Origin of the sequence: Flavobacterium commune, assembly GCF_001857965.1 — a bacterium.
Taxonomy (GTDB): domain Bacteria; phylum Bacteroidota; class Bacteroidia; order Flavobacteriales; family Flavobacteriaceae; genus Flavobacterium; species Flavobacterium commune.
Genome location: NZ_CP017774.1, coordinates 3344946 through 3460288, shown reverse-complemented (window position 1 = coordinate 3460288; position 115343 = coordinate 3344946). Strand labels below are relative to the sequence as shown.

The 115343-nt window shown below is 33.7% G+C and carries 106 protein-coding genes, 1 tRNA gene and 1 pseudogene (2 of these 108 cut by a window edge); 63 read left to right on the top strand and 45 right to left on the bottom strand.

Features of this window, described 5'->3' with window-relative positions; genetic code table 11:
* The 4 genes from ilvB to BIW12_RS14325 all read right to left on the bottom strand — a co-directional run.
* On the bottom strand, positions 1-1402 hold the 5' portion of the coding sequence (gene ilvB, locus BIW12_RS14340; RefSeq protein WP_071186456.1) for a biosynthetic-type acetolactate synthase large subunit. Its footprint begins 287 nt before the window's first position; the window shows 1402 of its 1689 coding nt (coding positions 1-1402); its start codon is at positions 1400-1402; its stop codon lies off the left edge, out of view.
* An 82-nt stretch (positions 1403-1484) separates the two neighbouring features.
* Positions 1485-3158 (bottom strand): dihydroxy-acid dehydratase, encoded by a 1674-nt coding sequence (gene ilvD, locus BIW12_RS14335; protein WP_071185742.1) that lies wholly within the window; start codon positions 3156-3158, stop codon positions 1485-1487.
* A gap of 274 nt (positions 3159-3432) precedes the next feature.
* Positions 3433-4551, bottom strand: coding sequence for a 3-isopropylmalate dehydrogenase (gene leuB, locus BIW12_RS14330; protein WP_071185741.1), 1119 nt, complete (start codon positions 4549-4551; stop codon positions 3433-3435).
* A 59-nt stretch (positions 4552-4610) separates the two neighbouring features.
* A complete protein-coding gene (locus tag BIW12_RS14325; protein WP_083382182.1) occupies positions 4611-5786 on the bottom strand; it encodes a 2-isopropylmalate synthase in 1176 nt (391 codons plus the stop codon).
* 154 nt (positions 5787-5940) lie between these two features.
* Between BIW12_RS14325 and BIW12_RS14320 the strand changes: the two genes are divergently transcribed.
* Positions 5941-7485: a hypothetical protein gene (locus BIW12_RS14320; RefSeq protein ID WP_071185739.1), complete on the top strand. Its 1545-nt coding sequence runs from the start codon at positions 5941-5943 to the stop codon at positions 7483-7485.
* 37 nt (positions 7486-7522) lie between these two features.
* Here the strand turns inward: BIW12_RS14320 and BIW12_RS14315 are convergent, their stop codons facing one another.
* Positions 7523-7750, bottom strand: a complete 228-nt coding sequence (locus tag BIW12_RS14315; protein ID WP_071185738.1) for a hypothetical protein — start codon at positions 7748-7750, stop codon at positions 7523-7525.
* Between the two features lie 219 nt (positions 7751-7969).
* Here BIW12_RS14315 and BIW12_RS14310 point away from each other — a divergent pair, with 219 nt between their 5' ends.
* From BIW12_RS14310 to BIW12_RS14270, 9 genes and pseudogenes are all read left to right on the top strand, one after another.
* Positions 7970-8743: a DUF4369 domain-containing protein gene (locus BIW12_RS14310; RefSeq protein WP_071185737.1), complete on the top strand. Its 774-nt coding sequence runs from the start codon at positions 7970-7972 to the stop codon at positions 8741-8743.
* An 18-nt stretch (positions 8744-8761) separates the two neighbouring features.
* Positions 8762-9148, top strand: a pseudogene (locus tag BIW12_RS14305) (TlpA family protein disulfide reductase); the annotation flags it as partial.
* A gap of 188 nt (positions 9149-9336) precedes the next feature.
* Positions 9337-9417 (top strand) — tRNA-Tyr (locus tag BIW12_RS14300).
* Between the two features lie 140 nt (positions 9418-9557).
* Positions 9558-10508, top strand: coding sequence for an isopenicillin N synthase family dioxygenase (locus BIW12_RS14295; protein WP_071185735.1), 951 nt, complete (start codon positions 9558-9560; stop codon positions 10506-10508).
* Positions 10509-10641: 133 nt separating this feature from the next.
* On the top strand, positions 10642-10974 hold the full coding sequence (locus BIW12_RS14290) for a translation initiation factor (RefSeq protein ID WP_071185734.1): 333 nt from the start codon (positions 10642-10644) through the stop codon (positions 10972-10974).
* A gap of 77 nt (positions 10975-11051) precedes the next feature.
* A complete protein-coding gene (locus BIW12_RS14285; RefSeq protein ID WP_071185733.1) occupies positions 11052-11918 on the top strand; it encodes a nucleoside phosphorylase in 867 nt (288 codons plus the stop codon).
* 4 nt (positions 11919-11922) lie between these two features.
* Positions 11923-12153 (top strand): hypothetical protein, encoded by a 231-nt coding sequence (locus BIW12_RS14280; RefSeq protein ID WP_071185732.1) that lies wholly within the window; start codon positions 11923-11925, stop codon positions 12151-12153.
* Positions 12154-12164: 11 nt separating this feature from the next.
* Complete coding sequence (locus BIW12_RS14275) at positions 12165-13016, top strand: substrate-binding domain-containing protein (RefSeq protein ID WP_071185731.1); 852 nt, start codon at positions 12165-12167, stop codon at positions 13014-13016.
* Between the two features lie 20 nt (positions 13017-13036).
* Entirely contained in the window at positions 13037-13969 is a 933-nt protein-coding gene (locus BIW12_RS14270; RefSeq protein ID WP_071185730.1) for a transglutaminase, read from the top strand.
* A 36-nt stretch (positions 13970-14005) separates the two neighbouring features.
* On the opposite strand, the gene BIW12_RS14265 is transcribed toward BIW12_RS14270, so the two are convergent.
* The gene (locus tag BIW12_RS14265) at positions 14006-15181 is read right to left on the bottom strand and encodes a proline dehydrogenase family protein (RefSeq protein WP_071185729.1); all 1176 of its coding nucleotides are present in this window, start codon (positions 15179-15181) and stop codon (positions 14006-14008) included.
* A 91-nt stretch (positions 15182-15272) separates the two neighbouring features.
* Here BIW12_RS14265 and aroB point away from each other — a divergent pair, with 91 nt between their 5' ends.
* The 7 genes from aroB to BIW12_RS14235 all read left to right on the top strand — a co-directional run bounded on the left by aroB (position 15273) and on the right by BIW12_RS14235 (position 22195).
* Complete coding sequence (gene aroB, locus BIW12_RS14260; RefSeq protein WP_071185728.1) at positions 15273-16340, top strand: 3-dehydroquinate synthase; 1068 nt, start codon at positions 15273-15275, stop codon at positions 16338-16340.
* Positions 16341-16400: 60 nt separating this feature from the next.
* Positions 16401-16577 carry a hypothetical protein gene (locus BIW12_RS16405; RefSeq protein WP_157499560.1) on the top strand — a complete coding sequence of 59 codons (177 nt, stop codon included), beginning with the start codon at positions 16401-16403 and terminating at the stop codon, positions 16575-16577.
* Positions 16578-16631: 54 nt separating this feature from the next.
* Entirely contained in the window at positions 16632-18026 is a 1395-nt protein-coding gene (locus tag BIW12_RS14255; RefSeq protein ID WP_071185727.1) for a type III PLP-dependent enzyme domain-containing protein, read from the top strand.
* A gap of 106 nt (positions 18027-18132) precedes the next feature.
* Entirely contained in the window at positions 18133-19104 is a 972-nt protein-coding gene (locus BIW12_RS14250) for a deoxyhypusine synthase family protein (RefSeq protein ID WP_071185726.1), read from the top strand.
* A 10-nt stretch (positions 19105-19114) separates the two neighbouring features.
* Entirely contained in the window at positions 19115-19516 is a 402-nt protein-coding gene (locus BIW12_RS14245; RefSeq protein ID WP_071185725.1) for a DNA primase, read from the top strand.
* Between the two features lie 66 nt (positions 19517-19582).
* Entirely contained in the window at positions 19583-21712 is a 2130-nt protein-coding gene (recQ, locus tag BIW12_RS14240) for a DNA helicase RecQ (RefSeq protein WP_071185724.1), read from the top strand.
* Positions 21713-21718: 6 nt separating this feature from the next.
* On the top strand, positions 21719-22195 hold the full coding sequence (locus BIW12_RS14235) for a DNA-deoxyinosine glycosylase (protein ID WP_071185723.1): 477 nt from the start codon (positions 21719-21721) through the stop codon (positions 22193-22195).
* Between the two features lies 1 nt (position 22196).
* On the opposite strand, the gene BIW12_RS14230 is transcribed toward BIW12_RS14235, so the two are convergent.
* The 4 genes from BIW12_RS14230 to BIW12_RS14215 form a co-directional block, all read right to left on the bottom strand.
* Positions 22197-22712, bottom strand: a complete 516-nt coding sequence (locus BIW12_RS14230; RefSeq protein WP_071185722.1) for a DinB family protein — start codon at positions 22710-22712, stop codon at positions 22197-22199.
* Positions 22713-22721: 9 nt separating this feature from the next.
* A complete protein-coding gene (locus BIW12_RS14225) occupies positions 22722-25304 on the bottom strand; it encodes a phosphoenolpyruvate carboxylase (RefSeq protein WP_071185721.1) in 2583 nt (860 codons plus the stop codon).
* A gap of 105 nt (positions 25305-25409) precedes the next feature.
* Positions 25410-25889, bottom strand: coding sequence for an Lrp/AsnC family transcriptional regulator (locus tag BIW12_RS14220; RefSeq protein ID WP_007139244.1), 480 nt, complete (start codon positions 25887-25889; stop codon positions 25410-25412).
* Positions 25890-25965: 76 nt separating this feature from the next.
* The gene (locus BIW12_RS14215; protein ID WP_071185720.1) at positions 25966-27120 is read right to left on the bottom strand and encodes a M14 family metallopeptidase; all 1155 of its coding nucleotides are present in this window, start codon (positions 27118-27120) and stop codon (positions 25966-25968) included.
* Positions 27121-27433: 313 nt separating this feature from the next.
* Between BIW12_RS14215 and BIW12_RS14210 the strand changes: the two genes are divergently transcribed.
* Positions 27434-27904, top strand: coding sequence for a helix-turn-helix domain-containing protein (locus BIW12_RS14210; protein ID WP_071185719.1), 471 nt, complete (start codon positions 27434-27436; stop codon positions 27902-27904).
* Between the two features lie 56 nt (positions 27905-27960).
* Here the strand turns inward: BIW12_RS14210 and BIW12_RS14205 are convergent, their stop codons facing one another.
* Positions 27961-28962, bottom strand: coding sequence for a hypothetical protein (locus BIW12_RS14205; protein WP_071185718.1), 1002 nt, complete (start codon positions 28960-28962; stop codon positions 27961-27963).
* Between the two features lie 130 nt (positions 28963-29092).
* On the opposite strand from BIW12_RS14205, the gene BIW12_RS14200 reads away from it, so the two are divergent.
* On the top strand, positions 29093-29758 hold the full coding sequence (locus tag BIW12_RS14200) for a spermidine synthase (RefSeq protein ID WP_071185717.1): 666 nt from the start codon (positions 29093-29095) through the stop codon (positions 29756-29758).
* Positions 29759-29859: 101 nt separating this feature from the next.
* Here BIW12_RS14200 and kdsB read toward each other — a convergent pair whose 3' ends face one another.
* The 4 genes from kdsB to BIW12_RS14180 form a co-directional block, all read right to left on the bottom strand.
* The gene (kdsB, locus tag BIW12_RS14195) at positions 29860-30585 is read right to left on the bottom strand and encodes a 3-deoxy-manno-octulosonate cytidylyltransferase (RefSeq protein WP_071185716.1); all 726 of its coding nucleotides are present in this window, start codon (positions 30583-30585) and stop codon (positions 29860-29862) included.
* A 73-nt stretch (positions 30586-30658) separates the two neighbouring features.
* Positions 30659-31162 carry a hypothetical protein gene (locus BIW12_RS14190; RefSeq protein WP_071185715.1) on the bottom strand — a complete coding sequence of 168 codons (504 nt, stop codon included), beginning with the start codon at positions 31160-31162 and terminating at the stop codon, positions 30659-30661.
* Positions 31163-31220: 58 nt separating this feature from the next.
* Positions 31221-32297 (bottom strand): cytochrome d ubiquinol oxidase subunit II, encoded by a 1077-nt coding sequence (cydB, locus tag BIW12_RS14185; protein ID WP_071185714.1) that lies wholly within the window; start codon positions 32295-32297, stop codon positions 31221-31223.
* Between the two features lie 122 nt (positions 32298-32419).
* Positions 32420-33751 (bottom strand): cytochrome ubiquinol oxidase subunit I, encoded by a 1332-nt coding sequence (locus tag BIW12_RS14180; RefSeq protein WP_071185713.1) that lies wholly within the window; start codon positions 33749-33751, stop codon positions 32420-32422.
* Between the two features lie 192 nt (positions 33752-33943).
* Here BIW12_RS14180 and BIW12_RS14175 point away from each other — a divergent pair, with 192 nt between their 5' ends.
* The 5 genes from BIW12_RS14175 (at position 33944) to BIW12_RS16250 (ending at position 37157) form a co-directional block, all read left to right on the top strand.
* Positions 33944-35362 (top strand): MBL fold metallo-hydrolase, encoded by a 1419-nt coding sequence (locus BIW12_RS14175; RefSeq protein WP_071185712.1) that lies wholly within the window; start codon positions 33944-33946, stop codon positions 35360-35362.
* 79 nt (positions 35363-35441) lie between these two features.
* Entirely contained in the window at positions 35442-35660 is a 219-nt protein-coding gene (locus BIW12_RS14170; protein WP_071185711.1) for a YgaP family membrane protein, read from the top strand.
* Between the two features lie 107 nt (positions 35661-35767).
* Positions 35768-36640, top strand: a complete 873-nt coding sequence (locus BIW12_RS14165) for a methyltransferase domain-containing protein (RefSeq protein WP_232227099.1) — start codon at positions 35768-35770, stop codon at positions 36638-36640.
* Positions 36641-36660: 20 nt separating this feature from the next.
* Positions 36661-36966, top strand: a complete 306-nt coding sequence (gene trxA / locus BIW12_RS14160) for a thioredoxin (RefSeq protein WP_071185710.1) — start codon at positions 36661-36663, stop codon at positions 36964-36966.
* Positions 36963-37157: a DUF6132 family protein gene (locus tag BIW12_RS16250; protein WP_083382142.1), complete on the top strand. Its 195-nt coding sequence runs from the start codon at positions 36963-36965 to the stop codon at positions 37155-37157. Before trxA ends, BIW12_RS16250 begins: the two co-directional genes overlap by 4 nt.
* Before the next feature lie 16 nt (positions 37158-37173).
* Here BIW12_RS16250 and BIW12_RS14155 read toward each other — a convergent pair whose 3' ends face one another.
* Positions 37174-39705, bottom strand: a complete 2532-nt coding sequence (locus BIW12_RS14155; protein ID WP_071185709.1) for a PAS domain S-box protein — start codon at positions 39703-39705, stop codon at positions 37174-37176.
* A gap of 153 nt (positions 39706-39858) precedes the next feature.
* Here BIW12_RS14155 and BIW12_RS14150 point away from each other — a divergent pair, with 153 nt between their 5' ends.
* The 4 genes from BIW12_RS14150 to BIW12_RS14135 all read left to right on the top strand — a co-directional run bounded on the left by BIW12_RS14150 (position 39859) and on the right by BIW12_RS14135 (position 43920).
* A complete protein-coding gene (locus BIW12_RS14150; RefSeq protein WP_071185708.1) occupies positions 39859-40434 on the top strand; it encodes a Crp/Fnr family transcriptional regulator in 576 nt (191 codons plus the stop codon).
* Positions 40435-40502: 68 nt separating this feature from the next.
* A complete protein-coding gene (locus tag BIW12_RS14145; protein WP_071185707.1) occupies positions 40503-40937 on the top strand; it encodes a carboxymuconolactone decarboxylase family protein in 435 nt (144 codons plus the stop codon).
* A gap of 184 nt (positions 40938-41121) precedes the next feature.
* Entirely contained in the window at positions 41122-42492 is a 1371-nt protein-coding gene (locus tag BIW12_RS14140; RefSeq protein ID WP_071186452.1) for a glycoside hydrolase family 28 protein, read from the top strand.
* 15 nt (positions 42493-42507) lie between these two features.
* The gene (locus BIW12_RS14135; RefSeq protein WP_071185706.1) at positions 42508-43920 is read left to right on the top strand and encodes a family 43 glycosylhydrolase; all 1413 of its coding nucleotides are present in this window, start codon (positions 42508-42510) and stop codon (positions 43918-43920) included.
* Between the two features lie 72 nt (positions 43921-43992).
* Here the strand turns inward: BIW12_RS14135 and yaaA are convergent, their stop codons facing one another.
* On the bottom strand, positions 43993-44751 hold the full coding sequence (gene yaaA, locus BIW12_RS14130; RefSeq protein ID WP_071185705.1) for a peroxide stress protein YaaA: 759 nt from the start codon (positions 44749-44751) through the stop codon (positions 43993-43995).
* A 391-nt stretch (positions 44752-45142) separates the two neighbouring features.
* Between yaaA and nhaA the strand changes: the two genes are divergently transcribed.
* From nhaA to hemN, 5 genes are all read left to right on the top strand, one after another.
* Positions 45143-46300 carry a Na+/H+ antiporter NhaA gene (nhaA, locus tag BIW12_RS14125; RefSeq protein ID WP_071185704.1) on the top strand — a complete coding sequence of 386 codons (1158 nt, stop codon included), beginning with the start codon at positions 45143-45145 and terminating at the stop codon, positions 46298-46300.
* Positions 46300-47610 carry a TIGR00341 family protein gene (locus tag BIW12_RS14120; protein WP_181161646.1) on the top strand — a complete coding sequence of 437 codons (1311 nt, stop codon included), beginning with the start codon at positions 46300-46302 and terminating at the stop codon, positions 47608-47610. Before nhaA ends, BIW12_RS14120 begins: the two co-directional genes overlap by 1 nt.
* A 28-nt stretch (positions 47611-47638) precedes the next feature.
* Positions 47639-48250: an alpha-ketoglutarate-dependent dioxygenase AlkB family protein gene (locus BIW12_RS14115; RefSeq protein ID WP_071185703.1), complete on the top strand. Its 612-nt coding sequence runs from the start codon at positions 47639-47641 to the stop codon at positions 48248-48250.
* Positions 48251-48568: 318 nt separating this feature from the next.
* Positions 48569-50545, top strand: a complete 1977-nt coding sequence (locus tag BIW12_RS14110; RefSeq protein WP_071185702.1) for a DUF349 domain-containing protein — start codon at positions 48569-48571, stop codon at positions 50543-50545.
* A gap of 227 nt (positions 50546-50772) precedes the next feature.
* Positions 50773-52137: an oxygen-independent coproporphyrinogen III oxidase gene (gene hemN / locus BIW12_RS14105; protein ID WP_071185701.1), complete on the top strand. Its 1365-nt coding sequence runs from the start codon at positions 50773-50775 to the stop codon at positions 52135-52137.
* 498 nt (positions 52138-52635) lie between these two features.
* On the opposite strand, the gene BIW12_RS14100 is transcribed toward hemN, so the two are convergent.
* Both BIW12_RS14100 and gyrA read right to left on the bottom strand, forming a co-directional pair.
* A complete protein-coding gene (locus BIW12_RS14100) occupies positions 52636-53910 on the bottom strand; it encodes a tetratricopeptide repeat protein (protein WP_071185700.1) in 1275 nt (424 codons plus the stop codon).
* Positions 53911-53949: 39 nt separating this feature from the next.
* Positions 53950-56592 carry a DNA gyrase subunit A gene (gene gyrA / locus BIW12_RS14095; protein ID WP_071185699.1) on the bottom strand — a complete coding sequence of 881 codons (2643 nt, stop codon included), beginning with the start codon at positions 56590-56592 and terminating at the stop codon, positions 53950-53952.
* A gap of 256 nt (positions 56593-56848) precedes the next feature.
* Between gyrA and BIW12_RS14090 the strand changes: the two genes are divergently transcribed.
* The gene (locus BIW12_RS14090; RefSeq protein ID WP_071185698.1) at positions 56849-59398 is read left to right on the top strand and encodes an ATP-dependent Clp protease ATP-binding subunit; all 2550 of its coding nucleotides are present in this window, start codon (positions 56849-56851) and stop codon (positions 59396-59398) included.
* A 147-nt stretch (positions 59399-59545) separates the two neighbouring features.
* Entirely contained in the window at positions 59546-60937 is a 1392-nt protein-coding gene (gene rimK, locus BIW12_RS14085) for a 30S ribosomal protein S6--L-glutamate ligase (protein WP_071185697.1), read from the top strand.
* Here the strand turns inward: rimK and BIW12_RS14080 are convergent.
* From BIW12_RS14080 to BIW12_RS14070, 3 genes are read right to left on the bottom strand one after another with little or no spacing between them, the layout of a single operon-like run.
* Positions 60918-61808, bottom strand: a complete 891-nt coding sequence (locus BIW12_RS14080) for an EamA family transporter (RefSeq protein ID WP_317040842.1) — start codon at positions 61806-61808, stop codon at positions 60918-60920. The genes rimK and BIW12_RS14080 overlap by 20 nt on opposite strands.
* Positions 61809-61845: 37 nt before the next feature.
* Positions 61846-63192: an inorganic phosphate transporter gene (locus BIW12_RS14075; protein ID WP_071185695.1), complete on the bottom strand. Its 1347-nt coding sequence runs from the start codon at positions 63190-63192 to the stop codon at positions 61846-61848.
* 27 nt (positions 63193-63219) lie between these two features.
* Entirely contained in the window at positions 63220-63864 is a 645-nt protein-coding gene (locus BIW12_RS14070; RefSeq protein ID WP_071185694.1) for a DUF47 domain-containing protein, read from the bottom strand.
* A gap of 563 nt (positions 63865-64427) precedes the next feature.
* Between BIW12_RS14070 and thrA the strand changes: the two genes are divergently transcribed.
* From thrA to BIW12_RS14040, 6 genes are all read left to right on the top strand, one after another.
* Positions 64428-66875 carry a bifunctional aspartate kinase/homoserine dehydrogenase I gene (gene thrA, locus BIW12_RS14065; RefSeq protein WP_071185693.1) on the top strand — a complete coding sequence of 816 codons (2448 nt, stop codon included), beginning with the start codon at positions 64428-64430 and terminating at the stop codon, positions 66873-66875.
* Positions 66876-67047: 172 nt separating this feature from the next.
* Complete coding sequence (locus tag BIW12_RS14060) at positions 67048-67968, top strand: homoserine kinase (RefSeq protein WP_071185692.1); 921 nt, start codon at positions 67048-67050, stop codon at positions 67966-67968.
* Between the two features lie 117 nt (positions 67969-68085).
* Positions 68086-69375, top strand: a complete 1290-nt coding sequence (gene thrC / locus BIW12_RS14055; RefSeq protein ID WP_071185691.1) for a threonine synthase — start codon at positions 68086-68088, stop codon at positions 69373-69375.
* A 227-nt stretch (positions 69376-69602) separates the two neighbouring features.
* Positions 69603-69959: a hypothetical protein gene (locus tag BIW12_RS16455; protein ID WP_071185690.1), complete on the top strand. Its 357-nt coding sequence runs from the start codon at positions 69603-69605 to the stop codon at positions 69957-69959.
* Positions 69896-70921, top strand: a complete 1026-nt coding sequence (locus BIW12_RS14045; protein ID WP_198033426.1) for a DUF2971 domain-containing protein — start codon at positions 69896-69898, stop codon at positions 70919-70921. Before BIW12_RS16455 ends, BIW12_RS14045 begins: the two co-directional genes overlap by 64 nt.
* A gap of 174 nt (positions 70922-71095) precedes the next feature.
* Positions 71096-72385 (top strand): IS4 family transposase, encoded by a 1290-nt coding sequence (locus BIW12_RS14040; protein WP_157499558.1) that lies wholly within the window; start codon positions 71096-71098, stop codon positions 72383-72385.
* A 268-nt stretch (positions 72386-72653) separates the two neighbouring features.
* On the opposite strand, the gene BIW12_RS14035 is transcribed toward BIW12_RS14040, so the two are convergent.
* Positions 72654-73130 carry a hypothetical protein gene (locus BIW12_RS14035; protein ID WP_071185687.1) on the bottom strand — a complete coding sequence of 159 codons (477 nt, stop codon included), beginning with the start codon at positions 73128-73130 and terminating at the stop codon, positions 72654-72656.
* Positions 73131-73384: 254 nt separating this feature from the next.
* On the opposite strand from BIW12_RS14035, the gene BIW12_RS14030 reads away from it, so the two are divergent.
* Positions 73385-73981, top strand: coding sequence for a hypothetical protein (locus BIW12_RS14030; RefSeq protein ID WP_071185686.1), 597 nt, complete (start codon positions 73385-73387; stop codon positions 73979-73981).
* Here the strand turns inward: BIW12_RS14030 and BIW12_RS14025 are convergent, their stop codons facing one another.
* Complete coding sequence (locus BIW12_RS14025; RefSeq protein ID WP_071185685.1) at positions 73982-75106, bottom strand: cysteine desulfurase family protein; 1125 nt, start codon at positions 75104-75106, stop codon at positions 73982-73984. It lies immediately after the preceding gene.
* An 82-nt stretch (positions 75107-75188) separates the two neighbouring features.
* On the opposite strand from BIW12_RS14025, the gene BIW12_RS14020 reads away from it, so the two are divergent.
* Complete coding sequence (locus BIW12_RS14020; RefSeq protein WP_071185684.1) at positions 75189-76154, top strand: hypothetical protein; 966 nt, start codon at positions 75189-75191, stop codon at positions 76152-76154.
* A gap of 46 nt (positions 76155-76200) precedes the next feature.
* Here the strand turns inward: BIW12_RS14020 and cmk are convergent, their stop codons facing one another.
* Complete coding sequence (gene cmk / locus BIW12_RS14015; RefSeq protein WP_071186448.1) at positions 76201-76893, bottom strand: (d)CMP kinase; 693 nt, start codon at positions 76891-76893, stop codon at positions 76201-76203.
* Between the two features lie 129 nt (positions 76894-77022).
* The gene (locus BIW12_RS14010) at positions 77023-79275 is read right to left on the bottom strand and encodes a M1 family metallopeptidase (protein ID WP_071185683.1); all 2253 of its coding nucleotides are present in this window, start codon (positions 79273-79275) and stop codon (positions 77023-77025) included.
* A 125-nt stretch (positions 79276-79400) separates the two neighbouring features.
* Here BIW12_RS14010 and BIW12_RS14005 point away from each other — a divergent pair, with 125 nt between their 5' ends.
* Positions 79401-80255 (top strand): aldose 1-epimerase family protein, encoded by an 855-nt coding sequence (locus BIW12_RS14005; RefSeq protein WP_071185682.1) that lies wholly within the window; start codon positions 79401-79403, stop codon positions 80253-80255.
* On the opposite strand, the gene BIW12_RS14000 is transcribed toward BIW12_RS14005, so the two are convergent.
* Positions 80252-80479 carry a VF530 family protein gene (locus tag BIW12_RS14000; protein WP_071185681.1) on the bottom strand — a complete coding sequence of 76 codons (228 nt, stop codon included), beginning with the start codon at positions 80477-80479 and terminating at the stop codon, positions 80252-80254. The two genes, BIW12_RS14005 and BIW12_RS14000, sit on opposite strands and share 4 nt — an antisense overlap.
* 70 nt (positions 80480-80549) lie before the next feature.
* On the opposite strand from BIW12_RS14000, the gene smpB reads away from it, so the two are divergent.
* Positions 80550-81005: an SsrA-binding protein SmpB gene (smpB, locus tag BIW12_RS13995; protein WP_071186445.1), complete on the top strand. Its 456-nt coding sequence runs from the start codon at positions 80550-80552 to the stop codon at positions 81003-81005.
* A gap of 90 nt (positions 81006-81095) precedes the next feature.
* Here the strand turns inward: smpB and BIW12_RS13990 are convergent, their stop codons facing one another.
* The gene (locus BIW12_RS13990) at positions 81096-81737 is read right to left on the bottom strand and encodes a protein-L-isoaspartate(D-aspartate) O-methyltransferase (protein ID WP_071185680.1); all 642 of its coding nucleotides are present in this window, start codon (positions 81735-81737) and stop codon (positions 81096-81098) included.
* 122 nt (positions 81738-81859) lie between these two features.
* Between BIW12_RS13990 and BIW12_RS13985 the strand changes: the two genes are divergently transcribed.
* The 8 genes from BIW12_RS13985 (at position 81860) to BIW12_RS13950 (ending at position 88939) form a co-directional block, all read left to right on the top strand.
* Entirely contained in the window at positions 81860-82825 is a 966-nt protein-coding gene (locus BIW12_RS13985) for a Gfo/Idh/MocA family protein (protein ID WP_071185679.1), read from the top strand.
* Positions 82826-82903: 78 nt separating this feature from the next.
* Positions 82904-83800 (top strand): 3-hydroxyacyl-CoA dehydrogenase family protein, encoded by an 897-nt coding sequence (locus BIW12_RS13980; RefSeq protein WP_071185678.1) that lies wholly within the window; start codon positions 82904-82906, stop codon positions 83798-83800.
* 9 nt (positions 83801-83809) lie between these two features.
* A complete protein-coding gene (locus BIW12_RS13975; RefSeq protein ID WP_071185677.1) occupies positions 83810-84334 on the top strand; it encodes a hypothetical protein in 525 nt (174 codons plus the stop codon).
* Positions 84325-84990 (top strand): YggS family pyridoxal phosphate-dependent enzyme, encoded by a 666-nt coding sequence (locus tag BIW12_RS13970; RefSeq protein ID WP_071185676.1) that lies wholly within the window; start codon positions 84325-84327, stop codon positions 84988-84990. Before BIW12_RS13975 ends, BIW12_RS13970 begins: the two co-directional genes overlap by 10 nt.
* Positions 84991-85044: 54 nt before the next feature.
* Entirely contained in the window at positions 85045-86406 is a 1362-nt protein-coding gene (locus BIW12_RS13965; protein ID WP_071185675.1) for an exonuclease domain-containing protein, read from the top strand.
* A 12-nt stretch (positions 86407-86418) separates the two neighbouring features.
* Positions 86419-87246, top strand: coding sequence for an ion transporter (locus tag BIW12_RS13960; RefSeq protein WP_071185674.1), 828 nt, complete (start codon positions 86419-86421; stop codon positions 87244-87246).
* A gap of 1 nt (position 87247) precedes the next feature.
* Complete coding sequence (gene miaA, locus BIW12_RS13955) at positions 87248-88174, top strand: tRNA (adenosine(37)-N6)-dimethylallyltransferase MiaA (RefSeq protein ID WP_071185673.1); 927 nt, start codon at positions 87248-87250, stop codon at positions 88172-88174.
* A 24-nt stretch (positions 88175-88198) separates the two neighbouring features.
* Complete coding sequence (locus BIW12_RS13950; RefSeq protein ID WP_071185672.1) at positions 88199-88939, top strand: acyl-[acyl-carrier-protein] thioesterase; 741 nt, start codon at positions 88199-88201, stop codon at positions 88937-88939.
* A 78-nt stretch (positions 88940-89017) separates the two neighbouring features.
* Here the strand turns inward: BIW12_RS13950 and BIW12_RS13945 are convergent, their stop codons facing one another.
* From BIW12_RS13945 to BIW12_RS13910, 8 genes are all read right to left on the bottom strand, one after another.
* Positions 89018-89719 carry a sulfite exporter TauE/SafE family protein gene (locus BIW12_RS13945; protein WP_071185671.1) on the bottom strand — a complete coding sequence of 234 codons (702 nt, stop codon included), beginning with the start codon at positions 89717-89719 and terminating at the stop codon, positions 89018-89020.
* Positions 89720-89810: 91 nt separating this feature from the next.
* Positions 89811-90260: a FixH family protein gene (locus BIW12_RS13940; protein ID WP_071185670.1), complete on the bottom strand. Its 450-nt coding sequence runs from the start codon at positions 90258-90260 to the stop codon at positions 89811-89813.
* Positions 90261-90297: 37 nt separating this feature from the next.
* Complete coding sequence (gene ccoG / locus BIW12_RS13935; RefSeq protein ID WP_071185669.1) at positions 90298-91731, bottom strand: cytochrome c oxidase accessory protein CcoG; 1434 nt, start codon at positions 91729-91731, stop codon at positions 90298-90300.
* Between the two features lie 102 nt (positions 91732-91833).
* The gene (locus BIW12_RS13930; protein WP_071186443.1) at positions 91834-92733 is read right to left on the bottom strand and encodes a cbb3-type cytochrome c oxidase N-terminal domain-containing protein; all 900 of its coding nucleotides are present in this window, start codon (positions 92731-92733) and stop codon (positions 91834-91836) included.
* Between the two features lie 96 nt (positions 92734-92829).
* Positions 92830-93012: a CcoQ/FixQ family Cbb3-type cytochrome c oxidase assembly chaperone gene (locus BIW12_RS13925; RefSeq protein ID WP_071185668.1), complete on the bottom strand. Its 183-nt coding sequence runs from the start codon at positions 93010-93012 to the stop codon at positions 92830-92832.
* A 103-nt stretch (positions 93013-93115) separates the two neighbouring features.
* Complete coding sequence (ccoN, locus tag BIW12_RS13920) at positions 93116-95290, bottom strand: cytochrome-c oxidase, cbb3-type subunit I (RefSeq protein WP_071185667.1); 2175 nt, start codon at positions 95288-95290, stop codon at positions 93116-93118.
* Positions 95291-95325: 35 nt separating this feature from the next.
* Positions 95326-95538 carry a cbb3-type cytochrome oxidase assembly protein CcoS gene (gene ccoS, locus BIW12_RS13915; RefSeq protein ID WP_071185666.1) on the bottom strand — a complete coding sequence of 71 codons (213 nt, stop codon included), beginning with the start codon at positions 95536-95538 and terminating at the stop codon, positions 95326-95328.
* A gap of 170 nt (positions 95539-95708) precedes the next feature.
* Entirely contained in the window at positions 95709-98096 is a 2388-nt protein-coding gene (locus BIW12_RS13910) for a heavy metal translocating P-type ATPase (RefSeq protein WP_071186441.1), read from the bottom strand.
* 109 nt (positions 98097-98205) lie between these two features.
* Here BIW12_RS13910 and BIW12_RS13905 point away from each other — a divergent pair, with 109 nt between their 5' ends.
* The 4 genes from BIW12_RS13905 to BIW12_RS13890 all read left to right on the top strand — a co-directional run bounded on the left by BIW12_RS13905 (position 98206) and on the right by BIW12_RS13890 (position 100747).
* On the top strand, positions 98206-98883 hold the full coding sequence (locus BIW12_RS13905) for a Crp/Fnr family transcriptional regulator (protein ID WP_071185665.1): 678 nt from the start codon (positions 98206-98208) through the stop codon (positions 98881-98883).
* 121 nt (positions 98884-99004) lie between these two features.
* A complete protein-coding gene (locus BIW12_RS13900) occupies positions 99005-99472 on the top strand; it encodes a hypothetical protein (RefSeq protein WP_071185664.1) in 468 nt (155 codons plus the stop codon).
* A gap of 218 nt (positions 99473-99690) precedes the next feature.
* Positions 99691-100167, top strand: a complete 477-nt coding sequence (locus BIW12_RS13895) for a hypothetical protein (protein ID WP_071185663.1) — start codon at positions 99691-99693, stop codon at positions 100165-100167.
* A gap of 55 nt (positions 100168-100222) precedes the next feature.
* Entirely contained in the window at positions 100223-100747 is a 525-nt protein-coding gene (locus BIW12_RS13890) for a hypothetical protein (protein WP_071185662.1), read from the top strand.
* A 6-nt stretch (positions 100748-100753) separates the two neighbouring features.
* Here the strand turns inward: BIW12_RS13890 and BIW12_RS13885 are convergent, their stop codons facing one another.
* From BIW12_RS13885 to BIW12_RS13860, 6 genes are all read right to left on the bottom strand, one after another.
* Positions 100754-101797 carry an o-succinylbenzoate synthase gene (locus tag BIW12_RS13885; protein WP_071185661.1) on the bottom strand — a complete coding sequence of 348 codons (1044 nt, stop codon included), beginning with the start codon at positions 101795-101797 and terminating at the stop codon, positions 100754-100756.
* A gap of 61 nt (positions 101798-101858) precedes the next feature.
* Positions 101859-102524 carry a DUF4240 domain-containing protein gene (locus BIW12_RS13880; protein WP_198033425.1) on the bottom strand — a complete coding sequence of 222 codons (666 nt, stop codon included), beginning with the start codon at positions 102522-102524 and terminating at the stop codon, positions 101859-101861.
* A gap of 35 nt (positions 102525-102559) precedes the next feature.
* On the bottom strand, positions 102560-103759 hold the full coding sequence (locus BIW12_RS13875) for a tetratricopeptide repeat protein (protein WP_071185659.1): 1200 nt from the start codon (positions 103757-103759) through the stop codon (positions 102560-102562).
* A 113-nt stretch (positions 103760-103872) separates the two neighbouring features.
* Complete coding sequence (locus tag BIW12_RS13870) at positions 103873-104550, bottom strand: metal-dependent hydrolase (protein ID WP_071185658.1); 678 nt, start codon at positions 104548-104550, stop codon at positions 103873-103875.
* 378 nt (positions 104551-104928) lie between these two features.
* On the bottom strand, positions 104929-105891 hold the full coding sequence (gene menA, locus BIW12_RS13865) for a 1,4-dihydroxy-2-naphthoate octaprenyltransferase (protein WP_071185657.1): 963 nt from the start codon (positions 105889-105891) through the stop codon (positions 104929-104931).
* A 125-nt stretch (positions 105892-106016) separates the two neighbouring features.
* Positions 106017-106847, bottom strand: coding sequence for a 1,4-dihydroxy-2-naphthoyl-CoA synthase (locus BIW12_RS13860; RefSeq protein WP_071185656.1), 831 nt, complete (start codon positions 106845-106847; stop codon positions 106017-106019).
* A 219-nt stretch (positions 106848-107066) separates the two neighbouring features.
* Here BIW12_RS13860 and BIW12_RS13855 point away from each other — a divergent pair, with 219 nt between their 5' ends.
* The 3 genes from BIW12_RS13855 (at position 107067) to BIW12_RS13845 (ending at position 110066) form a co-directional block, all read left to right on the top strand.
* The gene (locus tag BIW12_RS13855; RefSeq protein WP_071185655.1) at positions 107067-107909 is read left to right on the top strand and encodes a hypothetical protein; all 843 of its coding nucleotides are present in this window, start codon (positions 107067-107069) and stop codon (positions 107907-107909) included.
* Between the two features lie 725 nt (positions 107910-108634).
* Positions 108635-109192, top strand: a complete 558-nt coding sequence (locus tag BIW12_RS13850) for a DUF6642 family protein (protein WP_071185654.1) — start codon at positions 108635-108637, stop codon at positions 109190-109192.
* 136 nt (positions 109193-109328) lie between these two features.
* Complete coding sequence (locus BIW12_RS13845) at positions 109329-110066, top strand: DUF4339 domain-containing protein (protein ID WP_071185653.1); 738 nt, start codon at positions 109329-109331, stop codon at positions 110064-110066.
* Positions 110067-110267: 201 nt separating this feature from the next.
* On the opposite strand, the gene BIW12_RS13840 is transcribed toward BIW12_RS13845, so the two are convergent.
* The gene (locus tag BIW12_RS13840) at positions 110268-111296 is read right to left on the bottom strand and encodes a LacI family DNA-binding transcriptional regulator (RefSeq protein WP_071185652.1); all 1029 of its coding nucleotides are present in this window, start codon (positions 111294-111296) and stop codon (positions 110268-110270) included.
* 129 nt (positions 111297-111425) lie between these two features.
* Between BIW12_RS13840 and BIW12_RS13835 the strand changes: the two genes are divergently transcribed.
* The 3 genes from BIW12_RS13835 to BIW12_RS13825 are packed head-to-tail and all read left to right on the top strand — an operon-like array spanning position 111426 to position 114066.
* Positions 111426-112442 (top strand): zinc-binding alcohol dehydrogenase family protein, encoded by a 1017-nt coding sequence (locus BIW12_RS13835; RefSeq protein ID WP_071185651.1) that lies wholly within the window; start codon positions 111426-111428, stop codon positions 112440-112442.
* A 1-nt stretch (position 112443) separates the two neighbouring features.
* Positions 112444-113271 carry an amidohydrolase family protein gene (locus tag BIW12_RS13830; protein ID WP_071185650.1) on the top strand — a complete coding sequence of 276 codons (828 nt, stop codon included), beginning with the start codon at positions 112444-112446 and terminating at the stop codon, positions 113269-113271.
* Between the two features lie 3 nt (positions 113272-113274).
* The gene (locus BIW12_RS13825; RefSeq protein WP_071185649.1) at positions 113275-114066 is read left to right on the top strand and encodes an SDR family oxidoreductase; all 792 of its coding nucleotides are present in this window, start codon (positions 113275-113277) and stop codon (positions 114064-114066) included.
* A gap of 65 nt (positions 114067-114131) precedes the next feature.
* Here BIW12_RS13825 and BIW12_RS13820 read toward each other — a convergent pair whose 3' ends face one another.
* Together BIW12_RS13820 and BIW12_RS13815 are read right to left on the bottom strand one after the other, a co-directional pair.
* The gene (locus tag BIW12_RS13820) at positions 114132-114725 is read right to left on the bottom strand and encodes a 2OG-Fe(II) oxygenase (protein ID WP_071186439.1); all 594 of its coding nucleotides are present in this window, start codon (positions 114723-114725) and stop codon (positions 114132-114134) included.
* Positions 114726-114866: 141 nt separating this feature from the next.
* A protein-coding gene (locus BIW12_RS13815) for an AAA family ATPase (RefSeq protein ID WP_071185648.1) crosses the window boundary here: on the bottom strand, positions 114867-115343 show its 3' portion. It continues 987 nt past the right edge of the window; 477 of the gene's 1464 nt are visible here — the last part of the coding sequence; the start codon falls outside the window, past its right edge; the stop codon is at positions 114867-114869.

The window sequence follows — 115343 nt, the reverse complement described above, 5'->3', positions numbered from 1 at the left end:
CAATTTTAACCGGAACTTTCGTTTGATGAATCGTTCCTAATTCCTGAATGTTCATTTGGAAACCACCATCACCAATAATAGCAACTACTTCGCGATCCGGACGCCCCATTTTAGCTCCAATGGCTGCTGGTAAAGCAAATCCCATAGTTCCTAAACCTCCAGAAGTTACATTACTTTTAGTTTGATTGAATTTTGAATAACGACAAGTAAACATTTGGTGCTGACCAACATCAGAAACCATTATTGCATCACCTTTTGAATGTTTGTTAATCATTTCGATAGTTTCTCCCATAGAAATTCCTTTTCCGTTAGTTGGAGCTAACTCTTCGTTGATAACTGCATCCAATTCAATTTCATATTTCTTCTTGAATTCGTTGTGCCATTCTTCGTGAGTATTCTTTTCGATAAAAGGTAATAATGCTGTTAAAGCTTCTTTTAAATCCGCTAATACAGCAACCTCAGTTTTAACGTTTTTATCAATCTCAGCCGGGTCAATTTCAAAATGAACTACTTTAGCTTGCTTAGCATAAGTTGCTAAATTTCCAGTAACACGGTCGTCAAAACGCATTCCTAATGCAATTAAAACATCGCATTCGTTAGTTAAAATATTAGGGCCGTAATTTCCGTGCATTCCTACCATTCCTACGTTTAATTCGTGTTCTGTAGGTAATGCAGAAAGACCTAAAATAGTCCAGGCTGCAGGAATTCCTGATTTTTCAATTAAAGCTTTCAATTCTTCTTCAGCCTTACTTAGAATAACCCCTTGACCAAAAACAATCATTGGTTTTTTAGCCTTATTGATTAACTCAGCCGCTTCCTTAACCTTGTCTAATTTTAAAATCGGTTTTGGATGGTAACTTCTGATGTCGTTACATTTTTTATAACTAAAATCTAAAGTGTCAAACTGAGCATTTTTAGTAATATCAACTAATACTGGTCCCGGACGTCCTGAACGTGCAATGTAAAATGCTTTTGCCATAATCTCAGGAATTTCATCTGCTTCGGTAATTTGGTAATTCCATTTGGTTACCGGAGTTGAAATTCCAATAATATCCGTTTCCTGAAAAGCATCAGAACCTAATAAATGTTTCCCTACTTGTCCGGTAATACATACCATTGGAGTAGAATCGATTTGAGCATCGGCAATACCTGTAACCAGGTTTGTAGCTCCAGGTCCTGAAGTTGCGATTGCAACCCCTACTTTTCCGGTAGCTCTGGCAAAACCTTGGGCAGCGTGAGCTGCACCTTGCTCGTGACGCACCAATACGTGGTGCAATTGATCTTGAAATTTATATAATTCGTCGTAAACCGGCATTATGGCACCACCTGGATATCCATAAACTAAGTCAACTCCTTCGGCTAATAAGCATCTGATAACTGCTTCTGCTCCTGATATTTTCATTGTTTGTCTTTTTTGTTTTGGCAATTTATTTTTTCGAAATCAGATTGACATTGCAATTGATTTTTAAAATTGTAATTGACTATTATTTGTCAGTAACACATCCTTCAGATGCACTGGATACTGAACGCATATATTTAAGTAAAACTCCTTGTTTGATTGGTGATTCTGGTTGTTTCCAATTGGCTTTACGTCTTGCAAATTCTTCATCAGAGATTTTCATATTGATGGTGTTTTTTACCGCATCAATTGTAATAACATCTCCATTTTCGATTAAAGCAATTCCGCCTCCTTCGTAAGCTTCCGGAGTAACATGTCCTACTACAAAACCATGAGAACCTCCTGAGAAACGGCCGTCAGTGATTAAAGCTACACTGCTTCCTAAACCAGCTCCCATAATAGCAGAAGTTGGTTTTAGCATTTCAGACATTCCAGGACCACCTTTTGGGCCGCAATAGCGGATAATGACGACATTTCCTGGTTTTACTTCACCAGCCTGAATTCCTTTGATTACTTGTTTTTCTCCTTCAAAAACTACAGCTGTACCTTCAAAAAATTCACCTTCTTTTCCACTAATTTTTGCCACACAACCTTCTGAAGCAATATTTCCGTATAAAATTTGGATATTTCCTGTTGGTTTTAATGCTTTATGAATTTCGAAAATTACTTCTTGCCCATCATGTAAATCTGGAATTGAAGCTAAATTTTCAGCGATTGTTTTACCTGTAACCGTTAAACAATCTCCATGTAAGAAACCTTCTTTTAGTAAATATTTCATTACTGCCGGAACGCCACCTACATTATGTAAATCTTCCATTAAATATTTTCCACTTGGTTTCAAGTCGGCCAATAATGGTGTTTTATCACTGATATCCTGAAAATCTTTTAATGTCAATTCGATTCCTACAGAATGCGCCATTGCAATTAAGTGCATTACTGCATTTGTAGAACCACCTAAAACAGCCACCATTGTAATCGCATTTTCGAATGCTTTACGTGTCATGATGTCTCTAGGTTTAATATCTTTTTCTAATAATATTTTGATTGCTTTTCCGGCATCAACACATTCTTGTTTTTTTTCCGGGCTCAAAGCAGGATTAGAAGAACTGTATGGCAAACTCATTCCTAATGCTTCAATTGCTGATGACATAGTATTAGCTGTGTACATTCCGCCACAAGCACCTGCACCTGGACAAGCATTTTGAATTACACCTTTAAAATCTTCAGGAGTAATAGTGTTACTGATTTTTTTTCCTAAGGCTTCAAAAGCAGAAACAATATTCAAATCCTGACCTTTCCATTTTCCCGGATGAATAGATCCACCGTAAACCATAATAGACGGACGATTTACTCTACCCATAGCCATTAAAGCTCCTGGCATGTTTTTATCACATCCCGGAACAGCAATCATACCATCGTACCATTGTGCACCCATAACAGTTTCGATAGAATCGGCAATTACATCACGAGAAACTAATGAAAAACGCATTCCGTCATTTCCATTTGACATACCATCACTAACACCAATGGTATTAAAAATCAAACCTACTAAATCTTCTTTCCATACTCCTGTCTTAATATCTTTAGCCAGATCGTTCAAGTGCATGTTACACGGGTTTCCGTCGTAACCCATACTTACAATTCCTACCTGTGCTTTTTTAAGATCTTCTTCTGTCAATCCAAGTGCATATAACATCGCTTGGGAAGCAGGCTGTGTTTCGTCTTGAGTAATTGTCTTGCTATATTTATTTAATTCCATCTTTTTTATTTTTTTTTTGTGCTGATATAATTCCAAAAAAAAACTCCCATTTTATTGGGAGTCATATAATATTATTTTTCAATTATATTAATAGTTTCCCTTATGCACTTGTTGATACAACAATGACATTAACGACAGAAACTAATACAATTGAATTTTTCATTTTCTTTTTTTGATGGAACAAAAGTATAAAAACCTTTATACCTAAAAAAATAAAAATTAAAAATTTATGAATTTCTTATCATTAATTTCAATTATTTATCAAAATAGTAGATTATACTATTGTTGATTGACCTAAATGCACATTATCATTATTAAAATACATTAGGTCGTCTTTATTTAAAATGAAATTGGAAACAAATTCCCCTACTTCATTAGTTCCAAATTTTGTATCCGGATTCAGATCTATCGTAACCACATTGTATTCAATTGCTTTTTCTACTCCTTGATATACTTTTTTAGCTTCTTCGTTCAAGCCAAAATGTTCCAACAACATTGCTGCCGAAAGTATCGCTGCAAAAGGATTGGCAATATTTCTTCCTTTTGCATGAGGATAAGAACCGTGAACCGGTTCAAACAACACATTTTTTTCTCCTAATGAAGCTGATGCTAAAACTCCTATTGAGCCTGTTATAACACTGGCTTCATCAGATAAAATATCTCCAAATAAATTCTCTGTCAATATTACATCAAACTGTTTCGGATTTGATATAATTTGTTTTGCTGCATTATCAGCATACAAAAAATCTAAAGTTACATCTGGATAATCAGCTCCAATACTTTTAACTACATTTCTCCATAAACGTGAAGTTTCAAGAACATTAGCCATATCAACTAAGGTTAATTTCTTTCTTCTGTTTTGAGCTGATTTAAATGCTAAATGCGCAATTTTTGAGATTTCGGCTTCAGTGTATTCACATAAATCAGAAGCAATTGTTCCTGATTCATTTAGTTTTTTTTCTCCAAAATAGATTCCGCCAGTTAATTCTCTGTAAATGATAAAATCAACTCCTTCGACTACTTCTCTTTTTAAAGGAGAAACATCAACTAAGCCTTTAAAAGGCTTAAGAGGTCTGATATTTGCATAAAGATTTAACTCTTTTCTCAATCGCAACAATCCTTGCTCCGGACGAACTTTTGCATCAGTATCGACATCGTATTTCGGATCACCGATAGCACCCAGCAAAACAGCATCGGTATTAAGACATAGATTTAATGTTTGTTCAGGAAGCGGCGACCCTGCTTTATCTATAGCAATAGCTCCCACAAGCGCATCTTCAAAAATAAAATCATGTTCGTAAACGACTCCTATAGCGCACAAGGCTTTTTTAGCCTGTAAAATCACTTCAGGACCTACACCATCACCCGACAACACAGCAATTTTTAAGTTCATGAGATTGATTTTTAATTAAAACGCTGCAAATTTAATCATTTAAAATTCCTAAGCTCTAACTATCGTTTAATTAAATCACCTTCAATTTTCGAAGCCGCAATAATCAAATGAATATCATCGTCTAAAACTTCTTTTTTAACATCGGCAAATTTCAAAAACTCAACATAGACAACATCTAACTGTGTTTTTGTTAGCTCATACCCTACTTTTTTAGCTCGATATGCTAATGCTGCTCTACCACTTCTGGCAGTAAGCACAATTGAAGATTCATTAACTCCTACATCTAAAGGATCAATAATTTCATACGTAGCTCTGTTTTTAATAACACCATCCTGATGAATTCCGGAACTATGAGCAAAAGCATTAGCTCCAACAATAGCCTTATTAGGCTGAACCATCATCCCCATACTTTCAGAAACCAAACGACTCATTTCATTCAATTGTTTGGTGTCGATATCAGTATATAAATTCAAATCCGGATGTTGCTTAAAAATCATCACTACTTCTTCCAAAGCAGTATTTCCGGCTCTTTCCCCTATTCCATTGATAGTACACTCAATTTGTCTGGCACCGTTAATAGCTCCTGAAATTGAGTTAGCTGTTGCCATTCCTAAATCGTTATGACAGTGACAAGAGATAGTTACATTATCAATACCTTTTACATTTTCTTTAAGGTATTTGATTTTTGCACCATACTCATCAGGCAAACAATACCCTGTAGTGTCAGGAATATTTAATACTGTAGCTCCTGATTTAATAACTTCTTCACAAACTTGTGCCAAGAAAGCATTGTCAGTTCTCCCTGCATCTTCTGCATAAAACTCTACATCTTCAACATAAGATTTAGCATGGGCTACAGCGGCCTTAGCTCTGGCAATAATATCTTCTCTTGTTGTTTGTAATTTATGTAATATATGAGATTCTGATGTCCCAATACCAGTATGAATACGTGGTCTTTTAGCATGTTTTAAGGCTGCGGCTGCTACATCGATATCGTTTTTTACAGCTCTGGTAAGACCACAAACTGTAGCATTTTTAACGATTTTACTAATTTCAGTAACAGACAAAAAATCACCAGGACTAGAAACCGGAAAACCAGCTTCAATAATATCAACCCCCATGTTATCTAAGCGTTCAGCTATAACAAGTTTTTGATTGGTATCTAATTTACATCCTGGAACTTGTTCCCCGTCTCGTAAAGTGGTATCAAAAATTTGGACTTTGTCTCTATTCATTTTCATTTATTTAATGTAATTTCACATCTTGATAACAAAAATATATTCTTTACTTTGGATAGAAAATTCATTTTAACTGAATATACTGTTTATAAGCCTGTTATTGGCTATGTAAAACACTTAAAATCAACTAGTTAAATCTATTTATTTTACAATGGCTAACCATCAAAAAGATTTTTTATTCGTTCTAATAAAGTCCTTATCTAAATCTGAAAAACGACAATTTAAGATTTTTGCAAGTCGATTAGAGACAAGTTCGAATACAAAATTCATTGAACTGTTCAATATTTTAGATAAATCTGAAAACTACGATGAGAAACTTATTTTAAAAAGTGGTATCATTAAGAAAGTACAATTATCAAATTTAAAATCGTATTTGTACAAGCAAATATTAGTTAGCATCCGCCTTAATATCCCTAGTCAAAACATTCGTTACCAATTAAGAGAACAAATTGATTTTGCTACCATTCTGTATAATAAAGGTTTGTACAAACAGAGTTTAAAAATCCTTGATAAAACTAAAAGCCAGGCAATAGAAAATGACGAAAAGTTAATGGCGTATGAAATTGTAGAATTCGAAAAATTAATCGAATCACAATACATCACCAGAAGTATTCAGGGACGTGCCGACGAATTAGTAATTCAAGCCAAAGAATTAAATTATCAAAATACCATTTCGAGTAAATTATCCAATTTATCTTTGCAACTGTATGGAATCATGCTTAAAACCGGTTATGTAAAAAGCGATGAAGAATACAAGTATATTGATGATTATTTTAACAAACACATTTCTAAATTAGACGAAAACAAATTTGGATTTCGAGAGAAATATTGGTTTTACAATGCTAATTTATGGCGTAGTTTTCTGGTTCAAGATTTTTTAGGCAGCTATAAATTTGCTTCCAAATGGGTTACACTTTTTTACGACAATGAAAACATGATCTTCCTGAATCCGGTGTTTTTCTTAAAAGGAAATAATTACTTATTGGAATCTTTATACATGTTAAAGTATCAAACCAAATTTAAAAAATACCTAACATTACTTGAAGAAACTATCAAAGACCCGCGTTTTCCTATTAATGATAATATTGCCTCGTTGTCCTTTTTATATTTATATAACAACAAATTAAATCACCATATTATGGAAGGAACTTTCGCCGAAAGCGAATATTTGGTTCCTGAAATTCTGAGCAAATTAAAAACTCACAACGAACATCTGGACGAACATCACGAAATGTTATTTTTCTATAAAATTGCCAGTATTTATTTTGGTGTTGAAAAATACAACGAATCCATATTTTATTTGGAAAAAATTATCAATAACAAAAACCTAAGCATGCGCGAAGATTTAATGTGTTTTGCCCGCATTTTATGTTTGATTGCGCATTATGAATTGGGGAAAGACTACTATTTAGAAAGTCAGCTAAAAAACACCTATAAATTTTTACTAAAAATGAATGATTTACATGAAGTACAAAAGGAAATCATTCGCTTTTTGAAAAACCTGAATTCTATTTACCCAAGCGATATCAAAAATGAATTCCGAAAAATGAAAGAGCGTTTTGTAGAATTAGAACAAAGTACTTATGAAAAAAGAGCTTTTCTTTATCTCGATATTATTTCCTGGCTGGAAAGCAAAATCGAAAACCGAAAAATTAGCGACATTATTAAAGAAAAAGCAAAACTAAGCAATAGATAAAAATCAAAGAGAGAAGTACATCCTTCTCTCTTTTTTTTCATTGGTCAAATTCTTTTCTTCCTCTAATTATATCTTCAAACGAGCTACATTTTACTATTTCAGTTTCTCCATCAATCAACATTGGCAAATAAACAAATTCTACTTCTGATAAATCTTCTTTCAGAAAAAAAGCCATGTCATCTAGTTTGAAAAACCATTCCGTGTCAAATTGCATCTTATTAATAGTAGCATCTTTAATGAGTAACTTCTCTTTCAATGGTTTCATACATTATTTTCTTTTCTTTAAAAACCAAAAATAAGTCGGCATATTGATAAAAACAAATCAACAGGCCTGAGTAATTCAAAATTCCTTAACTCATTTTATCAAACATTAGCAACAAAAGCCCGAAAGCAATCAATTATAACAAAAATTTAGCGAATTAAATTATTGCCATTTTATAAATTTAAATACTTTTGCACACTTAACTAATTTAACTAATTAATAATGAAAAAATTATTTTTATTGCTTTCTGCCTCTGCTGTATTATTTTCTTGCAGCAAAGTAGGTAAAGACGAGTACATTATCACTGGTACAGCAAATGGAATTGAAAACGGAAAAACCATCATTCTTCAGGCACAAGATCCTAGCGGAATGGGAGGATTAATCAATATCGATACTGTAAAAGTAGAAAACGGAAAATTTGAAATCAAAGGAAAAGTAACTGAACCTGCGTTCCACGTACTTCAATTAGAAGCAGCTAACCAACCGATTCCTTTTATCTTAGAATCTGGAGAAATCAACATCGAAGTTAACAAAGACAGTATTCAAAACACTAAAATATCAGGTACTTACAACAATGATGAGTATGTGAAATTTAACGAAGAAATGAAAGTGGTTCAAAAGAAATTAATGGATTTCCAAAAAGCAAATATGCTTAAAATGAACCAGGCTCAACAAACAAAAGATACTGCTACAATTAACAGCTTAATGCAACAATACCAAAAAATTCAAGAAGAAGTTGGTACTAATTCTAAAGCTAAATACATTACTTACGCTGAATCACACCCAAAATCTTTTATTAGTGCTTTAATCATCCAAAGTATGCTTGCTGATCCATCTGCAGATATTAAAAAAGCAGAAAGCATCTACAACGGATTTGAAGACGAATTAAAAAACACTAAACCAGGTAAAGCTATCAAAGAAAGAATTACAGCTATTACTGCTGGTCCAAGCGCAGCAGCTACTCCTGGTGCAGCTCCAGCTCCAGCAGCTAAATGAAGAACAGATTTTTCAGCTCCTAATCCGGAAGGAAAAGTAATTTCTCTAAAAGAAAGTCTTGGAAAAGTTACAATAGTTGATTTTTGGGCATCATGGTGCGGCCCGTGCAGAAGGGAAAATCCAAATGTAGTAGCTCTTTACAAAGAGCTACACTCAAAAGGTCTTAACATTATTGGAGTATCTCTAGATGAAGATGCAAACAAATGGAAAGAAGCTATTGCAAAAGACAAATTGACCTGGCCACAGGTTTCTAATTTAAAAGGCTGGCAAGAACCAATAGCAGCTCAATATAAAGTTGACGCTATTCCTGCTACTTTTATACTGGATGCTTCAGGAAAAGTAGTCGCAAGAGACTTAAGAGGTGCTGAATTGAGAGCAAAAATCATAGAACTTTTAACTAAATAAAGCATTTTAAAAGCATAAAAATAATAAATCTCCCTAGTGGAGATTTTTTATTTTATTCAAGACCAATAGGTTAAAAAAAACCTTAGAAAATAATGCAAAATTAGTCCAAAATTAGTTTGCAGAACCGAAAAGTGTTCCTATATTTGCACCGCTAACAACAACAAACAACTGTTGTACTCAAAGGCTTCGGGGAGATACTCAAGCGGCCAACGAGGGCAGACTGTAAATCTGCTGTGAAAACTTCGCAGGTTCGAATCCTGCTCTCCCCACAAAACGCTTCAAGAAATTGAAGCGTTTTTTTTTATCCCTAATTTTCACGAACCATTTCATTTTAAAATTCTATTAAATACATTTGTAAAGAGAACTCAGACACTCTTTACTATTGTTACATAAAATAAAATTATACAATATGCAAAACATCCCTAGTGTTGATTTAGGCGACTTTTTATCAAACGATCCGCTACGCAAACAAAAATTTGTAAACGAAATTGGAAATGCTTTTGAAGACATTGGTTTTGTCGCCTTGAAAGGACATTTTTTAGACCAGCAACTGGTTGAAGAACTGTATAGCGAAATCAGACAATTTTTCAGTTTGCCACTAGAGATTAAACGAAGCTATGAAAATCCAGAGCTTGGAGGACAAAGAGGATATGTTTCTTTTGGTAAAGAGCACGCTAAAGGACGAAAAGAAGGCGATTTAAAGGAATTTTGGCATTTTGGACAATATGTATCCGCAGATTCAAAATACGCCTCAGAATATCCTGAAAACATCAACGTAAAAGAATTGCCACGATTCAATGAAATTGGAAAACAAGCCTATCAAATGCTTGAAAAAACAGGGATCTATGTTTTGAGAGCCTTGGCTTTGCGTTTAGGACTGGACGAATTCTATTTTGACAACTACGCCAAAGAAGGAAATTCCATTTTAAGACCCATACACTACCCTCCTATTACCTCTGAACCTGAAAATGCTATTCGCGCAGCTGCTCATGGTGATATTAATTTAATAACACTTTTAATGGGCGCTCAGGGTAAAGGACTTCAGGTTAAAAATCACGATGGAGAATGGATTGACGCTATTGCAGAGCCAGACGAATTAGTAATCAACGTGGGCGATATGTTATCCCGTCATACTAATAACAGATTGAAATCGACTATCCATCAAGTGGTGAATCCTCCAAGAGAATTATGGGGAACTTCACGTTATTCCATACCGTTTTTTATGCATCCGGTGAGCGATATGCCTTTGAATTGTTTAGAAAACTGTATTGATAACGATAATCCAAAACAATTTGAAGATACTACCGCAGGGGATTTTCTGTACGAGCGATTAGTAGATTTAGGATTGATTAAGAAATAAAAATAGGACGCGGATAGAACGATTTACTTTATAAAGACACAGAAAAAAACAGATTTTATCAATTAAAAATCCGTTTTATCTGTGTTTTCGCTTTAGCGAATCAGTTTCATCTGTGTTCCAAAAAACATAAATTATGGATCTACAGGACCAATTAAAAAACTTATTCCCGGATCATGTTCCCAGCAACGAACCGGAAGAAAAAAAAGAAACATCACATGAATTATATGTTCAAAAAGAGCCTATGATTTGTAAATTCGAAAAAAGAAAAGGAAAAGTAACTACTATAATCGAAGGTTACGAAGGCGATGACGAAGATTTTAAGATTCTTGCCAAAGAAATTAAAACCAAATTAAGTGTTGGCGGAAGTTTCAAAGACGGAGCTATTATCATTCAAGGAGATTATCGTGACAAAATCATGAAAATTTTACAGGAAAAAGGTTTTAAAACCAAGCGTGTTGGAGGGTAATTGATTGTAGATTTCAGAATTTTACAATTGGAGTTGCAAAAAACACTTTACTAATTAGAATCTTAGGAAATTAAAAAATGATACAAGCATCAGAATTGATTCTAAACCCGGATGGAAGCATTTATCATCTGAATTTAAAACCCGAGCATATGGCTCAGGATATTATTTTTGTGGGAGATCAGGAACGGGTGGAGAAAATCACCGCACTTTTTGACAATATCGAATTTACCATTCAAAAAAGAGAATTCAAAACACAAACCGGAATCTACAAAGGCAAAAGAATTACCGTGATTTCTACAGGAATTGGTCCTGACAATATTGATATCGTCTTAAACGAACTGGATGCTTTGGTCAATATTGATTTTGAAACCAGAAAAATTAAAGACCGACTCACTTCTTTAAATATTATTCGAATAGGAACTTCAGGTTCGCTTCAGGATAGTATTCCTGTTAATAGCTTTGTGATGAGCCAGTATGCCATTGGTCTGGACAACATGCTTCGCTCTTATTGTATCGACAAAATTTCGAATACAGAAATTGAAAACGCTTTTATTGAGCAGACCAATTGGGATTTAAGAAAAGGAAAGCCTTATGTAATTCCTTCAAGTAAAACTTTAGCTAATCGTTTTTATTCAGCTCAAATTCATAAAGGATTTACAGCTACCGCTGGCGGGTTTTACGGTCCACAAGGAAGGGTTTTACGCTTGAATATTCAAGATGTTAATTTGAATCGAAAAATGGATCAGTTTGATTACAATGGAATCCAAATTACAAATCTCGAAATGGAAACCGCAGCTATTTACGGACTTTCGGCTCTTTTAGGACATAAAGCAATTTCCCTAAATGCTATTATCGCTAATCGTGCCGATGGAACTTTTAGTAAAAATCCATACCAAACAATTGATAATTTAATCCGTTACACTTTAGATAAATTAGCAAAATAAAATTATGGGACATTTGATTCAAAAGATATTTTTAGCATTAGGAGGATTAGCGTTATGGATTTGGGCACTATTAATGAATAGTTGTATGCATAAAAATAACAGAACAGATATTGGATATTATCTTTTTGAGGATTTTAAAATAGATAACAATACTAGTTTTTCATCAGAAGGCATAAGATTTGTTCTTGGAATATTTGTTTTTATCGTCATCATTATTTCATTAGACTCTTTTTAATTAAAAATAACATGAAAACAATAAAAATAGCTGGCGTACCGGAACATTTTAATTTACCTTGGCATTTAAGCATTGAAAACAAAGAATTCGAAAGTCAAAATATTGATTTGCAATGGACAGATGTTCCTGAGGGAACCGGTAAAATGTGTCAGATGCTTCGCGATGGAGAAACCGATATTGCTGTAATTCTTACCGAAGGAATTGTGAAAGATATTGTAGCAGGAAATCCAACTAAAATTGTTCAGATTTATGTTCATTCACCCTTAATTTGGGGAATTCATGTGGCTGCGAAATCCAATTATAATACCTTAAAAGATATTAAAAATACCAAAGTTGCTATTTCACGTTTGGGTTCGGGTTCGCAATTAATGGCTTATGTAAATGCTAATAATCAGGGTTGGGAAACACACAAACTTCAATTTGAAATTGTAAATACTATTGATGGCGCTGTCGAAGCTTTAACTAATGAAACTGCCGATTATTTTATGTGGGAACGTTTTATGACCAAGCCCTTAGTTGATAAAGGTATTTTTAGAAAAATTGCCGACTGCCCTACTCCCTGGCCTTGCTTTGTAATTGCAGTGCGCGATGAAATTCTGGAAAAAGAACCGAAAACCATTCGAAAAATTCTTGATATTATCAATAAAAAGACAATTGCGTTCAAGTCGATACCGGATATTGATAGTGTTTTAGCCAATAAATACCATCAGAAAACAGCTGATATTCAGGAATGGCTTTCCCTGACAGAATGGTCACAAGAGCAATTAACTGAAGAAATGTTAAACAATATTCAAAATCAGTTATTAAAACTTAAAATTATTAATAAAATAGGTACTTTTGATGAAATAGTTAAAACAGTATAGTTTTTCCTTTTTTGCCTGGCATGATAAACTTTAAAAATCTTAATCTTCAAAATATAAAACAGCGATTTCAGGTCAAGAAGCCTTGGGATGATGTTATCATTTTTATTTTAAATATTTTGATTAGTATCCCTGCTTTTATCATCGCACACCAAAACTTAATCGAATTAAATTGGGTACTCAATCTGGATCGAATACTATTATTTCTTTTTATTTTAATAACCACTCAACTAGTTTTAAGACTTCTAAGAACTATCATTATCTTTTGCATGATTCTTTATATCATGATGCTGTTTTACGGAACGGTGTTAGGGAACTATGGTTTTGAAAGTGTTTATGAGGATTATGATTCGATGATTTATACTATGTCTGACAATCCAAATCCACAGGATATTATTATTTCAAAACTACTTCCTTTTCCTAACAAATCTGAAATTCTTAGTGCCATTGAATACCAAAATCCAAAGGTTCGAAATTTTGCCGTTATGGCAATTAATAAAAATTTCAAAAATGTAAAAGGATATACTGATTATCGTGTCATTATTCAATGTTTTGCTGTTTTTAAAGAAATTAACAGCCGTTGGAATTATGTGAGCGATCCTAAAGACGGTGATTATATTGCAACCGCCAGCGAATCCTTAGTGTATTTATCAGGTGATTGCGATGATCATTCTATTTTAATGGCTGCCTGTGTTCGCGCCATTGGAGGGACTCCAAGATTAATTCACACCAAGGGACACATTTATCCCGAAATTCTTATTGGAAGCATGAAAGACTTGGAAACAGCCAACTACTTAATCAAAAATATTCTGTTTCCAAAGGAAAGTTACGGAAAACAACTCCACTACCACATTGATGAACGCAACCAAATTTGGTTAAATCTGGATTACACTGCTAAATATCCCGGAGGACCATTTATGTCCGAAGAAATTCTAGGAGCTTTAACTTTAAATTAAAAAACCAATCTGCTAATTTTTTTTCTAAAATAGCTATTAATTATTTGATTTTTTCCTGCGTTGCCGCTCTTTAATAATCATTTCTAATTCACGACTGGTTTGTCCTATAACAGCCGTATTCTCCTGAGCACGTCGAATTAAATAAGGAACCACTTCTTTTACAGGACCAAAAGGCACATATTTAGCAACATTGTAACCTCTGGCAGCAAGATTGAAACTAATCGTGTCGCTCATTCCGTACAATTGACCAAACCAAATTCGGCCATCATTAGTTACAATGTTCTTTTCCTTCATCAATTGCATCAAATAATAAGAACTGGATTCGTTATGTGTGCCTGCAAAAAGTGAAAATATATTTAAATTAGCAATACTATATTGTAATGCCAAGTCGTAATTTTCATCTGTTTCCTGCTTGCTGGCGCAAATAGGCGACTTATAATTTTCTTCTTCAGCACGCTCATTTTCTTTTTCCATATAAGCACCACGAACTAATTTGATTCCAACAAAAAAACCTTCCGATTGGGCTTTTTGATGGATTGCTTTCAAATAATCCATCCTGTCCCAGCGATACATTTGCACGGTATTATAAACAATTACCTTCTCTTTATTGTATTTCCGCATCATTTCAAGAACCAATTCGTCAGCTGTAGTTTGCATCCAGCTTTCTTCGGCATCAATCAATACTGCTACATTTTTTTGACAGGCTGTTTGACAAACTTTCTCAAAACGAGCTATAACATCAGCCCATTCTTTTTGTTCTTCGGAGCTCAAAACTTCCTGTTTTCCTTTTTTTTCGTATAAATCAATTCGTCCAAAACTTGTAGGCTTAAACACAGCAAAAGGAATTGCCTGACGCTCTTTGGCAAATTCGATAATTTTTAGCGTTTTTTCGAGTGCATTCTCAAACTCAGTTTCTACAGCTTTTCCTTCAACAGCATAATCTAAAACCGTCGAAACTCCTTTGGTAAAAATAATATCCACCACTTTCAGACAATCTTCTTCATTAATACCACCACAAAATTGATTAAAGATGGTTTTTCGAATTAAATTTTCGACCGGCAAATGCAATTTCAAAGCCAAATTGATAAATTTGGTTCCAATTTTTACCAATGGTTTAAAATTCATCATTTTAAAAAGCAAATAGGATGTGTTTAAATCGGTGTTACTTTTTAAAGCAAAAGCAATTTCTGTGTCATCGAATAATTTTTTCATTTTTTTCGCTATTTAAAACAAATATAGCCAGAGTTATGAATATTAATTACTAGAAATTACCTTATTTTGCATTTCAAATTAATAAATACAGATGCAAACAATTCAAGCCAATAACTACCCAATCTATTTTAACGAAAAAGGATACGAAGCTTTAAATCTTCATCTAAGCCAAAATAAATATTCTAACATATTCATTCTTGTAGATAGCAATACCAATGAGTTTTGTTTACCAAAATTATTGCCTTATATCGAAACCGATTTGAATGTTGAAATTATCGAATTTGAAGCTGGTGAGGAAAACAAAAACATTGAAACCTGCGTTGAAGTTTGGAAAGTTCTTACTGAGCTTGGCGGAGACAGAAAAAGTCTTGTTATTAATTTAGGTGGCGGTGTGGTTACTGATCTTGGTGGTTTTGTAGCTTCTACTTTCAAAAGAGGCGTTGACTTCATTCACATCCCAACTACTCTACTCTCTATGGTAGATGCTTCGGTAGGTGGAAAAAACGGGGTTGATTTAGGAAATTTAAAAAACCAAATTGGTGTTATCAATGTGCCAAATATGGTTCTTATAGATACTCAATATTTAGAAACGGTTCCTCAAAACGAAATGCGTTCCGGTCTTGCCGAAATGTTGAAACACGGTTTAATTTACGATAAAAAATACTGGGAAGAATTTCTGGATATTTCAACTATTGATTTTGATGCACTTGACCAATTAATTTACCGATCGGTAGAAATTAAAAACGAGATTGTAAAACAGGATCCTACTGAGAAAAACATTAGAAAAGCTTTAAATTTCGGACATACTTTAGGTCATGCTATTGAAGGTTATTTTTTGGAGAGCGAAGTTAAAACTACCCTGCTTCACGGTGAAGCAATTGCAGTGGGAATGATACTTGAAAGTTATATTTCATTAAAGAAAGGACTAATTTCTCAAGAAGAATATATCCAAATTAAAACAGTATTAAAGTCTATTTACGAAGATATTATTTTTGAAGAAGCAGACATCGATCCTATTTTAGAATTATTAATTCATGATAAAAAGAATGAATACGGAAGCATTCAGTTTGCATTAATTGAAGGTATCGGAAAGATTAAAATCAATCAAGCTGTTGAGAATGAATTGATTCTTGAAGCCTTTGAAGATTACAAATCTTAACTATTTTTTTTTATAAAAAAGGATTGCATCACTTATATTTTATTTTTTACATTTGCCGCAATGAAAAAAGATCAAAAACAAAGAAATTACAACTCAAATCAGAGCGTTAACAATAGTTCTTTATTAGGAATATTGAAACGTTTTAATTTAGTGAGTCCTTTTAGTTTTGATGTTTTTCAATATTTAAAATCAGGAAACGAAAAATTACAAATTGTATATGCTAATATTAGAGTTTGAATTACAGTTTAATTTTAAACATTAATCTGTAACATCACAAAAACTCTAAAAGCAATGAATACAAAATATTCTGATCTAATCAATCAAACCTACTATTTCCCACAGGAAGAATTCAAACTTAACAAAGACAATCTTCAGTTTCACAACATCGATTTGATGAAATTGGTTGAAAAGTATGGTACCCCATTAAAATTTACTTATTTACCTCAGATTTCCAACAATATCAACAAAGCCAAAAGTTGGTTTCGTAGAGCGATGGAAAAAAACAAATATGAGGGAAAATACTATTATTGTTATTGTACAAAAAGTTCTCATTTTGAATTTGTTATGAATGAAGCTTTCAAAAACAATATTCATGTTGAAACTTCATCAGCATTTGACATCAATATTGTTGAGAATCTTTTAGAAAACGGTAAAATCAACAAAAGCACTTATATCCTTTGTAATGGATTCAAAAGAGACCAATATATTAGCAATATTGCCCGATTAATCAATAACGGACATAAAAACACGATTCCAATTATTGACAACTATGAAGAATTAGATTTACTTCAGTCGGAAATCAAAGGGAAATTCAAAATTGGAATTCGTATTGCTGCTGAGGAAGAACCTAAATTTGAATTCTATACGTCAAGATTAGGAATTGGATACAAAAACATTGTCTCTTTTTACAAAAAACAAATTCAGGAAAACGATAAATTAGAGCTGAAAATGCTTCACTTTTTTATCAATACCGGAATCAACGATACCGCTTATTACTGGAACGAATTGGTAAAATGTATCAAAGTTTACATCGCTCTTAAAAGAGAATGCCCTACTTTGGACGGTTTAAATATCGGAGGAGGTTTTCCAATAAAAAACTCTTTAGCATTTGAATACGATTACCAATACATGATTGACGAAATCATCAATCAGATCAAAATTGCCTGTGATGAAGCTGAGGTCGATGTTCCTCATATCTTTACCGAATTTGGTTCATTTACAGTAGGTGAAAGTGGCGGAGCAATTTACCAGGTTCTTTATCAAAAACAACAAAACGACAGGGAAAAATGGAATATGATTGACTCTTCATTCATCACTACATTACCTGATACCTGGGCCATAAACAAGCGTTTTATCATGTTAGCCGTGAATCGTTGGAACGATACTTACGAAAGAGTATTATTAGGAGGTTTAACTTGTGATAGTGATGACTATTACAACTCGGAACAAAACATGAACGCCATTTATTTACCAAAATACAACAAAGAAAAACCACTTTACATTGGATTTTTCAATACAGGAGCTTATCAGGAAACCATTGGTGGATACGGCGGATTGCACCACTGTTTAATACCACAACCTAAGCATATCTTAATAGACAGAGATGAAAATGGTATTTTAGCTACAGAAGTATTTTCAGAACAACAAACCTCTGAAGATGTATTGAAAATATTAGGTTACAAATAAAAAATAATTAACAAAACACACAATTAGTAGATTTATAATTTCATTATATTTGAGCCGATATAGATTCAAATACACATAAATTTACAAAATATTTAAACCCCTTAAAATGAGTAAAGGACCGATCAGTCAGTTTATTGAAAAGCATTATTTACATTTCAATTCTGCTTCTTTAGTCGATGCCGCAAAAGCTTACGAACAACAATTAGCCAATGGTGCTAAAATGATGGTAAGTATGGCTGGTGCAATGAGTACAGCAGAAATTGGAAAAATCTTCGCCGAAATTATCCGTCAGGACAAAGTTCAGATTATCTCTTGTACAGGAGCTAACCTTGAAGAAGACATCATGAACTTAGTAGCTCACTCTCACTACGAAAGAGTGCCTAACTACCGTGATTTAACTCCTGAAGACGAATGGGCTTTATTAGAAAGAGGATTAAACCGTGTAACTGACACTTGTATTCCTGAGCACGAAGCTTTCCGTAGATTGCAAAAACACATCTACAAAATCTGGAAAGATGCTGACGATAAAGGAGAGCGTTATTTTCCACATGAATTTATGTATAAAATGCTACTTTCAGGTGTCTTAGAAGAATATTATGAAATTGACTTAAAAGACAGCTGGATGTATGCTGCTGCTGAGAAAAATTTACCTATTATTGTTCCTGGATGGGAAGACAGTACTATGGGGAATATCTTTGCTTCTTATGTAATTAAAGGAGAACTAAAAGCATCAACTATGAAATCAGGTATTGAATACATGACTTTCTTAGCTGATTGGTATCCAAAAAATAGTGAAAATGGTATTGGATTTTTCCAAATAGGTGGAGGTATCGCAGGAGACTTCCCTATTTGTGTAGTTCCAATGTTGTATCAAGACATGGAAATGCACAACATTCCGTTCTGGAGTTATTTCTGCCAAATCTCAGATTCTACAACCAGTTATGGTTCGTACTCCGGAGCAGTTCCGAACGAAAAAATTACTTGGGGAAAATTAGATATTACAACTCCTAAGTTTATCATTGAATCAGATGCTACCATTGTAGCACCATTAATTTTTGCTTATTTATTAGATTTATAATACCATTTTTATGAGAAGAATTATTGTTGAGTACGCTAAGCTGACAAACGAAATTTTAAACTTATTAGTTGAGAAATTTCCTGATGGATATGACGACGAAGATATTATTCGTTTCAAAAATGCTAAAAACGAATTAATAGAAGCTGTAGAAGTTCGCACTGAAGACACTATCTATTTAGTAAAAGTAAGTACTAAACTTGCTGACAGAATCGAAAATTTTGACGAAGACGATGATATAGACGATGATATCGAGCCAATTGCACCAATGAAAGGTTTAGATTTGGATGATGATATTAGCGATGATGATGACGAAGATGACAATGTTGACAAACCAGAATTAGACGACGACGATGAAGATGCTGACGACAAAAACATTGCGGACGATGACGATGACGAAGATGATGAAGATTAATTCTTAAAACATACAAAAAAGGAACTCAAAAAAAGAGTTCCTTTTTTAATTTTACCATTCCATAAAATGATTACTTCTCAAATATTACATACTACCCTTAAAGAAAATTTTGGATTTGAAAAATTCAGAAGCAATCAGGAAGAAATTATAAATACTATTTTACAAGGCAACGACACCTTAGCCATCATGCCTACAGGTGGCGGAAAATCCATTTGTTTTCAATTACCTGCATTATTGTTTCCCGGAATTACCATCGTGATTTCGCCACTTATTGCGTTAATGAAAGATCAGGTAGATAGTTTAAAAGCCAATGGAATTACAGCTTGCTTTATTAACAGCACTCAAACAGAAACCGAACAGCAACAACATATTGAAAATCTGAAAAGCAATAAAGTAAAACTGGTTTACATTGCGCCCGAAAGTTTGTCCTATTTGGACAACGCTTTCAGTGTACTTACCATAAGCTTAATAGCTATTGACGAAGCACATTGTATTTCGTCATGGGGACATGACTTTAGACCTGCTTATACCAATTTAGGCTATCTTAAAAACCGTTTCCCTACTACCCCAATTCTTGCTTTAACTGCCACCGCCGATAAAGCTACACGTCAAGATATTAGCAATCAATTAAACTTAAAAAAACCATCAATTTTTATTTCCTCTTTTGATAGAAAAAACCTTAGTTTAGAAGTGCGCCCTGCCTTAGACAGAGTCAAACAAATCATCGAATTTATAGAATCAAAACCTAACGATTCGGGCATTATTTATTGCCTTAGCAGAAAAACCACCGAAGAACTTGCTGAGAAACTCTCAAAAAACGGAATACCAGCCAAAGCTTATCACGCAGGTTTAGACAGCGAACTTCGCTCTAAAACCCAGGATGAATTCATCAACGACCAATGTCAAGTGGTTTGTGCCACCATTGCATTCGGGATGGGAATTGACAAATCCAATGTGCGCTGGGTAATTCATTACAACTTACCCAAAAACATCGAAGGCTATTATCAGGAAATTGGTCGTGCAGGTAGAGACGGATTGGCTTCTGAAACTATTTTGTTCGAAAGCTATGGCGATTTGATTCAGTTGCAAAAATTTGCTTCGCAGGGACAAAATGCCGAAATACAATTGGCAAAGCTTGAAAGAATGAAACAATATGCTGATGCACTAAGTTGTCGCAGAAAAATATTGCTTTCTTATTTTGGCGAAATCGTAACCAAGAATTGTGGCAATTGTGATATTTGCAAAAACCCTCCTGCCTTTTTTGACGGAACTATTATTGCCCAAAAAGCTTTTTCAGCTATCATCCGCCTTAAAGAATCAGAACCACTTCCAGTAATAGTTGATTTTTTACGAGGCTCTAAAAACGCCTATATCTACGAAAAAGAATACCAAAATTTAAAAACTTACGGCGTTGGTATTGAAACCTCCTGGCATGACTGGAACCAATACCTAATTCAATTAATCAATTTGGGGTATTGCGAAATTGCTTTTCACCAACAAAATAAAATCAAACTTACACCTTTAGCCAAGAAAGTACTATTCGAAAAAGAAAAAGTACAACTCAACACCGTACAAAAAGCAAATACCAGTGAAACTGAAACCAAGGAAACTGAAACCAAGGAAACTAAAGCAAAAACAGTAGCCAACTCATTATTTGAAAGTTTGCGTAAATTACGTTATGAACTAGCCAAAGAAGAAGATGTTCCCGCTTATGTAATTTTTAGCGATGCTGCTTTACGCCAAATGGAAATCAATCGTCCAATGAGTGAAGAAGAACTGATTTCGATTGACGGGGTTGGAAAAGCCAAATTAGAAAAATATGGTGATGCCTTTATTAAAACCATTATCGCTTTTCAAAAAGACAAAAAAGTAAAATCTAAAAAAGAATCCAGCACCTACAAAGAAACTTTAGCTTTGTACCAAGAAGGATTCTCTACTGAAGAAATTGCTGCAAAGCGAAAATTAGGTGTTAGCACCATTATGTCACATTTGGCAAAACTGTATTTAGACGGAGCTTCAATTGATTTACACCAATTTGTTTCAGAAGAAGAAGTTAGATCAATAAATGCAGCCCGAATTAAATTAGAAAACCCTACTGCTTTAAAACCTTATTTTGATTATTTCGAAGAAAAAATAGACTACGGAAAAATCAGACTGGCTTTAGCAATTATCGAGAAAGAAGAAAACAACAATTAAACAATCATGATTTATTCCTTTCCTCCTTTTGTCAACGCAGAAACCGAAATTCTAATTCTGGGAACCATGCCCGGAATTGCTTCGCTAGAAAAACAGGAATATTATGCACATCCACGCAATCATTTCTGGAAAATAATTTACACTATATTTGACAAATTACCCGTTGCTGGGGTTTTTGAAGAAAAGATAAAACTATTACAAACTAACAAAGTCGGGATTTGGGATGTCTTGGAAAATTGCGAACGCAAAGGAAGTCTGGACATTCATATCAAAAATCACAAGCCAAATGATTTTGAAAGTTTATTTAAAGAATATCCAAATATTAAGAAAATCATCTTCAACGGAAAAGAAAGCCACCGTTATTTTATTAAGAATTTCAGGCAAATAAAAGGCATTACTTATTATGTAATGCCTTCTACAAGTCCCGCTAACACGATGTCTTTTGAAAACAAGTTAAAAATTTGGTCCACTTGTTTTGAATAATTTACAGGTATCTTTCCTTATATACTTTTTGATGGTGTTTTTGATGCCCAATGATAATAAAACCAATGGCACGCACTGAAATTTCATTATTGGAAGCAATTCCAATTCTTTTTAATTGTTCTTCCGAAAAATTTTTAAAAAGCGCTAAAGTACTTTGACGAACAATGGACAATTCAGTTAATAAACTTTGTAAATGTCTGCTATTAGCATCTGTATTTAAAGCAAAAGCATTTTCATCAAATCCCGGTAATGGTGTTTTGTCATTTCTCGAAATTCGCAAAGCCCGATAAGCAAAAACACGTTCCGTATCGATGATGTGCTGGATAATTTCTTTGATTGTCCATTTGCCTAAAGCATAACGATAATCAAATTTATCCATTGAAATATCCTGAACAAAACGAATAAAATCATGAAGACTTATTTCTAAGTCTTCATATAAATCTCCATCACCTGCTGCATTTATATAAGTAGCATTGAATACAGAATATTCGTTTTCAGGTACATCAGTGCGCTTCATAATCGAATATTAAGCTGAATTTCTACTAGCATTAGTATTTCCAAACAAAGAACGCATTACGATTTTTTCGTACACTTTGATTAATTTATCATCCGGATTAGCTTCTTTATTCAATTCATTAATTCGCAACAAAGCATATTGTTGAATTGTCAATAAAGGTAATACAATACGCTCTCTCACCTGGATTGAAGCTATTCCGTCAGGATAATTCTCCATTAACTCTTTATGACCGGCAATTTTTAACAACAATCTTTTGGTTTCCAAAAATTCATCGTAGATATTTTGCCAGAATTCTCCAAATTCAGGATCATTTTTCATGTAAGCCGTTAATGGGAAAAATGATTTAGCCAATGACATCATACTGTTTTCAAGCAATGTTTTGAAGAACATTGAACTATCATACAATGCCTGAACTTTGTCCCATTGATTTGTTTCTTCAAAATGTTTTAAAGCAGCTCCTACTCCATAAAATCCAGGAACATTTTGCTTCAACTGACTCCAGGACCCCACAAATGGAATTGCTCTTAAATCTTTAAAATCTAATTTTTCAGACTTACTTCTCTTTGAAGGACGACTTCCGATATTAGTTTTGGCATAATATTTCAACGTACTCATTTTCTCTAAGTACGGAATGAATTTATCGTGATTCTTAAAGCTTAAATATTTTTTATATCCTAATTCCGATAACTGGTTCATTACCTCTTTATCTTCATCAGATAATTTATTCAAATCTTTATTAAATACCTGATTGGTAACTCCGGCACTTAATAAATTTTCTAAGTTATGACGACAAGAATCTAAAGTTCCAAAATTAGAACTAATGGTCTGTCCCTGAACAGTTACCTGAATTTCTTTGTTTTCGATATTTGGTCCTAAAGAAGCATAGAATTTATGTGTTTTTCCTCCTCCACGAGCTGGTGGTCCACCACGTCCGTCAAAAAATATCACTTTTACACCATATTTTCTGGACATAGCAGTAAGCTGCTCTTTAGCCTGATAGATACTCCAGTTAGCCATTAAATAACCTCCGTCTTTTGTACCGTCAGAGAATCCAAGCATGATAGTTTGCTTCATTCCTCTGCTTGCAACATGCGCAGCATAAACCGGATTTGTATATAATTGCTCCATAACATTATGTGCATTTTGCAAATCATCAACCGATTCAAATAAAGGCACAATATCTACTGAAGGGAATTCCCAATTATTTAATCTAAACAAAGCAAATGCTTCTAAGACATTTACCGCATTTTCATTGTTACTGATAATGTAACGGTTAGCTCCTAACTCGCCATTAGCTGTTTGAATTTGTTGGATTGCACGAATAGACTCCAAAGTCGATTTGGTCATATCGTTCTTAAAGTCTTCAGGATTCAAATCTCCTTTTGCATTTGCTAAAACTTCAATCTTCTCATTTTCCGATAATTCGTAATAATTTTTAGGAAAAACATTTTCTCCTTTCTCTAAATAAAAATCGAATACATCTTTAAATACAGCATCGTGAATCTTGCTGTTTTGACGAATATCTAAAGTAGCAAAATGGAATCCGAACAGATTTATTTTGATAAGCAAAGCTTCTAATTCATCAAGATATAAAGACTGATGTTGCTCTACAATAATGGTTTTTATCTTAATTAATTGAGATTTAAACTCTTCTAAGGTAATGTAGATTTCACCTCTTGAATAAAAAACAGAACGATATAGTTTATTTTCAAGTTCAGCAACTAAAACATCTACACCAGGAAAAGTTAACTTTCTTTTTAAGTCTCTCATTTCAAAATAATAACATTTTAAAATAGAAGTTCTTAAACGGTCAGCAACTTTTAGAGTAATATCAGTAGTTACAAATGGATTTCCATCTCTGTCTCCTCCCGGCCAAAATCCAAGTTGGATAATCGGATTTTTAATTCCCTCCGGAGAAATATTAGTTTCCAGATAATGCATCATATCACCAGCGGTGTTATAAAATACATTTTCCAAATACCAAATCAAACTTACTGCCTCGTCAAAAGGATTTGGTTTTTCATTTTTGATAAACGGAGTTTTTCCTAATTGCGCTAAAAGCTGTTTGATTTGAAGTAAGTTATTATCACGAATTGCCTGAGTCAAATCGTTAATAATTCCTAAAACAGCACCTGGATAAAACTGTGTAGGATGCGCCGTTAAAACAGGTCTTACATTAAAATTTTCTAAAAACTCAACTAATTCTTCATTTTTTCCTCTGGCATCCGCTTTTTCTTTAATATCTCTCAAAGAACCACGTCCCTCCATATTATTTACAATAGGAAAAGCTGCGTCTTCTATAGCATCAAACAATACAATTTGACGTTCGATATACTGGATAAAACGAAACATTAAATCAATTTTATCGGCCTCTACGTCAGTATGTAAATATTTTTTAGAGAAAAACTCAAATATTTCCTTTGGTGTTTCCATTTTTCTAAAACCTGTTTCACAAACCTCTGTGAACAAAGGCAGTAAAGCACCTGTATTGTCTATAGAATCAAAAGGTAAAGTAATGAAAACGCTGTTGTAAATATTATATTTAGAAAGAACATTTTGTTTAAAACGTTCAATTTTAGGGAGCGTGTACATAAATTATTGTTGAATTATTTAGTTAATTTTATCGTTGTTTTGAAAAAAAATAACCCCAAGAGTCAACTTGAGGTATTATTTTAAAATAACATTCAAGTTCTTAGATTACATATTTTTGAAGATAGTATGCATCAAACGCTTCTTGTCGTTGATACTTTCTTCAAGAGAAATCATTGTTTCAGTTCTGTAAACACCATCAATATCATCAATCATAAAGATTACATCTTTAGCATGTTTAGTATCTTTAGCTCTAATCTTGCAGAAAATATTAAACTTTCCTGTAGTTACAGAAGCCACAGTTACGAATGGAATTTCATTAATTCGTTGCAAAACAAACTTAGTTTGAGAAGTGTTATTTAAAAACACCCCTACGTAAGCAATAAATGAATAGCCTAATTTATCATAATCAAGAACCAATGAGGATCCCATTATAATACCTGCGTCTTCCATTTTTTTAACTCTAACGTGGACTGTTCCAGCAGAAATCAATAACTTTTTAGCGATATCTGTAAACGGAACTCTCGTATTGTCAATCAACATGTCTAATATCTGATGATCTACTTCATCTAAACGGAACTTACTCATATTTCTTTAATTATATTATTAATTATCATTTTAAAGCATAAAAATATACATTAAATTGATAAACTCGTACAAAAAATTAGTTTTTTATCAGTCCATTAACAAAATTAAGTTTTTTATCTAAACTAAAATTTGCTTTTTGATCTAATTTAGGAACATTTTCACCACCATCTTCATAAAGAGCTCCCTGAGCATCATAAACCTCATGACCAAAGAATCCTTCTAAATCATCAAGTCTGGCAACATAAGCGTTGAAATTGATTTTACCATCAACCAATTCTTCCTTATACTGTGCAGCAAAATTCGTTATTTTTTCAATACCGTCATAATTTATTTTAACCTTTTTGTATATAAAATCATAAAAAACGACTTTATTTTGAGGAATATTCAAATAATCCTCCGTTCTATTAATTTCTATAACGTTTTCGTTAAGTATTGTGAAACTCGAAACCAACGCCATAAAAACATATTTTCGGGTAACTTCTCTTTGATAATCTCCCGGAAAATGACCTGCTTCAAACAAAATTGTTGGCACTCCTAAATACTGAAAGGTATCGCCAATACAATTAATATTAAATGAATCATCAAATCGACCTATTTGCCCCGGAATAAATTCCTGCAAAACAGCATTCATTCCGGCAATCAGATTAATAGCTTTTTGTCTGGAATCATTTATTTCTCTTTCTTCATTATAAGAAGGCGCCAAAAAAGACACCGTAGCGGGTTTTCCGGTATCAGCAACACCAAAAATAGTTCGCTGATCATGAAGATTATAACAAAAATCAGGTTTAAACTCCTCAAAAACCGCTCGCAAAACTTTACTTTCCGGTTGAGTAAGATCTTGTGAATCTCTATTTAAATCAATTTCATTGGCATTAGCACGAGTATATAATGTAGCTCCATCAGGATTCAATATAGGTAAACAACAAAAAGTAAAACTACTCAATAATTCTTTGGCCAAATCAGAACCACTATGCAACACATTTAAAAAGTCAAATAATGCTTTTGTAGTGGTACTTTCGTTACCATGCATTTGTGACCAAAGATAAATTTTAGTTTTTCCGGCACCAATAACATACTTATAAATTGGTCTTCCCTGAACTGATTTTCCAATAACCGAAAGTTGATTATCTGTATTAATTCTTTTCAAAATAGGCTCAATAGACTCTAATGTCAAATACCTGCCTTCAATCGTTTTTTCCTTGTTGTCAAGAAACAACTGCTCTAAATTCATAATCTAATATATTTGATTTACAAAAGTAAACATCTTTATTTTTACATTTGTAAACTGAATTTTATTGAATTGTTTTAATATTGTAAACAGTTTTTCTAGCCTTATTAGACAAGCTCAATTCAAAACAGTTAACAAATGTTATTCGTTTTTAAAACAATATATAAATACAATTATTTCAGTAACTTAAGCAGAAACAATTAAACCTAAATATAAACTACTAAAGATATTTAACATCGATTTACAACTGTAAATTTGTAATCCAAACTAGTTTTGGTTACATTTGTAAATACCGTATTTCAAACTTCATTTTACAATGGTAAACACTGACGATTTTATAAAAAGACTCGAAATTATACTGGATTATTACAGCATCAACGCTTCTGCATTTGCCGATAGAATTGGTGTGCAACGCTCCAGTTTATCCCATCTCCTTTCGGGAAGAAATAAACCAAGTCTGGATTTTATCCTCAAAATTCTGGATGTGTATCCTGAAGTAGATTTGTATTGGATTTTAAATGGCAAAGGTGATTTTCCTAAAAACAATTTGACAGCAACTGAATCAGAATCAACAATCAACTCCACTTCCATTCCTTTATCAATAAATCCAAACCCTGCTATTGCTGAAGATTTATTTTCGAAAAGTATTATCGAAGAAACAAAAACTACTTTACCCCAACATTCAAATGAAATGATTAAAAATTTATTTGAAGAAGATATTGAAAAAATAGTGTTTTTCTATAAAGACGGCACTTTTAAAACCTTTAATCCAAATCAAAAAAAATAGCCCTAAATGCTTTTTTATTCACATTTAGGACTATTCAAAACAAGTAAAACCTACTTCTACTTTCTTATAACAAAAATTGAAGTTACACCAGCTTCTGATCTTACAGTCAAAGGTGTAGCATCAGCAGATACTGTTGCTTTAGCAAAACTCAAAACCTTTCCTCCTCCATTTAATCGCTCTGCCACATAAGTCGTATTGGTAACGTAATCATAACCCACATCTACCGGATTTCCTAATTGCGAGTTAGGACCATAAATCCTAATTTGGTTGCTCATATTAATAGTTCCCATATTAGCTGTAGCTGCAAAAACACTCATGAAATTTTTGATAAAAATCAATCCGCCATCAGAATCAGAAGCAGCAGCCCCAACATCAGTCAAAACCATTAAATTATCTTTGGCTGAATACGTAATTCCGTGCGTTCTTACAAGCCCCTCAATAGTAACACGTTTAGTAGCTGTTATAGCTCCGGAAGCATTACTCATAAAATTCTTAAACTGAACAATATCTCCCGTTAAATCTACCACCGCATAAAGATCGTTACCTTCCATGTGTATTCCCCATAATTTAAAATTAACGGTATAAGAATTTAAAAGCGTAAATCCTGACGAAGTTTTTTGATAAACCAATAGTTTATTAACCAGGCCATTTGAAACCGACTCATCCTGAGCAACAATAATTTTGTTTCCCGAAACCGCTGTTTCCCTGGCATTAGTAAAATCGAGATTAGAACCGTTCAGAGACAATGTTAGCGAAGTAGAACCCGATATTGCAGCAGCTTTAACCCCCGAATAAGCCTCCAGTCTATTATTAGTACGAGAAGCAACAATTAACGTATCTGATTTAGGATTATACGAAATTCCCTCAGCATCTAAAGAGGAGATAGTAAATGACTTTACCATTGCAGTTGGCTCTAATAAATCAACATAAGTTACTTTTCCTGAAGTATTACTTGATGTTACCATTGTCAATTCGGGATTACTCATTGGAGTATCATCATTATCACAGGAAACAAATGACATTGCTACAATAGCACAAGAGAAGAGTAGATTTTTCATAACTATAATTTTAAAGTTTATATCATCTACGAAAAAAACAATTGCTCGGTTTTAAAAAATTATATTTTTTTTACAGAAAATCCATCCTTAGTTTAAAAATATAAAAGCTATTTTTGATAAAAAGTCATTCATGATTAAACGATTACTTAGCTATTTCTACCCTATAAAAATTTATAGCCAAAAATCGGCTTTGAGCCAATCTATAGAAATTACCTGGGCTAATGGTGATTTAGTTATGGATTCCCTAAACACTAATTATTCATACGGAAGTTTGCAACGCATTTTGAAATTAGGTTTGAAAAATATTGGCTTTGCCAAAATAAAAAAGATGGAATCCATTTTAATACTTGGTGTTGCCGGAGGAAGTGTCATCAAAACTTTGGTGGACGACATTCAGTTTTCAGGAAAAATTACAGGAGTTGAAATTGATGCCGAAATGATAAAAATAGCAAATCAATATTTTAAATTGGATAAAATTCCGCAACTCAATATAGTAATTGATGATGCTTTTGAATTTGTTTTAAAAACTAAAGATAAATACGATTTAATTATTGTTGATATTTTTCAGGATACCAAAATGCCAAATTTCCTATTCGAATCTTTTTTTATAGACAGAATTTGCTTTTTATTAAAAAGTAAAGGTTTTATCCTTTTCAACACGATGCTTCTGAGCCCTGAAGAGAATCTTCGCAATCAAAAATTGATTAACGAATTTAAAACAGAATATTTTTCAATCAAAACAATTCCAAGAGTTGAAATACATAACGAATTAATTGTGATTGAAAAATTAGATTAAAAAACCAGAACAAACACTGTTCTTAAAAATAAAGCCACGAATTCACAAATTATATTTTTATTCGTGAATTCGTGGCAAAAAAAAAAACGTTCACTTAAGAACTAAACAATTTTTCGGGCTTTTTCTAAATCCTCTTTGGTATCGATACCAATTCCGGCATGAGTAGTTTCGACCATTTTAATTTGTTTGCCAAATTCTAAATAGCGTAGTTGCTCTAATTTTTCAGAAGCTTCCAAAGATTTCATTGGCAAATGATAAAAATCCAACAAAGCCTGTTTTCTAAAAGCATACACCCCGATGTGTTTCATATAACGCACACCCACATTTTGCTCTCTTGGATACGGAATAACCGAACGTGAAAAATACAAGGCAAAATTGTTTTGATTCACAACCACTTTTACATTATTAGGATTGTTGATTTCTTCCTCATCTTTGATTTCATACATCAGCGAAGCTAAATCTACTTTTTTATCCAAATCGTTTTTAAAAACTTCGATTACTTCTTTTAAAGGTTCGGCATTGATAAAAGGTTCGTCTCCCTGTACATTGATAACAATATCCACATCCAGATTTTCAACCGCTTCAGCAATCCTGTCACTCCCCGATTCATGCTCTTTGATACTCATAATGGCTTTTCCACCATGAGCAACAATTTCGTCAAAAATTAAATTCGAATCCGTTACTACAAAAACATCATCAAACAAATTAGTGTTTACTGCGGCTTGATAGGTTCTTAAAATGACTGTTTTTCCGCCAAGATCCTGCATTAATTTAGCATGGAATCTTGTGGAAGCGTAACGGGCGGGAATGACTGCTATTATATTCATTTGATATTGATTTTGCCAAAAGGCAGAAAGTGGCAAAGATATATTAAAATTAGTTGTTTTAGATAATCATATTTTATTTCATATAAGATTCAAATTCATCACTTATGTCTATTATATTAACCTTTTTTGGTTTTTGTTTTGGGTCAAATAAATAAATTCCAAACATTTCTTTTTCCAAATCAAGATTTATAATTGTCATATTTTTATCATTTGAATTGAATTTCAAAATTTTATTATTTTCAGTTGTAATAACTTTTATTTTCTTTGATTCTAAATATTCTGTGGATTCACTGATATAAAAAAGAACATCATCTAAACCAATATCAAAGTTTTCTTCATTAACATCTTTTTTACTCCTTTGAATACTCTTTTCTGTTGGCTCGTATATTACTGCACATTTATAATTAATAACTAAAGTGTCGCTATTTACTGCTGATAACAAATCTTTAGATTTCTTATCTTTTGAAATAATTATTTTTCTGTTAACAACATTTGATTTCTCTATATCTTTTTTCTTGTTCTCATTACATGAAATCATAATAAAAAGACCTAATAGTAGCAATAGAAACCTTCTCATTTTATTAAAAACACTTTAGTTAAATCTTAAACCTATTTACAATCAAAACTTCGTAAAATCAATGCTCCCCATAACCCACATCATCCATTTTCCCGTTAAAGACTTTGTATTGAATAATAAAATAGCCAATTACCAAAGCTAATGCAATAGCAAACCAATATATACCTACTGATAAGGCATATTCGCCATTGGCAACATTGTAAATGGTCAAAGAAGGATTAACGTTATTAGTTGAAGGCAATACGACCGGAAAAATAGAAGCTGTTGTAGATGTAAATCCGCCAACGAGGAAAAGAGTCGAAAACAAAAATCCGGTGCCATCTTTCTTAAAAGTTCTGACTTTAAATAACCCAAACAAACCCACAAATGTAATCAGCGGAAAAATAAAAAGGATGGGGTTATCAATAAAATTATGAAAAGGTTTTTTCTCAATTATATGCCAAACAGAAAGTGAAACAATTACCAATGCCAACAGAACAAAATTCATTTTGTAAACCACATTTTTTAATTGCGTATTCAAAGACGAATTGGTTTTATAAATAATCCAGTTAGCACCATGAATCATCAAAGCCACCACACTTACCACGCCCAGAAAAAGCGTAAACCAGTCGATAATTCCTAGTTCAGCCGCTTCCGGACTAAAACTAGGATTCCACAACGGCAGGAAGAAAAAATGCGGTTCCTGAGTAGAAACACCGTTCGTTACCATCCCGAGATTTACGCCGCGAACAACATTTCCTAATGCCATTCCGAAAAACAAAGCCAACAAGAAACTAGCGATTCCAAAGGCTTTATCCCAAACTGCTTCCCACATGTGATTGTGAATTTGGCCTCGCAATTCTAATCCTACCGCTCTAAAAATAAGCAACCACAAAATCATCATTAACGGTAAATAAAATCCGCTAAACGAAGCTGCATACAAGGTAGGAAAAGCATAAAACAAAACACCACCTGCGGCAATCAGCCACACTTCATTGGCATCCCAAAAAGGTCCAATAGCATTCGTAATTGCTTTTTTATCTTTCTCTGTTTTGGCAAAAAACAAATGAATGATTCCCGCTCCAAAATCATAACCATCCAGCACTAAATAAGTCGCCAAAATGCCAATTAATACAACATACCAAAAGAATTCCATAGTTTATTTTTTATATTTTTTGACAAATAAATATTTTATAAATTCATTTTAAACCATTAAGAAATTAAGAAAAATTAATACTTAATTAAGCTTAACTTCTTAATGGTTTATTTTAAAAAAAATTAAGAATGTTTTGGTTCAGGACCGTGATAAATAATTTTTCCAACTAAAATAGCAAACAACATTCCTAACAAGGCATACAAACCTACAAACCCCATCAGCGTAAATAAGGTATTCCCGGAGGAAACCGTTGGTGAAGCCCCATCGGCAGTGCGCAATAAATCATACACTAACCAAGGTTGACGCCCTAATTCTGCCGTGTACCAACCCGTAATATTAGCGATATAAGGAAATGGCATTAGGAATAAAAACGCCCACAAAAGCCATTTGGTTTGAAACAATTGCTTGCGAGTCAATTGAAAAGCGGCCAACACCATCACGCCAATAAAAAGCGTTCCTAAACCCACCATAATATGATAAGCATAGTACAAACCAGAAATATTGGTTGGGTGTGTGTCTTCTGGAAATTGATCTAATCCTTTCACTTCAGTATCCCAATTGCCATAAGTTAAAAAACTCAACACATTAGGCACTGCAATTTTATTATCCAGTTTTTTGTCTTTTACGTCTGGCTGCCCAATAAGAACAATTTCGGCTCCTTTTTTCTCCGTATGGAAAATTCCCTCCATAGCTGCAAAAGTTACCGGCTGGTGTTTTACCACGTTTTTAGCCAATAAATCTCCTGTTGGCATCGCAACAATAATACTCGAAATCAATCCGAAAACAACTCCTGTTTTCAAAAACAATTTTCCGTAAGAAACATTTTTGTTTAACAAAATATAAAAAGCTCCAATTCCTGCTACGACAAAAGAACTCGTCACCATAGATGCCATTTGATTGTGTAAATACGAAGGCCACAACCACACATTGGTAAACAAAGCCGAAAAATTAGTCAATACAAATTTTCCGTTTTCCAATACTTCATAACCCACCGGATGCTGCATCCAGGAATGCGTAGCAATAATCAAAAATCCGCTGGCCCAGGAACCCAAACAAATCAATAATCCGGTTACAAAATGCCATCGATGTCCGAGAATTTTTTCACCAAATAAAAACATCCCTAAAAAAGAAGACTCCAGAAAGAAGGAAAACATGCCTTCCATAGCCAGAGTTTGCCCGATAATTCCACCTGTTAGTTCCGAAAATTTAGCCCAATTGGTTCCAAACTGAAATTCCATTGGGATTCCTGTAACTACACCCATAGCAAAATTGAGTGCAAAAATGCGCATCCAAAAATGTGTGGCTTTATTGTAATGTGGATCGTTTGTTTTTAAGAATTTCCATTTGAAATAAACAATGATTAACGAAAGTCCCATTGTTAACTGTGGAAATAAATAGTGAAAGGTAATGGTAAACGCAAATTGCATTCGGTCATAAAAGAGCATTTCTTCCATTGGAAAGGAGTTTTTTTTGATAGCCCAAATTTAATTCAAATGCCTCTAAAAACCCTCATGAAAAATCCATTTTAATTTACTTTTTTTCTCCATTTTTAGAAAACTGACAATTAAAATTCTTTCTGTAACTTTAGTCACTATATCCCGCTCAGGCAAACTTTATCTTTGTTACATCAAATTAAAATAGTGATTATGAAAATCGAACAAATATACACTGGATGCCTTGCTCAAGGTGCTTATTACATTACTTCAAATGGCGAAGCGGCAATTATAGACCCTTTACGCGAAATTCAACCTTACTTAGATCGTTTAAAACGTGATAAGGTCAAACTAAAATACATTTTCGAAACCCATTTCCACGCCGATTTTGTTTCAGGACATGTGGATTTGAGCAAAGAAACTGCGGCTCCAATTGTATATGGGCCAACTGCCAAACCTGAATTTGACGCTATTATTGCAACTGATGGTCAGGAATTCAACATTGGAAACATTACAATACAAGCCTTACACACTCCGGGGCACACCATGGAAAGTGTTACTTATTTGCTAATTGATGAAAATGGCAAAAAACATGCTATTTTCTCCGGTGATACTTTATTTATTGGCGATGTAGGAAGACCTGACTTGGCACAAAAAGCCGCTCACATGACTCAGGAACAATTAGCAGCAACTTTATACCATTCATTAAGAGATAAAATCATGACTTTGCCGGATGATGTAATTGTATATCCTGCACATGGAGCCGGAAGTGCCTGCGGTAAAAATATGAGTAAAGAAACTGTTTCGACCATTGGAAATCAAAAAGCCACTAATTATGCTTTGAGAGCCAATATGACCGAAACTGAATTTATCAAAGAAGTTACCGACGGACTATTGCCTCCACCTGCTTATTTTGGGATGAATGTGGCGATGAACAAACAGGGATATGAAAGTTTTGAATCGGTTTTAAACCACGGAATGAGAGCCATTGAAGCCAAAGATTTTGAAGCCGTTGCCGAAGATTCTGGTGCTTTAATTTTAGATACCCGTAAAAATGCTGATTTTGCCAAAGGTTTTATTCCGCAGTCCATTAATATTGGTATCGAAGGCGATTTTGCTCCTTGGGTAGGTGCGTTGATAGCCAATGTAAAACAACCTATTATTTTAGTTACCGAAATTGATCAGGAAGAAGAAACCGTAACCCGCCTGAGCCGTGTAGGTTTTGATAACATTATTGGTCATCTTAAAGGTGGTTTTAAAGCTTGGGAGGAAGCAGGATTTGAAATCGACACCATCAATCGAATTCCAGCAGAACAATTTGCCCATGAAGTAAAAATTGGCGAAAGCAAAATTATCGATGTTCGTAAAGAAAGTGAATACGCTGCCGAACATGTTCAAGAAGCATATTCAAAACCATTAGCTTATATCAATGATTGGATTAAAGATATCAATCCACAGGAAAATTTTTATCTGCACTGTGCCGGAGGATATCGCAGTATGATAGCTGCATCTATTTTACAAGCCAGAGGTTTTAGAAATTTTACCGAGATTGAAGGAGGTTTTAATGCTATTTCAAAAACGACTGTTCCTAAAACTGATTTTGTATGCCAAAGCAAAACATTAAACAACTAAATTATTGATTTTAAGACGATTAATCCTTAAATTTGTATTATGATTAGCCAGTATTTTTAACCCTTAAATTCTAGAAATCATGAAACATAATATGGGAAAAACAGACAAAACAATCCGTGTGACTATTGCAGTAGCAATTGCAGTATTGTATTTTACAGGAAACATTCCGGGGAATTTAGGAATTGCTGCAATGGCTTTTGCCGGAATGTTATTAATTACTGTAGGAATCAATTTTTGCCCTTTTTATACTCCCTGGGGAATTGATACTTACAAAAAGAATAAAGAAAAACTAAGCTAATTAGATGCTTAAAAGCAACAAAATTAAGAGATGAAATTTGGGTTACAAAATCTTTTGTAACTCTGCATAACTATGCTTTCATGACATTTGATAAAAATACGAATGTCATGAATAAGCTTTTAAAGTATAAAAATATTACTGTTATGAATAATGAACAATGCTGTACTATATCTTGCGAAAGTCCTTTAGATCAGAAACACTGGGATACGCAGTACAAAGCTCAGGCAACCGGATGGGATTTAGGTGCAATTGCCCCTCCTATTCAAAATTATATCGACTCATTAGTAAACAAAGAATCCCGCATTTTAATTCCAGGATGTGGCAACACTTATGAAGCCGAATATCTTTTAGAAAAAGGTTTTACCAATATTACTGTTATTGATATTGCGCCAACATTAGTAGCGATGCTGCAACAAAAATTTGCTGATAATCCGAATATCAAGATTGTATTAGGTGATTTTTTTGAACATCAAGGAGAATATGATCTCATTATCGAACAAACTTTTTTCTGTGCATTACCACCATTTTTACGTCAAAAATACGTTTGGAAAATGCACCAGCTTCTAGCTGATGGCGGAATACTTTCGGGATTATTGTTCAATCGAACTTTTGAAGTAAGTCCTCCTTTTGGCGGAAGCCAAAACGAATATGAAATGCTTTTTAAAGAGGCTTTTGTTTTCACAAAATTAGAAATGGCAAAAAATTCGGCAGAACCACGAAAAAATTCAGAGTTGTTTTTTGAATTTAAAAAGAATAGTACTGTTCAGGTTCGCCTTTATAGCTTCGAAGGAATTACTTGTAGCGGTTGTATGGAAACTGTGTCAACAAAATTTTCAGCCATTAACGAGGTTTTAAATGTAAGTATGAGTACTGACTTTTCCGAAGTTTTAATTATCAGCAAAAAAGAAATCCCGCTACAGGAACTACAAACAATAGTCTCTTATGACGAAAAATACAAAATACTCCAAATCGAATCCTAAAACAACTAACAATCCCAACTATGAACAGTAATTTCGATAAATTAATTCAATCTGAAAAACCCATTTTAGTCGATTTTTTCGCTACTTGGTGTGGTCCCTGCAAAATGTTGAGTCCGATTTTAAAAGAAGTCAAAGACCAATTAGGAGAGCAAATTTCCATTATAAAAATTGATGTCGATAAAAACCAGCAAGTTGCTGCGCAATATCAGGTGCGTGGAGTTCCCACAATGATTTTATTCCAAAACGGAAAGCAATTGTGGAGACAATCGGGAGTTTTAGATAAAAATGCAATTATCAATGTTATTTCTGAAAAAAGCATAAAATGAACAAAAAAACAATCATAATCACACTCGTAGGAATATTAATTGGCGCAGTAGCCGGCTATTTGTATTACCACTATGTGGGATGTATTACAGGAACTTGTGTCATCACTTCAAAACCTATTAATGCCACCCTCTACGGTGCCTTAATAGGCGGATTACTCTCTAACTCATTGATAAAAACCGATAAAAAATAATTTTGATTAAGTTTTATTACCCCACTAACCATTTATTGAGTACAATTTCTAAATCAGATGGGATGATGGGTTTTGTTATATAATCATTCATCCCTGATTTTAAACATTCTTCTTTTTCTTCAATAAATATTCCTGCAGTCAGGGCAACAATAGGTGTAAATGAGTTTTCTTCGATTTTTCTAATTTCATAAGTGGCCTCAAAACCGTTTTTATTAGGCATTTGAATATCCATCAAAATAATATCCGGTTGTTGGATTTTGTATTGCTCAACGGCTTGCTCCCCATCAAAAGCCTCTAAAATAGAGCAATCAGGAATAATTTTTTGAATCAGTGTTTTGGCCAAAAACATATTAATCTTATTGTCTTCTACAATTAAAACTTTCTTGCTTCCGGGAATTGGCTTCGCTACAGTCATTTTCTCTGATTGTGATTGATGTTGAATTTTAAAATTTGATTTTTTTAAAGTAATGCAAAAATAGAAATTACTTCCTTCTCCCGGAATACTTTCTAATTGTAATTTAGAATCCATCAACTCTAAAAGCTGATTGGAAATAGCTAATCCTAATCCGGTGCCTCCAAATTGACGACTTGTTGAATTGTCTTCCTGCACAAAGGAGTGAAAAATTTTATCTCGATTCTTTGGATTAATCCCTATTCCTGTGTCTTTTACCGAAAAACTAAGATGGACATAATCAGCTTCAATAGGCAATAAAGCTTCAATATCCAATCGTATTTGCCCTTTTTGGGTAAACTTGATGGCATTGCCTAATAAATTAACTACAATCTGTTTTAATCGTAAAAGATCAACAAAAACAAACTGAGGCACACTAGCATCAATATTCAAAATCAGATCAATTTGCTTTTGAGTTGCCTGGTATTTAAATAATGAAATTATCTGATTTGACAATGCAAAAAGATCTACTTCTTCAATTTTAAGTTCTAATTTTCCTGCTTCAATCTTAGAAAAGTCCAAAATATCATTCACAATATCCATTAATGTCATGGCTGATTCATTTATGGTTGACATGTATTTTTGTTGTTTTTCTTCTAATTTAGTCTCCATTAACAACGAAGTAAAACCAATAATTCCATTGAGCGGAGTTCTAATTTCATGGCTCATATTGGCTAAGAAATCGGTTTTGTATTTATTGGCAGCTTCGGCTTGTTCTTTGGATTTTTGAATCTCTTCATTCATTTTATGTTGCTCAGTAATATCTCTGGAAATACATATAAAATGAGGTTCTTTGTTTGCTTCTTCCTTCATGGGTGCAATCGACAGTTCGTACCAATGAAGACCATCCGGCATTTCCAAAGTATATTGCTCTCCGTTAGAAAAGCCCTTTTCGGAAGCTTCTTTTAAAGCATATAAACAGGTTTGAGCCGCATTGGGAGGAAGTACATCCGGAATTTTTTTGCCTATAAACTGTTCTACAGGCATTAACAAACTATTGGTGTTTTGAGAATGATAATTATAAATAATGCTATCCAGACCTATTTCAAAAATCATATCAGGAATAGCCTGAATTATGGCTTCGAGCTTTTTATTTGCACTCAAAAATTTATCTTCAGCCAGTTTACGCTCCGTTATATCGGTAATTGTCCCAATAAAACCAATAATTTGATTCTCTGCATTTGTTTCGGGAGTTGCCTGACCTATCACCCAAACAATTGTTCCGTCGGGTTTAACAAAACGATATTCTAACAATGACTTTTCTCTGTTTTTAACTACTTTTTTCCATTCATTAAATAATTTAACCTGATCGTCAGGATGAATAGCTAAATACCATCCGCTGCCCATGGATTGCTCAAAGTTGATGCCTACAATTTGTGTCCAGCGTTGATTGACATAAGTAGTTGCTCCTGTTAAATCGGTTCTGTAAATTCCTACCGGAGAAACCTCAGTTAGAGTATGGAATCGTTTTTCACTTTGAGCAACCGCCTCCTCAGCTCTTTTTCGCATTTTTTCTTTTTCAAAAAACTCTAAGGCAAAAGAAACATCGGAAGTTGCATTATCTAATAATTGTATCTCTTCGTCATCAAAGTAATTTTTTTCAGCTGCATAAATAACAAAAACACCTATTACCTTGTCAAACATTTTAATAGGCAAAGCCATAACTGACAAAAAACCTTTTTTCAATGCTTCTTCCCGCCAGGGTTCCATAATTGGATCATCTTCAATAGCATTACATAACTTGTATTTTGCTGTTCGCATAGCAATTCCTGCGGGGCCTGTACCTCCTTTTTGTTTAGAACTAAGAGAAATAGTTTTAACTATTGACAAATAATCCTGATGATCTCCAGCTACACTCACCGGAAGTACTTCTTTAGTTTCCGGATTAATCAAACCAATCCAGGCCATTTTAAATTTACCAACTTCGATAGCAACATCACAAACTTCCTGAAACAACTGCTTTCTATCCTGAATACGAACAATTAACTGATTAATTCTACTCACAAAAAGATACAAGCGCTTGGCTTTATTCATCTTTTGCTCCTGATTTTTTATCTTAACTAATAATTCGTCATAAGTAGTTTTTTTGTCTTCCATACAATCATGTCTAAGTCAATGTATTTACTGATAAATATACACATTTGGAATTAAAAAAAGTCCCGGACATTAACAAAAAATATAGTGCTAAAACTATTTTTTATGCTTAAATTTGGAAAACTACAGTCTTAAAAACACCTTTTTAAAAAAACAATGTTCGAAATATTCAGACTTCATCTAGAAAAGTTTATCCAAATCAACGAAGAAGAGTTTGCAGCCATCATTCCTTTTTTTAAAGTTATAGAAGTTAAAAGAAAAGAAAACCTACTTATAGAAGGCGCTATTTGCAAATCGCATTTTTTTGTTCTTGAAGGCTGTTTGAGAAAGTTTTTTATCAACGACAAAGGAATTGAACAAACCACCGAATTTGCCATAGAAAACTGGTGGATTACCGATAACATTGCCTACGAACACGGATTAGCAACCTCTTTTTACATTCAGGCTGTAGAAAAATCAGAAATAATGCTTATCGAGCGCGAGGCCCAGGAAAAACTTTTAAAAAAATTTCCTAAAATGGAGCGCTATTTTAGATTCATCTATCAACGTGCTTATGCCGCTTCGCAAATGAGAATAAAATATCTATATGATTTTACAAAAGAAGAATTTTACGAACAGCTTTGTAAAAGCCAACCCGAATTTGTCCAACGCATTCCACAATACCTCATTGCTTCTTTTCTGGGATTCTCCCCTGAATATTTAAGCGAAATCAGGAAAAAAAAGCGTTCTTAAACCAGTTTAAGTTTTTACTGTTTCTTATTGCTGAACTTTGCTCTATTAAAATATAAAACTATAAAAAAATGAGAGTAAATATCAACGAAACAGAGCCCCAAGCTTTTAAAGCCATGTATGCCTTAGAAGGTTATTTAGCTACTATTCAATTATCTAAAATTGAGAAAGAATTAATTAAAATCCGTGCTTCTCAAATTAACGGTTGTGCCTTTTGTATCGACATGCACACTAAAGATGCCCTTAAATACGGAGAGACTACCCAACGCATTTTTCTGCTAAATGCATGGCACGAAACCCAATTATTTACCGAAAAAGAAAAAGCAATTTTAGCTATTACCGAAGAAATCACTTTGATTACCAACAAAGGATTATCGGATGCAACTTACGCAAAAGCCGAAGAATTTTTCGACCAAAATCAAATTGCACAAATTATCATGGCAGTAGTTACGATCAATGCCTGGAACAGAATTGCCGTAAGCACCAATTTAGAACCTGCTCAATAAAAAATTAGGCTACTAAATAATAATACCTCGCTTGAAGCAATTTAAGCGGGGTATCTGTTTTTAATCAGGATAGTTTTCTTTAAAGGCTTTTATATTTTTGCTTACTCCATTAAAAAAATGGAAAGTAATTAAAACCCAACTGAATTATTTCAGTTTTTATATAATTAACCAAAATTACCTTTTAATGAAAAAATTTATTCTGTGTGCTTCGCTAATTCTTTCACTTTCACTTTATTCTTTCAATATTGATCCTCCAAAGGTGACTCAAAAAGAAACAAAAGTTAAAGCACCTTTTGGAACCACTAAGATTAAAACCCCTGACTTTAGTAATTGTGCCACATTCTTAATCACTAATTTTGGCGCTATCAAAGGAGACCAAAATAAAACTACCCAAGCTATCGCTAAAGCTATTGATGCTGCTAACAAAGCGGGAGGCGGAATTGTTGTAATTCCGGAAGGAGAATGGCTTACCGGAAAAATCCACTTTAAAAGCAATGTCAATTTACATTTAAACAAAGGTGCTTTGCTGCTTTTCTCCGATAATCCAAACGATTATTTACCTGCTGTTCATTCTACCTGGGAAGGATTGGAATGTTACAATTATTCTCCTTTAATTTATGCTTACCAATGTAAAAACATCGCTATTACCGGCGAAGGTGGTATTAAGGCTAAGATGGATTTTTGGAAAAAATGGGCTGGTCGTCCCGCAGGTCACATGAATAGTTTAAAAAGACTGTACAATTTATCAGGTCAAAATGTTCCTGTTGAACAGCGTGTGATGGTCAACGATACGGCTAATCTTCGGCCGCAATTTATTCAATTTAACCGAAGCGAAAATATATTATTGGATGGAGTTTCAATAACCAATAGTCCGTTTTGGACGGTTCACATGTACCTTTCTAAGGATATTATTGTTCGAAATCTAAACATCTATGCCCATGGTCATAACAACGATGGTTTTGATCCTGAAATGAGTCAGAACATTTTAGTAGAAAACGTAACTTTCGATCAGGGTGATGATGCTATTGCTGTAAAATCAGGTAGAAATCCCGAAGGATGGCGCTCTAAAACTCCAACTAAAAACTTAATCATTCGCGACTGTATCATTAAAAACGGACACCAATTATTAGCTGTAGGAAGTGAATTATCAGGCGGAATAGAAAATGTTTTTATAGACAATTGCGAGGTATTGGATGGAGCAAAAATGTTCAATTTGGTATTCATTAAAACCAATGAACGTATGGGCGGTTATGTAAAAAATATTTATGTACAAAATATCAAAGGAAGCAAAATGGATTTTGGAGTACTTGGCATTGAAACAGATGTTTTGTACCAATGGAAAAATTTAGTCCCAACAGTTGAACGTCGCCTGACTCCTATTTCTAATGTTTTTCTAAAAAATGTTACAGCAAAAAACGTGAAATTTATTTCCCGAATTAAAGGTGAAAAAGAATTACCTATAAAAAACATTTCTCTTAAAAATGTCACTGCCGAAACCATTCAAGGAGAAGAAAAACACATTAGTGAAAACGTTTTAAACTTTAAAGTTAAGTAATCAAACACCTATTTTATGTTTCAAAAAAACTATAAAAACACCATTCTAACAATAGCATTTTTCACCATTTCTACTTTGGCAGTAGCCCAAAAAGAAAAAATTGACGCTATTTATTCGGGAATTCCATGGTTTGACAATAATGGAAATGTGGTAAGTGCACATGGAGCCAATATTGTAAAAGACAACGGCAAATACTACCTTTTTGGAGAATACAAAAGCGACGATAATAATGCTTTTAATGGATTTAGTTGTTATTCTTCAACCGATTTATACAACTGGAAATTTGAAAAAATGGCATTAGCTGTACAAAAATCAGGGGCTTTGGGTCCTGATCGTGTTGGCGAAAGACCAAAAGTAATGAAATGTCCTAAAACCGGAGAATACATCATGTACATGCACGCCGATGACCTGAAATACAAAGACCAATATGTGGGTTATGCCACCTCTAAAACCATCAATGGCGAATATACTTTCCAAGGGCCTGTGCTTTTTGAAGGTAAACCTATCAAAAAATGGGATATGGGTACTTTTCAGGATGCTGATGGCAGCGGTTACATTATTACACATTCAGGAAATTTATATAAGCTGAATGATGATTATAAAAGTGTAACAGAACAATTGGTAAAAGACATGACATCGCATTGTGAAGCTCCGGTAATTATAAAAAAAGGCAATACTTATTTTTGGTTGGGTTCTGAACTAACTTCATGGGAACGAAACGACAATTATTATTTTACAGCTCCTTCTCTAAAAGGACCTTGGAAATCTCAAGGTATTTTCGCCCCTAAAGATTCATTAACCTGGAATTCACAATCTACATTTGTACTTCCAATAGTCGGTTCAAAAGACACAACTTATCTGTTCATGGGAGACCGCTGGGCTTATCCTCGTCAAAATTCGGCGGCCACTTATGTATGGCAACCGCTTTTAGTAACCGAAACCAGTATTTCACTTCTGGATTATAAACAAAGTTGGCAAATTGATATAGCAAAAGGCACCTGGTCTGCATCAAAGATAAAAGGAACCGAAATTGAAAATACCAATACCAAAGCGATTCAATATTCAGGGAATTGGTCACAAGATAAATCGTCCAAAATAAGTCAATCTGATGCTAAAGGAGCTTCTTTTTCGGTTGATTTTAAAGGAAGACAAGTTGGTTTTTATGGCACTTCAAAAGTAGATGGCGGTTATGCTGCTATTGTTATCAAAAACAAAAAAGGGAAAACAATACTATCGTCCACAATTGATATGTATTGCAAATACACCGAAAACTCTTTGAAATTCCTTAGCCCGGTTTTAACAAAAGGAAGTTATAACATAACGGTTACTGTAGTGGGCGAACACGGAAATTGGTACAAAAAAGACGGAACAGGTTTTGGAAGCACAGGAAATTTTGTTTCTGTTGACAAAATCATCGTTAAAAATTAAACCGCTCTAAAACAAAAAAATCCCCAAATAGTATCTAACTTTTTGGGGGCAATCTAGTTTTGGGGATTTTTTTTATCGTGTAAAAACCAAATGATTTCCTTTGGATAAATTAGCATCAAACTGATAACCTTCGTAATCAAAACCTTTAAGTTCATCAATAGTTTCGACATGATTGTCAATAATGTAACGCACCATCATTCCTCTTGCTTTTTTAGCAAAAAAACTAATCATCTTCAGTTTTCCATCTTTATAATCTTTGAAATCCGGAGTAATTACAGGAACTTTCAAGACTTTGGCATCAATTGCCGAGAAATATTCGTTACTGGCCAAATTAACAAACAATTCGTCTTTTTTCAATTCTTTATTTAAGAAGTGAGTTAAAGTTGTTTTCCAAAATTCGTAAAGATTTTTTTTATCCTCAATAGGCAATTTCGTTCCCATTTCGAGTCGGTAGGCCTGCATTAAATCCAATGGTTTCAAAATTCCATACAAACCCGATAAAATTCTTAATTTGTCTTGCAGTATTTCAAGTTTTTCAACAGGAATTGAGTAAGCATCTAGACCGGTATAAACATCGCCATCAAATGTATAAACGGCAGGACGGGCATTTTCAGGTGTAAAAGGTGTTTTCCACTCTTTGTTTCGTTGCCAGTTCAAATCAGCCAGTTTATCTGAAATAGACATCAATTCGGACAAATCCTTAGGCGATTGTTGTTTCAATACTTTATGAACTTGTCTGGACTCTTTTAAGAATAAAGGTTGAGAAAACTGGCTTGTAGGCAATTCTTTTTCAAAATTCAGAGATTTAGCGGGTGATATTACTATTTTCATTTAGGTTCAGTTTGTTGGACTTTTGTTATTCCATTCAAAAATACTAATTGGAAACAAATTAATAAGCCCGAATTATAATAGTTTTATGAAAAAGCTATGAAAACAAAAAACAAATACCATCTAAAACACTCATTTAAAAAGAATTAAAACCAACTATGTTTTTACGGGATAAAATTGTATTCAAAAATTATTGCAACAATTCAATAAAAAGGAACTCAATTATTTCTCATTTTTTTTATTTTAGAAAAAAAATAAAAATAAAACATTATCATTTTGACAACAACTCTTTACTTTTAATTTTGTTATTTTTGCTTATCTCTACATTTTTAATAAATATACAAGTAAAAAAAGTCCTTTTTTTAACTAAATGACAATAATAATTCAAATTCACATGAAAACATCCATTAAACGCCTTTACCAATCAGAACTTTTTAAAGATTTTTTTGAAAATGAAAAATCCAGTGGACTTGTTTTAATTGGTTGTACGCTGATTTCCTTACTACTTGCTAATTCCTTTTTTTCAAGCCAATATTTACACACCTGGCACATGCAAATAGGGACTGAAAGTCTTGAATACTGGATTAACGATGGTTTGATGACTATTTTCTTTTTATTAATTGGATTGGAGCTGGAACGAGAAGTTTACATAGGCGAATTATCAAATATCAAAGAGGCTTTATTACCTATTTTTGCTGCCTTAGGCGGTATACTGGTTCCGGCGGGTATTTATCTCATGTTTAATTACGGAACGGCAACACAGTCAGGAGCAGGAATCCCAATGGCCACCGATATTGCTTTTGCACTAGGTGTTCTTTCTTTATTAGGTAATCGGGTACCGTTATCATTAAAAATATTTTTGACTGCTTTGGCTGTCATCGACGATCTAGGGGCAATTTTAGTAATTGCATTCTTTTATACCAGCACTATTTTTTGGACTAATCTGGCTATTGCCTTAGGAATTTTACTCTTTTTATTCATCCTTAACCGAATGAAAGTTCACAATCTGATTCCTTATCTGGCAGGAGGAGTTGTTATGTGGTATTTTATGTTAAATTCCGGAATTCATGCCACTATTACCGGTGTGTTGCTAGCATTTGTAATTCCCTTTGGAGACGGAACTAAAAATAGTATTTCGTATAAATTACAGCATTTTTTACACAAACCGGTTGCTTTCATTATCCTTCCTATATTTGCTTTAGCTAACACTGCCATTGTTCTAAGTCCTGATATTGTATCTGCGTTGAATTTAGATTACAGTAAAGGAATCATGTTAGGTTTAATAATAGGGAAACCAATTGGAATTGCTTTATTTAGCTTTCTGGCTGTTGCAATTGGTCTTTGTAAACTACCTAAAGATCTAAACTGGAAAACTATTATTAGCGTAGGATTTCTGGGTGGAATAGGTTTTACTATGTCCATCTTTGTAACCTTACTGGCTTTTACTGACCATCATATCATTAACAATGCTAAATTTATCATTCTAATTGCATCATTAATTGCCGGTTGTATTGGTTTTATGTTATTAAAACTGAACTTAAAGAAAAAATAATGAGCCATATAATCAACAAAATTATTGCCTATATTAATCTTGACAAAGGAGAAGAAGACAAATCTAAAGTTTTAGACAATGTAAAGACAAATGTCTCCTTTAGAGGTTCTAACTTATGGATTTTAGCCTGTGCCATAGTAGTAGCTTCAGTTGGTTTAAATGTCAATTCTACTGCTGTTATTATTGGTGCAATGCTTATTTCTCCATTGATGGGACCGATTGTTGGAGCAGGTTTTGGACTTGGAATATATGATTTTGGATTATTGAAAAGGTCTTTAAAAAACCTTTTAATTGCAACCATTGTAAGTTTATTGGTCTCAACTGTTTATTTCTACATCAGTCCGTTCAAAGAAGCACAACCCGAACTTTTATCCAGAACGTCACCAAATATTTATGACATCCTTATTGCTTTCTTTGGAGGCTTAGTAGGTGCAATTGCAATTACCAGAGTCGAAAAAGGGAACCCTATTCCGGGAGTTGCCATTGCTACCGCTTTGATGCCTCCTTTATGTACGGCAGGATACGGTTTGGCAACAGCCAACTTTAAATTCTTTTTAGGAGCATTATACCTCTATTCCATCAATTGCATTTTTATTTGTATTTCAACTTTTTTTATTGTCAAATTTCTAAACTATCCAATCAAAAAACAATTGGATGAAAAACACCAAAAAAGAGTTAAATATTACATAACCTTCTTATTGATTATTTTTATTATTCCCAGCATTTATTTTGCTTATCAGTTATTTGAAGAAAAAAAATACAAACAGCAAATTACTCTTTTTACCGAAAAAGAATTTACCGAAAAAGGAATCACAATAGTTTATCAAAAAACTAAATTCAATAAAAATCCTAAAACTCTTGAATTAGGATTTCTTTCTAAACGTTTTACAGCACAAGAAATCAAGGAACTCAATAACAATTTAAAAAATTACGAGCTATACAATACCAAACTCATCATCAAACAAGACACTACTGATCTAAAAAATGATATTCTAAACGAAATTAATTCCAACAAATCAGCTTTAAGTCAAAAAGACATCACTATTTTAAATTTAAAGAAACAAATAGAAGCTAATCATTTTGAAAACAAAGCATTATTAGCCGAAATAAAAATTTTATTCCCTGCTATTGAAAATATCTCTATTTCAAATCATCGTTTTAATGAAAATACCGATAGTCTAAAAGTTGTTCCGGTACTTATATATCAGAGTAAAAAAGAGATTAAGACATCTGATAAAATAAAATTAATACTCTGGTTGCAAAAACGATTATCTAAAAAACAGTTCGAAATTTACCGACAAGACCAATAACTCTATTAAGAACTAAATAGTAAAAATTATGGATCTGTTTAATCCTGAATTTAATCCAAACACTAATCTACTACCCCAAGACGGAACAGTATTGTACTATGGAAAAATCATGGATTATGCCAAAGCAGATTATTTTTTTAATCGTTTAATGGAAAATATCGAATGGAAAAATGACGAAGCCATTATTTTTGGTCAACTCATTACCACCAAACGAAAAGTGGCCTGGTATGCTGATACCAACTTTAAATACAGCTATTCAAAAATTACCAAAGAAGCTCTTCTATGGACTCCGGAACTGCTGGAATTAAAAGCCTTAACAGAAGAAAAAACAGGAGAAACCTACAATTCCTGTTTGCTCAATTTATACCACAATGGCAATGAAGGTATGGCCTGGCATAGCGATGCTGAAAAAGATTTAAAGAAAAACGGAGCGATTGCTTCATTGAGTTTTGGTGCCCAAAGAAAATTTGCCTTTAAACACAAAACTACCAAAGAGAATGTTTCCCTAATCTTAGAACACGGAAGTCTTCTGGTTATGAAAGACCAAACCCAGACACACTGGCTGCACCGCCTTCCTCCTACTACAAAGATTAACAAACCCAGAATTAACCTGACTTTTAGAACTATAGTTTCACAATAAAGTTTTAATCTCTTTAGGTTTAATTTCCTGGAAGCTCTGCTTCGTTTTTTACCGCAGATTCGCAGATTATAATATGAAAATCTGCGAATCTGCAGTTGTTTTTCTAATACCACGTGGGCTCTGCTCCGAGGCAGTTTATTTTTAATAAGAACTAAAAAACTTATTTCTACTGTAAAAAAACTACAAAAATCACTTAAAAGCAATCCTTTTTTTAAGGAAACCAACTAATAAACAAAGCTTTTATTTTGTTTTTCAACAGACCTTTAGTATCTTTCCAATCGATTTAACCAATTTAAACAACCTTAAACATTTAAAAAAATGTTAGAAGCAACGAATGATAACCTGCCTCAGTCACAGAATGAGTCAGACGGAGGAAACTTAGCCACTGATGTTCAAGCGAACAATCAAGCTACAACTAATCCTGAAATGGATAATAACCCAGCCATAGAAGAGGCGGATGAAGCAACAGAAATATGCGAAAAGCAACAGGCTTTGAACGAAATTGAGGCTTCTAATGCTGAAGAACATGAGGACGAAACCTTAAAAGCCCGTCATGAAATTCCAATGCTCGATTACGATACACTATCAATGGAGGCATTAGTAAATGAATTGCAAAAACTGGTTTCAAATGAAAAAGTCATGTCAATACGTGACCATGTTGAAGAAATTAAAAAAGCTTTTTTCTCAAAATACAATCATTTTATCGAAGAGAAAAAAGAAGATTTTCATACCGAAAACCCGGACACAACAGAAGAATTTCAATATCATTTTCCTTTAAAATCTAAATTTGACCAACTTTATAATTTATATAAGGATAATAAAAACACCCATTTTAAAAGTTTAGAAAACAATCTAAAAACCAATTTAGAAATCCGTTTAGCAATTGTTGAAGAGCTAAAAGAACTAATTAATCCTAATGAAAACATCAAGGATACCCTAAAACATTTCAACGAATTAAGAGAACGCTGGAAAAATGCAGGATCAATCCCAAAGGATAAATACAACCACGTTTGGAACAACTACCATTTTCATGTTGAGAATTTTTACGATTATCTGCATTTAGATCGTGAAGCCAGAGATTTGGATTTCAAACACAATTTAGAGCAAAAACAAAAAATTATTGCCCGTGTAGAAGAATTACTTCACGAACAGGATATCAACAAAGCTTTTAGAGAATTACAGGATTTACACCGTATTTGGAAAGAAGAAATTGGACCTGTTTCCAGAGAACATCGCGATGTTATTTGGAATCAATTTAGTGATTTGACTAAAAAAATGCACGACAAACGCGAAATTTTATTTGAAAAAATAAGAGGAACTGAGCAAGAAAATCTGGAAAAAAAGAATGCTATTATTGCTCAAATTGAAGAGTTAGCCACTATAAAAGTAAATGCTCATCCTCAATGGTTAGTTCAAATAGAAAAAGTTGAAGCCTTGAGAGAAAGCTTTTTCTCTACAGGAAAAGTACCTACAGATGTGAACGAAGCGACCTGGGCAGCTTTTAAAACCGCTGTTAAAAATTTTAATACTTTTAAAAATTCATTTTACAAAGACATTAAAAAAGAACAAAACGAGAATCTTACCAAAAAGAATGCACTTGTTGCCAAAGCAAATGAACTAAAAGAAAGTGACGATTTTGCAGCCACTACTCCTATCATGAAACAAATTCAGGAGGACTGGAAAAAAATAGGTCATGTTCCAAGAAAATATTCTGATAAAGTTTGGGCTGAATTTAAAGAAGCCTGTAACCACTATTTTGATCGGTTAAAAGAACAAAAAAGCGAAGAAAATGCAGGGGAAATGGAAGCTTTTGACAAAAAGAAAGCTTACTTGGAGTCTTTAAAAGAATTTCAACTAATAGGTGAACACAAAACCGATTTAGACGCTATAAAACAGCATATTGAAACTTGGAAATCTTTTGGAAAAGTACCTTTTACCCGAAGACATATCGAAGGAAAATTCAATAAAATACTGGATGCACTTTTTGACAAACTAAGCTTGAGTAAAAAAGATTCGGATATGATGCGTTTTGCTAACAAAATTGAGAATCTTTCCGAAGGTGGCGATAATCGAAAATTGGAAAACGAAAAGATTTTTATCATTCGCAAAATCGAGGAAGTTCAGAACGAAATTTTCCAATTGGAAAACAACATTCAGTTTTTTACTAATACTAAAAATGCTAAAAAAGAAAACTCCATTGTTCTGGAAGTTCGCAAAAATATTGCTATCCACAAAGAAAGTTTAGATACCTGGAAAGAAAAACTAAAACAACTTAGAAATCTAAATCAGGAATAACAGGAAAAGTTAGAAGTTAGAAGTTAGAAGTGGAAAGTTAGAAATTCAAAAAACAGACACTAGGAACTAGATAAAACAGCAATTTTCAACTGAGAATTGCTGTTTTTTTTTACACAATGTTTGTCCCTCTTCAGATTTCCACTTCTAACTTAATTTCCCAACCATGATAATTGTCATTTTAATTCGCCCCAAATCAAACTATTTTTGGCTTATTAAAAAGAAGTGTCATGAAAAATTCTTTGATTCAAAAATACAATGTACCCGGGCCGCGATACACCAGTTATCCAACAGTTCCTTACTGGAATGAAGCTGATTTCTCCTATCAGGATTGGGTTTCCTCTTTCAAAAAAACATTCCTGGAAAGCAATACTACAGAAGGAATTAGTTTATACATACACCTTCCTTTTTGCGAAAGCCTGTGTACTTTTTGTGGTTGCAATAAGCGAATTACCAAAAATCATAGTGTCGAATCACCTTATATCCAGGCGGTTTTAAAAGAGTGGAACTTGTATTGCGAACTGCTGAACGAACAGCCCATTATCAAAGAAATTCATTTAGGAGGCGGAACACCTACTTTTTTTTCGACCGAAAATCTCGAAGAATTGATCAACGGAATTTTTGCCAAAGCTGTTAAGGCCAAAGATTACGAATTTAGTTTTGAAGGACATCCTAATAATACTTCACATGCACACCTAAAAAAGCTTTACGATTTGGGTTTTAGAAGAGTGAGTTTTGGTGTTCAGGATTATTCTGAAAAAGTGCAAAAAGCCATTCATCGTGAACAGCCTTTCCACAATGTGGCCAAAGTGACTTTTTGGGCCAGAGAAATTGGCTATACTTCTATAGGCCACGATATAATTTTTGGCTTGCCTTTCCAAAAAATAGAAGATGTAGTGGACACAATCGAAAAAACCAAATCCCTCCAACCCGACCGCCTGGCATTTTACAGCTATGCCCATGTGCCATGGATAAAAGGAAACGGACAACGTGGGTTTAAAGACGAAGATATCCCTAAAGACAGAGAAAAAAGGCTGTTGTACCGAATAGGAAAAGAATTATTACTTAAAAATGGCTACCACGAAATAGGAATGGATCATTTTGCACTGGAAACTGATAGTTTGTACCAATCCTTTAAAAACGGGCAATTGCATCGTAATTTTATGGGATACAGTTCATCAAAAACCAAACTGATGATAGGTTTGGGCGTTTCGTCAATTGGTGACAGCTGGTACAGTTTTGCGCAAAATGAAAAAAGTCTAGACGATTATTATAAAGCTTTAGCTCAAAACAAACTACCAATTTTTAGAGGACATTTATTAACCGAAGAAGATCTTATCATTAGAAAACACATCCTGAATTTAATGTGTCAATTTGAAACCACTTGGGATGAAAAAAACACTTATTTCAAAGAAATCCCCGAAGTTTTAGAACAACTGCAAGAAATGGAAAAAGACGGCATTTTGATTATGTTGGAAAACGGAATTCAGGTAAGCGATAAAGGCAAAGCCTATGTTCGAAATATCTGTATGGCTTTTGATCTGCATTTAAAACGAAAAGCACCAGAAACCGCCTTGTTTTCGATGACGATATAGCTCCTTTTTTAGATCTACTAAGCCGAAAACCAAACACCATCTGAAAATCCGATTTATATCATATTTCGGTTTTTTTTATGGTGTATAATTTTATAAGATTTTACAACTGACTTTTACTATTGAAATTATTGATTAGAAACAAACAGTTTATAATGAAATAAAAAGTCATCCTATTCTTTTTTTTTGTAAAAAAATATTAATTTATTATTTATTGAAATATAGCTATAAAGAAGAACTATACATCCAATTTTGAGTAGATTTCTACTACTTAGTAAGAAGTAAACAGAATTTGTATAAAGCCTAACCAAATTGAAATCAATTGAATTAAAAAAATCAAACTCTTCCACCTAAAGTTTAGGAACATAAAAAAGAAAAAGTTATTTCCGAAATAGTCAAGTTTCTGAAAAACTCAAAAATCGGAAATAACTTTTACAAATGGAATTACTGTTTAGTTGACTTTTATCTAAAATTACTTTTAGAATTAAAAATCACTGAAGCTTATTTTTTCATTTTAGCTTTTAAGGCATTTTTTTCGGCAGTCATTTCTAATGCGCTGTAAACACCAGAAAGAGTTTTTACAATATCAGTATTCTCAGGATCTAATTCATAGGCTTTTTGCAAATAAGGCAATGTGCTTCTGAATAAATCTTCTCTTTTCTTTTTCAACACATCATAACGTTTCATATCCTTATCAGAAGTACCTAATTTATTCATTTCTTCGATAAGTACTTTCTCGTTTTGTAATTTCAAAACGGCTAAGTTTATGTAAGCATTAGTATAATCAGGCTTGATTTCAACGGCTCTTTTGTAATATTTCTCAGCTTCTACATTGTCATTTGCATTAGCAGAAATGACTCCCAGGTTATAAACCAATCCTGCATCATTAGGATTTTTTGCTAATACTTCTGTAATAATCTGTTTGTATTTATCAAAATCTTTAGTTTGCAAATACAAGTTAGCTTCAGTCAACATCAAAGAAGAATCGTCAGGATTTGTAACTCTGGCATCAGCAACTGCTTTTTTAGCTTCGGCAATTTTTCCTTGATCTACTAAAATTAAAGCCATGTTTTTGTAGATTTCACCTCTTTTTGACGGAATTTCTTCCGTTCTTGGTTTTTCATGAGTTCCTAGTTTTACCGCTCTGTCTCTTTCGGCAGCTGAAGCAAATCCAACTTCCTGACCGTTAACTTTACTGGTAGCTAAATACTCAGTTCCTTTTCCTGAATAATTTATTTTTTTCAATTCATTATACAACTCCATCGCCTTATCATAATCTTTAGCACTTACATAAGTTGAAGCTGCATAATAAAGATAAATGGTATCTTTTTTATCTAATTGATAAGCTTCGTACAATTTTTTAGCACCTTCCAGATTATTATTTTCTTTTGTTGCCGCAACTCCACTGTTAATTAACAAGCCTTTAATTTTAGTAATTGAAGTAGCTGCTTGAGAAGAATATTTTAATTTTCCGGAAGCTTTTTCAGCAGCAATTAACTCTTTATAAGTATCTGCCGCTATTGCCATATTTGCATCTGTATCTACTTTTTTATCTACCAAATCCAAATAGGCATTTGCTTTTAAAAAATAATACTGTGCTTTTTCTTCATCTGTTGCATTAGCTAATACAGGTTCAACCGCTTTTAAAAGATTTAATACCTCTTTAGCATCTCCGTCTTTTACCGCCTTCTCAGCAGCTTTTAATTCTTTTTTCTGAGCAAAAGTAGCTACCGACAACACTAAAGCCGATGCCAACATTACATATTTACTTTTCATAAAATTTATTTTTAATTTTTAATACTTTTTAATTACAATTTATGCCTCGTCATCGTCATCAGCATCATCTTCATCATCCTCAGGAGTTTCTTCGTCATCTTCTTCGTCATCTTCTACAGCTCCGTCGTCTTCAAGGACTTCTAAAACAGGTTTTACTCTTTCGATAATTGCATCTTCGATAACATTACCATCTTCATCAACAACTACCTGCTCTTCATCGTCTTTCATCACTTTGGCAACTGCAGCAATAGAATCATTTCCTTTCAGGTTGATGAGTTTAACACCCTGAGTAGCACGTCCCATAACACGTAAATCTTCAATAGCCATTCTGATAGTTAATCCTGATTTATTGATAATCATTAAATCATCGGCATCAGTAACAGCGCTTATCGAAATCAATTTACCTGTTTTCTCGGTGATATTAAGTGTTTTAACACCTTTTCCTCCACGATTAGTAATTCTGTAAACATCTTCACCATCTTCATCAACTAATTTCGTACGTTTTCCGTATCCATTTTCGGTTACCACTAAAATTTGCGAATCGCTAATATCGTTTTTATCAACAGTAACCATACCAATTACTTCATCAGTATCGTCTTTTAGTGTAATTCCACGTACTCCTGAAGCGGTTCTTCCCATCGGACGGGTTTTAGTTTCTTCAAAACGAACTAACTTACCAGACTTCACAGCCAGGATAATTTGGCTTTCACCATTAGTCAACTCAGCACCTAGTAATTCATCACCTTCTTTAATAGTAATAGCGGCAACACCGTTTACACGAGGCTTAGAATATTTTTCCAGCGAAGTTTTCTTAACCTGACCTTGTTTAGTTACCATAACCAGGTTATGCTTTTGAATGTAATCTTGGTCTTTTAAATCCTGAGTACAAATAAATGCTTTTACTTTATCATCACTCTCGATATTAATCAAATTCTGAATCGCTCTACCTTTAGCTGTTTTACTTCCTTCCGGAATTTCGTAAACACGCATCCAGAAACATTTTCCTTTTTGGGTAAAGAACATCATGTACTGGTGATTTGTTGCCACAAACATATGTTCTAAGAAATCCTGATCTCTGGTTCCGGCACTTTTTTGTCCTACCCCTCCTCTATTCTGAGTTTTATATTCTGTAAGGTTGGTACGTTTGATATATCCTGCATGCGAAATCGTAATTACTACATTCTCGTCGGCAATTAAATCTTCTATACTTACATCTCCACCTGAATATTCAATTTGAGAACGACGTGCATCACCATACTTATCACGTATTTCAGTAAGTTCTTCTTTAATTAATTCCGTTCTTAAATTCACATCAGCTAATAAAGCTTTCAAATGCTCAATTAACTTCATCAATTCCTCATACTCTGCTCTTAATTTATCTTGTTCCAGACCTGTCAACTGACGCAAACGCATCTCAACAATTGCTCTAGCCTGAATATCTGATAATTTGAATCTTTCAATTAACTTTTCACGAGCTTCCTCTGTATTTTTAGAACCTCTAATCAACGCAATTACTTCATCAATATTATCAGAAGCAATAATTAAACCTTCAAGAATATGTGCTCTTTCTTCGGCTTTACGCAATTCAAACTGTGTTCTTCTAACCACTACATCATGACGGTGCTCTATAAAATAATGAATCATATCTTTTAGATTCAACATTTGTGGGCGACCTTTCACTAATGCAATATTGTTTACACTAAACGAAGATTGTAATTGTGTGAATTTATATAAGGTATTTAAAACTACATTTGGAGTAGCATCACGCTTAAGAATATAAACGATGCGCATACCATTTCTATCTGATTCGTCTCGAATATTTACAATTCCTTCAATCTTTTTCTCGTTAACTAAATCGGCAGTACGTTTAATCATATCTGCTTTGTTAACCTGATACGGAATTTCAGTAACAACAATACACTCTCTTCCATCAACTTCTTCAAAACCAACTTTGGCACGCATTACAATACGTCCTCTACCTGTTTTGAAAGCTTCACGAACACCTTCATAACCATATATAACACCTCCTGTTGGAAAATCAGGGGCTTTAATATGGTGCATTAATTCATCTATTTCAATATCATTATTATCAAGATATGCTAATGTACCATTGATTACTTCAGTTAAATTATGAGGAGGCATATTAGTAGCCATACCTACTGCAATACCTGTCGCTCCGTTAACTAATAAAGTAGGAACACGGGTTGGCATTACTTTTGGCTCATATAAAGTATCGTCAAAGTTCAATTGAAAATCAACTGTTTCTTTTTCGATATCTGCCATGATTTCTTCTGAAATTTTGCGCATTCTGGCCTCAGTATAACGCATCGCTGCCGGGCTATCGCCATCCACAGAACCAAAGTTACCCTGACCATCAACTAATAAATAGCGCATACTCCATTCCTGAGCCATACGAACCATGGCATCATAAACAGAGGTATCTCCGTGTGGGTGGTACTTTCCTAAAACTTCACCGACAATTCTTGCGGATTTTTTGTGAGCAGATCTTGAAGTTACTCCTAAATCATACATTCCATAAAGCACTCTTCGATGTACAGGTTTCAAACCATCTCTAACATCCGGAAGTGCTCTTGATACAATAACCGACATTGAATAATCAATGTAAGCTGATTTCATTTCATCTTCAATGTTAATAGGAATTAACTTTTCTCCTTCTGACATAAGTTGTTATATTAAAAAATTATATTCATTTCAAAACGTGCCAATATACGGATTTCTGAAATTTTGGAAAGCTTTTCAGTGTACTAATTTCAATGATTTATTAACAAATTAACATTCGCTTTTGTTTAATAAATTAAAGGCAAAATCGAGCTTTTTTGTCTTTTTTTTTGTCTATTAGCTGACATAAGTACTTAGGTACGGTTTTTGTTTTTCAATTAGTAATTCACTAAATTTACACATACTAGAATTAAACATTATGGATGATAATTTTTCACCAAGGGTAAAAGATGTTATTACCTACAGTAAAGAAGAGGCTTTACGATTAGGTCATGACTTCATTGGGACTGAACACTTGATGCTTGGTATCCTTAGAGATGGTAATGGTAAAGCAATACAGATATTAAACAGTTTGTCTATTGATTTAGACCATTTACGCCGAAAGGTAGAAATCCTAAGCCCAGCAATCCCGGGAATAGATAGTAATTTAGAAAAGAAAAATCTGCATTTGACTCGTCAGGCGGAGCGTGCTCTGAAAACAACCTTTTTGGAAGCCAAAGTTTTCCAGAGTCCATCAGTAAGCACAGCTCATTTATTACTATGTATATTAAGAAACGAAAACGATCCTACAACCAAGCTATTGAATAAACTAAAAATAGATTATGACGTAGCCAAAGAACAATATCTAAATATGACACCAAGCGAAGAAGAATTCTTAGAAAACTTACCAAGAGCTACAGACTCTTACAATGACGATTTAGGACAAGATGACAGTTTAAAAGAAGGTAACTTCAACAATCCTGCAAATAAGTCTAACAAGAAATCTAAAACCCCTGTTTTGGACAACTTCGGTAGAGACTTAACCGAAATGGCAGAAGAAGGAAAACTGGATCCTGTTGTAGGACGCGAAAAAGAAATAGAACGTGTTTGTCAAATTCTAAGCCGTCGCAAAAAAAACAACCCATTATTAATTGGTGAACCGGGAGTTGGGAAATCAGCCATTGCCGAAGGCTTAGCATTGCGTATTATCCAAAAGAAAGTATCCCGTATTCTTTTCAATAAACGTGTTGTTACCTTAGATTTAGCAAGCTTAGTTGCCGGTACTAAATACCGCGGTCAGTTTGAGGAACGCATGAAAGCCGTGATGAACGAATTAGAAAAAAATGACGACATCATTCTTTTCATTGACGAAATTCACACTATCGTAGGAGCTGGTGGCGCTACTGGATCATTAGATGCTTCCAACATGTTCAAACCTGCTTTAGCCAGAGGTGAAATCCAATGTATTGGTGCAACAACACTAGATGAATACAGACAGTACATCGAAAAAGATGGTGCTTTAGAAAGACGTTTTCAAAAAATTATTGTAGAACCTACTACTGTAGAAGAAACAATTACCATTTTGAACAATGTTAAAAACAAATACGAAGATCACCACAATGTTACTTACACTCCAGAAGCTATTGAAGCCTGTGTGAAATTAACAAACAGATATATGTCGGAACGTTTTTTACCAGACAAAGCTATTGATGCTATGGACGAAGCTGGTTCTCGCGTACATATTACCAACATTGAAGTTCCTAAAAAAATACTTGATTTAGAACGTCAATTAGAAGAAATTAGAGACTTAAAAAATGCGGTAGTCAAAAAACAGAAATATGAAGAGGCTGCTAAACTTCGCGATGATGAAAAACGCATCGAGAAAGATTTAGCAATCGCTCAGGAACAATGGGAAGAAGATGCTAAAAGCAACCGAATTCAGGTAACTGAAGACAATGTTGCCGATGTGGTTTCTATGATGACCGGAATTCCGGTAAATCGTATTGCACAAACAGAAAGCAATAAATTAGCTAAACTACCGGAACTTATTGAAAGCAAGGTTATTGGTCAAAAAGAAGCTGTGATTAAAATTGCCCGTTCTATCCAAAGAAACCGTGCCGGATTGAAAGATCCTAATCGACCTATTGGTTCCTTCATTTTCTTAGGACAAACAGGAGTTGGAAAAACACAATTAGCTAAAGTTTTAGCTAAAGAATTATTCGATTCTGAAGATGCTCTGGTACGAATTGACATGAGCGAATACATGGAGAAATTTGCCATTTCCCGTTTAATTGGTGCGCCTCCAGGATACGTAGGTTACGAAGAAGGTGGACAATTAACTGAGAAAGTACGCAGAAAACCGTATGCTGTTGTTCTTTTAGACGAAATTGAAAAAGCACATCCGGACGTGTTCAACATGTTATTACAAGTACTTGATGACGGTTATTTAACAGATAGTTTAGGTCGCAAAATTGATTTCAAAAACACTATTATTATCATGACTTCTAACGTAGGAGCAAGACAATTAAAAGATTTTGGTCAGGGAGTAGGTTTTGGAACTGCTGCCAAAGTAGCACAGGCTGATGACAATTCGAAAAGCATTATTGAAAACGCTTTGAAGAAAACATTTGCACCTGAATTCTTAAACAGAATTGACGATGTAATTGTGTTTAACGCTTTAGAAAAAACCGATATTGATTTAATTATCGAAATCGAATTGAAAAAATTATATGCCAGAATTGCTGAATTAGGATACAATTTAAATCTTTCTGATAAAGCCAAAGCATTTATTGCTGAAAAAGGTTTCGACAAACAATTTGGTGCAAGACCTTTAAAAAGAGCGATTCAAAAATATGTTGAAGATACACTTGCCGAAGAAATTATTACTTCAAAAATTACAGCTGGCGATGAAATCTTCATGGATATAGAAGATGGTTCTCAAGAACTAACTGTAAAAATTCACAAAACAGGAGAGGCTACTAATTTATAACCCCAGCCCTTCTCAACACCACATAAGCCCGTTACGTTTTCATAACCTAACGGGTTTATTCTTTTAACACAATTCTCTTTTATTTAAAGAACAAATAACTACATTTGGCGTTTAACAAAACAGTCTAAAATACAATAAAAAATCACAATGAATAAAGTTGTCGTAGGTAGCGAAGAATGGTGTTCTTTCCCTGAATTAGGAATCCCAACAATAAAGGCCAGAGTCGATTCGGGGGCAAAAACCTCTGCTCTGCACGCTATCAATATTGCGCCATTTATCAAAAACGAATCCAGTTGGGTTAAATTTGATATAAACCCTATACAAAACAACTCCAAGACAATTATTCATTGCGAAGCCCCTTTGATAGACAAAAGAATCGTAAAAAGCTCCAGCGGATTCCGAGAACAACGTTATGTTATTCAAACCAATCTTAAAATTGGAGATGCTACCTGGCCTATAGAAGTAACCTTAACCAACAGAGATACTATGGGGTTCAGAATGCTGTTAGGTCGCGAAGCCATGAGCGGAAGAGTTCTGGTTGATCCGGAGCAACAATTCCTCTTAGGACAACCTACCAATGACAGCCTGAAGGAAATCTACAAAAATTCAGAAAAAGCACCTAGCGGATTACGCATTGGCCTTCTGGCAAGCAATCCCGAACTATACAGCAACAAAAGAATCATGGAGGCCGGAGAAATGCGAGGTCATGAAATGCATTTCTTAAACATCAAAGAATGCTACATCAAACTGGATGCTAAAAAGCCTGAAATTCATTATCGTGGTGGAAAAATTCTGAATGAATTCGACGCTATCATCCCTAGAATCCGACCAAGTATTACCTTTTACGGCTGTGCTTTAACACGTCAGTTTGAAGCTTTAAACGTATTTTGTTTAAACTCTTCAACTGCCATTACACAGTCCAGAGACAAACTATTTTCACTACAATTATTACTACATAGCGGCATTGGAATTCCTACTACAGGATTTGCCAATTCGCCTTTGGATACCGACGATTTAATAAAAATGGTTGGAGGCTCCCCTTTAATCATTAAACTATTAGAAGGGACTCAAGGAAAAGGAGTCGTATTAGCCGAAACCAAGAAAGCTGCCGAGAGTGTTATTAACGCTTTCAAAAGTTTAAATGCTAATATTCTGGTTCAGGAATTTATCAAGGAAGCCAATGGAAAAGATATTCGTTGTTTTGTGATTGATGGTAAAGTGGTAGCATCCATTCAGCGTGAAGCAATGCCTGGTGAATTCAGAGCTAATATTCATCTTGGAGGAACCGCTTCCATTATAAAAGCTACTTCCGAAGAGAAAAAAATAGCCATTAAAGCGGCTAAAGCAATGGATTTAAAAGTTGCCGGCGTAGATATTATTCGTTCTACAAAAGGACCTTTATTACTTGAAGTAAATTCTTCTCCTGGTCTTGAAGGAATAGAAACAGCAACCAATAAAGACATTGCCGGCGAAATGATTAAGGCTATCGAAAAAAATTTCAAATTAGACGCTGCAAATCCTAAATCGAAAGAACAATAAACAATATGGATAACAGGGCTAAAACAAGCCCTGTATAATTCAGTTTTGATAGTTTTTCTTTAAAAACAACTACCCCCACAATACTTCCGAGCAAGATAACTCCCATATTCATTCCGGCAAAAACAGTCGATGGATTTGTCGAGAAAGCTTGGTGTGCTTTTAAATAAAACAATATATTCCCGAAGTTAAAACAACCTACCAAAAAACCAAAAGTCAGATTTTTAATTTCAAATCCTCTTTTTCGGACTATTACCTCATAAAATACAGTCCAGAACATGAAAAAGAAAGCAACACAAAAAATAATAAACAAAGATGTAGTATAAGGAACAGCGTTAAAAGCAGCTACTTTTTTAAACAGAATATCAATAATTCCAAATCCTAAAAACACCAAAACAGGATATTTCAAATTGGATTTATCTGAATCATCGGTTTTATTCAAAACACAAAATAAGGCTAAAAATCCAATTAAAATTCCTGTTATTTTAGTTACTGTAAAATCTTCCTTAAAAAGCAACCAAGCCGCCACAATAGACACAAACAAGGACAATCTTTGAGCCGCATCAGTCTTTACAATTCCAATATTTTTGATAGAAGCAATCAAAAACAGAAAAACTACAGGTAACAAAATCCCCAAACTTAAATACAGACCAAATGGAGCTTCTGAGCTTATAGTTTGTACATCTGGAGAAAAAATAATGTAACAAAGTAACAACGCAAAGACGTAATTAAACAATACAATCTGCTTTGCGTTGGCAGAAGTTTTTCGGGCAATTTTAAAAATCACACCTACAGTCACACTACAAATAATACTCAATAACAAATACAACATACCTAATGGTTTAGACTTTAAAATACAAAAGCCATCCGACATATCGGATGGCTTTATATACTTAGATTTTCTTTCTCTATTACAAGAAAAGACTTAAAATGTAATAACAAATTGCTGCTAAAAGAGCTGAGACAGGAATAGTCAATACCCAAGCCCATAACAAACTTACCGTCACACCCCAGCGAACAGCTGAAACACGTTTAGTCAAACCCACCCCAATAATAGACCCTGTGATGGTGTGTGTTGTACTTACCGGCACTTTAAAATGTTCTGTAAAATAAAGTGTCAAAGCACCTGCCGTTTCAGCCGCAACCCCTTCAAAAGAAGTTACTTTGGTAATCTTAGATCCCATTGTTTTTACAATTTTCCACCCACCACTTAATGTTCCAACAGCAATAGCAGTATAACAAGCTAAAGGAATCCATTCTGGCATTGCTCCTTTAATCCCTTTATCATCATCAGGAAGAACCACTTGTAACCAATCCGGAAGACTTACAATGTCAACACCACTGGTTTTAATATAAACCGCTACTGCAGCCGCAATAATACCCATTACTTTTTGCGAATCGTTTCCTCCGTGACCTAAACTAAAAGCAGCAGAAGATAATAATTGCATTTTTTTCAAAACTGCTTCAGATTTGTGTAAATTCAAACTACTAAATACTAAAGCAAATATTGAGATTGACAAGATGATAAAAGCTACCAAAAACCATTTAATATTGTGTGATTCAAAAACTACACTCCAAAAATGAGATTCAAAACGAGGTTTTTCAATATCAGCAAAAGAAACTAACTCACCATTAACGAACCAGATAGTTGCAATCATCAATGCCACTGTAAATAGCTTAGGGCCAATGTTTTTTCGTGAAGCATTCAATAACCAAATCGATATAAAATAAGAGGCCAATACTCCTAATAATGGTGCTAAAACAATAAAAGCAATAATGATAAGAACTCCTGAAGGCATTCCTCCGTCTTTTCCGGCTTTGTACCAGCTTACAATATCGTACCAATGCCTTGTGTGCTCTACCCCATCTTCAATAATAGTATAATCTGAAAATCCGTGTATCGCAATCGCATGAGCAATCGCCGCACCTGCAAAACCTCCAATTAAAGTGTGTGACGAACTGGAAGGAATTCCTTGCCACCAGGTAATTAAATTCCAGGCAATAGCTGCAATAACCCCTGCAAGAATTACAGTTAAATTAATTTCGCTGGCATCAGCAGTTTTTGCAACTGTATTAGCTACTCCTAAACCAAAAACCCAATAAGCCAGGAAATTAAAAAAGGCAGCCCAAACAACCGCCTGAAAAGGAGTCAATACTTTTGTAGCAACCACTGTTGCAATAGCATTAGCAGCATCATGAAAACCATTTATGTAATCAAAAACAAGTGCTAAAACTATAATTGTGATAAGTAAAGTCATACGTTATTACTTCAAAAAAATATTAAATTAAGAATGTTTAACTGCAATAGATTCTAAAACACTTGCTACACTCTTACATTTGTCTGTAGCCGATTCCAGAATAGATAATACTTCTTTGTATTTAATGATGCTCTTAGCGTCTGTTTCGTTTTCAAAAATTTCAAAAACAGCCTTGTTATAAACATTGTCTGATTTGTTTTCCAACTTCGAAATTTTAGCACAAGCCGCTTTAATTTTGTGTGCGTTTTTAAAATCCCTCAATTCTTTGACTGCTATTTCAATATGCTGACAAGCTTCCAAATTAATCTCGGTTAATTTACGAATCGATTTAGTAATCTTGTCCACCTGATACAAACGCATAATGCTTGAAGCACCGTGCAAACGATCGGCAACATTATCAATAGAAGTAACCAATGAGTGAATATCTTCGCGGTCAAACGGAGTAATAAAGTTTTTACTCAACTCTAAATTTGTCTGACGTGTAATGTCTTCTCCTTTTTGCTCTAATTCATCAATTTTATGAAAAAGAACTTCTCTTTCTTTTAAAGGAAGGTTGACAGCTTCGTGTAAATTAGAAGCCAACTCAATCAAATTACTTGAAGCTTCTTCAAAAAGTGGAAAGAATTTTTTATCCTTTGGTACTAAAAATTGGAAAATACTGTTTATTGACATTTTTTACTTTATTTTTTAGATAGCAAAAATACTTTTTTTTATTTCATGTTAAAGTTATTTCAAAAATTAATCCTTCTAAATCGTAATTTTTTATTCTCCCTCTGTTTGAATCTGCTAATTTTTAATTTGCTAATCGCTTTAAATCTAAGCCTAAACTTCTTTTCAAACCATTAATCATTAATCTTAAAGTTTCAAACCTCATTCTTCATCTATTATTTTTCACAAAAAACAGGCTATTTCAAAAAATTTAAAGCCGAATCGCTATAATTAAAGACAGTAAAAACATATATTTGCTCTTTTTTTAAAATTATTCACAAAAACCAAATAAAGGTTTTTGCTTTTTATAAAAAACTGTATTTTTGGGGACTATTATGACAAACAACAGAACTACATATCATTCTTCGATAAAAACTCAAATTTGGGTTTCAATTTCTGTTACAACTACTACTACCCCTTAGGGGTATTCATCATTACATATAATCCTGATTGATACATACTTTTTTATTAGAAGAAAGGTGTTGGGTGTATATAAAATATTGCATTTTTAAAATAAAACAAACAAAATGAAAGTATTAAAATTTGGCGGAACTTCGGTAGCCAATGCAAAAAATATAAAACTAGTTTTAGATATTGTTCTCAACAAAGCTAAAAACGACAAACTAATTGTTGTTGTTTCGGCCCTTAGTAAAGTAACCGATTTATTGCAATTAGCGGCTTCAAAAGCAGCTTCAAACGACGAAAGTTACAAAGACATCGTTGCTGAAATCGAGAAAAAACACTTAGATGCGTTAAAAGAATTAATTCCTGTAAGCGAACAAAGCAGTTTATTAAGCCACATTAAAAGAATCATCAACCACCTTGAAACTATTTTAGACGGTTGTTTCCTTTTAGGCGAATTATCTGCAAGAACATCTGATACTATTTTAAGTTTTGGCGAATTACTTTCATCTTACATCATTGCCGAATCTTTAAAACAAAACCTAAAAAACAGCAGCTACAAAGACAGCCGTGAGTTGATTAAAACCAACAATAATTACGGAAAAGCTGCCGTAAACTTTGAAGTAACTAACTTATTAACTACTACATTTTTTAGTTCGAATGACTCTCAGGTAGTGGTTATGCCTGGTTTTATTGCTTCTTCTTTAGACGAAATCAATACAACTCTAGGTCGTGGTGGATCAGATTATACTGCAGCTATTATGGCTGGAGCTTTAAACGCTACTGAACTGGAAATCTGGACTGACGTAAACGGAATGTTTACTGCCAATCCTAAAATTGTAAAACAAGCCCAACCTATTGCATCTATTTCCTATCAGGAAGCGATGGAGTTGTCGCATTTTGGTGCCAAGGTTTTATACCCGCCAACGATCCAACCGGTTTTAAGAAAGAATATTCCAATTCATATCAAAAATACTTTCGAACCGGAAGCTGAAGGAACTTACATTTCTGATGTTTCTACTTCAAATGGAAATCCGGCAAGAGGAATTAGCCATATTGACAACATTACTTTGATTACACTGGAAGGTCCTGGGATGATAGGAGTTTCAGGTTCGTCAAAAAGACTTTTCGAAGTTTTATCGAATGAAAGCATCAACGTAATTTTCATTACTCAGGCTTCTTCAGAGCATTCTATTTGCATCGGAATCCTGAATTCTGATGCCGAAGTTGCCGAAAATGCCATCAACAAAGCATTCGAAATCGAAATCGCTCAAAACAAAATCGATCCATGCATTGTGGAGAAAAACCTTTGCATCATTGCATTGGTTGGTGAAAACATGAAAAACCACCAGGGACTAAGCGGAAGAATGTTTAGTACTTTGGGTAAAAATAACGTGAACATCAGAGCGATTGCCCAAGGTGCTTCCGAAAGAAATATCTCGGCAGTAATTAACGAAAGAGACGTTAAAAAAGCCCTGAACACTTTGCACGAAAACTTCTTTGAGGAAAACACCAAACAGCTGAATTTATTCGTGATGGGTGTGGGTAACGTAGGTGAGAAATTCATCGAGCAAATCCACCAACAAAAGAAATTCTTAAAAGAAAATCTAAAAATCAATGTTCGTGTGATTGCTTTGTCTAATTCAAGAAAAATGCACTTTGATGACGATGCAATTGATTTAGATTCATGGCAGACGGCTCTTGACAACGGAGAAACAGCTAACAAAGAATTATTTCTGGAAAAAGTAGCTGCGTTAAATTTACGCAACTCTATTTTTGTAGATATTACTGCCAATGCTGACGTTGCTGCCACTTACGAGCACTTCTTAAAACAAAGTGTGGGTGTGGTAACCTGTAACAAGATTGCCTGTGCTTCGGCTTATGACAATTACAAAAACCTGAAAAAATTATCAAGACAATACAATGCGCCTTTCTTGTTTGAAACCAATGTGGGTGCAGGATTACCAATTATCGATACGGTTAAAAACTTAATCGCATCTGGTGATAAAGTGCATAAAATCCAGGCGGTTTTATCGGGAAGTTTGAACTTTATCTTTAACAATTTTGACGAAAACAACTCGTTCCATGATGTGGTTAAAGAAGCAGGAGTTCAAGGATTTACGGAACCTGATCCAAAAATCGATTTGAGCGGAATTGACGTTGCCAGAAAAATTCTGATTTTAATTCGCGAAAGCGGTTACAAAATGGAAATTGAAGATATTGAAAACCAGGCTTTCTTACCAAAGGAATGTATGGACACTAAAAACAACGAGGAATTTTTCAAATCGCTAATTACCTACAACAGTCATTTTGAAGGTATTTTGGCAGAAGCCAAACAAAAAGACAGTAGATTGAAATTTGTGGCTCAATTTGAAAACGGAAAAGCAAGCGTAGGTTTGCAATTCATTCCAAAAGACCATCCTTTCTATAATTTAGAAGGAAAAGACAATATTGTTTTGTTCTATACCGATCGTTATGTTGACCAGCCTTTATTGATAAAAGGTGCCGGTGCTGGAGCAGCAGTTACCGCTTCGGGAATTTTTGCTGATGTAATCAGAATTGGAAATGTCTAGAATAGGCCACTAAGGCGCTAAGACACTAAGTTTTTTTGATTTTTATTAAGATATTAAGTTGTAGACTATTAGTATCAAATTTTATAAGAATCTTAAAAATGTAAAGCCTTAACCCTTAGAAGCTAAAAATAAAATTTGTGCCTTTGTGCCTTCGTGGCAAAAAAATAAATATATGAATGAAGTAAAAGTATTTTGCCCTGCAACTATTGCCAACCTTTCCTGCGGATTTGACGTTCTGGGATTGTGTTTAGACAATGTAGGTGACGAAATGATTGTTCGAAAAACAGCTGAAAAAGGTGTTCGCATCAGCAAAATTGAGGGTGCTAATTTGCCTTTGGAAGCCGAGAAAAACGTTGCCGGAGTAGCTTTATTAGCGATGTTGGAAGAAGTAGATGCCGAATTTGGATTCGAAATCGAAATTTACAAACACATCAAAGCCGGAAGCGGTATTGGTAGTTCGGCTGCCAGTTCGGCAGGAGCGGTTTTTGCTGCCAATGAATTATTAGGCAATCCGTTTTCTAGAAAAGAATTGGTAAAATTTGCGATGCAAGGCGAAAAATTAGCTTCGGGAAATGCCCATGCCGATAACGTTGCCCCTGCCCTTTTAGGCGGATTCACGTTGGTTAGAAGTTCAAATCCTTTGGATATTATCAAAATTGATAGTCCTGACGAATTGTTTGCAACCGTAATTCACCCACAAATTGAATTGAAAACTTCCGATGCGCGTTCGGTATTAAAACAAACCGTTTCCCTAAAAAGCGCGATTACCCAATGGGGAAATGTAGGCGGATTAGTTGCCGGATTATACACTCAGGATTACGACTTAATCGGACGTTCTTTGCATGACGAAATTGTAGAACCGTTGCGAAGCGTATTAATCCCTGGTTTTGATTTAATCAAACAATCGGCTTTAGAAAACGGAGCCTTAGGTTCAGGAATATCCGGTTCCGGTCCTTCTATTTTTGCGTTGAGCAGAGGAAAGGAAACCGCCGAAAAAATTGCAAAAGGCATGAGTGCCGTTTACGATACGATGAATTTACCTTATGAAATTCATGTGTGTAAAGTAAATGATACCGGAATGAAAGTAATTTAGTCCCTAGAACTTAGTCCTTAGCCTTTAGTAATAAAACTAAGAACTAACTGCTGAAGGACTAATAAAAATAAAAAACTAAGGACTAAGGACTAAAAATCTAAGAACTAATAGAAAAAAATGAAATATTACAGTTTAAACCATAACGCACCAAAAGTTTCTTTTCAGGAAGCCGTAATTCAAGGATTAGCAGCCGATAAAGGATTGTATTTTCCGGAAAGCATCACTGCGCTTCCACAATCTTTTTTTGACAATATAGAGAACTTAAGTCATGAAGAAATTGCTTTTGAAGCTATCCAACAATTTGTAGGTGACGAAATCCCAACAGAAACCCTAAAACAAATCATTGCCGAAACCTTGTGTTTTGACTTTCCTGTGGTTCCTGTTGAAAACGGAATCTATTCTTTGGAATTATTCCACGGTCCTACTATGGCGTTTAAGGATGTTGGAGCGCGTTTTATGTCGCGTTGTCTGGGTTATTTTAACAAAGACAAAAAAGACAACACCAATACTGTTTTAGTAGCCACTTCAGGAGATACTGGAGGAGCTGTTGCAAGCGGTTTCCTTGGCGTACAAGGCGTTGAAGTGGTGATTCTTTATCCTTCAGGAAAAGTGAGCGACATTCAGGAAAGACAATTAACTACATTGGGACAAAATATCAAAGCATTGGAAGTTGACGGTGTTTTTGATGATTGCCAGGATATGGTTAAGAAAGCCTTTTTGGACGAAAGTTTAGCTCATAAAAACCTGACTTCAGCTAACTCTATTAATATTGCGCGTTGGTTGCCACAGATGTTTTATTTCTTCTTTGCTTACAAAGCCTTGAAGTCACAAAACAAACCTTTAGTATTTTCTTGCCCAAGTGGAAATTTCGGAAATATTTGCGCGGGTATTATCGCTAAGAAAATGGGATTAAACATCGAACATTTTGTAGCTGCTACCAATGTAAATGATACTGTTCCAAGATTTTTAACTAACGGAATTTACGATCCAAAACCATCTATTGCAACGATTTCGAATGCTATGGACGTAGGAAATCCAAGTAACTTTATCCGTATTCAGGAAATGTATGGAAACGATTTGGCGCAGTTTAAAAAAGATTTCTCTTCATACACTTATAATGACGAAGAAACTTTAGTAGCCATGAAAAACATTTACAATACCGATGGTTACATTGCCGAACCACACGGAGCTGTAGGTTATTTAGGTTTGAAAAAAGAATTAGAAAACTACCCGAACGCTATTGGGGTTTTCTTAGAAACCGCTCATCCTATCAAGTTTTTAGACGTGGTAGAACCGGCTTTAGGAGTGACATTGCCTATTCCAACTCAAATTGAAAGCGTACTGAACAAAGAAAAAGTAAGCACTAAAATCAAAACTTATGACGAATTGAAAGCCTTTTTAGGATAAACTTTCAAAACGCAATAATAAATACAACGGCTATGGAGAGATCTTTAGCCATTTTTTTTGTGATTGTTCATACATAAAATATTATATTTTTATTTTTTTGTAATAAAAATATTATGTCTATATTTGTTTGATACTCATTATAAGGTAGCGACAACATACCTATATTTGAGTCTACACACTGATTTACAGTAAGATATACCAGTTATTTACAAGTTTAAAAAACACAAATGAAATTTTTTATACCAACCATTGATTCTGATAAAGCAGAAAATTTTTTAGAAAATTCAATCATTCGCTTTGTAGAAAGTCAAGGTTTCAAAATTCTCAGAGGCAAAAAAATTTATAGCATTATTTTTCAACACAATGGTAAAACCTTAATTGACATGGTTGGGCAAATTAGTGAATCCAATAATGAGCCAATATTTGCAATTTTAGAAACTGAAGATCTTTACTTAGTCTGTACAACTCGTAGAGGAGTGACTGGTGAGAGCCAATGCTCACAGGGAAAAAAAGTACTACTGTGGCATATTTTGACGATAATGACACAAATACATATAAATACGGCGAATGGACTTATAAATTAGTAAATCAAAACCACACAGTTGAACATCCAAAACAACAACCAAAATCAGTATTTAAATATTACTCTGTAAGCGAAAATAGTATCAGTGCGATTCTTAATCAATATTTATTTTGTAGTCATCCTTATAATTTGAATGATTCTATGGATTGCTCAACATTGTTATGGGATTTCTCAACTTTGACTGAACCATTATTTTTAAAATTCTATGAACAGTATGGATTATCAGAAGAATTCGAAGTTGATTATGAAAAAGATAAAAATAATGGATTCACTCAAATTAAAGAACTCTTCTTTAATTTTATAACAAATCATGCAGGAATTATTTCATTAACTCCCCAACCACTACATACACTGATGTGGGCTCATTATTCGAGTGAAAAAGGCTTCATGGTTGAATTAGACTGGGAAATCGTAAAAGACAATCTAAAAAAAGAAAATCCAAATCTAAACAATTATGTATTTTTTCCAGTTCAATATGTTGAAAATCTTGAAAGCATAGATTTTTTTGGTGCGAACTTTCGCTCTGCTGATGTTCCTTTTTTATACTCTGTTGGTGTTAAAAGAAATGATTGGGCATATGAAGACGAATGGAGACTCATTTCTTACGCAAAAGGTTATGGCATTCCAACTTCGATTATTTCACCTTTTCCAAATGTACCAGGACAACAAGAACGTAAAGTACATTATCCAATTGAAGCTATTAAATCAATCACTTTAGGGAAACAATTTTTTAACGGTAAAAATGTAGAAAAGTTATTTGAACCAATGACTTTTCAAATGAAAGATGTCCAAGAACTAAAACTAATTGATTTTATGATTGAGCATTTTCCTGATAAAATATTTTTATGTGGAGAATACGAAACTGAAAGAACATTTAAAAGAAGTTCAGAGAGAGTTAACATAATTAAAAAGGATAATAATATATTTACTGTAATTCGAATGAACGAAGGGTTTCATCAATAAAATTCACGATAACGTTGATTTGTAATCCTTGCCCCGCTACCGCGCGAACAATGTCATTAAGTTAAGAGTTTTTTGCTGAATTAGCAAGTGTTTTTAGTTGTTTTTTAATACTATTTTTCGTATTTTTATTATCAAATAATAACACCTGAATTTTGAAAAAAAACGAGTACTTTTATCTTCAATAAAATTAAAAATGAAATTTTTTCAGAAGAGTTTAAGTCGCATTTTAGAATATCTGATAAGTATTTCATTAGAAACAGAAAGCAACATTTTCCAATCATTTTACTCTTTATGTTAAACCTTCTGAGAAAAAGTTTATCACTTGAAATCGAAAATTTTGTTTCGTTTTTTAAACAGCAGTCTTTTCCTAAATTTACCAAAAGTGCCTTTGTTCAAGCTAGAAGAAAAATTAAACCTGAAGTTTTTAAACACTTGTCTTCTATGCTATTGGAAGAGTTTTATACCGGTAACGATGATGCAATACATCTATGGAAAGGTTTTCGACTATTAGCGGTTGATAGCACCCGAATTACCTTGCCCATAACAACAGAACTAAAAGCGATATACGGCGTTACTAAAAATCAAACAGATTCGCATATTGTACAAGCTCGTTGTTCCGTTTTATTTGATGTTTTAAATAAATATGTTTTAGATGGAGTTTTGGCTACTCCAGAAATTGGCGAAAGAGATTTAGCCCTTGTGCATCTACATTGTTGCAATCCAAAAGATTTACTCATTTATGATAGGGGTTATCCTTCATACAATTTTATACACCAACATATTGAAAAGAATATCAACTTTTTAATGCGTGTAAAAACTACTTTTAGCCAAACGGTAATGGATTTTGTTGAAAGTAAAAAAGCGTCACAAATAGTAGAAATTTTTCCGGGCAAAAACACAAAACTCTCCGATAAACCTTATGGTAAAAACACTCCAATTGAAGTACGATTGGTTCGTGTAGAATTACCTAATGATAAAGTTGAAATCCTTATTACTTCATTGTTAGACTCTCAAGAATTTCCTTCAAATCTCTTTAAAAAATTGTACGCCAAACGATGGAAAATCGAAACGTTTTACGACGAACTAAAGAATAAATTAAAAATTGAACACTTTTCGGGTTATTCGAATCAAACCATACAACAAGATTTTTATGCCGCTTTATTTATTAGTAATGTACAAACTTTGATTGTGAGTGAATTAGAAGATGAAATCAATGAGAAAAGCACTAAAATATACACTTATAAAGTAAACAATAACTTATCCTATGGTTTTTTAAAAAATCGAATTGTTGAGCTTTTTTTAAATCAAGATTCGTGTCAAGAAACTATATTAGATGAATTAAAAGAATTATTCAAATCACATCTCGTTCCAATAAGACCAAATCGGTCATTTGAGAGAAAATCAGGTAAATACAGATCTAGAATAAAACCTAAAACAACTAAGAATCAAAAGGATACTATTTGATTTCGGCTTAACTTAATGACATTGACCGCGCGAATCCTTTCGCGTGGTACATTTCAAATACCCCGATAGGCGGATTTGCAAATCCGTGCCCGCAAAGATGAGCCAGTAGAAATACTTTGTAGAGTTACTGGATGAGATTCTTCTTTCGTAGGATACAAGTTTGCGGGAATTATTAAGCGGTAAAAAACACATTAAATAAAGCTGCCACACGAAAAGAGAGTTAACAAAATCCTTTCGTGTGGCAGTTTTATTTTTATCTCTTGCTCAATTATTTATCAACGCAATCAGCAGCTAAAAATTTATATTTTACACGATCAAAATCGATAGGTTCCCCTTTTGCAAAATAAGAACGTCCTAAATAAGTTTCTATTTTTCCGTTTCCTAAAACAAGCGTATCGCCTCTTTTTAAGATCGCCAATGGGTTTTTGAAAATGGCTTTATCATTTTTTCCCTGAGTAAAACTATAATCAGCATATAAAGTATCTCCTCGAAATTCTCCTTCTATAGTTCCCACTTTTTCTGACATGGCATACATTTTCATCACCATATTTCCGGATATTTTGCCATCTTTTAAAGTATTTATTTTTAAATCAATGGTGTCATTTTCGTAGAATGCTTTGTAACAATTTACACTAATTGGTTTTTCAGCTTTGGCTGTAGCTTTAGCATCATTTGCTTTTTCATCTTTGCAGCTTTGGAAACCAATAGCAGCCAACAACAAACAACATAAACCTAGATTTTTCATAGTAATACTATTTTAGTTAAATAATTATAAGAATTGTAGTTACTAATTTACGCATAAATTGCATATTGTAACTATAGCTTTCAATTTTCTGTCAAAAAAGTTCCAAATCTAAATCTGTTTCTAAATAAAAACAAACTTTTTATTGAAATTAAAACTACAACAGCAAAACTAAGATTTAGCTTCCATTTTCAAACTATTATTTCGTATTTTTAAGGCTATGATTCCGTTTAAAAACAATCAATAACATTCTATTTATGGAACTTTTAGAGCAAATCACAAAAAAAGGATTAGTAATTGCCCGGATAAACGGTCTTTTTAACTTAGCCGAAAATTACAACATTCCTGATGATGATGAGAAACTAAAAGAATTTCTGAAAAATCAATTACTCAACCTCTCCAGATTCTCCACTTTAGAGCATTTTTTCAGTCAGGAAAATTTATTCATTCGGGCTTTTGTTTATACCTATGGCAAAGGATTTGAACACACTATTGCTTACATCGTTGGCGAGCCATTGGAACGGATTGCATATAATTTTGATGACTGCATGACCAGTAATGGATTGAAAGCCATACCGAATACTATTAGAAAAATTGCCGATGAAAAAATTTATATCATACGGGAAATGTTTACTGAAATGTTTGAAGCCAGTCGTGAAAAACAACGCCAACTTAACGCTGCAGGAATCACATTTGAAGATGTAATGCTTCAGATTTTGAATACCGCCTTTTTTATCGGGCGCAGAGTAGCCATTTCAGTCAAATTAGATTCCAAAATGACCATCAGCCTGAATGTTGAAACTCAGGACTCTCTGTACGATCACACTAAGTACGACAAAAGATACTCAATATAATTAAACTGTTTTCAAGGCTTCAATTAAGCCATCAAGATCTTCTTTGGTGTTGTAATGACTGAATGAAATTCGCAAACTGGGTTTTCTCACTAAATCATCTGAAAGAATTTCAGCCAGCACATGAGACGGTCGAATACTTCCACTCTGACAGGCGCTTCCACGGGAAACTGCAATTCCCCGCATATCTAAATGAAATAAAATCATCGCTGTTTTCTCTTCCGAAAAAGGCAATAATACATTTACGATATTGTAAAAACCATTGCTGTTTCCATTGATAGAATAGCCTGGAAAATTTTTATCCAATTGCTCAATCAGATAATTTTTGATGTCAATAATATGTTCTTTTTCCTGTTCTAAATTAGCATACGAAATCTCCAATGCCTTTGCCATACCGGCAATTTGGTGAACTGCTTCCGTTCCTGCACGCAAGCCTTTTTCCTGTTCGCCACCATAAAATAAAGGTTGTAAAGCCGAGTTTTTTCGAACAAATGCAAAGCCTACACCTTTAGGGCCGTGGAATTTATGCGCACTTGCCAATAGAAAATCTACCCCTGATGTCTGTAAATCGATTTTCATTTTTCCCATCGATTGCACCGTATCTGAATGGAAAAGAGCATTATACTGCTTGCATATTAATCCTACCCGTTTCAGGTCTAAAATTGTCCCTATTTCGTTATTAACGTGCATTAAACTCACTAAGGTTTTGACTTCCTGCGAAAGTAAAGCCGATAAATGAGTAAAATCGATTTCGCCATTAGGCAAAACATTTACATAATCTACCTGAATTGAAAATTCTCTTTGCAAAGCGGTAATAGCCAGTAAAACAGCATGATGTTCTATTTTACTACTGATAATTCGCTTTACTTTCAAATCCTGAACTGCCGAACGCAAAATCCAGTTATTGGCTTCGGTTCCTCCGGAGGTAAAAATAATTTCCTGAGCACTTACGTTAAGTTGTCTGGCTATTGATTTTCTGGAAAGTTCGAGAATATTTTTAGCATTGCGACCAAAACTATGAGTTGAAGAAGGATTTCCATAATCCTCAGTCATTACCTTAGTCATTTCCTGAATCACTTCTGGTCGAATTGCTGTAGTAGATGCGTTGTCTAGGTATATTTTTTTCATTGGTACAAAGTTATAAAATATCAATTATCAAAAGCCTCATAAGAATTGTCATTTTTTGCCTATTTTTGTCAAAATTTTTAAAATGAAAAAAGCCCTAAGCCTATTGGTTTTATTAGCGTTATTAAATGCCTGTGATGATGGAGATCTAACTCAGGAAGATATTAGCTTTGAAGATGTAAGTACTCAAAGTTGCAGCGCAAATAATATTATCTATAAAATAAAAGAGAAAGAAGCCTTACTGATGGAAATTCCAAAGACTATTTTTGTCAATGAACCTACTCCTGTTGGCTCTCCTATTGAATTAAATATTAGTACTACTAACAACAGAGTAGTCTATCGCTTTTACAACGGAACAGTGGCAACTAATAATATTTGTGAAACCATTGCGCCGGCAACTCCTGTAATTACGGATCAATGGACGGCTACTAATGGTACAATACAAATTGTAACTACAGCTATCAAAACAACTAATGAGACTACTAATGCTACCCGAATTTCGGGATACAATCATAATATTGTATTGAAAAACGTAACCTTTGCAAAAGCTAATGGAACGCAGGTTTATGAAACCTTCCCTTTTGGTGATTACACTACTTCGGTTACTGAATTAAATTTTAACTTTGACCAAACCTTAGAAAAATGTACTTCTTCTAATGAAGTTTATAATTTTAACACCAGCGAAGCTTTAATTTTAAATATCGATCCAAGTTTAATTGCAAACGAAGCCACAGCACTCAACACTCCAAGAACAGGACTTATAGGAAGTAGTTCTAATGTACTTACCTACCGTTTATTAACCGGAGCCTTAGTAACTGCTGATTATTTTTGTCAAGCTACAACACCTACAACACCATCTATCAGTCAGGAATGGACGGGTGTAACCGGAGTAAGTGGTGTAAGTGGCATCATTGAAGTTACTACAACCACCAATGGTCCTAATAGTTTTAAACACACCATTGTTCTTAAAAAAGTTTCTTTACAAAAAGGGAACAGTGATTTTAGCCTTGGAGACAGTTATAGTTTAGGCGAATTATTTACTACAAATTAACCGATTTAAATGGTTCAATATTTCAAAAAACGCTCGTTTTGTCAATTCAAAACGAGCGTTTTTTGTTAACCAAATCTAAAACCAAATTAAATTGTTCTTCCCGATTTAGATTAGAATTATCGATTTCAATAGCATCTGTAGCTTTCACTAATGGTGAATTGCTTCGGTGTGTATCAATATAATCACGCTCTTCTACATTTTTAAGCACTTCTTCAAATGTTACCGAATCTCCTTTTTGAATCAATTCGTCAAAGCGTCTCTGAGCTCGGGTTTGAGCACTGGCAGTCATAAAAATTTTGAGTTCGGCATCAGGAAAAACAACAGTTCCAATGTCTCTGCCATCCATTACAACAGCTTTATTTTTTCCCATTTCCTGTTGCTGCTGAACTAATTTTGCACGAACTTCAGGAATTTCAGCCACTTTACTTACAAAATTAGACACCTCAATAGTCCTGATTTGTCTTTCTACATTTTCATCATTCAAATACATTTCGGCAAAACCCAAATCGGGATTGAATTTAAACTCCAAACGTATTGTTGAAAGATGATTTATCAAGCCTTCTTTATCCAAAAAATCAGTTTTTATATAATTATTTTGCATCGAAAAAAAAGCAATGGCGCGGTACATGGCTCCGGTATCAACATACACATAACCTAATTCTTTAGCCAGTTGTTTAGCCAAAGTACTTTTTCCTGTAGAGGAAAATCCATCAATTGCAATTGTAATCTTTTTATCCAAAATGAAGTTTTTGAGAATTAATAATTCGGGTTTAAAAAGCAATAAAAGTACATTTTTTTAAGTGTAATACCCAAAAAAACGGCTATCGAAAAATCAATAGCCGTTTGAAAAAAAATGTTCTTATTTTATTTACTTGTCTTTTGTAAAAGGAATTACTCTTCCATCAGTCAAAATCATATCAAATCCTGTTTGATCTGCATTGTACTTGAATTTCAAACCGGCACGTTTGGATTCAAATTCGTCTTTCCCGATAATATCAACTGAAAACGGAGGATAATCTGTAATTTCAACATTTAAGAGCATATTCTTTTCACTTACAACAATTTTAAGTGGCATTCTTGAATTAGAAAAAGTACCTAAATAAGCATCATAAACCACATCTTTTTCAATCACACCTTTGTCAGCAGTCCAAACATTATTTATTGCATTGCTATCCGGAAAAGCGTGCTCCGGGTCGATTGTTATACTCTCAATTTCTTCTGTTGAAGGATGTTTAAAAGTCCAACTTACATTTTTTTGCCATACTTCAACTGGTAATTTTACGCGGTCTGTTTTTCCACTTTTCAATTTCACATCTAATACAACCGGCATTGGCATTTTTTCGAAGTTTTCGATAGTAATAAAAACACCTTTTTTAGGATCATTTTTTACATATTTTATCGAATTTACACCCTGATCAAAACGCCAATTGTACTGAAACCATCCTCTCCAAAACCAACCCAAATCCTCACCTCCTACATTTTCGATGGTTCTGAAAAAATCATCCGGAGTAGGATGTTTATATGCCCAACGTTCAACATAAGTTTTTAAAGCCAGATCAAAACGTTCCGGACCTAAAACCTGTTCGCGCAAAATAACCAATCCCGCACTTGGTTTTGAATAACACAATTGACCTATATGCGCTTCTTTCATATTATCAGGCGAAGTCAAAATGGGTTCTAAATCAATATTTGTGTGACCCGTTTCGTGCAGGTTTTCTTTTTCGTCTTTGTATTCGCCATTATTAAAATCAATATCACTCAGCGAATTAATAAAAGTATTAAAACCTTCATCCATCCAGCCAAACAAACGTTCGTTTGACCCCACTACCATAGGAAACCAGTGATGTCCAAACTCATGATCGGTAACCCCCCAAAGTCTTTTCCCTTTAGATTTCCAATTGCAAAAAACAATTCCGGGGTATTCCATTCCGCCTTCATTTCCGGCTACATTTGTAGCAGCTGGATAACTGTATTCCAACCATCTTTTTGAATAATTTTCTATCGAATGTTTGACATACTCTGTCGAACGTCCCCAGGCTTCATTGCCTGCACTTTCTTCAGGATAGGCCGATAAGGCTAATGATTTTTTTCCACTTGGTAGTTTAATCTGAGCTCCATCTAAGATAAAAGCCGGCGAAGAAGCCCAGGAAACATCACGGGAATTAATCATTTTATAACGCCAGGTTTTAGTAGTCGAATTTGCTGAACTTTTAGCCGTCAAAATATCCTGAAGTGAATAAATCACAACCGTTTTATCACTATTTTTAGCCTCATTAAGACGCATAAAAGCCTCTGCCGAATATACTTCTTTAGGATTCATCAATTCACCCGAACAAACCACAATATGATTAGCAGGTGCAGTAATAGCAATATCAAAATCGCCATATTCCAAATAAAATTCTGAAGCTCCTAAATAGGGCTGTGTATTCCAGCCTCTTACATCATCATACACACACATACGCGGATACCACTGTGCAATAGTGAAAATTTTACCGTTTTTAGTTTGTAAAACACCTGTTCTGTCTGAACCCTGATCTGGAGAAATATACGAAAACTCAATCTTGAATTCAATTTTCCCCCCTTTTGATTTTAAGGCTTCAGGAAGAAATAACTGCATTCGGGTATCGCTAATAATGTATTTAGCTTCAATATCGGCAATCTTCTTATTATCTATCTTAATAATTTTAACCGATTTAATTTTATGACCGCCATCAAAAATTTGTCCTTGCTTTCCGTTTCTACTTCCCGTGATAGGAACTATTGCCTCACCTCTGGAATCTGCTTTAAATAAATTTTGATCTAAATTCAACCACAAAAATGACAACGTATCCGTACTATTATTGGTATAAGTGATAATATCAGTACCCACAATTTCGTTAGTTTGCTCATTTAAGCTTGCAGTGAGTTTATAATCGGCACGGTTTTGCCAGTATTCAGCACCAGGCTGACCACTAGCCGAACGTGTTGCAGTTCCGTTTTTCGTATAAAAAAAAGGTGCAAAGGCATCGTGGTAATTATAATTAGAAGTTGGTTTTACAACCGAAGTTTCCTGAGCATTTAAAGCCGAAACTCCTAAGAATATTGCTATTTGAAAGATAGCACCGAATCGAATGTTTTTCATGTTTTTCCAATTTGAAACAAATTAATAAAAAAAATCACTCACTTTTAATATGAAACCTAGGCTTTAATTAAATTTTATGAAATATCTTTATCAAAATTAAATTTTTATAAAAAATCAATCGCATTTTGACAACTACTATTTCAAACACAAAGCTTACTGCCAAAATCAATCATAAAGGAGCTGAATTATTTTCCTTACAAACTAATAATACTAAAACAGAATACATCTGGGAAGGAAATCCTGATTTCTGGGGCAAACATTCTCCTGTTTTGTTTCCAATTGTTGGAACACTTAAGAACAATAGCTACATTTTCAATAATCAAGATTACACTCTTTCAAGACATGGTTTTGCCAGAGATATGAATTTCGAATTAATAGATAAAACCGAAAACAGTGCTACTTTTTCAATTCAATCCTCAGCTGAAACTTTAAAAGTCTATCCTTTTGAATTTGAATTGCAAATAATCTACACACTAGAAGACTATAAACTAAATATTCAATACAAAGTAATCAATAAAAATCAATCGCAATTACCCTTTTCCATTGGTGCTCATCCAGCTTTTGCTTTAAACGGGAATTTTGAAGATTATGAATTGGAATTCGAAAAAGAAGAACCGTTAATTTATCATTTATTGGAAAACGATTTGATTTCATCAGCAACTGAAACTCTAGAAAAACAAGACAACTTAGTCAAACTAAACTATCCATTATTTGAAAATGATGCATTGATATTTAAAAATTTAGAATCCAAAAAATTAACAATTTCAAACAATGAAATTCCCTTTCTAAGAGTTGATTTTCAAGGATTTCCTAATCTGGGGATCTGGACTAAAAAAGATGCCCCTTTTATTTGTATCGAACCATGGTATGGCTATTCAGATACCAATAAATCTACAGGAAATCTTTTTGAAAAAGAAGGCATTCAAATTTTAGAACGAAATGAAGTTTTTGATTCGAAATTTACAATTGAAATAATCTAACCTAATTTTGGCAACGATTTAACATACAATTCCTCCACTTTTTTTCTGGCCCAATCGGTTTTTCTTAAAAAAGTCAAACTTGATTTTATACTTGGATTTTCAGTAAAACATTTAATTTTTATCAATTCGCTTAAAGTATCAAAACCATAAAAATCAACTAATTTTTCCAGTATTACTTTTAAAGTCATTCCGTGAAGCGGGTCGTTTGAAGTTTGTTTTTCCATGAAGCAAATTTATATCAATTTCATTAAAAAATTGTGGAATTTTAGTAATTGTTCCTACATTTGCAATCCTATGCTTAAAACTGTCAACATACTCAATAAAAGAGCCCGATATGATTATGAGATAATCGAAAAATTCACTGCTGGAATTGTTTTAGCAGGAACTGAAATCAAATCCATTCGTTTAGGTAAGGCGAATATTACCGAAAGCTTTTGCGAATTTAACGGTACTGAACTCTTTGCTATCAACACTTACATAGAAGAATATGCTTTTGGAAACCAATTCAACCACAAATCCAGAAGCGAAAGAAAACTGCTTTTAAACAAACGTGAATTAAAAAGTCTTGCCCGAAGTGTTCAAGCTAAAGGTTTAACTATAATTCCTTTGCGATTGTTTACTAACGAAAAAGGAATTGCAAAACTAGAAATAGGACTTTGTAAAGGAAAGAAAAACTATGACAAACGCGAATCTCTTAAAGAACAGGATACCAAACGTGATTTGGACAGAATAAAAAAAGCTTTTAATTAAAACATTCACATTTTTTTTTAGCCACACGAATTCGTGTAATTAAAACATATCGAATTTCGTGTGAATTTGTAAAATCTGTGTTTAACTTTTTTAATTTTTATCTTCTAATAAAGGAACAAATCGAAATTCGCCTAATTCGTGTTTTTCAAATTGTGTTTCATTTTTTCGAATAAGCAAAGTCATTATTTGGATTTCTTCTCCTAATGGAATTACGAGTCTTCCTCCTATTTTAAGTTGTGCCATTAATGGCTTTGGTATAATTGGCGCACCTGCAGTAACAATAATACTATCAAAAGGGCCATACGTTGGTAAACCTTTATAACCATCACCAAAAGTAAGGTGTTTAGGCCTAATTCCTAATTTTGGCAATAAAGCTGACGTTTGCTTAAACAACTCATTTTGTCTCTCAATACTATACACTTTTGCTCCCATCATACACAAAACAGCGGTTTGATACCCCGAACCTGTTCCTATTTCCAGAACCTTATGATCTTTCTTTATCTCTAACAACTGAGATTGAAAAGCTACCGTATAGGGTTGCGAAATAGTTTGCCCTGCACCAATAGGAAATGCCTTATCCTGATAAGCATAATCTTCAAAACTGGAGTTTAAAAAAAGGTGTCTTGGGATTTTTTTTATCGCATCAAGCACACGTAAATCAGTAATTCCTTTTTGTTGTAAAGTGCTTACTAATTGATTGCGAAGTCCTTGATGTTTGGCTGTGTCTTTCAAAGTTTAGGGTTTAATTTTTTGTAAAAATAACAGTAAAAAATCCAAAAAGCAACATCCAAAATCCAAATCAATTTTTCTATATTTTAATTTGAATTTCCTACTTTTGTTAAAAATACATTATCATGCTAAAAGTAGGGGTTTTAGGTGCCGGGCATCTGGGAAAAATTCATTTGCGTTTATTACAACAATCTGAAAAATATGAATTAGTTGGTTTTTATGATGAAAATCAGGAATACGCTCAAAAAATTTCAAAAGAATTTGGATACACCAACTTCAATACCATTGCCAAATTAATTCACGCTGTTGACGTAATTGACATTGTAACTCCTACCCTTTCGCACTATAAATGTGCCAGAGCAGCCATCAAATCAGGGAAACACGTTTTTATCGAAAAACCCATTTCGAATACCATTGAAGAAGCCGAAGAAATTATCGCTTTAGCAAATGAATATAACGTAAAAGGTCAGGTAGGACACGTGGAACGTTTTAATCCAGCCTTTATTGCGACTAAAAACATGATCGAAAATCCGATGTTTATAGAAACCCATCGTTTGGCCGAATTCAATCCACGTGGTACAGATGTTCCTGTAGTTTTAGATTTGATGATTCATGATATTGATGTGATTTTGAGTGTAGTAAAATCAAAAGTAAAAAATATCAGTGCCAGCGGCGTTTCGGTAATTAGCGACACCCCAGATATTGCCAATGCCAGAATCGAATTTGAAAATGGCTGTGTTGCCAACTTGACTTCAAGCCGAATTTCGATGAAAAATATGCGTAAAACACGTTTCTTCCAGAAAGATGCTTACATCTCTGTTGACTTTTTAGAGAAAAAATGTGAGGTCGTAAAAATGAAAGACGCTCCCGAAGTTCCCGGCGATTTTGATATGATTTTACAAAATGCCGAAGGAGTAAAAAAACAAATCTATTTTTCGAATCCTGAAGTACAGCAAAACAACGCCATCCTAGACGAATTAGAAACATTTGCTGATGCGATTGTCAATAATACAACGCCTATTGTAACTCTGGATCAAGCTACCGAAGCTTTAAGAGTAGCGCACCAAATTATAGCTTGTTTTAAGAAATAAATATTTTTTCATATAAACATTGAATTTTAAAAGTTACGTTTCGTAACTTTTATTTTTTAAATATAAATCGAATACTGAATGAAAATAGTAGCAATAATAGGTGCAGGAACTATGGGTAACGGAATCGCCCATACTTTTGCCCAAAATGGTTTTACCGTAAAAATGATTGATGTTTCCGAAGAAGCTTTGGAAAAAGGAATGACCACTATTTTTACCAATTTGGACAGAATGCAAAACAAAGGAAGCATTACTGCCGAAGAAAAAATGAAAACCGTTTCGAACATTATTTGTTATACTGATATTGAAGATGGTGTTGTAGGCGCTGATTTAGTAATTGAAGCCGCAACTGAAAAACTGGATTTAAAACTCAGAATATTCAAAAAACTAAACGAATATTGTTCTCACAACACTGTTTTTGCAACTAATACCTCTTCTATTTCTATTACTCAAATTGCATCAGTTGTTGCTCATCCGGAACGGGTTATTGGAATGCATTTTATGAATCCTGTTCCCCTAATGCCTTTGGTAGAAGTCATTCGTGGTTACAACACCAGCGATGAAGTAACCCAATTCATAACTACACTAGCATCCAAATTAGGAAAAACGGCTGTTGAAGCTCATGATTATCCCGGTTTTGTTGCCAATAGAATTTTGATGCCTATGATTAATGAAGCTATCGAAACTTTATACAACAAAGTAGCCGGAGTAAGCGAAATTGACAGCGTGATGAAATTAGGAATGGGACACCCAATGGGTCCTTTACAATTGGCTGATTTTATTGGGCTTGATGTTTGCTTGTCAATATTAAATGTGATGTATGATGGATTTAAAAATCCAAAATACGCTCCTTGTCCACTTTTAGTGAATATGGTCAATGCTAAAAAATTAGGTATAAAATCAGGAGAAGGTTTTTATGATTATAGTGAAAGTAAAAAAGCAGAGAAAGTTTCAAAACAATTTATTACTTATCCTTAATTTTTAATAATGAAAACATTTGAAACTGAATATAAAAGCTTCTATCAACGCCTTTTTACTTTAAAAACCTTTACAATTTTAACATTATTTATATTTTACTCATATCTAGTTTTTAAATTCAAACCATTAACTACTTTATATACAACAATATTAGAATTATTTATTTTAGTAATTTTTACGACATACATCATTTATGAAAGCAAAACTAATATTCACATAATCACTTTCGATGAAGAAAAAATTATATTAGAAGGTGAAACCTTCAATAAGAAATGGGAAAAAACTATTAATATAAAAGAAACTCAAATTATTTTAAAAAACATTGCATCTCGAAATGGAATTTGTGGAGTAGTTTTCTATATAAAACTCCATCATTCGAAAATTTTCTATACTTTGAATAAATTTGAAACCTATTCTGATTATAAAATAATAGAAATTTTCAATGAATTTAAGAGACTCAAAGAAGAAAAAATAATTATTGACGAAAAAATTATATTAAACAGAATCCAAGAAAAAATTAAAAAATGTCAATAAAAAACAACCTCCTCAATATTAAATCCTCTTTGCCTGAGCACGTAACGCTGGTAGCAGTTTCTAAAACCAAACCCGTTACTGATTTAATGGAAGCTTATAATGCAGGTCAAAGGATTTTTGGTGAAAATAAAATCCAGGAAATGACCGAGAAATGGGAACAAATGCCCAAAGACATTCAATGGCACATGATAGGTCACGTTCAAACCAATAAAGTAAAATTTATGGCAGAATATGTGAGTTTGATTCATGGCGTGGATAGCTTGAAATTATTGCATGAGATTAACAGACAAGCTCAAAAACACAATCGTGTAATTGATTGTTTACTACAAATACATATTGCTGAGGAAGAAACTAAATTTGGTTTGGATGAAAATGAGCTAAACGAGATTCTTAATTTCGTTCAAAATAATGAAGAAGGATTTAAAAACATCCGAATTGTGGGTTTAATGGGAATGGCAACTTTTACGGACAATCAAGAGCAAATCAAAAAAGAATTCTTGCATCTAAAATCCATTTTTGATGCTAATCAAAATCTGAAATCTGAAATCTGTAATCTGAAATCTCTTTCAATGGGAATGTCCGGCGATTACAAATTAGCCATTGAATGCGGCAGTACGATGATTCGGGTAGGAAGTAGTATCTTTGGAGGCAGATAATTTAGTGCAAAAACCACAAACAACTAACTATAAACTACAAACTGAAGACTTATTTTGTACGCAATATTAGACATAGAAACTACTGGAGGACAGTTTAATGAAGAGGGTATTACAGAAATTGCTATTTATAAATTTGACGGTCATCAAATTGTAGATCAATTCATCAGTTTAGTAAATCCTGAAATTCCAATTCAGCCTTTTGTGGTAAAATTAACCGGGATTAACAATGCTATGTTGCGTTCGGCTCCTAAATTTTATGAGGTTGCAAAACGCATTATTGAAATTACCGATGATTGTATTTTAGTGGCTCACAATGCCGATTTTGATTATCGAATTCTAAGAACAGAATTTCGTCGTTTAGGATACGATTTCAACACAAAAACCCTTTGTACCGTTGAATTATCTAAAAAATTATTACCAGAACAAAATTCACATAGTTTAGGAAAATTAGTTCGCGCCCTAGGAATTCCAATGGCCGACAGACATCGTGCCAGTGGTGATGCGATGGCAACTGTAAAACTATTCAAAATGTTACTGGAAAAAGATCTTGAAAAAACAATCGTAAAGGATTTTATAAAAATTGAGGTCGAAAAAGGAATTGCTCCTAAACTACTTGATATTTTACGAGAATTACCCACAAAAACCGGTGTTTATTACATTCATAATCAAAGTGGAAACATCATTTATATTGGCAAAAGCAATAATATCAAAAAAAGAGTCAATCAGCATTTTACAGGAATCACCAATAAAAGCAAGCGTATTCAAAATGAAGTTTTCGCTGTTAATTTTGAAGAAACCGGTAGTGAACTGATTGCTTTATTAAAAGAAAGTCAGGAAATAAAAGTCAACAAACCAATTTTAAACAGGGCTCAACGTAAAAATATTTTTATTTATGCGCTTTATTTAGAAAACAGTTCAAATGGTTATCTAAGTCTAAAATTACAAAAAACAGATGGTCGTAAGAAAGAAATAACCTCCTTTGCCTCGTTGCAGGAAGGAAAAAGTTTCTTGTTTAATATTACCGAAAAATATAAGTTATGCCAAAAGTTAAACGGATTGTATGAATCCAAAAAAGAATGCTTTCAATACAATATAAAAGAATGTGACGGTGCCTGCATCAATATAGTTTCACCGGAAATATACAATGAGCGTGTGCAAAATTTCATTAGTAATTATACTTTTGAAAATAAAAGTATGATTATCATTGGAAGAGGTAGGAATATTAACGAAAGAAGTGCTGTTTTAGTTGAAAACGGAGTTTATAAAGGCTATGCTTTTTATGATTTGAATTATCAAATTACCAATGCCAACATACTGAAAAACATACTAATCCCTATGGATAGTAATCGGGATATCCAACGAATTATTCAATCATACATTAGAAAAAACAAAGGCATAAAAATTATTCATTTTTAAATTTTCGGCAATATGGGTTTCTCATCAATGTATTCTGAGTTTAGAAAAAAAGTCTATATCGTAATTTATCACACTAACACCAGAGCAGGAAGGTTGTTTGATTTAATACTGTTAGGAGTTATTCTTATGTGTGTACTCTTGGTAATGATGGAAACAGTAGCCGAATTTGATCAAAAATATCATTCCTACTTAATTACACTTGAATGGATTATTACCGTATTTTTTACCATCGAATACTTACTTCGAATTCTATGTATCAACAGACCCATTAGGTATATTTTTAGTTTTTATGGTATTATCGATTTGCTGGCCATTTTACCCATGTATCTCTCACTGTTTATTACAGGTTATAATATCTTAACAGTTATACGGGCACTGCGATTATTGCGTTTGTTTAAAATTTTGAACAACCCACATTTTACGAATCATTCTAACAAACTAAGAAGGGCTCTTATTGCCAGTCGCGGAAAAATTGTGGTTTTTATTTATTTTGTACTTATTAGCACCATAATTATTGGCTCAATAATGTACCTGGTTGAAGGAAAAGAAAATGGTTTTACGAGTGTCCCAATGAGTATTTACTGGACAATAGTAACCCTGACAACAGTAGGCTATGGCGATATTTCTCCACAAACACCCTTAGGTCAGATTATTGCATCATTTGTAATGATTATGGGTTATGGTATTATTGCTGTTCCTACAGGAATTGTATCGGCCGAAATAAGTAAAATTAGCTATAATAAAGAGATGCAAAATCCCTGTATTAATTGTGACAATACTAATTATCCTTCCAATGCTAAATTTTGTCCTCAATGTGGTCATTCTCTAGAAAATATTTAAAATGAAATATCTAATTACCATAATTGGACCTACGGCCATAGGGAAAACTGCTTTAAGCATTCAATTAGCCAATCATTATAATTGCGAAATTGTTTCTTGTGACAGTCGTCAGTTTTTTAAAGAAATGACTATCGGGACTGCTGTTCCTAATGCAAAAGAATTGGCTGCCGCCCAACATCATTTTATTCAAAATAAATCTATTTTTGAAAATTATACCGTTGGTGATTTCGAAAAAGAAGCGATTACTACAATTGAAGAATTATTCAAAACCAATGACTATGTAGTTTTAGTAGGCGGATCAGGTTTATACGTCAATGCTGTTTTGAAAGGTTTTGATGATTTCCCCGAAATTAATTCGACCGTACGTCAGGAAGTAAATGCTAATTATGAAAAATTAGGAATTGGCTATTTACAGGAGCAACTCAAAAAATTAGACCCAGATTATTTTGAAAAAATTAATCTCGAAAATCCGCAAACCCTACTCAATCCACAACGCATGATGCGATTTGTAGAAGTTTGCATCGGAACAGGAAAAGCCTATTCTTCTTTTTTAAATCAAAAGAAAAACGAAAGAAGCTTCACTCCTATTCTTATTGGTTTAGAAGCCGAAAGAAATGTGATGTACAGTAGAATCAATCAACGTGTGGACATCATGATGAATGAAGGTTTACTGCAAGAAGCAAAGAATTTGTATCCCAACAAAGAGTTAAATGCACTACAAACTGTTGGTTACCGCGAATTATTTAGTTACTTTGACAAAGAATTTACATTGGAATTTGCTATCGAAGAAATCAAAAAAAACACCCGTCGTTTTGCTAAACGTCAACTAACCTGGTTCAAACGAGATGAAAGCACCAAATGGTTTAATTTTGAAACTCCAACTCAAAAAATAATTGATTATATCGAAAATTATTCTAAAAAAACATAAACAACAAAATCCAAACAACATCAAATGCCAGTAGCTGCTAATTTTACTTCTATTATAAGTAAAAACTTCGAAATTAATTTCACCCAATGTTTGCCTTCGGGATGTTTAAAATACACCGAATTATGTAATTTATTGCAACTTACAGCTGCTGAACATGCTGAAATGGGAGGCATTAGCTTTACGGATATGCAGGAATATGACCAGGCCTGGGTTTTGAGTAGAATGCGTGTAGAAATCAGTGCTTTACCCCAATGGAAAGATACTGTAACAGTAAAAACATGGATCAACAGTTTAGAAAATTCCCGCTCGGTTCGTGCTTTGGAAATGTACGTTAATAATAAAAAAATTATAGGCTGCGAAACTTTTTGGGCCGTTTTCAATACTAAAAGTCGTCGTCCTGAATTGTTAACACTTGCACACGATCATTTTGAATTATTCCCGGATGTAAAAGCCACTCAGGAGGGCTTTTCAAAAATTGACATCAATCCCGAAAAAGAAGAAATTTTCAGCAAAACCGTCATTTTATCAGATTTAGATATTGTTAACCATGTGAATAACGTTAAGTATCTGGAATGGTGTATGGATTTAGTGGATGAAAATATTATTCTGAAGCAAAAGATTAAAAGTTTCGAAATGAATTTCATGAAAGAACTTTCGTTACGCGATCAGGTGATGATTCATGAAAATGTATCTGATGATTCTATTGTTTTTAGCATTACTAAAGAAGATAAAAACTGTTTTGCCCTACAATTAAATTTGATATAAGATTTGTTTTGTTTCTCTATTCTCAACAAAATAAGAAGCTGCTTTTCTTCATTAAAAAGCTATTTAAACCAAAATCTCCTAATGACAATTAGGATTTGACTGAACAAACAGACTCATAGTAGCGGGTGATACATAAGGAATTCCTAATCCTAATCCTCTAAGGATAAACAACACTCCTATTAAAACTACTACATATGGAATTACTTTTTGTATTTTGTTCCGTACAGAAACTGTTAAAAAAGAATTGATATAGACCACAGTACTCATTAACGGAATGGTTCCTAAACCAAATAAAACCATGTAAACAACGCCTAAACTAACACTTTGCATAGCAACCGCACCAAATAAAGCTACATACACCATTCCGCATGGCAAAAATCCGTTTAATAACCCAATGGTGAAAAGTGATTGATACGATTTCTTTTTAAACTGATTTCCTAAAACTTGTTTTAACTTAGAAATATGTCTAAATACGGGTTTTGAAAAATTATATTGTGCAACCGTTTTTTCGGGAATCACAATGGCTACAATCATTAAAATCCCAATTAAAATAGACAATTTTTGCTGTATTCCTGCCATAAAAAAACCTTTACCCAGCAAACCAAATACAAAACCTATAGTCGCATAAGCTGTTATTCGTCCCAAATGATAAGTGATAATTTGGATTACTTTTTTTGCAAGATTGCTTCTATCAACAGGCAGCATCACAGCAATAGCCCCGCACATTCCGATGCAGTGAAAGCTACTGATGAGTCCAAATAATAAAGCAGTGTAAAGCATTATTTGAAATTAGAAATTAGAAGTTAGAAGTTAGAAGATGGAAAATGGGGAGATTGACACACAACTCATAACCCACAATTCATAACTTCATTTACTGAATATAAATAGGTTCTTTAGTCAAATACTTTTTTCCATCGTATTGCCACTCCATATTAATGCCCCATTGACCGCCTACCAATTTTGATTTAGGTATGAGCAAAGTTGGATTAGACAACGAAATCGGAGTATCGAAATCTAATTTTTTGTTAGACGGTCGGTAAAGGGACACTGTTCCTGTAATTTGATTTGAAGCAAACGATTCTGGAAAAACGATTGTAATTCCTTCGCTGGTATAGCTGATAATTGGTTTTTGCTTTAGATCATGAGCGTTTTGGATGCGTTCCATTTCTTCCTGAAAACGGGCATCGTGCTTGTAATATTCTTCTACCACCAGCTCATTATCATACTTAGAATTCGATTGCACTTTAATCACAAAATACAATATAAAACTCATAAACAATGCTATCGCAATCACTAATCCTGTTCCCCAATTAATTTTCATAATCATATTTTTTTCGAAGCAAAACTTCTGTTATTTATCAATCAAATGTTCTCGGACTTAAAAAACTCGTTGTTGTACTTTCAATTTTTTTGTCGCCGTTATACACTTCAATTTTTAATTTGGTTTTATCACTTTCCAACAAATATTTATTAATTTCAATAAATAAGGTTCCGCTACTCATACCTTGTTTAGGTACTTTTAAACTTTGTTTTCCAACCAGTTTTAAATCGCCTTTAATACCCTTTAGTTTAAAATGAATCGCATTAAAATCATTGTTGGTCTTATTGATTATTTTATAGGTAAATACATTACTAATGTTTTCGCCTTTATGCTGATACAACTGTCCCGGTAATCTTAAAATAAGTGCTTCAACATCAGTACGCAAAAACAACAAACCAACTAACATTGCAATTAAAATCACCAAAATAGCAGTGTAAGCTTTCATTCTGGCGGTGAATTTAAAAGGTGCTTTTTTCTCTATTTCATCTTCCGAAGCATATCGAATCAAGCCCTTTGGATATCCAACACTCTCCATAATTGTATCACATTCGTCAATACAAGCGGTGCAATTCACACATTCCAGTTGAGTCCCATTACGAATGTCAATACCGGTAGGACATACATTTACACATTGATTACAATCGATACAATCCCCCTTACCGCTTAAATCCCTGTCTTCTTTTTTATTGAATTTAGCTCGTCCTGCTTCTTTTTCGCCACGAACAAAATCATAAGCCACATTAATGGATTTATTGTCTAAAAGAACACCTTGCAATCTTCCGTAAGGACAGGCAATAATGCAAACCTGTTCTCTGAACCATACAAAAATAAAATAGAATATCCCTGTAAAAATCAATAACGAAATCAAGGTTTTTAAATGATTAGCAGGACTGTCTCCAATTATTTCAATCAGATTATCACTTCCTATCAAATAGGCTAAAAACACATTGGCAATTCCGAAAGAAATAATCAAAAACACCGTCCATTTTAATGCTTTTTTTCTAATCTTTTCGGTATTCCATTCCTGTTTTGCCAATCGCATTTGAGCTCCCCTATCGCCTTCAATCCAATATTCTATTCTTCGAAAAACCATTTCCAAAAAAATAGTTTGTGGACAAATCCAACCACAAAAAATACGTCCAAAGATTACTGTAAAAAGAATAATAAATACTACCCCAATAATCATAAAAAGCACAACCAAATAAAAATCCTGAGGCCAAAATGGAAAACCAAAAATATTAAAGCGACGCTCCAAGATGTTAAACATCATGAACTGATTGCCATTTACTTTTAGAAACGGATTGGCAACTAAAATTATCAACAGAAAATAACTCAGCCATTTTCTGTAATCATATAATTTACCTGATGGTTTTTTAGGATAAATAAATTTTCTTTTCCCTTCATTGTCAATCGTTCCAATGGTATCCCGATAGCTATCGGGACTAAAGGCTTCGTTTGGTAATTTTGACATATTTTTTTGTTTGCTGTTTATTGAGTAAAAACATTAGATTTTAAACTTAATAGCTCTTAACTTCTTAATGGTTTAGAAAAAATGTTTAATTCATTCAAGCATTTATTTGGCTTCGGGAGTTGGAGTTTCTTCAACCCATAAATCTCCTTCAGCTTCTTTAGCATCTTTTGGATTACTTCCTTTTAAAGACAAAATGTAACTGGCTACTTTTTGAATTTCTTTAGGTTTAAGGGTTCCTTTCCAGGCAATCATCCCTTTTCCGTCACGACCTCCATTAGTAATTGTATGAAATATATTTTTAACTCCACCTCCCAGAATCCAACGGTCATCGGTTAAATTAGGACCAATTTGTCCTCCTCCATCGGCTTTATGGCAGGCAGCACAATTGGTTTCGAAAGTGGTTTTACCAATAGCCAAATCAGCTGGATCAGTCAGTTGTGTCACTGTTTTTTCATCCATTAAATCAGGGGCGTTTTTCATATATTCAGCCACTTCAATTTTGGCTTGAGCCAATTCTTTTTTTAATTCCATCTCCTGATTGTCGGCTCCTAAAATCTCAAAACGCACTAAATAAATAGCCGCAAAAACAATACAGGCATAGAAAGAATACACCCACCAAGGCGGTAAATTATTGTCTAACTCTTTAATTCCGTCATAATCGTGATTCAATAATAAACTTGCCTCGTTTTCAATAGGAACGGTTCTTGTTAATTTATTCATCAAACCTTTGAACCAAGCCGATTCTTTTAAAGGTAATTTTTCCTCAGCAGCTAATTTTGCTTTTTCTTCCTCCGGCAAAATTTGGTACACAATTGTATCGGCTGCACTAATGACAATTTCAATTGCAACCAATAACACTAAAACAACTACTAGGATAACATTAACAATAGGGAATTTTATAAATGCTGCTCTGTCCCCAGAATCAATAAAATATTCTATAGCACCAAATATGGTAAAGAAAAGCACAATTACTCTAAGATATGCTGGAATTATTTTTTTCATTTTACTTATTTTTAAATCCACTTTTCATTTCCTATTTGATTATTTTTACGAAAACCAAAAGAATATGAGTCAGGAAATTAACAACTACTATTTTAACTATTCAATTAACTTATCTTCCTGAAAAGGAATTTGACTCAACTCATCAATTTTTTCTTTTTTATAGAAAAAAACCCAAAATCCTAATCCCACAAAGAAGGAAAAGAAAATTAACAACGATAGTATTGGATATATCGACACCCCTGCAATGGTCTCCATATTGTGTTTTATTTGCTCAAACATGTTTTTATTTTTTAAAGGTTCTGAAGTTCTGAGCAGCTAAGATTCTTTTTTTTTACTTTTTAATTAGCAACTTAAAATCTTAGCCTCTCAGCTACTTAAACGATTATTTCACTTTAATATCAGTTCCTAATCTTTGGATGTAAGCAATCAGAGCTACAATTTCTCTATCCTTCATTGGAACAAATTTTTCTCCTCTGGCGGCTGCTTTCTTTTTGCTTTCTTCATAACTTTTTACAAAATCAGGATCAGAATGCAAACTATTTTCAATTTCCTGAGATTGTTCGTTAATAGCATTTTGAGCATTCGCAATATCAGTATCAGTATAAGGAACTCCTAATGTTCTCATGGTTTCCATTTTGCCTTCAATGTCCGAAATATCTAAGGCTTTGTTGTCAAACAACCATTTGTAACCCGGCATAATTGACCCGGCCGAAGTACTCTGTGGAGACCACATGTGATTAAAATGCCAGTTGTCATTGTATTTTTCACCTACTCTTAATAAATCAGGTCCTGTACGCTTTGAACCCCAAAGGAATGGATGATCATAAACAAATTCACCTGCTTTAGACTGAGGTCCGTAACGCTCTACCTCACTTCTAAACGGTCGTACCATTTGAGAGTGACAAGACACACAACCTTCACGAATGTATAAATCACGTCCTTCGAGTTCTAATGGTGTGTATGGTTTTACACTGCTAATTGTTGGAATATTCGATTTCACCATAATCGTAGGTACAATTTGAATAATTCCTCCAATCAAAATAGCAACAGTAGCCAGAATGGTCAACTGAATTGGTTTTCTTTCTAACCAAGGATGAAATTTCTCTCCTTTTACCCTGCCACGGCTTATTTTTTGCAATTCAGGCGCTTCGGCTAATTCATCTTCAACACTATCATTTGCTTTAACCGTTTTATAAATATTATACACTAAAACAAACATTCCTATAATATACAATGTTCCTCCTACGGCACGCATCCAATACATTGGAATAATCTGAGTTACTGTTTCCAAAAAATTTCCATAAGTCAACGTCCCATCAGGATTAAATTGTTTCCACATAGACGCTTGCAGGAAACCTGCAACATACATAGGTAAGGTATAAAGTATAATTCCTAAAGTACCTATCCAAAAGTGAACATTAGCCAATTTAAGAGAGTACAAAGAGCCTTTTGTCATTCGGGGAATCAACCAATAAATAACTCCAAAAGCCATAAATCCGTTCCATGCCAAAGCTCCTACGTGTACGTGAGCGACAATCCAATCCGTAAAATGCGCAATAGCATTTACATTTTTCAAAGACAACATTGGTCCTTCAAAAGTTGCCATTCCATAACCTGTAATGGCTACTACAAAGAATTTTAAAACCGGTTCGGTACGCACTTTATCCCAAGCCCCACGCAAAGTCAATAATCCGTTTATCATTCCTCCCCAGGAAGGTGCAATCAACATTATTGAGAAAACAACTCCTAGATTCTGAGCCCAGTTTGGCAAAGCAGAATACAATAAATGGTGTGGTCCAGCCCAAATGTATAAGAATATTAATGACCAAAAGTGAACAATTGACAATCGATACGAATACACCGGACGATTAGCGGCTTTAGGAATATAATAATACATCAAACCTAAGAAAGGCGTAGTCAGGAAAAAAGCAACCGCATTGTGTCCATACCACCATTGTACCAAGGCATCCTGAACCCCAGCATAAACAGAGTAACTTTTTAATCCCGAAACAGGCAAAGCCAAACTATTGAAGATATGCAACACGGCTACGGTTACAAAAGTGGCCAGGTAAAACCAAATGGCAACATATAGATGACGCTCTCTTCTTTTTATAATTGTACCAATCATATTGATACCAAAAACTACCCAAATTAATGCAATAGCAATATCGATAGGCCATTCTAATTCGGCATATTCTTTTGAAGTAGTATATCCCAAAGGAAGCGAAATAGCCGCTGCAACAATAATCAATTGCCATCCCCAGAAATTAAGATTACTCAAAAAATCAGAAAACATTCTGGCTTTTAAAAGTCGCTGTAACGAATAATAAATCCCCGCAAACATGGCGTTACCAACAAAAGCAAAAATAACTGCATTAGTATGCAAGGGTCTTAATCTACCAAAACTCAACCAGGAAACACCATCAGTCAGGTTAGGAAATAAAAATAAGATGGCTAATAAAAGCCCGACTGCCATCCCGACTACCCCAAAAACTATGGTAGCATAAATGAACTTTTTAACAATTTTGTTGTCGTAATAAAACTGCTGCATTTCCATATATTAAAATTAAAATGTTTGAAAAAAATTAAAAATTATTGCGTCTGCTCCCTTTTAGACCTCCGCTTCTGAATTCTGCCTTCTGAATTCTGCTTTTTTGTTTTCGAAATTTCATCGTCAAAAAGCATTCTGACCGATGGCGTGTAATCGTCGTCATACTGACCACTTTTAACCGCAATAACAAAAGCGATAAAAAAGCCTATTGCAACGAATATGCTAATGGTTATTAATAAATAGATGACACTCATACCTTAAATTTTACACTCCAAAATTAGACTCCCAGCTTCGGGAATTCTATGACATTTATCATGCTTTGGATTTTAATACTGTTTGTTATTTCAAAATAGACCACCCCGTCCGCCGCCGCGGGTATCCCTCCAGAGGAAAAGAAGTCGCATAATTACCCTACTCCCAACTTCTAACTTCCCACTTCTAACTTCCTCGCATAATAATTACTCATTAGCGTTACAAAACTCACAATGGTTACTGTACTTAAAGGCATAATGATTGCCGCTACCAGAGGTTCTAATTTACCCGTTACGGCAAAAGTCAAGCCCACCACATTGTAAAGCAATGACAAGCCAAAACTCATTTTAATCACCCACATAGATTTCTTAGAAAGTTTCAGGAAATAATGCAGTTTTTGAAACTGATTTGCTTCTAAAATGGCATCGCAGGCAGGTGAAAAAACATTTACATTTTCAGAAATAGAAATCCCTACATTACTCTGAGCCAAAGCTCCGGCATCATTCAGTCCATCACCTACCATCATCACATTTTTACCCGATTCCTGCAATTGCCTGATAAACTCTAATTTCTGTTCCGGTTTTTGATTAAAAACCAATTCGGTTTCCTTAGGCAAAAGTTGCTCTAAAGCCTCTTTTTCTCCGGCATTATCTCCAGACAATACTTTTACTTGATAATTGGATTTCAAACTTCTAAAAAGCGTTTCTAAACCATCACGATATTGATTTTTAAAAATATATTTTCCGTAATAGATACCGTTAATCTGGATATGAACTGAAGTTTGTAAAGTCGAATTGACTTCAGAACTTCCGGCAAAGTTTGCCGAACCTATTTTAACCGAACTTTCAACCACTTTTGCCTGAATTCCTTTTCCGGTGATTTCTTCAAAATCGGTGATTTTCACTTTGCCTACATCTGGCAAAAAGTCATACAACATCCTACTTAAGGGATGATTAGATGCCCGCAATACTGATTTTATCCGAATCAAATTATTCTCAGAAAGAGGCTCTCCTTCATACGAAATATTCGATTTTTTATTGGTGGTAATCGTTCCGGTTTTATCAAAAACAATCGTATCTACTTTTGCTAATTGTTCGATTACCAAAGCATTTTTAAGGTAAAATTTTTGCTTGCCGACAATTCGCAATACATTTCCCAAAGTAAAGGGAGCTGTCAAAGCCAAAGCACAGGGACAGGCCACAATTAGTACCGCTGTAAAAACATTAAAAGCCGTATTTACATCTTTAAAAATCCAATAGCCAAATCCCACAAAAGCAATCAATAACAAGATGGGCGTGAAATAACGCGAAATGCTGTCGGTGATGTTTTTGTGTTTTTGTTCTACATTTTTCTGGAATACATCATTGCTCCACAATTGGGTCAGATAACTTTGAGAAACAGAAAACAACACTTCCATTTCGATTACTTCCCCTATTTGTTTTCCTCCTGCAAAAACTTTGTCACCTGATTTTTTGTTTATCGGGATGGCTTCACCGGTAACAAAACTATAGTCAATAGTCGCATTTTCACTTATCAGGATTCCGTCAACGGGAATTAATTCCTGATTTCGAATCAACAATCGATCTCCTTTTTGAATATCATAAACAGCCACACTTTCTTCGGAAGTATCGGTGTTTATTCTGGTAACAGCAACCGGGAAATAGGATTTAAAATCTCTTTCGAAACTCAGAAAACTATAGGTTTTAATTTGGAACATTTTGCCCAAAAGCATAAAGAAAACCAAACCGGTCAGGCTGTCAAAAAAACCGGAACCGTAATCCATCACAATATCAACCGTGCTTCGAATAAAAAAAACAACAATTCCTAAAGCGATCGGAATATCAATATTGAGCATTCTGGATTTGATACTTTTATAAGCCGAAACATAATAGCCACTGGCCGAATACAGAAACGAAGGCAAAGACAAAGCAAAAATTAGCCACCTGAAAAACGGTTTGTAATTGTCCAGCCAAAATTCCTTCACCTCAAAATATTCCGGAAAAGAAAGCAGCATAATATTTCCAAAACAAAAGAAAGCCACACCTAATTTATAGGTTAAACTTCTATCGACTTTTTGTTTTCCTGTCTCGTAATTTTCCAGACTGATATAAGGTTCGTAGCCAATGGAACACAACAATTTCACAATTTCACTAAGCGAAACTTTTTGTGGATTGTAGTTAATACGCACTTTTTTGTCAGGAAAATTAACCTGAGAAACATTTATTCCCTCCTGAAGGCGTTGTAAATTTTCCAGAATCCAAATACAAGAACTACAATGTATATGAGGAATGCTAAGTGAAACAATAGCGGTTGTATCCTCTTGAAATTCCAATAATTTTGAAACAATGTTTTCATTTTCTAAAAAATCATATTTACCATTATTATCCTGCGGAGTTGCTCCAGGTGATTTTTCAAAATCATAATAAGAAGTCAAATCATTGAGACTAAAAATTTCGTAAACCGTTTTACAACCGGCGCAACAGAATTTTTTTGCATCAAAAATAATTTCAGCTTCTTTTACAACATCTAAACCACAATGGAAACAGTTTTGTGTATCCATAACTTTGCTCATTTTACCTTATGCAAAATTCTTAAAGGAATACCTCATAAAATATGATATATATCATATAAATACTTAATTTTGCAAATAATCAAATCATTCATTCAAAATGAGCAAATGTGAACAATGTATCGTTAGAGAATTCAGCTCTTTAAAAGCACTCAACAAAGACGAATTAGTAAAACTTGCCGAGTGCAAGACTTCTCTTTTGGTAAAAAAAGGCGAAGTGATTTTTGAAGAAGGTGAAAATGTAAACGGTATCTTTTGTGTTAAAGACGGTGTTTGCAAATTGACAAAACTGAGTCCAAATGGTAAAGATCATATTGTAAAATTGGTTAGCAAAGGAGAACTTTTAGGACAACGCTCAATGATAAGTGAAGAACCTGTAAACCTTAGTGCCGTAGCGCTTGAAGACATGCAGGTATGTTTTATTCCAAAAAGTGAAATCATGGGCTTTTTTGACAAAAACAATCAATTTTCAATGAATGTCATGAGAACCATTTGTGGTGATTTGAAAGAATCAGATGACCATGTGGTCAACATGGCTCAAAAAACTGTAAAACAGCGCCTTGCCGAAACACTACTCTATCTTCAGGATACTTTTGGTAAAAACGAAGATGAAAGCCTAAAAATTCAATTAACCCGGGATGAACTCGCCAGCATGATTGGTACCGCTACCGAAAGCTGTATTCGACTATTATCTGATTTCAATAAATTAGGTTTGATTGAATTAAAAGCGAAAAAGATTGTGCTTAAAAATATTCCTCAACTTAAAAAGATGGTTTAAGATTTTATTGTTTTCCTATTCTTTCTTTGTTTTTTATATTTACTTTACAGTAGTAAACATCGATAACTATACGTATATTGTTGCTATTTTGTAATGATTAAAATATAATTCAAAAAAGATAATGCAGTCAAAACTTAACATCAATGAATTTAGAGAAAAATTAAAAAGCTCTATAGAAATTGGACATCCACAACTCAAAATTAATACACCATTCAATTTGTTTTTTTTCGATTCTTCAAAATCTTTTTACGGACGTTACGATGACAAAACATTCTATCTGACATTAAATTACAGAATTACTCATAGTTCATACCTCATAAAAGGAAATTATAAATTTGTGAATAAAAAACTTCAAATTCAATATGAAATTTTTCCGAAATTTAAATATCAAAAATATTTTTTACTATTATGGATAGCTTGTGGAATTGGCATGATAACTTATATCAATTTTAAATTCGGTAACAAAAATGATCTAATGATACCAAATCTTTTTTTATTATTAATGTTACTATATGGAAGTTCCCAATACAAGTTGAGTAAAAAAATTATAGAAAAGAAATTTAGAAAAACATTTGAAATTTACTCTTAAAAAACAACCAGTCTGAGCAACTACAAAGGATTAAAACATTAGTTCAATACCTCTCTAAAATCATTCTAAAAAAGGTTGATTTTTAGTTAAAGTTCAAAATTCCAGAAGCCCATTTCCAAAAAATATCCTAAAGTTTCCTAAATTTTAAGTTATAAAGCCAAACTGATTTTTTTAGCTTGGCTTTTTTTATTTTATTTAGTTTTTAAAACAAAAATGAAATGAAAAAACTAATTCTAATCTTAAGTATTATTGCTTTGGCAGGTTGTAAATCCAAAAAAATTACGCCAAGCGAACCTAAAGCAGATGAAGTTGTCCAATTGGCTTTAAACCAAATCAACAACAATCAAAAAAACAAAGCCTACGAATTAGGAAAAAGAGTTTTGATGACTTGTAATACCTCAAAATTCAAGCCTTTTACCAATAGCGAAGCTACAACCTCTGTTATTAATAACATCACTATCGAAAAACTCTCCAAAACCTGTACTAAATACCGACAATGGTACGGTACTTTTAAAGATTTAGAATTAGCCGAAGTTTACCAAAACACTAAAGATCAAACAACAGTCTATCGATTTAAAGCTTTGTATTCTAAAAAAGTAGCCAACAAAGAATTACGTGTTTTTATGAACACTGATAACTTAGTTTCAGCAATAAAAACATCCGACTGGACAACAACTTTTACGTACAACAAATAATACCAATTATAATTATCAAACAGCCAGAAATTTTCTGGTATAAAAAGGCACAATTATGAACATGAGACTGCTGTTACTATTTTTTCTTATCCATTTTTCAGTTTCAAGTCAGGAGATGATGACTGTAAAAAATAAGCAATTCAAGGGAACAGGTGTCTGGAATTTCATCAGTACCAATTATACTCTTGGCGGTGAAGTTCAGCTACAGTTGGCTAAAACAGAGAATGGCGGATTATTAAAACTTTCGGTTGTTACCACAAATCCTAAATCGATGATTGCAGGCACAGTTTACGTTTATTTAAGTGACAATAGTTTTATCAGTTGCATCGACAAAGGACAATTTGAAAACACTGAAAACAGCCTGAGCTCTTATTTTAACTTTACAGCCGCCGAAATGAACAAACTCAAAAAACATAATATTACATCGATTCGTTTTAATATCAAAGGGACATCAGGAAATTTTGCCAATCAAATAGGGAATTTTACGGCTGTCAATAAAAAATCCTATTATTCAAGTCGTTATCAAAATACTCCAAATATTTTTGAAACAGCTAAAGAAATCAATAATTTATACCAGTAAGTAAGCTTATACAAGTCTAAAATCAAAGCTCCAATCCAACTCTTTTTTATACCACAATTGACCTTGAGCGACTTCAAGAGGACAATCGAAATTATTAGTATAAAGCGCTCCTGTTCCCAATCCCTGAGGCATCGGATTTTTTAATAAACAGGTCCATTGTGCAATGGCATTTAAGCCAATATTAGACTCTAAAGCCGAAGTAATCCACCAGCCAATTTGGTGCTTTTCGGCTAACGAAATCCATTCTTGAGTTCCCCTAAAACCACCTACAAAACTGGGTTTTAAAATGATGTATTGCGGCTTAATTTTTTGCAGTAATTGTTCTTTTTCAGCCAATGAAAACACACCGATTAACTCTTCATCTAAAGCAATAGGAAAAGGTGTTGTTTTACACAGTTCTGCCATACTGTCAGTGTTGTTTTTTTGAACAGGCTGCTCAATACTATGTAGTTTAAATTCAGACAATTGATTTAATTTATATAAAGCTTCATTTAAACCAAAAGCACCATTAGCATCTACACGTATTTCTACTTGTTCGGGAGTAAAATATTCCCGGATATAGTGCAATAATTCCAGTTCTTTTTCGAAATCTATAGCACCGATTTTGAGTTTGACACAACGAAAGCCTTGTGCTAATTTTTCTTCTATTTGCTGCTTCATAAAAGCCGCTTCGCCCATCCAAATCAAACCGTTAATTTCGATTGCTTTTTCGCCTTCGGTAAAGGCAGAAGGAAAGAGCAAAAAAGGAGTTTCACTCGCCAAAGACCGAAAAGCCATTTCGACTCCAAACTGTATCGAAGGAAACTCAATCAAAGCTTCCCAAAGTACATCTTTTCCTAAATGAATATTAGCGCAAGTCCATTGTAATTTGGCTTCATAATCAGGTCGATCATCAGCGCTTAAACCTCTTAGGATTCCGCACTCTCCTATCCCTTTTTTTCCGTCTTTTTCCAGGACCAGAAACCAGGTTTCTTTTTCGGTCATAACCCCACGAGAAGTTCCTGATGGTCGTTTGAAATTAAGAATGTATTTATGATAGGTTGCTTTCATTGTTTTAACCACAAAGGGCACAAAGTTTTTTCACAAGGTTCACTAAGAACTTAATATTTTACTAGTCATTATATTTTGAATATAATTTAGGTAGTAAATTTGGTAATTCATCTTCAGTCCAATCAACCCCTTTTGTTGGAGGTGCTCCAAAATCATAATCTAAACCAATTTTACCTGCCTCATTTCTTGGAAAACTCTCATCTTCTTTTTTTCCTGATTTTATTTCATAAGCCTTAGTTGCTACATACATCAACCCCTCAAATTCATGAATTTTGTCCTGATTCACAACATTCGTTAAATAATCTGGATTCTTTAAAGTTTCTTGAAAGATAGTTTTTCCTTGTCCAATAAGCCAACAGCGAAAATATAAATATGAATCATCACTCACATAACCTTCGATAATTTTCATAGCTGCCATTATTTTAAACTCATCAGCATCAATAATACATTTACGAAAAGCAAATTCAAAATTTTTGATTTCAACTAAAGAAAGTTTTTTAAGTTCGCTTATCAATATTTGTTCTTTAAGATCATCATTCCCTTTTGACTCTTTTACAGCATGACCTATAATTGTCCAAAATTTATCTGTCTTAATTGTATCAACAACTATATTTGATTTTACTTTAATAAAATTTGACATATTTTTAGTTTTTTCTGTTTGTTCCATTTTTTTACACCCCAAAAGAATTAAAAATAAGGGCATTAAAATTAAAAATATTTGTTTCATTTCAGACATTTAAGATTAAAAAACAGAATATTCAATTAATTCAACAATTTCAAAACCCTTTCAAAATTCTCATTTTGAATTCCTGCTTTTGCAAAAGTTTGATAATCGTCTTTTATTTTTTTAGTCCAGCTTAAACTATCAGTTACGTTTTGATTTTGGTATTCTTTATAGATTGTTTTTGCTTTCGAGTATTCGCCATTTAGCAAATAAGCGTGCGCCAGATTCAATTTGACCAATAATTCCGTATCATCCAGTTTTTCGCCTTCTTTCAAGGTTTTAATAGCTTTTCCGTATTGCTTGGTCAATAGATAAGCATAACCCAAATTACTATAATCTAAAGCAGTTGCTTTTTGTTGATTGACGATTTCGTTGTAGTTTTTTATTGCCGAGCTATAATCGCCTTTTTTAAGATTATTCGACGCTTTAACTCTCAAATCATTAAAAACCGTTTTGGCAATTCCGGTTTCTTCAAAACAACTCGCACCAAAATCCTTATACGCCTTGGTTTGTTCCATAGGCAAGAGTTTTTGAAATTCTTTAAAAGTGTATTCTTTTTGGATTTTATCGCCAATACAGACGCAAAAATCATCTGAATTTGCCATTTTTCTGGCTAATGCCGAAGTTTTGCATTGGCTAATGATGTTTTTTCTATTTTCCAATGTCCATCCTCTACTCAATTTTGCATCTACCCAAGGCACGACTTCGAGAACGATTTTCTGCTTCATAATCCAATTCGAACTTTCGAAACCAAAATACAATTTACCTGCATTCGATTTCATACAAGCCGATTTATCAATAGAAAGTCGCTTGGCATCTTTGCTTAAAGGCGTATTTTGAACCAAACAAGCATTAGTCGTTTCTCCTTTTGAAATGTAATCAGCAGTTAATTCTTTAGTCGAAAAAATAGCGTATTTGCATTTATCATCTCCAGAAATTTTGGATGCTAAAAAAACTGCTCCCGCCGAACCCTGACTAATTCCTGTTGGATCCGGAATGGATTTTAAAACCGAAACCAGACTACTCGCCATTTGCTGATTGTCATCCAAAAGCGTGATTCTATAAATCAATTCGGTAGTTCCTGCCGGAAAATCATCGGTTTCCACAATAATTTTGTCTCTGGCTGAAACAACAATTTCTTTGTAAGTAGCACGTTCTTTGTCCCAATAACCTGTTTTTTGAGCAAAAACGGACTGGCAAAAAATGCTAATAAATAGCAGTGTAATTATTTTTTTCACGGATGTAGTTGGTGTTAACTATACGAAACTAGCCCTGATAGTAGCGAAAATCCTTGATTGCCGGTGTTCGGCAGGCAAGATTGCAGCGGATAGCAGGAATAGCTTCTAAAAATTTACAATTCGATACTGTCTCCTATTTCAAGCAGCATTAAGTCTTTTCCTTTGTCGAAAAATCGTTGAATAGCTTCTTTATGATCGATTTTTATATATCCAAAAGTATCATAATGGTAGCCTAAGATTTTATCACATTCCACAAAATCAGAAGCCAAAATAGCATCTTCAATATCCATGGTAAAATTATCGCCTATTGGAAAAATGGCTAAATCCAATTTGGTCCGCATTGGAATCAGTTTCATATCCATTGTCAAAGCAGTATCGCCTGCGATATAGATGTTTTTATGTTCGCCTTCGATAACAAAACCACCCGGATTTCCTCCATTTGAACCGTCAGGAAAAGAACTCGAATGAATGGCATTTACATATTTTACCTTTCCAAAATCAAAATTCCAGCTTCCACCGTGATTCATCGGATGCGATTGAAAACCTTTGGCAGCATAATATCCCGCAATCTCTGCATTGGATACAATCACCGCATTAGTACGTTTAGCAATTGCTTCCACATCCAAAACATGATCACCATGAGCATGTGTCAGCAAAATATAATCGGCTTTTAAATCCTCAATATCAATATGTTCGGCTAATGGATTTGCTGAAATAAAAGGATCTACAATAATGTGTTTTCCACCCACTTTAATTCCTAAAGCAGCGTGTCCGTAATAGGTTATTTTCATTTTTATTTTTTTTGAGTGATGAGTAACTAGTGAATAGTAATTAGTCCTTAGTTCTTAGTCCTTAGTTCTTAGTCCTTAGTTCTTAGTTCTTAGTCCTTAGTTCTTAGTCCTTAGTTCTTAGTCCTTAGTTCTTAGTCCTTAGTTCTTAGTCCTTAGTTCTTAGTCCTTAGTTCTTAGTCCTTAGTTCTTAGTCCTTAGTCCTTAGTTCTTAGTTCTTAGTTCTTAGTTCTTAGTTCTTAGTCTTTAGCGATTGGTAAACTCCAATCTTGGAAGTTCAATGGGTATAGAATCCCTGTATCTAATTTACAATCACTAATCCCAATTCACTTTTTATTTTTACTATTTATTGTCGCTAAGGACTGAGGACTAAGAACCAACTTATCTTCCGCCTAAAAAAGCATTCACAACTATATCTGAAAAAAAGTAAATCATACACAAAGACAATAAAACAGCAAGTGCAAAAGTACTTAAGGCTAATTTTTTTAACTCGGGATCTAATTCTTTAGGTTCTTGATTTTTAGAAACCGTAATTAAATGTTTAGTTAAAGGAATATAAGCCAACAAAAACAGGTATTGATCAAATTTAAACTCACTTATAATTGCAAATACCAAAGTCAAAACCATCGCACCACCAATTAAAAAGTAATGGTATTTTTTAGCTTTTGCTCCACCAATTTTTACCACAATGGTATTTTTCCCTGCCTTTTTATCAGAAGCTTCATCGCGCATATTGTTCAAATTCAAAACACCTACACTTAAAAAACCAATAGCCATGGCCGGCAAAATCAATTCCAAATCTAATTGCTTGGAATACAAAAAGTTCACTCCTAAGGTACTTACCAATCCGAAAAACACGAATACAAACAAGTCACCATAACCACGGTAACCATAAGCGGTATTTCCAACGGTATAACGAATAGCCGATAAAATGGCTAAAATCCCTAAAACAAGATAGAATAACGAATAGAATAAATTAGTATCTCTAAAAGCATAATAAATCAATGCCATTGCCGAAAGCAAGGTCAAAAAAGAAGTGATAATAATAGCACGCTTCATCGCGGCAGGCGTAATCACACCACTCTGAATGGCACGTTTAGGCCCTATTCGGTCTTCATTATCGGTTCCTTTCATTCCATCACCATAATCATTGGCAAAATTGGAAAGAATTTGCAATCCTAAAGTTGTTAATATAGCAAAGCCAAAAAGTCTCCAGTTAAAAACTTCGGTAGGTGTTAATATTTCATCGGTAGGATGTGCCAGAGCATACATACTTCCTACGATAATTCCTGATACAGACAAAGGTAAGGTGCGCAATCTTGCGGCTTCAATCCAGTGTTTCATGTTAAAAAGTTAGAGATTAGAAATTTGAGATTAGAGGTTAGAAATTTGAGGTTAGAGGTTATTTTAATCGGGTAAAAATTATTCATTAAAAAACTTCCTTCTTCCCACTTCTAACTCCCCACTTCCTACGGCAACCATTTCTTTTCAAAATTCGGTTTTCTTTTTTCAAGGAAAGCATTTCTTCCTTCCTTAGCTTCTTCAGTCATATAAGCTAATCTTGTAGCTTCTCCGGCAAAAACCTGTTGTCCTACCATTCCGTCATCAGTAAGGTTCATCGCAAATTTCAGCATTTTGATTGATGTTGGCGATTTAGCCAATATTTCCTGTGCCCATTCGTAAGCTGTTGCTTCTAATTCGTCATGTGGAACCACAGCATTTACCATTCCCATTTCAAACGCTTCCTGAGCCGAATAATTACGTCCTAAGAAGAAAATTTCGCGTGCTTTTTTCTGTCCCACCATTTTAGCCAGATAAGCAGAACCGTAACCTCCGTCAAAACTGGTTACATCGGCATCGGTTTGTTTAAAAATAGCGTGTTCTTTACTTGCTAAAGTCATATCGCAAACCACGTGTAAGCTATGTCCGCCGCCTACAGCCCAACCCGGAACTACTGCAATAACCGCTTTTGGCATAAAACGGATCAATCGTTGTACATCTAAAATATTCAATCGATGGTAACCGTCTTCCCCAACATAACCTTGGTGTCCGCGTGCTTTTTGATCACCTCCACTACAAAAAGACCAAACCCCGTCTTTAGTACTTGGTCCTTCAGCAGAAAGCATAACCACACCTATTGAAGTATCTTCCTGCGCATCATGAAAGGCATCTAAAAGTTCTGAAGTTGTTTTAGGTCTGAAAGCATTTCTCACGTTAGGCCTGTTGAAAGCTATTCGGGCAACACCGTTGCATTTTTTATAAGTGATATCTTCGTATTCTTTTACTGTTATCCAATCCATTCTAAAGGGCTTAAATTATTTTAGCGTAAAAATAAATCATTTTTTACACTTTATCTATGCTATCCTTTATTTAGCCTAAAAAAAGAATTATTAACTCAAAAGCAGAATCTACAAAACAAAATACTAACCAATAAATCACCAACTTAAAATAAGTATTTTATTACTTTATTTTTTTATATTTACAGTAGTTCCTTCAACATACAAAAACACTATTTGATTATGAAAATATGGAATACTTATACTTCAATTGTTAAAAACAACATCTTGCTCTCTTCTCAGGAGAATAAAGATTTAAAATATTGGCGTGATGATATGTTTTCAAATACCATAATCTACATCATTCCGTTAAGTGTTATTGCCTTGATTCCCTCGCTGATTTGGGCTTTTGAAGAAAAACTTTATCTGATGGTTATAGTGGATATATTTTCGGTTTTGCTGGCTATTTTTACAGGAATTAAAAAAGGAATCAAAATAAAACAACGCAAACTTTTATTCATTGGAACTGTATATACCTTAAGTTCTTTTCTCATTTATTATGTAGGATTAAATAGCACACTGTATCTACTTGCCGCCTGTTTTTTAGCTACTTTTATTTATACTTTTAAAAACCAATACGCTCCAGCTCTTTTCAATATCTATATTTCTATTTTTTACATTCTCTTATATTATCTTGAGATGACTCCACCTCACAATATCAACTTTAAATCAAGCGAACTTTTTGCGGTTTTTTCAAATTTGATTTTCCTGAGCTTTTTAGTTTGTTCACTTGTTCCTAAATTATTCCATGGTCTTGACGAAAGTTTTAAAAACAACATCAAACACACTAAAAAAATCGAAAAACAAAATGAGGTTTTAAAAGAAATTACCTGGATACAATCACATGTGGTGAGAACACCATTGTCCAGATTAATGGCAATAACCAATCTTTTGAAAGAAAACGATAATACAGAAGAAGAAAAAACATTTCTAATCGATAATATTGTCGTTTCCAGCAATGAATTAGACCAAATTATTCAGGAAATTGTTTCCAAATCAGAAAAAATACGTTCGTCTGAAAATTAGTCTCAGAATAATTCTAACAACTTATTTTTCTTTATTTCAACTCCAATTCCGATTGCAGTAATCCTTCTCCCGTTAATCCTTTGATAGTGTTAAAATTTATCGAATAATGATATTTTTTTGAAAGCTGAAAACTTTTTTTTATTAATTTTAGGCATAGTTAGTTCAGGAATTGGTCAAATATTTACAATACAGGCTAACTCGCGAGTTTTAAACTGATTTATTAACCTAAAAAAAGATTATTGAAAAAAACAACAAGCTTTATCACTCTTTTTTGTACGTTACTAAATTTAAACTTCGGAAGAAAAGAGCCCAGCAGGGAAACCCTGAATTATATTAGAATTTACTCAAAGTAGCACCAAAGGTAAAAAGTTGGATTACTATACGAGACAAAAAAAGTCATTAAAATGAATGCGTAAAATCCAAAGAAACTGCTACTACCAAAGGTTTTAATGCAAAATGAGATTCCAAATATCATTTTGAGGTTAAAAAAAGATAAAGAAAGAACGGTAAACGAGAAACTAAAATAGTTTCCTATTGTTAAATACATTATAGTTTGTCCAAAAATAAGATAGGCTATAAAAGAGAAAGACTAACCGAAAGGATTAGTCTTTCTTTTTTATATATCGTTTTGAAAAAAGTATAAATCACCTCAATACTATATTAAAGCCATAAAAAAACTATTTTTGCGAAGACCAAAGCCAAGCTAAATTGCATTTACATTACTCATGAAAAACTTTATTTTTTGTCTGGAAGCCGTAGCCGATATAGAAATTCTCATGGATACTCCCGTTATTAAAAACCTTGAAAATCTAGCCCTTGAATACCAAATAAACAGTATTTATAAAAGCTGCGACACCATCGAAGGACTGGAAGAAAGCTTAGGAGCTTTGCTTTATGATGATCATAATTTCAAAGATTATAAAATTATCTATTTGGTCATGCCGGGACAGGAAAACAATATTTGTCTTCATGACTATTACTACAGTTTAGAAGAAATTGCCGAATTATTTGAAGGAAAATTAAAAGGCAAAATTATTCACTTTGCCAATTTGAAAGCCTTGGATTTAATCGAAGAAGAAGCCCAATATTTCCTTGATGTTACCGGAGCCAAAGCCATTTCAGGTTACGGAAGAGCATTACCGCCCAACATGGCCAGTATTAAACTCGACGTCGCTTTTTTTAATTTGTGTCAGGAAGAAGATGATGTTGTAGAAATTGTAGAAGAATTACATCAAAAACATTACGAAGCCTGCAAATTACTCGATTTCAGACTGTACTATTAAAATATTTTTAGAAAAAAATCAATTTCGGGAACTCATTAAACTTTAATAACTTCGCAAAAGCTAACTTAATTGATTATTATACTATTTTTCAAAAAAGTTAGTTTTAATTCATAAAATCAGACATCAGTTAATCGTAATGAAAAAATATTATTTACATAACGGTATCGAAAGCAGCGGGCCTTTTGATATAGCCGAATTGCAAATCAAACAAATTACAGCATCAACACCTGTATGGTTTTCAGGAATGCCCGACTGGAAAACAGCTGGAGAAATAGAGGAATTACAGGCTATTTTAAAAGTTACCCCACCTCCTTTTCAGGCAGTACCGCCAACTACTGCTCCAACACCGAAAAAGAAAATAAAAAATTCCAAGATTATGGGATTACGCAAAAACACCTTTTACATTGCGTCATTATTTCTGGTATTAATTATAGGGAGTGTGTTTTTAACTATTTTACAAGAAAACAGAAGAATCGATTTTGAACATAAAAACGATAAAACCGAGAAAGAAAATCGACAATTTCAATTACAGGAAAAAGAAATTCAGGAACAAAAACTACGTTTAGCAGAACAGGAAAAACTTGAAGCGGAACGACTTGTCAAAGAAAGAAAAGAAACCATCAATACAAGGCTTTCTGAAATTCGAATCAAACAGATTGAAAACCAAACTCTTTTAGAAGACGCTAAAAACAGACTAACAAAAGCAAATGAATTTCAGTTTTTTAGAACAGCCGATGAAAAAAATAAAGAAATCAACCTTGTTCAAACAAATATTAATCAACTAAAAAACAATATTGATTCCCTTGAAAATGAGCGCAATCAATTGAGTTTGGAGTTAGACAGAATACGAATAAAAGCAAGACAAAATCCTTAAAATCAATAAAACAGCTTGTTTATTTTATCATATAAAGTCAAATAACACCTTATATTTTTGAATCAAAATTTACTATTCCTGCTCTAAAATTGTAAAATATTTTTACCACAGATTCGCAGGTTTTATTCTTAAATAATGATGGAAAAAAAGTTAAGATCTGCGAATCTGCGGTATTTTTATAAATTCAATTGCGCTTCTGACTTATTTTAAATTCCTATTCGAAGATTGCCTAATAATCAATTCCGGCTCTAAAATGATTCGGTTAATCGTTTTTTTCTTGGGGTTATTTATTCGTTCCAAAAAAGCTTCAGCAGCTAATTTTCCAATTTGGTCACTATGCTGATTTACGGTTGAAATGGAAGGCTGCGTCAACGAAGTAAAAGGCTCATCGCTAAAACCGATCAGCGCTATTTCCTCAGGGACTTTAATATTATTTTCTAAAAGTACTTGCAAAGCACCAAGCGCCGCAATGTCTCCAGCCACATAAACCGCATCGGGTCTTTCGGGAGAATCCAATAATTGCTGCATAATTCGGCGACCATCTTCCAAACGCAAATTACTTTCGATAATCCAATTTTCGGGAGCTGCTAATCCTGATTTCTCCAATGCATCTTTATAACCCCGAATTCGTTCTTTGTAAATTCGGATGTGTTTAAAACCGGCAATATGTGCAATGCGTTTGCAATTTTGTGAAACCAAATGATCAATAACCAAGTGGCTACTTTTATAATCGTCAATCCCTACATAATCAACATTTAACTCCTCTTCACCTCTATCAAACAATACAAGTTGGGTACCTTTGGATTTTATTTTTTGGTAGTATTCTAAATCAGTCGTTTCATTTGCCATAGAAGCTATAATTCCATCCACCTGAATTTTTAATAAAGTATCTATTTCCTGACATTCTTTGGCATACAATTCATTCGACTGGGTCATGATGATATTGTAACCATTCAGATTGAGCACTTTTTCGATATTTTCGACTACCGAAGAAAAAAAATGACTGTTGACACGGGGAATAATTACACCAACCAAATTACTTTTCCCTTTGCGTAAAGCACTCGACAAATAATTAGGCTGGTAATCCAGTTGAATTGCCGCTTCTTTCACCGCGACTTTAGTCTTTTCACTAATTCTGGGATGATCATTCAAAGCTTTAGAAACCGCCGAAGGTGTTAAACCTAATACAGCAGCAATATCTTTTATCGTAGATTTTTTTTTATTCTCCAATTAGTTTTTATATTTGTTCAATCGATTGAACAAAAATAGCTACTTTAAACTGAAAACACAAGATATCTCTATTTGTGTTTTTTATTTTTCGGACTGTTCAAACGTTGGAACAAAAAAATAATTAAGAAAATGAAATACATTGTTTGCGAAAAACCAGGTGAATTTATCTTAAAAGAAAAAGAAGCACCTGTAAGAAAAGAAAATGAAGCCTTATTACAAATCAACAAAGTAGGAATCTGCGGAACCGATTTACACGCTTATGGCGGAAACCAGGCTTTTTTTAGCTACCCTAGAATCTTAGGACACGAATTGGCTTCAACAGTACTTGAAATTGGAGACAATTCCAGAGGAATCAAAGCTGGAGATAATGTTGTAATCATGCCTTATGTAAGTTGTGGAACTTGTATTGCGTGTAGAAACGGAAAAACCAACTGTTGTACCAATATCAAAGTGTTGGGTGTTCACACTGATGGTGGAATGCAGGAACAAATTACAGTCCCTACCTCTATCCTTTTGCCAGCAAATAATTTATCTGACGACCAAATGGCTATTGTAGAACCTTTGGCAATTGGTGCGCACGCTATTCGTAGAGCGGCAATTGTTCCAGGAGAAACTGTTGCTGTAGTGGGTTGTGGACCTATTGGAATTGGGATTATGAAACTGGCTCAAATTGCCGGTGCCAAAGTAATCGCTATTGATATGAATGAGCAGCGTTTGGCTTACGCCAAAGAAAAAATCGGTGTGGATTATACGGTAAAAGCAGGCGAAAATACGGTTGAAGAAATCACTAAAATCACCAATGGCGATTTATGTACAGCTGTTTTTGATGCTTCAGGACACAAAGGAGCTTTGGAAACTTGCCCAAATTACATGTCTCACGGTGGTCGTTTTGTGCTTGTTGGTTTATCCAAAGGAGAATTGACTTATAGCCATCCAGCGATTCACGCCAAAGAAATGACTTTGATGTGCAGCCGAAATGCTACTACCGAAGATTTTGAACACGTAATCAGTATTTTAGACCAATTCCCAACAGAATCGTACATTAGCCATAATGTTCCTTATACCGAAATGATTGCCAATTTTGATAGCTGGTTAAATCCTGCAACAGGCGTAATTAAAGCTACTGTAGATTTTAAATTAAAATAGTATGATAATCGATTCGCATCAGCATTTTTGGATCTACGAAGCGGAAAAACACGCTTGGATAGACGATGACATGAAAGTCATTCGAAAGAATTTCCTGCCTGAAGATTTAAAATTAGTTTATCAAGCTAATGGTGTCGATGGTTGTGTGGCTGTGCAAGCAGATCAAACATTGGCAGAAACAGATTTTCTTTTGGATTTAGCCGAAAAAAACAACTTTATCAAAGGAATTGTAGGCTGGGTTGATTTAAGAGCTTCTGATATTGACACTGTTTTAAAACATTACAGCGCATTTTCAAAACTAAGAGGATTTAGACATGTGGTTCAAGGCGAAGCCGATCATAATTTTATGTTGCGCCCTGATTTCCTGAACGGAATTGCTGCATTAGAAAAATACAATTTCACTTATGACATTCTTATTTTTCCACATCAGTTAGGAGCAGCATTAGAATTAGTACGCCGTTTTCCAAATCAGAAATTTGTCATCGATCATATTGCAAAACCATATATAAAAGACGGATTTTATGATGGTTGGGCAACTTTAATGAAAGCGATTGGTGAATACCCAAATGTGTATTGCAAACTATCCGGAATGACCACCGAAGCCGATTATAACAACTGGACTCCAGAGCAAATAGAACCTTATATGCAATTGGTTTTAGACACTTTTGGTGCAAACCGAATCCTTTTTGGTTCCGATTGGCCGGTGTGTTTAGTGGCGGGAAATTACACAAAAACAAAAGAATTAGTAACCAATTTCATTGCGAAATTAAACTCCGAAGAGCAAGCTGCTATTATGGGTGGCAACGCAATGCAATTTTATAACTTATAAATTATGGATTTAGGATTAAAAGGAAAAGTAGTCGTAATTACTGGTGCGGCTGGACTTAAAGGAAGTATTGGAGAGACTATTTTGCAACACCTGGCTGCCGAAGGTGCCATTCCAGCGGTAATTGATAGAAACGATAGAGGTTTTGCTTATATTGAAGAAATTCAAAAACAAGGAATTGACGGTTTATTTTGTAAAACAGATGTAACTAATCCTAACGAAATTGAAGCTTCAATTGCTAAGATTGTGGCAAAATATGGTCGTATTGATGCCTTAATTAATAATGTTGGTGTTAATGACGGTGCAGGATTAGACGCTTCTTACGAAGAATTTATGGATTCTTTGAAACTGAATATGGTAAGCTACTTTGTAACTGTAAAAAGTGCACTTCCTTACTTAAAAGAATCTAAAGGTCCAATTTTGAACATTGGTTCGAAAGTTGGATTAACAGGTCAGGGAGGAACTTCAGGTTATGCTGCTGCCAAAGGCGGTGTTTTAGGATTAACCCGCGAATGGGCGGTGGATTTAATTAAACATTCGATAAGAGTAAATGCGATTATCATTGCCGAAAGCTGGACTCCTGCTTATGATACCTGGATTAAAACATTGGAAAACGGAGAAGAAAAATTAAAATCTATCGTCAAAAAAATTCCTTTGGAAAACAGAATGACAACTCCGGACGAAATTGCAGATACATGTTTGTTTACCATTTCTGAAAGATCATCACATACTACGGGACAATTCATCTTTTGTGATGGAGGTTACGTTCACTTAGACCGTTCGTTATTAACGGAATAAAAACGGTTGAAAAAATTTAAAAAGGACAAATCATAAAATATATGATTTGTCCTTTTTTATTATAATTAATCACATTTTAACCAACCCGTAATACTCATTCTGGTATTTTGAGTAAGTAAAACTTCGTGAAGTAACTCATCACTTTTAAAGAAAACGGTTTTTCCCTGTGTTGGACTTATTTTTTGATTATTATTATCCTGATGAATCAGCAATTCTCCGCCATCCGCAGTTTGCCAATTGCTGTTTAAATAACTAATCATCGAGAATTTTCTACTTGAATTATTTTGAAATTGATCTAAGTGTTTCAGGTAAAAATCGCCTTTTTTATATAAGGAATAATGAAACTCATATCCCGTAATTCCAGTATAACAGCTTTGATTCAGATAACGAATAAAATCCTCAATATGTTTGAAGAATTCATTTTCGAACGCATTATTATGCTTTTTATCCAACCAATAAATTGAATCGCTACGAACAGTGCTATCATAAGCAATACTTTCAGAATTTCCTGTTCCAGCCTCTTTCAACAGACTTTGCTCGTTTAAGGAATATAGATTTTGTTTTAAATTATTGGCTAATTCATAAGTTAAAAAGTGTTCTGATATGCCTACTTTGTTTTCAATATACGAAGCTATTAAAGCCTCAAAGTTTTTTTCCATTTTGTAATAACCCAAAATAGGGCTAGAAAGCGAAATTAGACTAAAAACACCTACCTATTACATTTATAACTTTTAATTACAATAAATAAAAAAAGGATTTAGAAATGAATCTAAATCCTTGTATTTCAAATTTATAAAAAGTTACAATTTACTAATATAACTTCCGTAAATATCCTTAAACTGATAGCCTTCAGCAACGCGATCTTTACTTAATTTTCTATATTCAACTAAGCCCCAAAGAATGAATTCTTTCATAAAAAACTTATCTTCTTTTGCTAAATCAGCCTGATATTCTTTAAGTAAGATTTCTAATGGCACAATAGCCCCTAAAATATTTTGGTATTCGGCATCAGAACAATCATCCAATAATTCAAAACCACTTTCGGCAAAAAACCATTCTATTAAATCTGAATAAGGCGTTTTATCATTTGGTTTTTCTAACTTTTCAATTTTAGGAAAATAAACTGGAAAAATAGTACGCACCGCCGAAGCTATTAAACTTTCAGCAACTGCAGCCGCTCCCTCCTGCTCTCCTTCGTAAACCAATTCTACTTTCCCAGTTATGGAAGGAATAATTCCCATAAAATCAGATAATCGCAAAGTAGTTTTATCAACACC

What these genes read in the sequence shown, in the direction of transcription:
- cydB (WP_071185714.1), bottom strand. Translation starts at nt 32,297, where the DNA reads ATGGAATTCTTTTGGTATGTTGTATTAATTGGCATTTTGGCGACTTAT.
- ilvD (WP_071185742.1), bottom strand. Translation starts at nt 3,158, where the DNA reads ATGGAATTAAATAAATATAGCAAGACAATTACTCAAGACGAAACACAG.
- BIW12_RS14145 (WP_071185707.1), top strand. Translation starts at nt 40,503, where the DNA reads ATGAGAGTAAATATCAACGAAACAGAGCCCCAAGCTTTTAAAGCCATG.
- BIW12_RS13910 (WP_071186441.1), bottom strand. Translation starts at nt 98,096, where the DNA reads ATGGATACACAAAACTGTTTCCATTGTGGTTTAGATGTTGTAAAAGAA.
- BIW12_RS14295 (WP_071185735.1), top strand. Translation starts at nt 9,558, where the DNA reads ATGCAAAACATCCCTAGTGTTGATTTAGGCGACTTTTTATCAAACGAT.
- smpB (WP_071186445.1), top strand. Translation starts at nt 80,550, where the DNA reads ATGCTTAAAACTGTCAACATACTCAATAAAAGAGCCCGATATGATTAT.
- BIW12_RS14020 (WP_071185684.1), top strand. Translation starts at nt 75,189, where the DNA reads ATGAAAAAAGCCCTAAGCCTATTGGTTTTATTAGCGTTATTAAATGCC.
- BIW12_RS13900 (WP_071185664.1), top strand. Translation starts at nt 99,005, where the DNA reads ATGCAGTCAAAACTTAACATCAATGAATTTAGAGAAAAATTAAAAAGC.
- rimK (WP_071185697.1), top strand. Translation starts at nt 59,546, where the DNA reads ATGAATAAAGTTGTCGTAGGTAGCGAAGAATGGTGTTCTTTCCCTGAA.
- BIW12_RS14110 (WP_071185702.1), top strand. Translation starts at nt 48,569, where the DNA reads ATGTTAGAAGCAACGAATGATAACCTGCCTCAGTCACAGAATGAGTCA.
- ccoG (WP_071185669.1), bottom strand. Translation starts at nt 91,731, where the DNA reads ATGTCAAAATTACCAAACGAAGCCTTTAGTCCCGATAGCTATCGGGAT.
- BIW12_RS14280 (WP_071185732.1), top strand. Translation starts at nt 11,923, where the DNA reads ATGGGACATTTGATTCAAAAGATATTTTTAGCATTAGGAGGATTAGCG.
- BIW12_RS13830 (WP_071185650.1), top strand. Translation starts at nt 112,444, where the DNA reads ATGATAATCGATTCGCATCAGCATTTTTGGATCTACGAAGCGGAAAAA.
- BIW12_RS14320 (WP_071185739.1), top strand. Translation starts at nt 5,941, where the DNA reads ATGGCTAACCATCAAAAAGATTTTTTATTCGTTCTAATAAAGTCCTTA.
- thrA (WP_071185693.1), top strand. Translation starts at nt 64,428, where the DNA reads ATGAAAGTATTAAAATTTGGCGGAACTTCGGTAGCCAATGCAAAAAAT.
- BIW12_RS13820 (WP_071186439.1), bottom strand. Translation starts at nt 114,725, where the DNA reads ATGGAAAAAAACTTTGAGGCTTTAATAGCTTCGTATATTGAAAACAAA.
- BIW12_RS13980 (WP_071185678.1), top strand. Translation starts at nt 82,904, where the DNA reads ATGAAAATAGTAGCAATAATAGGTGCAGGAACTATGGGTAACGGAATC.
- BIW12_RS16455 (WP_071185690.1), top strand. Translation starts at nt 69,603, where the DNA reads ATGAAATTTTTTATACCAACCATTGATTCTGATAAAGCAGAAAATTTT.
- BIW12_RS13940 (WP_071185670.1), bottom strand. Translation starts at nt 90,260, where the DNA reads ATGAAAATTAATTGGGGAACAGGATTAGTGATTGCGATAGCATTGTTT.
- BIW12_RS13855 (WP_071185655.1), top strand. Translation starts at nt 107,067, where the DNA reads ATGAAAATATGGAATACTTATACTTCAATTGTTAAAAACAACATCTTG.
- BIW12_RS14270 (WP_071185730.1), top strand. Translation starts at nt 13,037, where the DNA reads ATGATAAACTTTAAAAATCTTAATCTTCAAAATATAAAACAGCGATTT.
- BIW12_RS14215 (WP_071185720.1), bottom strand. Translation starts at nt 27,120, where the DNA reads ATGAATTTAGAGCAGTTGTTTCTTGACAACAAGGAAAAAACGATTGAA.
- BIW12_RS13950 (WP_071185672.1), top strand. Translation starts at nt 88,199, where the DNA reads ATGCCAGTAGCTGCTAATTTTACTTCTATTATAAGTAAAAACTTCGAA.
- BIW12_RS14155 (WP_071185709.1), bottom strand. Translation starts at nt 39,705, where the DNA reads ATGGAAGACAAAAAAACTACTTATGACGAATTATTAGTTAAGATAAAA.
- BIW12_RS14250 (WP_071185726.1), top strand. Translation starts at nt 18,133, where the DNA reads ATGAGTAAAGGACCGATCAGTCAGTTTATTGAAAAGCATTATTTACAT.
- nhaA (WP_071185704.1), top strand. Translation starts at nt 45,143, where the DNA reads ATGAAAACATCCATTAAACGCCTTTACCAATCAGAACTTTTTAAAGAT.
- BIW12_RS14290 (WP_071185734.1), top strand. Translation starts at nt 10,642, where the DNA reads ATGGATCTACAGGACCAATTAAAAAACTTATTCCCGGATCATGTTCCC.
- kdsB (WP_071185716.1), bottom strand. Translation starts at nt 30,585, where the DNA reads ATGAATATAATAGCAGTCATTCCCGCCCGTTACGCTTCCACAAGATTC.
- BIW12_RS13925 (WP_071185668.1), bottom strand. Translation starts at nt 93,012, where the DNA reads ATGTTTGAGCAAATAAAACACAATATGGAGACCATTGCAGGGGTGTCG.
- BIW12_RS13960 (WP_071185674.1), top strand. Translation starts at nt 86,419, where the DNA reads ATGGGTTTCTCATCAATGTATTCTGAGTTTAGAAAAAAAGTCTATATC.
- BIW12_RS14140 (WP_071186452.1), top strand. Translation starts at nt 41,122, where the DNA reads ATGAAAAAATTTATTCTGTGTGCTTCGCTAATTCTTTCACTTTCACTT.
- BIW12_RS13825 (WP_071185649.1), top strand. Translation starts at nt 113,275, where the DNA reads ATGGATTTAGGATTAAAAGGAAAAGTAGTCGTAATTACTGGTGCGGCT.
- BIW12_RS13845 (WP_071185653.1), top strand. Translation starts at nt 109,329, where the DNA reads ATGAAAAAATATTATTTACATAACGGTATCGAAAGCAGCGGGCCTTTT.
- BIW12_RS14180 (WP_071185713.1), bottom strand. Translation starts at nt 33,751, where the DNA reads ATGGAAGAAATGCTCTTTTATGACCGAATGCAATTTGCGTTTACCATT.
- BIW12_RS14245 (WP_071185725.1), top strand. Translation starts at nt 19,115, where the DNA reads ATGAGAAGAATTATTGTTGAGTACGCTAAGCTGACAAACGAAATTTTA.
- BIW12_RS14255 (WP_071185727.1), top strand. Translation starts at nt 16,632, where the DNA reads ATGAATACAAAATATTCTGATCTAATCAATCAAACCTACTATTTCCCA.
- gyrA (WP_071185699.1), bottom strand. Translation starts at nt 56,592, where the DNA reads ATGTCAGAAGGAGAAAAGTTAATTCCTATTAACATTGAAGATGAAATG.
- BIW12_RS16250 (WP_083382142.1), top strand. Translation starts at nt 36,963, where the DNA reads ATGAACAAAAAAACAATCATAATCACACTCGTAGGAATATTAATTGGC.
- BIW12_RS14235 (WP_071185723.1), top strand. Translation starts at nt 21,719, where the DNA reads ATGATTTATTCCTTTCCTCCTTTTGTCAACGCAGAAACCGAAATTCTA.
- BIW12_RS14265 (WP_071185729.1), bottom strand. Translation starts at nt 15,181, where the DNA reads ATGAAAAAATTATTCGATGACACAGAAATTGCTTTTGCTTTAAAAAGT.
- BIW12_RS13905 (WP_071185665.1), top strand. Translation starts at nt 98,206, where the DNA reads ATGAGCAAATGTGAACAATGTATCGTTAGAGAATTCAGCTCTTTAAAA.
- BIW12_RS13975 (WP_071185677.1), top strand. Translation starts at nt 83,810, where the DNA reads ATGAAAACATTTGAAACTGAATATAAAAGCTTCTATCAACGCCTTTTT.
- BIW12_RS14205 (WP_071185718.1), bottom strand. Translation starts at nt 28,962, where the DNA reads ATGAAAAATCTACTCTTCTCTTGTGCTATTGTAGCAATGTCATTTGTT.
- recQ (WP_071185724.1), top strand. Translation starts at nt 19,583, where the DNA reads ATGATTACTTCTCAAATATTACATACTACCCTTAAAGAAAATTTTGGA.
- aroB (WP_071185728.1), top strand. Translation starts at nt 15,273, where the DNA reads ATGCAAACAATTCAAGCCAATAACTACCCAATCTATTTTAACGAAAAA.
- menA (WP_071185657.1), bottom strand. Translation starts at nt 105,891, where the DNA reads ATGAAACACTGGATTGAAGCCGCAAGATTGCGCACCTTACCTTTGTCT.
- leuB (WP_071185741.1), bottom strand. Translation starts at nt 4,551, where the DNA reads ATGAACTTAAAAATTGCTGTGTTGTCGGGTGATGGTGTAGGTCCTGAA.
- BIW12_RS13890 (WP_071185662.1), top strand. Translation starts at nt 100,223, where the DNA reads ATGAACATGAGACTGCTGTTACTATTTTTTCTTATCCATTTTTCAGTT.
- BIW12_RS14075 (WP_071185695.1), bottom strand. Translation starts at nt 63,192, where the DNA reads ATGACTTTACTTATCACAATTATAGTTTTAGCACTTGTTTTTGATTAC.
- BIW12_RS14170 (WP_071185711.1), top strand. Translation starts at nt 35,442, where the DNA reads ATGAAACATAATATGGGAAAAACAGACAAAACAATCCGTGTGACTATT.
- BIW12_RS14175 (WP_071185712.1), top strand. Translation starts at nt 33,944, where the DNA reads ATGAAAATCGAACAAATATACACTGGATGCCTTGCTCAAGGTGCTTAT.
- hemN (WP_071185701.1), top strand. Translation starts at nt 50,773, where the DNA reads ATGAAAAATTCTTTGATTCAAAAATACAATGTACCCGGGCCGCGATAC.
- BIW12_RS14210 (WP_071185719.1), top strand. Translation starts at nt 27,434, where the DNA reads ATGGTAAACACTGACGATTTTATAAAAAGACTCGAAATTATACTGGAT.
- BIW12_RS14115 (WP_071185703.1), top strand. Translation starts at nt 47,639, where the DNA reads ATGGATCTGTTTAATCCTGAATTTAATCCAAACACTAATCTACTACCC.
- BIW12_RS14150 (WP_071185708.1), top strand. Translation starts at nt 39,859, where the DNA reads ATGTTCGAAATATTCAGACTTCATCTAGAAAAGTTTATCCAAATCAAC.
- BIW12_RS13870 (WP_071185658.1), bottom strand. Translation starts at nt 104,550, where the DNA reads ATGAAAATAACCTATTACGGACACGCTGCTTTAGGAATTAAAGTGGGT.
- BIW12_RS13895 (WP_071185663.1), top strand. Translation starts at nt 99,691, where the DNA reads ATGAAAAAACTAATTCTAATCTTAAGTATTATTGCTTTGGCAGGTTGT.
- BIW12_RS13880 (WP_198033425.1), bottom strand. Translation starts at nt 102,524, where the DNA reads ATGAAACAAATATTTTTAATTTTAATGCCCTTATTTTTAATTCTTTTG.
- BIW12_RS13885 (WP_071185661.1), bottom strand. Translation starts at nt 101,797, where the DNA reads ATGAAAGCAACCTATCATAAATACATTCTTAATTTCAAACGACCATCA.
- BIW12_RS14035 (WP_071185687.1), bottom strand. Translation starts at nt 73,130, where the DNA reads ATGAAAAATCTAGGTTTATGTTGTTTGTTGTTGGCTGCTATTGGTTTC.
- BIW12_RS13930 (WP_071186443.1), bottom strand. Translation starts at nt 92,733, where the DNA reads ATGAAAAAAATAATTCCAGCATATCTTAGAGTAATTGTGCTTTTCTTT.
- BIW12_RS13945 (WP_071185671.1), bottom strand. Translation starts at nt 89,719, where the DNA reads ATGCTTTACACTGCTTTATTATTTGGACTCATCAGTAGCTTTCACTGC.
- BIW12_RS14315 (WP_071185738.1), bottom strand. Translation starts at nt 7,750, where the DNA reads ATGAAACCATTGAAAGAGAAGTTACTCATTAAAGATGCTACTATTAAT.
- BIW12_RS14310 (WP_071185737.1), top strand. Translation starts at nt 7,970, where the DNA reads ATGAAAAAATTATTTTTATTGCTTTCTGCCTCTGCTGTATTATTTTCT.
- BIW12_RS13835 (WP_071185651.1), top strand. Translation starts at nt 111,426, where the DNA reads ATGAAATACATTGTTTGCGAAAAACCAGGTGAATTTATCTTAAAAGAA.
- BIW12_RS14070 (WP_071185694.1), bottom strand. Translation starts at nt 63,864, where the DNA reads ATGTCAATAAACAGTATTTTCCAATTTTTAGTACCAAAGGATAAAAAA.
- BIW12_RS13985 (WP_071185679.1), top strand. Translation starts at nt 81,860, where the DNA reads ATGCTAAAAGTAGGGGTTTTAGGTGCCGGGCATCTGGGAAAAATTCAT.
- yaaA (WP_071185705.1), bottom strand. Translation starts at nt 44,751, where the DNA reads ATGAAAATAGTAATATCACCCGCTAAATCTCTGAATTTTGAAAAAGAA.
- BIW12_RS14225 (WP_071185721.1), bottom strand. Translation starts at nt 25,304, where the DNA reads ATGTACACGCTCCCTAAAATTGAACGTTTTAAACAAAATGTTCTTTCT.
- BIW12_RS13970 (WP_071185676.1), top strand. Translation starts at nt 84,325, where the DNA reads ATGTCAATAAAAAACAACCTCCTCAATATTAAATCCTCTTTGCCTGAG.
- thrC (WP_071185691.1), top strand. Translation starts at nt 68,086, where the DNA reads ATGAAATATTACAGTTTAAACCATAACGCACCAAAAGTTTCTTTTCAG.
- trxA (WP_071185710.1), top strand. Translation starts at nt 36,661, where the DNA reads ATGAACAGTAATTTCGATAAATTAATTCAATCTGAAAAACCCATTTTA.
- BIW12_RS14120 (WP_181161646.1), top strand. Translation starts at nt 46,300, where the DNA reads ATGAGCCATATAATCAACAAAATTATTGCCTATATTAATCTTGACAAA.
- BIW12_RS14030 (WP_071185686.1), top strand. Translation starts at nt 73,385, where the DNA reads ATGGAACTTTTAGAGCAAATCACAAAAAAAGGATTAGTAATTGCCCGG.
- BIW12_RS14080 (WP_317040842.1), bottom strand. Translation starts at nt 61,808, where the DNA reads ATGTCGGATGGCTTTTGTATTTTAAAGTCTAAACCATTAGGTATGTTG.
- BIW12_RS14325 (WP_083382182.1), bottom strand. Translation starts at nt 5,786, where the DNA reads ATGAATAGAGACAAAGTCCAAATTTTTGATACCACTTTACGAGACGGG.
- BIW12_RS14100 (WP_071185700.1), bottom strand. Translation starts at nt 53,910, where the DNA reads ATGAAAAGTAAATATGTAATGTTGGCATCGGCTTTAGTGTTGTCGGTA.
- BIW12_RS14025 (WP_071185685.1), bottom strand. Translation starts at nt 75,106, where the DNA reads ATGAAAAAAATATACCTAGACAACGCATCTACTACAGCAATTCGACCA.
- BIW12_RS14010 (WP_071185683.1), bottom strand. Translation starts at nt 79,275, where the DNA reads ATGAAAAACATTCGATTCGGTGCTATCTTTCAAATAGCAATATTCTTA.
- ccoN (WP_071185667.1), bottom strand. Translation starts at nt 95,290, where the DNA reads ATGGAAATGCAGCAGTTTTATTACGACAACAAAATTGTTAAAAAGTTC.
- ccoS (WP_071185666.1), bottom strand. Translation starts at nt 95,538, where the DNA reads ATGAGTGTCATCTATTTATTAATAACCATTAGCATATTCGTTGCAATA.
- BIW12_RS14190 (WP_071185715.1), bottom strand. Translation starts at nt 31,162, where the DNA reads ATGAGAAGGTTTCTATTGCTACTATTAGGTCTTTTTATTATGATTTCA.
- BIW12_RS13850 (WP_071185654.1), top strand. Translation starts at nt 108,635, where the DNA reads ATGAAAAACTTTATTTTTTGTCTGGAAGCCGTAGCCGATATAGAAATT.
- BIW12_RS14135 (WP_071185706.1), top strand. Translation starts at nt 42,508, where the DNA reads ATGTTTCAAAAAAACTATAAAAACACCATTCTAACAATAGCATTTTTC.
- BIW12_RS14285 (WP_071185733.1), top strand. Translation starts at nt 11,052, where the DNA reads ATGATACAAGCATCAGAATTGATTCTAAACCCGGATGGAAGCATTTAT.
- BIW12_RS14000 (WP_071185681.1), bottom strand. Translation starts at nt 80,479, where the DNA reads ATGGAAAAACAAACTTCAAACGACCCGCTTCACGGAATGACTTTAAAA.
- BIW12_RS14060 (WP_071185692.1), top strand. Translation starts at nt 67,048, where the DNA reads ATGAATGAAGTAAAAGTATTTTGCCCTGCAACTATTGCCAACCTTTCC.
- BIW12_RS14220 (WP_007139244.1), bottom strand. Translation starts at nt 25,889, where the DNA reads ATGAGTAAGTTCCGTTTAGATGAAGTAGATCATCAGATATTAGACATG.
- miaA (WP_071185673.1), top strand. Translation starts at nt 87,248, where the DNA reads ATGAAATATCTAATTACCATAATTGGACCTACGGCCATAGGGAAAACT.
- BIW12_RS16405 (WP_157499560.1), top strand. Translation starts at nt 16,401, where the DNA reads ATGAAAAAAGATCAAAAACAAAGAAATTACAACTCAAATCAGAGCGTT.
- BIW12_RS14275 (WP_071185731.1), top strand. Translation starts at nt 12,165, where the DNA reads ATGAAAACAATAAAAATAGCTGGCGTACCGGAACATTTTAATTTACCT.
- BIW12_RS14090 (WP_071185698.1), top strand. Translation starts at nt 56,849, where the DNA reads ATGGATGATAATTTTTCACCAAGGGTAAAAGATGTTATTACCTACAGT.
- BIW12_RS13860 (WP_071185656.1), bottom strand. Translation starts at nt 106,847, where the DNA reads ATGGATTGGATAACAGTAAAAGAATACGAAGATATCACTTATAAAAAA.
- BIW12_RS14165 (WP_232227099.1), top strand. Translation starts at nt 35,768, where the DNA reads ATGAATAAGCTTTTAAAGTATAAAAATATTACTGTTATGAATAATGAA.
- BIW12_RS14200 (WP_071185717.1), top strand. Translation starts at nt 29,093, where the DNA reads ATGATTAAACGATTACTTAGCTATTTCTACCCTATAAAAATTTATAGC.
- BIW12_RS14230 (WP_071185722.1), bottom strand. Translation starts at nt 22,712, where the DNA reads ATGAAGCGCACTGATGTACCTGAAAACGAATATTCTGTATTCAATGCT.